Annotated in this window: 103 protein-coding genes and 2 pseudogenes (2 of these 105 cut by a window edge); 40 read left to right on the top strand and 65 right to left on the bottom strand. The window is 59.2% G+C overall.

All coding sequences use genetic code 11. The annotated features are described in order from the left end of the window. Together HRQ60_RS05690 and HRQ60_RS24095 are read left to right on the top strand one after the other, a co-directional pair. Positions 1-671, top strand: partial view of a TrkH family potassium uptake protein gene (locus tag HRQ60_RS05690; RefSeq protein ID WP_172194666.1) — the 3' end only. It extends 694 nt beyond the left edge of the window; the window shows 671 of its 1,365 coding nt (coding positions 695-1,365); the start codon falls outside the window, past its left edge; its stop codon occupies positions 669-671. A gap of 757 nt (positions 672-1,428) precedes the next feature. Further along, entirely contained in the window at positions 1,429-2,160 is a 732-nt protein-coding gene (locus HRQ60_RS24095; protein ID WP_425501626.1) for an HNH endonuclease, read from the top strand. A 92-nt stretch (positions 2,161-2,252) separates the two neighbouring features. Here HRQ60_RS24095 and HRQ60_RS05680 read toward each other — a convergent pair whose 3' ends face one another. Further along, on the bottom strand, positions 2,253-3,815 hold the full coding sequence (locus HRQ60_RS05680) for an ATP-binding response regulator (protein ID WP_172194664.1): 1,563 nt from the start codon (positions 3,813-3,815) through the stop codon (positions 2,253-2,255). Positions 3,816-4,198: 383 nt separating this feature from the next. On the opposite strand from HRQ60_RS05680, the gene HRQ60_RS05675 reads away from it, so the two are divergent. After that, the gene (locus HRQ60_RS05675) at positions 4,199-4,375 is read left to right on the top strand and encodes a CsbD family protein (RefSeq protein WP_172194663.1); all 177 of its coding nucleotides are present in this window, start codon (positions 4,199-4,201) and stop codon (positions 4,373-4,375) included. 223 nt (positions 4,376-4,598) lie between these two features. On the opposite strand, the gene HRQ60_RS05670 is transcribed toward HRQ60_RS05675, so the two are convergent. After that, positions 4,599-6,710, bottom strand: a complete 2,112-nt coding sequence (locus HRQ60_RS05670) for a glycoside hydrolase family 36 protein (RefSeq protein ID WP_172194662.1) — start codon at positions 6,708-6,710, stop codon at positions 4,599-4,601. A gap of 114 nt (positions 6,711-6,824) precedes the next feature. Next, positions 6,825-7,415, bottom strand: a complete 591-nt coding sequence (locus tag HRQ60_RS05665; protein ID WP_425501625.1) for a TVP38/TMEM64 family protein — start codon at positions 7,413-7,415, stop codon at positions 6,825-6,827. Positions 7,416-7,627: 212 nt separating this feature from the next. Between HRQ60_RS05665 and HRQ60_RS05660 the strand changes: the two genes are divergently transcribed. The 3 genes from HRQ60_RS05660 (at position 7,628) to HRQ60_RS05650 (ending at position 11,459) form a co-directional block, all read left to right on the top strand. Then, positions 7,628-8,137 (top strand): cupin domain-containing protein, encoded by a 510-nt coding sequence (locus HRQ60_RS05660; protein WP_172194660.1) that lies wholly within the window; start codon positions 7,628-7,630, stop codon positions 8,135-8,137. 142 nt (positions 8,138-8,279) lie between these two features. Continuing rightward, complete coding sequence (locus HRQ60_RS05655) at positions 8,280-9,896, top strand: histidine kinase N-terminal 7TM domain-containing diguanylate cyclase (RefSeq protein ID WP_172194659.1); 1,617 nt, start codon at positions 8,280-8,282, stop codon at positions 9,894-9,896. A gap of 63 nt (positions 9,897-9,959) precedes the next feature. Beyond that, on the top strand, positions 9,960-11,459 hold the full coding sequence (locus HRQ60_RS05650; RefSeq protein WP_172194658.1) for an amidase: 1,500 nt from the start codon (positions 9,960-9,962) through the stop codon (positions 11,457-11,459). 63 nt (positions 11,460-11,522) lie between these two features. Here the strand turns inward: HRQ60_RS05650 and HRQ60_RS05645 are convergent, their stop codons facing one another. Then, complete coding sequence (locus HRQ60_RS05645; RefSeq protein ID WP_172194657.1) at positions 11,523-11,876, bottom strand: nuclear transport factor 2 family protein; 354 nt, start codon at positions 11,874-11,876, stop codon at positions 11,523-11,525. 165 nt (positions 11,877-12,041) lie between these two features. On the opposite strand from HRQ60_RS05645, the gene HRQ60_RS05640 reads away from it, so the two are divergent. Further along, complete coding sequence (locus HRQ60_RS05640; protein ID WP_172194656.1) at positions 12,042-12,953, top strand: DUF72 domain-containing protein; 912 nt, start codon at positions 12,042-12,044, stop codon at positions 12,951-12,953. 88 nt (positions 12,954-13,041) lie between these two features. On the opposite strand, the gene HRQ60_RS05635 is transcribed toward HRQ60_RS05640, so the two are convergent. Next, complete coding sequence (locus tag HRQ60_RS05635) at positions 13,042-13,629, bottom strand: nitroreductase family protein (RefSeq protein WP_172194740.1); 588 nt, start codon at positions 13,627-13,629, stop codon at positions 13,042-13,044. Between the two features lie 512 nt (positions 13,630-14,141). Here HRQ60_RS05635 and HRQ60_RS05630 point away from each other — a divergent pair. Continuing rightward, the gene (locus HRQ60_RS05630; RefSeq protein ID WP_172194655.1) at positions 14,142-15,632 is read left to right on the top strand and encodes an alpha-amylase; all 1,491 of its coding nucleotides are present in this window, start codon (positions 14,142-14,144) and stop codon (positions 15,630-15,632) included. 163 nt (positions 15,633-15,795) lie between these two features. Here the strand turns inward: HRQ60_RS05630 and HRQ60_RS05625 are convergent, their stop codons facing one another. The 6 genes from HRQ60_RS05625 to HRQ60_RS05600 form a co-directional block, all read right to left on the bottom strand. Further along, positions 15,796-16,461, bottom strand: a complete 666-nt coding sequence (locus HRQ60_RS05625; protein WP_172194654.1) for an NAD(P)H-dependent oxidoreductase — start codon at positions 16,459-16,461, stop codon at positions 15,796-15,798. 88 nt (positions 16,462-16,549) lie between these two features. Continuing rightward, positions 16,550-17,467 carry a hypothetical protein gene (locus HRQ60_RS05620; RefSeq protein ID WP_172194653.1) on the bottom strand — a complete coding sequence of 306 codons (918 nt, stop codon included), beginning with the start codon at positions 17,465-17,467 and terminating at the stop codon, positions 16,550-16,552. After that, positions 17,464-18,942 carry a DUF4850 domain-containing protein gene (locus HRQ60_RS05615; protein WP_172194652.1) on the bottom strand — a complete coding sequence of 493 codons (1,479 nt, stop codon included), beginning with the start codon at positions 18,940-18,942 and terminating at the stop codon, positions 17,464-17,466. Before HRQ60_RS05615 ends, HRQ60_RS05620 begins: the two co-directional genes overlap by 4 nt. Further along, entirely contained in the window at positions 18,939-19,475 is a 537-nt protein-coding gene (locus HRQ60_RS05610; RefSeq protein WP_172194651.1) for an RNA polymerase sigma factor, read from the bottom strand. Before HRQ60_RS05610 ends, HRQ60_RS05615 begins: the two co-directional genes overlap by 4 nt. A gap of 204 nt (positions 19,476-19,679) precedes the next feature. Then, the gene (locus HRQ60_RS05605; RefSeq protein ID WP_172194650.1) at positions 19,680-20,234 is read right to left on the bottom strand and encodes a hypothetical protein; all 555 of its coding nucleotides are present in this window, start codon (positions 20,232-20,234) and stop codon (positions 19,680-19,682) included. Positions 20,235-20,511: 277 nt separating this feature from the next. Further along, on the bottom strand, positions 20,512-21,156 hold the full coding sequence (locus HRQ60_RS05600; RefSeq protein ID WP_172194649.1) for a pyroglutamyl-peptidase I: 645 nt from the start codon (positions 21,154-21,156) through the stop codon (positions 20,512-20,514). Between the two features lie 190 nt (positions 21,157-21,346). On the opposite strand from HRQ60_RS05600, the gene HRQ60_RS05595 reads away from it, so the two are divergent. Beyond that, positions 21,347-21,862: a hypothetical protein gene (locus tag HRQ60_RS05595; protein WP_172194648.1), complete on the top strand. Its 516-nt coding sequence runs from the start codon at positions 21,347-21,349 to the stop codon at positions 21,860-21,862. A 144-nt stretch (positions 21,863-22,006) separates the two neighbouring features. On the opposite strand, the gene HRQ60_RS05590 is transcribed toward HRQ60_RS05595, so the two are convergent. Beyond that, positions 22,007-23,920 carry an acyltransferase family protein gene (locus HRQ60_RS05590; protein WP_172194647.1) on the bottom strand — a complete coding sequence of 638 codons (1,914 nt, stop codon included), beginning with the start codon at positions 23,918-23,920 and terminating at the stop codon, positions 22,007-22,009. A gap of 304 nt (positions 23,921-24,224) precedes the next feature. Here HRQ60_RS05590 and HRQ60_RS05585 point away from each other — a divergent pair, with 304 nt between their 5' ends. After that, a complete protein-coding gene (locus tag HRQ60_RS05585; protein ID WP_172194646.1) occupies positions 24,225-24,698 on the top strand; it encodes a small multi-drug export protein in 474 nt (157 codons plus the stop codon). A 109-nt stretch (positions 24,699-24,807) separates the two neighbouring features. Here the strand turns inward: HRQ60_RS05585 and HRQ60_RS05580 are convergent, their stop codons facing one another. The 14 genes and pseudogenes from HRQ60_RS05580 to tatA form a co-directional block, all read right to left on the bottom strand. Continuing rightward, positions 24,808-25,878 (bottom strand): ABC transporter substrate-binding protein, encoded by a 1,071-nt coding sequence (locus tag HRQ60_RS05580; RefSeq protein WP_172194645.1) that lies wholly within the window; start codon positions 25,876-25,878, stop codon positions 24,808-24,810. Next, positions 25,875-26,696, bottom strand: coding sequence for an ABC transporter permease (locus HRQ60_RS05575; protein WP_172194644.1), 822 nt, complete (start codon positions 26,694-26,696; stop codon positions 25,875-25,877). The genes HRQ60_RS05580 and HRQ60_RS05575 overlap by 4 nt, the downstream gene beginning before the upstream one ends. Next, the gene (locus HRQ60_RS05570) at positions 26,693-27,511 is read right to left on the bottom strand and encodes an ABC transporter permease (protein WP_172194643.1); all 819 of its coding nucleotides are present in this window, start codon (positions 27,509-27,511) and stop codon (positions 26,693-26,695) included. The genes HRQ60_RS05575 and HRQ60_RS05570 overlap by 4 nt, the downstream gene beginning before the upstream one ends. Then, positions 27,501-28,628, bottom strand: a complete 1,128-nt coding sequence (locus tag HRQ60_RS05565) for an ATP-binding cassette domain-containing protein (protein ID WP_172194739.1) — start codon at positions 28,626-28,628, stop codon at positions 27,501-27,503. Before HRQ60_RS05565 ends, HRQ60_RS05570 begins: the two co-directional genes overlap by 11 nt. Positions 28,629-28,823: 195 nt before the next feature. After that, entirely contained in the window at positions 28,824-30,116 is a 1,293-nt protein-coding gene (locus tag HRQ60_RS05560; RefSeq protein WP_172194642.1) for a GNAT family N-acetyltransferase, read from the bottom strand. Beyond that, complete coding sequence (locus tag HRQ60_RS05555) at positions 30,094-31,446, bottom strand: F390 synthetase-related protein (RefSeq protein WP_172194641.1); 1,353 nt, start codon at positions 31,444-31,446, stop codon at positions 30,094-30,096. The genes HRQ60_RS05560 and HRQ60_RS05555 overlap by 23 nt, the downstream gene beginning before the upstream one ends. Positions 31,447-31,628: 182 nt before the next feature. Next, positions 31,629-32,642 (bottom strand): MBL fold metallo-hydrolase, encoded by a 1,014-nt coding sequence (locus HRQ60_RS05550; protein WP_246281140.1) that lies wholly within the window; start codon positions 32,640-32,642, stop codon positions 31,629-31,631. Beyond that, the gene (locus tag HRQ60_RS05545) at positions 32,639-33,646 is read right to left on the bottom strand and encodes an NAD-dependent epimerase/dehydratase family protein (RefSeq protein ID WP_172194639.1); all 1,008 of its coding nucleotides are present in this window, start codon (positions 33,644-33,646) and stop codon (positions 32,639-32,641) included. Before HRQ60_RS05545 ends, HRQ60_RS05550 begins: the two co-directional genes overlap by 4 nt. A 202-nt stretch (positions 33,647-33,848) precedes the next feature. After that, entirely contained in the window at positions 33,849-35,261 is a 1,413-nt protein-coding gene (locus tag HRQ60_RS05540; protein ID WP_172194638.1) for an ATP-grasp domain-containing protein, read from the bottom strand. A gap of 36 nt (positions 35,262-35,297) precedes the next feature. Next, on the bottom strand, positions 35,298-36,296 hold the full coding sequence (locus HRQ60_RS05535; RefSeq protein ID WP_172194637.1) for a beta-ketoacyl-ACP synthase III: 999 nt from the start codon (positions 36,294-36,296) through the stop codon (positions 35,298-35,300). 177 nt (positions 36,297-36,473) lie between these two features. Further along, positions 36,474-36,689, bottom strand: a complete 216-nt coding sequence (locus HRQ60_RS05530) for a cold-shock protein (RefSeq protein ID WP_172194636.1) — start codon at positions 36,687-36,689, stop codon at positions 36,474-36,476. A gap of 162 nt (positions 36,690-36,851) precedes the next feature. Next, positions 36,852-37,052 (bottom strand): cold-shock protein, encoded by a 201-nt coding sequence (locus tag HRQ60_RS05525; protein WP_018976919.1) that lies wholly within the window; start codon positions 37,050-37,052, stop codon positions 36,852-36,854. 222 nt (positions 37,053-37,274) lie between these two features. Beyond that, entirely contained in the window at positions 37,275-37,982 is a 708-nt protein-coding gene (tatC, locus tag HRQ60_RS05520) for a twin-arginine translocase subunit TatC (RefSeq protein WP_172194635.1), read from the bottom strand. Positions 37,983-38,097: 115 nt separating this feature from the next. Then, positions 38,098-38,253: pseudogene (gene tatA, locus HRQ60_RS23595) on the bottom strand (twin-arginine translocase TatA/TatE family subunit); the annotation flags it as partial. A 326-nt stretch (positions 38,254-38,579) separates the two neighbouring features. On the opposite strand from tatA, the gene HRQ60_RS05510 reads away from it, so the two are divergent. From HRQ60_RS05510 to efeB, 3 genes are read left to right on the top strand one after another with little or no spacing between them, the layout of a single operon-like run. After that, entirely contained in the window at positions 38,580-40,061 is a 1,482-nt protein-coding gene (locus HRQ60_RS05510) for an FTR1 family iron permease (protein WP_172194633.1), read from the top strand. Between the two features lie 47 nt (positions 40,062-40,108). Then, on the top strand, positions 40,109-41,383 hold the full coding sequence (gene efeO, locus HRQ60_RS05505; RefSeq protein WP_246281138.1) for an iron uptake system protein EfeO: 1,275 nt from the start codon (positions 40,109-40,111) through the stop codon (positions 41,381-41,383). A 46-nt stretch (positions 41,384-41,429) separates the two neighbouring features. After that, complete coding sequence (efeB, locus tag HRQ60_RS05500; protein ID WP_172194632.1) at positions 41,430-42,722, top strand: iron uptake transporter deferrochelatase/peroxidase subunit; 1,293 nt, start codon at positions 41,430-41,432, stop codon at positions 42,720-42,722. Positions 42,723-42,795: 73 nt separating this feature from the next. Here the strand turns inward: efeB and HRQ60_RS05495 are convergent, their stop codons facing one another. Next, positions 42,796-43,344: a guanylate kinase gene (locus HRQ60_RS05495; RefSeq protein ID WP_172194631.1), complete on the bottom strand. Its 549-nt coding sequence runs from the start codon at positions 43,342-43,344 to the stop codon at positions 42,796-42,798. 267 nt (positions 43,345-43,611) lie between these two features. On the opposite strand from HRQ60_RS05495, the gene pepT reads away from it, so the two are divergent. The 6 genes from pepT (at position 43,612) to HRQ60_RS05465 (ending at position 49,270) form a co-directional block, all read left to right on the top strand. Then, positions 43,612-44,847, top strand: a complete 1,236-nt coding sequence (pepT, locus tag HRQ60_RS05490) for a peptidase T (protein ID WP_172194630.1) — start codon at positions 43,612-43,614, stop codon at positions 44,845-44,847. A gap of 18 nt (positions 44,848-44,865) precedes the next feature. Further along, a complete protein-coding gene (locus HRQ60_RS05485) occupies positions 44,866-45,471 on the top strand; it encodes a pentapeptide repeat-containing protein (protein ID WP_172194629.1) in 606 nt (201 codons plus the stop codon). A 126-nt stretch (positions 45,472-45,597) separates the two neighbouring features. Beyond that, positions 45,598-46,545, top strand: coding sequence for an aldo/keto reductase (locus HRQ60_RS05480; RefSeq protein ID WP_172194628.1), 948 nt, complete (start codon positions 45,598-45,600; stop codon positions 46,543-46,545). A gap of 332 nt (positions 46,546-46,877) precedes the next feature. Further along, positions 46,878-47,498: an acetate uptake transporter gene (locus HRQ60_RS05475; RefSeq protein ID WP_172194627.1), complete on the top strand. Its 621-nt coding sequence runs from the start codon at positions 46,878-46,880 to the stop codon at positions 47,496-47,498. Between the two features lie 219 nt (positions 47,499-47,717). Then, positions 47,718-48,440 (top strand): DsbA family oxidoreductase, encoded by a 723-nt coding sequence (locus HRQ60_RS05470; RefSeq protein ID WP_172194626.1) that lies wholly within the window; start codon positions 47,718-47,720, stop codon positions 48,438-48,440. A gap of 248 nt (positions 48,441-48,688) precedes the next feature. After that, positions 48,689-49,270, top strand: coding sequence for a TetR/AcrR family transcriptional regulator (locus tag HRQ60_RS05465; protein WP_172194625.1), 582 nt, complete (start codon positions 48,689-48,691; stop codon positions 49,268-49,270). Here HRQ60_RS05465 and HRQ60_RS05460 read toward each other — a convergent pair. The 10 genes and pseudogenes from HRQ60_RS05460 to HRQ60_RS05420 form a co-directional block, all read right to left on the bottom strand. Continuing rightward, a complete protein-coding gene (locus HRQ60_RS05460) occupies positions 49,267-49,869 on the bottom strand; it encodes a DinB family protein (protein WP_172194624.1) in 603 nt (200 codons plus the stop codon). The two genes, HRQ60_RS05465 and HRQ60_RS05460, sit on opposite strands and share 4 nt — an antisense overlap. 66 nt (positions 49,870-49,935) lie before the next feature. After that, positions 49,936-50,886, bottom strand: a complete 951-nt coding sequence (locus HRQ60_RS05455; RefSeq protein WP_172194623.1) for a helix-turn-helix transcriptional regulator — start codon at positions 50,884-50,886, stop codon at positions 49,936-49,938. Positions 50,887-50,951: 65 nt separating this feature from the next. Next, a complete protein-coding gene (locus tag HRQ60_RS05450; RefSeq protein WP_246281137.1) occupies positions 50,952-51,905 on the bottom strand; it encodes a peptidoglycan DD-metalloendopeptidase family protein in 954 nt (317 codons plus the stop codon). Between the two features lie 70 nt (positions 51,906-51,975). Next, the gene (locus HRQ60_RS05445; RefSeq protein ID WP_172194622.1) at positions 51,976-53,163 is read right to left on the bottom strand and encodes a sensor histidine kinase; all 1,188 of its coding nucleotides are present in this window, start codon (positions 53,161-53,163) and stop codon (positions 51,976-51,978) included. Beyond that, on the bottom strand, positions 53,129-53,887 hold the full coding sequence (locus HRQ60_RS05440) for a response regulator transcription factor (RefSeq protein WP_172194621.1): 759 nt from the start codon (positions 53,885-53,887) through the stop codon (positions 53,129-53,131). Before HRQ60_RS05440 ends, HRQ60_RS05445 begins: the two co-directional genes overlap by 35 nt. Before the next feature lie 67 nt (positions 53,888-53,954). After that, positions 53,955-54,071: pseudogene (locus HRQ60_RS23590) on the bottom strand (two-component system response regulator DcuR); the annotation flags it as partial. Then, complete coding sequence (locus HRQ60_RS05435; protein WP_172194620.1) at positions 54,068-54,349, bottom strand: ATP-binding protein; 282 nt, start codon at positions 54,347-54,349, stop codon at positions 54,068-54,070. The pseudogene HRQ60_RS23590 and the gene HRQ60_RS05435, both read right to left, overlap by 4 nt. Positions 54,350-54,521: 172 nt before the next feature. Beyond that, on the bottom strand, positions 54,522-55,538 hold the full coding sequence (locus HRQ60_RS05430; RefSeq protein WP_172194619.1) for a response regulator: 1,017 nt from the start codon (positions 55,536-55,538) through the stop codon (positions 54,522-54,524). 86 nt (positions 55,539-55,624) lie between these two features. Further along, on the bottom strand, positions 55,625-56,263 hold the full coding sequence (locus HRQ60_RS05425) for an S-layer homology domain-containing protein (protein ID WP_343044622.1): 639 nt from the start codon (positions 56,261-56,263) through the stop codon (positions 55,625-55,627). Continuing rightward, positions 56,182-59,385 (bottom strand): DUF8202 domain-containing protein, encoded by a 3,204-nt coding sequence (locus tag HRQ60_RS05420; RefSeq protein ID WP_246281153.1) that lies wholly within the window; start codon positions 59,383-59,385, stop codon positions 56,182-56,184. The genes HRQ60_RS05425 and HRQ60_RS05420 overlap by 82 nt, the downstream gene beginning before the upstream one ends. 205 nt (positions 59,386-59,590) lie before the next feature. Between HRQ60_RS05420 and HRQ60_RS05415 the strand changes: the two genes are divergently transcribed. Next, positions 59,591-60,469: a GyrI-like domain-containing protein gene (locus HRQ60_RS05415; protein WP_172194617.1), complete on the top strand. Its 879-nt coding sequence runs from the start codon at positions 59,591-59,593 to the stop codon at positions 60,467-60,469. A 72-nt stretch (positions 60,470-60,541) separates the two neighbouring features. Here the strand turns inward: HRQ60_RS05415 and HRQ60_RS05410 are convergent, their stop codons facing one another. Genes HRQ60_RS05410 through HRQ60_RS05400 form a run of 3 tightly spaced genes read right to left on the bottom strand, consistent with a single transcriptional unit; the run spans position 60,542 to position 63,213 of the window. Further along, on the bottom strand, positions 60,542-61,291 hold the full coding sequence (locus tag HRQ60_RS05410) for an ABC transporter permease (protein ID WP_172194616.1): 750 nt from the start codon (positions 61,289-61,291) through the stop codon (positions 60,542-60,544). Then, complete coding sequence (locus tag HRQ60_RS05405; protein WP_172194615.1) at positions 61,281-62,177, bottom strand: ABC transporter ATP-binding protein; 897 nt, start codon at positions 62,175-62,177, stop codon at positions 61,281-61,283. Before HRQ60_RS05405 ends, HRQ60_RS05410 begins: the two co-directional genes overlap by 11 nt. A 31-nt stretch (positions 62,178-62,208) precedes the next feature. Beyond that, complete coding sequence (locus tag HRQ60_RS05400) at positions 62,209-63,213, bottom strand: ABC transporter substrate-binding protein (protein WP_172194614.1); 1,005 nt, start codon at positions 63,211-63,213, stop codon at positions 62,209-62,211. A gap of 258 nt (positions 63,214-63,471) precedes the next feature. On the opposite strand from HRQ60_RS05400, the gene desA reads away from it, so the two are divergent. From desA to HRQ60_RS05350, 10 genes are all read left to right on the top strand, one after another. Continuing rightward, positions 63,472-64,545, top strand: a complete 1,074-nt coding sequence (gene desA / locus HRQ60_RS05395) for a Delta(5) desaturase DesA (protein ID WP_172194613.1) — start codon at positions 63,472-63,474, stop codon at positions 64,543-64,545. Between the two features lie 253 nt (positions 64,546-64,798). After that, positions 64,799-66,028, top strand: coding sequence for a sensor histidine kinase (locus tag HRQ60_RS05390; RefSeq protein ID WP_172194735.1), 1,230 nt, complete (start codon positions 64,799-64,801; stop codon positions 66,026-66,028). A gap of 4 nt (positions 66,029-66,032) precedes the next feature. Further along, positions 66,033-66,635: a response regulator transcription factor gene (locus HRQ60_RS05385; RefSeq protein WP_172194612.1), complete on the top strand. Its 603-nt coding sequence runs from the start codon at positions 66,033-66,035 to the stop codon at positions 66,633-66,635. A 67-nt stretch (positions 66,636-66,702) separates the two neighbouring features. After that, positions 66,703-67,461, top strand: a complete 759-nt coding sequence (rluF, locus tag HRQ60_RS05380) for a 23S rRNA pseudouridine(2604) synthase RluF (protein ID WP_172194611.1) — start codon at positions 66,703-66,705, stop codon at positions 67,459-67,461. Further along, positions 67,454-68,956 (top strand): M1 family metallopeptidase, encoded by a 1,503-nt coding sequence (locus HRQ60_RS05375; protein WP_172194610.1) that lies wholly within the window; start codon positions 67,454-67,456, stop codon positions 68,954-68,956. Before rluF ends, HRQ60_RS05375 begins: the two co-directional genes overlap by 8 nt. A 296-nt stretch (positions 68,957-69,252) precedes the next feature. Continuing rightward, the gene (nikA, locus tag HRQ60_RS05370; protein WP_246281136.1) at positions 69,253-70,815 is read left to right on the top strand and encodes a nickel ABC transporter substrate-binding protein; all 1,563 of its coding nucleotides are present in this window, start codon (positions 69,253-69,255) and stop codon (positions 70,813-70,815) included. After that, positions 70,815-71,762, top strand: a complete 948-nt coding sequence (gene nikB / locus HRQ60_RS05365) for a nickel ABC transporter permease (RefSeq protein WP_172194609.1) — start codon at positions 70,815-70,817, stop codon at positions 71,760-71,762. The genes nikA and nikB overlap by 1 nt, the downstream gene beginning before the upstream one ends. Further along, positions 71,759-72,622, top strand: coding sequence for a nickel transporter permease (gene nikC / locus HRQ60_RS05360; RefSeq protein WP_172194608.1), 864 nt, complete (start codon positions 71,759-71,761; stop codon positions 72,620-72,622). Before nikB ends, nikC begins: the two co-directional genes overlap by 4 nt. After that, the gene (locus HRQ60_RS05355) at positions 72,619-73,416 is read left to right on the top strand and encodes an ATP-binding cassette domain-containing protein (protein WP_172194607.1); all 798 of its coding nucleotides are present in this window, start codon (positions 72,619-72,621) and stop codon (positions 73,414-73,416) included. Before nikC ends, HRQ60_RS05355 begins: the two co-directional genes overlap by 4 nt. Next, complete coding sequence (locus HRQ60_RS05350) at positions 73,413-74,213, top strand: ABC transporter ATP-binding protein (protein ID WP_172194606.1); 801 nt, start codon at positions 73,413-73,415, stop codon at positions 74,211-74,213. Before HRQ60_RS05355 ends, HRQ60_RS05350 begins: the two co-directional genes overlap by 4 nt. 63 nt (positions 74,214-74,276) lie before the next feature. Here HRQ60_RS05350 and HRQ60_RS05345 read toward each other — a convergent pair whose 3' ends face one another. The 12 genes from HRQ60_RS05345 to HRQ60_RS05290 form a co-directional block, all read right to left on the bottom strand. Beyond that, positions 74,277-74,540, bottom strand: a complete 264-nt coding sequence (locus HRQ60_RS05345; RefSeq protein WP_172194605.1) for a hypothetical protein — start codon at positions 74,538-74,540, stop codon at positions 74,277-74,279. Between the two features lie 493 nt (positions 74,541-75,033). Next, the gene (locus HRQ60_RS05340) at positions 75,034-75,909 is read right to left on the bottom strand and encodes an SDR family oxidoreductase (protein WP_172194604.1); all 876 of its coding nucleotides are present in this window, start codon (positions 75,907-75,909) and stop codon (positions 75,034-75,036) included. A gap of 107 nt (positions 75,910-76,016) precedes the next feature. Further along, positions 76,017-77,132, bottom strand: coding sequence for an alpha/beta fold hydrolase (locus tag HRQ60_RS05335; protein ID WP_172194603.1), 1,116 nt, complete (start codon positions 77,130-77,132; stop codon positions 76,017-76,019). A gap of 215 nt (positions 77,133-77,347) precedes the next feature. Continuing rightward, positions 77,348-77,629: an HU family DNA-binding protein gene (locus HRQ60_RS05330; protein ID WP_172194602.1), complete on the bottom strand. Its 282-nt coding sequence runs from the start codon at positions 77,627-77,629 to the stop codon at positions 77,348-77,350. Between the two features lie 236 nt (positions 77,630-77,865). After that, positions 77,866-78,051 (bottom strand): hypothetical protein, encoded by a 186-nt coding sequence (locus HRQ60_RS05325; RefSeq protein ID WP_172194601.1) that lies wholly within the window; start codon positions 78,049-78,051, stop codon positions 77,866-77,868. 311 nt (positions 78,052-78,362) lie between these two features. Then, positions 78,363-80,195, bottom strand: coding sequence for a glycoside hydrolase family 2 protein (locus tag HRQ60_RS05320; protein WP_172194600.1), 1,833 nt, complete (start codon positions 80,193-80,195; stop codon positions 78,363-78,365). A gap of 45 nt (positions 80,196-80,240) precedes the next feature. Beyond that, on the bottom strand, positions 80,241-81,053 hold the full coding sequence (locus HRQ60_RS05315; RefSeq protein ID WP_172194599.1) for a carbohydrate ABC transporter permease: 813 nt from the start codon (positions 81,051-81,053) through the stop codon (positions 80,241-80,243). 96 nt (positions 81,054-81,149) lie between these two features. Then, positions 81,150-82,085 (bottom strand): carbohydrate ABC transporter permease, encoded by a 936-nt coding sequence (locus HRQ60_RS05310; protein ID WP_172194598.1) that lies wholly within the window; start codon positions 82,083-82,085, stop codon positions 81,150-81,152. A gap of 153 nt (positions 82,086-82,238) precedes the next feature. Further along, positions 82,239-83,552, bottom strand: a complete 1,314-nt coding sequence (locus HRQ60_RS05305; RefSeq protein ID WP_172194597.1) for an ABC transporter substrate-binding protein — start codon at positions 83,550-83,552, stop codon at positions 82,239-82,241. 188 nt (positions 83,553-83,740) lie between these two features. Then, on the bottom strand, positions 83,741-85,363 hold the full coding sequence (locus HRQ60_RS05300; protein WP_172194596.1) for a response regulator: 1,623 nt from the start codon (positions 85,361-85,363) through the stop codon (positions 83,741-83,743). After that, positions 85,356-87,212, bottom strand: a complete 1,857-nt coding sequence (locus tag HRQ60_RS05295; protein ID WP_172194595.1) for a cache domain-containing sensor histidine kinase — start codon at positions 87,210-87,212, stop codon at positions 85,356-85,358. Before HRQ60_RS05295 ends, HRQ60_RS05300 begins: the two co-directional genes overlap by 8 nt. A 3-nt stretch (positions 87,213-87,215) precedes the next feature. Further along, positions 87,216-88,541, bottom strand: coding sequence for an extracellular solute-binding protein (locus HRQ60_RS05290; protein ID WP_172194594.1), 1,326 nt, complete (start codon positions 88,539-88,541; stop codon positions 87,216-87,218). A gap of 281 nt (positions 88,542-88,822) precedes the next feature. Here HRQ60_RS05290 and HRQ60_RS05285 point away from each other — a divergent pair, with 281 nt between their 5' ends. The 3 genes from HRQ60_RS05285 (at position 88,823) to HRQ60_RS05275 (ending at position 93,427) form a co-directional block, all read left to right on the top strand. Further along, positions 88,823-90,238 (top strand): family 43 glycosylhydrolase, encoded by a 1,416-nt coding sequence (locus HRQ60_RS05285; RefSeq protein ID WP_172194593.1) that lies wholly within the window; start codon positions 88,823-88,825, stop codon positions 90,236-90,238. Between the two features lie 183 nt (positions 90,239-90,421). Continuing rightward, complete coding sequence (locus HRQ60_RS05280; RefSeq protein WP_172194592.1) at positions 90,422-92,053, top strand: formate--tetrahydrofolate ligase; 1,632 nt, start codon at positions 90,422-90,424, stop codon at positions 92,051-92,053. 213 nt (positions 92,054-92,266) lie between these two features. After that, positions 92,267-93,427 carry a WD40/YVTN/BNR-like repeat-containing protein gene (locus HRQ60_RS05275; protein ID WP_172194591.1) on the top strand — a complete coding sequence of 387 codons (1,161 nt, stop codon included), beginning with the start codon at positions 92,267-92,269 and terminating at the stop codon, positions 93,425-93,427. Positions 93,428-93,529: 102 nt separating this feature from the next. Here HRQ60_RS05275 and HRQ60_RS05270 read toward each other — a convergent pair whose 3' ends face one another. The 3 genes from HRQ60_RS05270 to HRQ60_RS05260 form a co-directional block, all read right to left on the bottom strand. Further along, positions 93,530-94,228: an NAD(P)H-dependent oxidoreductase gene (locus HRQ60_RS05270; protein ID WP_172194590.1), complete on the bottom strand. Its 699-nt coding sequence runs from the start codon at positions 94,226-94,228 to the stop codon at positions 93,530-93,532. Between the two features lie 64 nt (positions 94,229-94,292). Next, entirely contained in the window at positions 94,293-94,970 is a 678-nt protein-coding gene (locus HRQ60_RS05265) for a DUF4085 family protein (RefSeq protein ID WP_172194589.1), read from the bottom strand. Between the two features lie 14 nt (positions 94,971-94,984). Then, positions 94,985-96,448, bottom strand: a complete 1,464-nt coding sequence (locus HRQ60_RS05260; RefSeq protein ID WP_172194588.1) for a DUF3999 family protein — start codon at positions 96,446-96,448, stop codon at positions 94,985-94,987. 194 nt (positions 96,449-96,642) lie between these two features. On the opposite strand from HRQ60_RS05260, the gene HRQ60_RS05255 reads away from it, so the two are divergent. From HRQ60_RS05255 to HRQ60_RS05245, 3 genes are all read left to right on the top strand, one after another. Beyond that, entirely contained in the window at positions 96,643-97,878 is a 1,236-nt protein-coding gene (locus HRQ60_RS05255; protein ID WP_172194587.1) for an MFS transporter, read from the top strand. Further along, positions 97,871-98,605, top strand: a complete 735-nt coding sequence (locus tag HRQ60_RS05250) for a TetR/AcrR family transcriptional regulator (protein WP_172194586.1) — start codon at positions 97,871-97,873, stop codon at positions 98,603-98,605. The genes HRQ60_RS05255 and HRQ60_RS05250 overlap by 8 nt, the downstream gene beginning before the upstream one ends. Positions 98,606-98,910: 305 nt before the next feature. Beyond that, a complete protein-coding gene (locus tag HRQ60_RS05245) occupies positions 98,911-99,450 on the top strand; it encodes a DoxX family protein (RefSeq protein WP_172194585.1) in 540 nt (179 codons plus the stop codon). A 99-nt stretch (positions 99,451-99,549) separates the two neighbouring features. On the opposite strand, the gene HRQ60_RS05240 is transcribed toward HRQ60_RS05245, so the two are convergent. From HRQ60_RS05240 to HRQ60_RS05230, 3 genes are all read right to left on the bottom strand, one after another. Continuing rightward, positions 99,550-100,107, bottom strand: coding sequence for a hypothetical protein (locus HRQ60_RS05240; protein ID WP_172194584.1), 558 nt, complete (start codon positions 100,105-100,107; stop codon positions 99,550-99,552). Between the two features lie 125 nt (positions 100,108-100,232). Beyond that, the gene (locus HRQ60_RS05235) at positions 100,233-101,279 is read right to left on the bottom strand and encodes a glycosyl hydrolase family 18 protein (protein ID WP_172194583.1); all 1,047 of its coding nucleotides are present in this window, start codon (positions 101,277-101,279) and stop codon (positions 100,233-100,235) included. A 136-nt stretch (positions 101,280-101,415) separates the two neighbouring features. Next, a complete protein-coding gene (locus HRQ60_RS05230) occupies positions 101,416-101,787 on the bottom strand; it encodes an IDEAL domain-containing protein (protein ID WP_172194582.1) in 372 nt (123 codons plus the stop codon). A 202-nt stretch (positions 101,788-101,989) separates the two neighbouring features. Between HRQ60_RS05230 and HRQ60_RS05225 the strand changes: the two genes are divergently transcribed. Continuing rightward, complete coding sequence (locus HRQ60_RS05225; protein WP_172194581.1) at positions 101,990-102,418, top strand: Rrf2 family transcriptional regulator; 429 nt, start codon at positions 101,990-101,992, stop codon at positions 102,416-102,418. A 175-nt stretch (positions 102,419-102,593) separates the two neighbouring features. Here HRQ60_RS05225 and HRQ60_RS05220 read toward each other — a convergent pair whose 3' ends face one another. The 3 genes from HRQ60_RS05220 to HRQ60_RS05210 all read right to left on the bottom strand — a co-directional run bounded on the left by HRQ60_RS05220 (position 102,594) and on the right by HRQ60_RS05210 (position 108,362). Then, on the bottom strand, positions 102,594-103,634 hold the full coding sequence (locus HRQ60_RS05220; RefSeq protein WP_172194580.1) for an ABC transporter substrate-binding protein: 1,041 nt from the start codon (positions 103,632-103,634) through the stop codon (positions 102,594-102,596). 374 nt (positions 103,635-104,008) lie between these two features. Continuing rightward, on the bottom strand, positions 104,009-106,663 hold the full coding sequence (locus tag HRQ60_RS05215) for an HAD-IC family P-type ATPase (RefSeq protein WP_172194579.1): 2,655 nt from the start codon (positions 106,661-106,663) through the stop codon (positions 104,009-104,011). A gap of 205 nt (positions 106,664-106,868) precedes the next feature. After that, positions 106,869-108,362: a DUF4153 domain-containing protein gene (locus tag HRQ60_RS05210; RefSeq protein WP_172194578.1), complete on the bottom strand. Its 1,494-nt coding sequence runs from the start codon at positions 108,360-108,362 to the stop codon at positions 106,869-106,871. A gap of 133 nt (positions 108,363-108,495) precedes the next feature. Here HRQ60_RS05210 and HRQ60_RS05205 point away from each other — a divergent pair, with 133 nt between their 5' ends. Further along, complete coding sequence (locus HRQ60_RS05205) at positions 108,496-110,307, top strand: ABC transporter substrate-binding protein (RefSeq protein WP_172194577.1); 1,812 nt, start codon at positions 108,496-108,498, stop codon at positions 110,305-110,307. A 128-nt stretch (positions 110,308-110,435) separates the two neighbouring features. Further along, positions 110,436-111,476, top strand: coding sequence for a zinc-binding alcohol dehydrogenase family protein (locus HRQ60_RS05200; protein ID WP_246281135.1), 1,041 nt, complete (start codon positions 110,436-110,438; stop codon positions 111,474-111,476). A gap of 132 nt (positions 111,477-111,608) precedes the next feature. On the opposite strand, the gene HRQ60_RS05195 is transcribed toward HRQ60_RS05200, so the two are convergent. Continuing rightward, positions 111,609-112,637 carry an ion channel gene (locus tag HRQ60_RS05195; RefSeq protein WP_172194576.1) on the bottom strand — a complete coding sequence of 343 codons (1,029 nt, stop codon included), beginning with the start codon at positions 112,635-112,637 and terminating at the stop codon, positions 111,609-111,611. A gap of 162 nt (positions 112,638-112,799) precedes the next feature. Between HRQ60_RS05195 and HRQ60_RS05190 the strand changes: the two genes are divergently transcribed. Beyond that, entirely contained in the window at positions 112,800-113,312 is a 513-nt protein-coding gene (locus HRQ60_RS05190) for a DUF4178 domain-containing protein (RefSeq protein WP_172194575.1), read from the top strand. A gap of 222 nt (positions 113,313-113,534) precedes the next feature. On the opposite strand, the gene HRQ60_RS05185 is transcribed toward HRQ60_RS05190, so the two are convergent. The 3 genes in view from HRQ60_RS05185 to HRQ60_RS05175 are tightly spaced (each overlapping or abutting the next) and all read right to left on the bottom strand, a layout consistent with a single transcriptional unit that may run on beyond the window. Beyond that, complete coding sequence (locus HRQ60_RS05185) at positions 113,535-113,948, bottom strand: DUF350 domain-containing protein (RefSeq protein ID WP_172194732.1); 414 nt, start codon at positions 113,946-113,948, stop codon at positions 113,535-113,537. Then, positions 113,948-114,661 (bottom strand): hypothetical protein, encoded by a 714-nt coding sequence (locus HRQ60_RS05180; RefSeq protein WP_246281134.1) that lies wholly within the window; start codon positions 114,659-114,661, stop codon positions 113,948-113,950. The genes HRQ60_RS05185 and HRQ60_RS05180 overlap by 1 nt, the downstream gene beginning before the upstream one ends. Next, a protein-coding gene (locus HRQ60_RS05175) for a glutathionylspermidine synthase family protein (protein WP_172194574.1) crosses the window boundary here: on the bottom strand, positions 114,662-115,343 show its 3' portion. It continues 530 nt past the right edge of the window; the window shows 682 of its 1,212 coding nt (coding positions 531-1,212); its start codon lies off the right edge, out of view; it ends in the stop codon at positions 114,662-114,664.

The raw sequence follows: 115,343 nt of genomic DNA, 5'->3' as shown, positions 1-115,343 counted from the left end.
TCTCCCTGCACAGCAAAGTGGTGCTGTCGATGACGGCGATTCTGGTGGTAGTCGGTGCATTGGTCATCTTCGTTTTTGAATTCACCAACCCGGCCACGCTTGCACCGCTTGATTTGTCGGGCAAAACGTTCGCTTCGCTGTTTCAGTCCATCACTTCCCGCTCGGCAGGCATGTCGACACTGGATGTGGGAGAACTTCGCCAGGCGACCCAGTTCTTTATGGTAATTATGATGTTTATCGGCGCGGCTCCCGGTTCGGCGGGCGGCGGTATCAAAGTGACGACCTTTGCCGTGCTGATCGGAGCGGTGCTCTCCATGATCCAGGGTAAACCGGACATCGTCTTTTTCCGCTACCGGATCGCGCAGGATCGTGTCTACAAAGCGATCACCTTCTCTCTGCTGTCGTTCCTGCTGATCGTGGTCGCCGCCATGATCCTGTCCGCAACGGAAAACTATTCGTTCCTCGGTATCTTGTTCGAGACCACTTCCGCTTATGCGACGGCCGGAATCTCGATGGGACTGACCGCGCATCTGACGCCGTTCGGACAATTTATGATCATTATGCTGATGTTCGTTGGCCGGCTTGGCCCAATTACGCTTGCTTTTACACTGACTCCAAAAATGAACAAAGAGCCGTTCCGCTACCCCGAGGGGAAAGTGACGATCGGCTAAGACGGAAAGGAGGACCCTGATGGGACGCAAAAGAAACCGATCGGCCAAAACAAAAGACAACCCCGACCTTGCGGCGGATTCGACGTCCGTTTCCGCAGTCGATGAATCTCCGTCCGAAGGCGTGCCTGCCGCTGACCTGCCCCGCAAGCGCAAACGCCGGCGCAGAAAACGCTCCGGTACAAAATCGGGCGCGGCGGCGTCTGCGGGATCTGGGGCAGGCAGCCTGACTCCAAGCGGTGAAGCCTCTTCTGCCGCGGCAGGCGAAACGGAAACGCCCAGACCGGAGATCGATGCGCCCGAGACATTCTCTCCAGGCAGCGCCGAAGATGCCGCTCCGGCTGCGGGCAGACGCAAAAGAAGACGCGGCGGCGCCAAAAAACGCAAAGCCGCACGCAGTGCGGAAATCTCCGACGCCGGAACGGACACGGCGGGAACTTCCGCTTCGCCCGAAGAAGCAGCGGACGAACCTACGGTCGTGACCGACCCTTCCGCCGATCCGGCGGAAGACAGCCCCAAACCGCGCAAACGGCGCCGCAAGCGCCGGCGCGGCGGCGCCAAGAAGAGTGCAGCCGCCGGGACCGAATTCCCGGTGCCGGGTTCCGGCGAAGCGCAGCTCGGCGCCGCGGATCCGCGCGGCGCCGGCTGCTTGGCCGAAGAGCCGCAGCGGACGGGCGCAGCGGCCAGACCGGCCGAAGAAAGACCGCCGGTCTTCGTCGGCGGTCCAGGCGAAGACGCCGAGCCTTCGGGCGGCGTCAAGGTGTGCCTGTACTGCGGCGAACCGAAGCCGCTGGGCGATTTCCTGCGCCGGACCGGCAAGAGGTCCGGCAGCGAAGCGCGGCGAGGCGCATGCCGGGACTGCCGCAAGCGCCGCCGAAGCGCAGCGCTTGAAGCCGGCGACGAGGCTTCCGACCCGATGCCGCCGTCGGCGCAAGCCCGGCCGCACGAAGCGCTTCCGGCCGAAGTCGAAGCGGCCGAAGCCGCACCGAAACGGCGGGTTCGGCGGCCGCCGCCGGAACCGCCGGCCGATGCGATGCTCGAACCGACCCGCGAAGCGGAGCTGCGGCCGACCCGCCAAGGTACGATCCGTATGCGCGGGCGTACCGACAAAGGACGGCGCTGGCAGCAGGAGACGGATCTCGAGATGGCACGCTGCCTCGTTCGCGAGCATGCGGCCGTGCTGGTCAACCGCTTTACGATCCGGCGGCTGTATACGAACCGGACGTTCCGCCGCTACATTCTGGAACGCGACCGCTACACCTGCCATTTCTGCGGCGAATACGGCGATACGATCGACCATCTGCTGCCCCGGGCAAAAGGCGGACATACGACGCCGCTCAACTGCGTCTGCGCCTGCATGCTCTGCAATCAGAACAAGGCGGACCGCGATCTGGACGAATTCATGGAAGATGCGGAACCTCTGGACACTTTCCTGTCCGCCGGCAATCGGGATGACCGTTCCGACGAGCCGTTTGCGACCCGGCCGCTCTGAACATGAAGCAGCCGGTGCGGGAAACCTGCCTCGGATACAAAAGGACCTGTTCCGCAAGCCCTGTGGGGTTTGCGGAACAGGTCCTTTTTCGTTTATTCGGCCGGACTGCTTCGACGGCCGGAAGGCCCGCAGATCCGGTTCAGCGTACCGCAGAGTTCGGCATGCCGAACAGGCTTCGTCAAGGAAGCCGCCGGAGGACGTCCGGGCGGCGGCGCAGCCTGATCATGTACCAGCGGGAGCAGCAGAACCAACGGAGTAGGCGGCGTGGAGAGTGCCGGAAGCCCGGGCAACCGCCCGGCTTCGTGTTCGATATCCCAATCGCTCAGCACCGCGTCGAACGGACCTTCGCGCGCAAGCGCAACTGCCGCTTCGCCGCGGCTTGAGGCAGGGCGCACCTGCATGCCCAGACGTTCGATCTTCGCAGACAAGGTGGAACGCGTGCCTTCTCCGCCAACGGCAAGCAGAATCCTCCGGCCGTTCAATACGGAAGGTTCAGGCACGGCTTGTTCGGTATCCGGTTCGATGCCAAGCGGCAGCACGAAGGTCATCCGGGTGCCTTCGCCTTTGCGCCCGGTCGCCCAGATTCGTCCTCCCATCAGATCGACCAGCCGTTTGCTGATCGACAGCCCGAGTCCCGTGCCGCCGTAGTCGCCTTCTTCCGGGCGGTGCACCTGCGCATAATCCTGGAACAGTCGGGCAATTCCCGCTTCCGAAATGCCGATGCCGGTATCCCGGACGGCGAATTCGATCCAGGCCCGATCGCCGCTTTCTCCTTCGAGCCGCTTCGCCGAAATCCGGATTTCGCCGGCCGCCGTGAATTTGACGGCATTGCTGAGCAGATTGCCGACAATCTGGCGGATCTTCTGCACATCGCCGATCAGCACGACGGACGAATCCAGGTCCAGATCCAATGTCAGTTCCACTTCGGGGCGCTGCGCCGCTTTGGCTGCGAATTGATAAACCGTATCTTCGAGCGCCCCGATCAGATCCATAGGAGCAAGTTCCAGATTCATCTGCCGGGCTTCCAGTTTGCCGTAATCGAGAATGCTGCCGACCAGCTCCAGCAGGGACTGCTGGCTGTCTTCGATAATCTGCAGATACTGCCGCTGCTCGTCGGTCAATCCGGTCTCCCTGAGCAGTTGGGACATGGCGACGATTCCGTTCATCGGCGTCCGGATCTCGTGTCCCATCATGGCCAGCAGCTCGCCGGTGTGGCGTGCGGACCGCTCGGCCTCTTCCCGGCTCCGCCGAAGTTCTTCTTCCCTTTTCGCGGCAGCGCCTTTCTGCTCCGATTCGGCCAGTGCAGCAATAACCGAGGCGGCCCGCTTCAGCGACCGTTCCTCGATGCTTCCAAAATCCGCCCCGCTGCGAATCGCTCCGACGATGCCCTGCTCCGCCCCGCACAGAAAAGGCAGCGGTACGGTGATTCCTTTCTCCTGCGAAGCCCCGCGATCGGAGAGTTCCAGCGGATCGCCGGCCCGAATCCCTTCTCGCGCTTTCCCCCAGACCATCAGTGTCTGCATGCCGGTCTCTGTCCGTTTGGCGATAAATAGCGTTTCCGCTTCCGTCAGCCCGGCAGCCAGCTCAAGCAGATCCCCGGCCGCTGCGCTGAGCGACGGCGAACCGCACAAATCCGTTTGCAGCGAATTTTCCATGCCTTGTTCACCCGCTTCCCCCTATAAAATGAACAACTCCCTCCGCAGCCTCGGCTATCCCATTGCCATAAGCAGCGCGCGATCATGAAGATCGGCCGAAAGGCGCGGCGCAGCGTGTTTCCAAATTCCGATACACGAACGATTTGAAATCATTATATCACTGCCGCAGAGATAATCGTCCAGTCAAAATGGCAAAACCGGTGTCCAAATTTCCAATTTTATTCGTTACGCCTTTCGTTTTTGCCGCTGCGTGCGCCGCCCGTGCAAACAAACTCCCCCGGGCTTTTTCGTTTAGGTCCGCAGCGAAGCGGGTATATAACAAGTAGCACCATACAGCACCATCTCAAGCACGTATCCCTAGACATACGAAGGAGCTGTTCGATATGAGCGACAACGGAATGGGCGACAAAATCAAAGCCGGCGTAAACAAAGCCAAAGGCGAAGTCAAAGATCAAATCGGTAACGCGAAAAATGATCCCGGTCTTCAAGCCGAAGGTAAAGCCGACAAAGCCAAAGGCGCTGTACAGGAAAAAATCGGCGAGATGAAAGATCGTCATTAAACCATAAACGCAAGCTGCGGATGCTCCCGCCTTCCGGCGGTTCATCGCGCGAAAAATTCGCGCTTACTTACAACCATTCGAGGAATGCCGCCGAGCCGATCGGCGGCAGCCGGAGCCTAGGCTCCGGATACATCAGAAAAGACCGCCCCCGGTGATCCGGGATGCGGTCTTTTTGCTGTTTGCTGTTTGTTTCGTCGGCCGAGGCGGTTGGAGTCCCAAGCGGTCAGAGCTCGGTCACTTCGAACAGGCGCGCGGTTCGCTCGCGTTCGAGCCGGACCTTCAATACGCCCGCTTCGGCATTCCAGTCGCAGCCGCCGCCGGAGCGGCCCTGCGGGTACAGCAGGCGGCAGTCCGCCGCCTTCCCGGCCATGCCGGGCAGAGGCAGCGACGCTTCGCTTGCGGCGTCGTCAAGCCGCCATACGGCGACGTAGCGTCTGCCGCCCCGGCGCAGGCCGAAGCTGACCCAGCCGTCTTCGACTTTCGGCAGCCCCAGCGGCCAGAACGGAAGCCCTTCGCGAATATCGCCGCGAATGGCTTTGTAGACCGTGAGCGCCTCGCGAACAAGCTCGCGGCGCGGCGGGCTCAGCTCCGCCAGATGCCCGCTCTGGTGAACGCGCAGCAGCAGCGCGTTCACCATGTTGAAGACGACTTCCTCGTCGTCGCCTTCGCGCAGCGGATACGACCAGATCGCCGACTGCTCCGGCGTGAGCGCAGCCGGCGAACTCGCCGCGATCTGCGCGTAGTTCACGTAATTTTCCTGATCGCTCGTCGACTGGATACTGTGCCGGCTGAGCATCGCGTAATCCATGCGCATGCCGCCGCTGGAACAGTTCTCGATGACCAGTTCCGGATACGTGGCGAAGATGCGGTCGATCCACGCCAGATACGCGCGGTTATGTTCGAGCAAGCCGTCGCCGAGGCTGTCCGAATCGAGTTCCGTGCCGAGTCCGGCGTTGATATTGTAATCCATTTTGATATATCCGACCCCGTACTCCTCGACGAGCCGGCGCAGCACTTCGTCCGCATGCGCGACGACGGCCGGATTGCGGAAATCGAGATGGTAGCGGCTGCGGTCTTTGACCCTTTTGCCGTGCCGCATGAAGAACCAGGAATCGTCCGCCTCCGCAAGCTTCGGACTATGGATGCCCATGACTTCGATCTCCAGCCACAGTCCCGGGACCATGCCTTTGCCGCGAATATAGTCGAGCACGTATTTGATCCCTTCCGGGAAGCGCTCCTCCGACGGCAGCCACTCGCCTACCCCGTCCCACCAGACGCCCGGCGAATACCAGCCGCAGTCGATGCAGAAATATTCGCAGCCCACGTCCGCGGCGGCGTCGATCAGCGGCAGCAGATTCTGCGTCGTCGGATTGCCCCACAGGCAGTTCATGTAATCGTTGAAAATGATGCGCAGATGCTCGTTGTCCGCATTCGGGCGCCGGACGGCGCGGCGGTACCGCGTCAATTCGCCGATCGCTTCTTCAAAACCGCCGCGTACCCAGCCGACCGCGACCGGTACGCTCGCGAACGTCTCGCCGGGCAGCAGTTTTTTCCACCAGCCGTGATCGTGCTCCGACGGACCGCTCACGAGCAGCGACAGATGGTCGAACTGGTTGAGCAGTTCCCAATGCCAAGATCCGTTATGCTCGATCTGCCAGAACAGCGTGGTGCCGGCTTCCGCATTTTCCAGCAGCCCCATCGGCAGATGTTCCGCGGCGGCCCACGAACCCGTGTTGCTCAGGGAGACCCGTTTGGAGCTGCGATCCGTCATATGCGACAAGCCGAGCTCCGGCAGGGTATTGCTGCGCCACTGGACTTCGCTCTGCCAGCCGTTGTGCGCCAGATGCAGCTTCATTTTGTCGTCCTGGTCGCCCGCTCCGTCCTTCGCAAGTCCGTTCAGCGAAAACGAGGAGACGTATTCGACGCCAAGCTCTTCCGTGCCGCGATGATGCAGCTCCGTCCAGCTCTTGAGCACCGCAAGTCCGTCATGAAACTGGAAAAACGAAGAAGTCGCAAGTCCGGTCGCCGGATCTTCCATTTCGAGTACAACCCGCAGCCCGGTGGCATTGCGCTCCTCATAGTGCCGCACATACTTCATCCGCAGTCCCGGATAAGAAGCCCGGTGGCTTCGACCGTGATATTCGCCTCGGTCTTCTCCGCTGAGCTGCACTTCAAGCACCCGGAATCCCTGCCGCGCTTTCTCTTCGATCCGGTCTTCTTCAAACGGCAGGCATCCTCCGTGCAGCAGCCGGACATCGCCTTCCTCCGTCACGTCGAACACCAAACTTAAACCGTTTTCGAAAATGTCGATCCGCTGTTTCGGATTTTGCGTCATGCTTGCCTCGTCCCCTCTTTTTGGAATAAACCGATTATACCGCAGCCGCCCTGAAAGGGTAACGCTCTATTTGATCCAAAAAAAGACCGTTTCCTTGGCGGAAACGGTCTTCGTTTACTCCGAATCGCGGGTAAAATAAGCTTCGGCCCGCCGACTCGCCCAGAACGAGAACCCGAGGAACGCCGCTACATAGAGCAGCTCGTACGGCCGCTCGATAAATCGGCCGAGATCGTGTCCCACATACGATACGGCCAGCACCATAATCGCTTTGCCACAGGCGATCGCCAGCAGAAAAGCAAGCTTCGGCATCCGCACGATCGCCGCCGCAGTGTTAACGATCGCGAAGGGTCCCACGGGCATCATGCTCAGGATAAAAACAAAGCTGAATGCGTTGCGGCGCGCCCACAGCAGGCTTTTTTGCGCTTTGGGACGCTGCGACCAGCGCTGGAAGTAAGGCCGCGACGCGATAGCACGCACGATCAGGAACGTCGTCATACAGCCCGCGATCAGCCCGATCCACGAATACAAAAAACCGAGCCACAACCCGTACGCCGCCGCGTTCACGCCTACGATCACCGCGGTCGGCAGCGGGGGAACAAACGATTTCAGAAACGTCAGGAAAATGCCCGGCAGCGGGCCAAGCGCGCGGAAACGTTCGATCCATTCGCGCAAATGTTCTTCCGTCATATACGATAAAAGGTCCATATTCAGCAAGAAGGTACTCCTTTGCGGGTTACTGGGCCGGACTTGTCCGGTATATCCGCTATTATAGCGGGTAAACGGACTTTTTTGCCGTGAAATTGTGTATTTTCTTGCCGCACGCCGTATCGCTCGCCTGCCGCCGAGGGTAATCCTTCCCATACGGCCGGAAGCGGAAGATCCGCGGCCCGGCAATCCACTACACGGAGGTCTTGACGATGAACGAACCCCGCGATCCGCAGCTTTTTTATTTTGAAGACGACGGCATTCTGCCCAATAATCCCAAACTGCCCGTGATTTTGTACCCCGGCGCCCTGAGCGGCAAGCCCGAATGGGCCGAATCGGTATTCAACGGCTGCGGCTGGCACAACAGTTGGGAGAACGGCGTGTTCGACTACCACCACTATCACAGCAACGCACACGAAGTGCTTGGCGTGACGCACGGTACGATCCTGATCAAGCTCGGCGGCGAGAACGGAAGCTCATTCGATCTGCAGGCGGGCGACGTGATCGTGCTGCCGGCCGGTACCGGACACAAACGGATTACGGCAAGCGCGGATTTCCGGATTGTGGGCGCCTATCCCGAAGGAATGGACTATAACACGCAGCTTGAGAACGACGGACGGCGCGAGCAGGCGATCGAAGAAATCGCCCAGGTTCCGCTTCCCAAAACCGATCCCGTATACGGCGACAAAGGCCCTCTGCTGGAGCATTGGCAGATTCGTTGAGCCGTCCGAACATATTTCTGTCTTCGTATAGAGAGAGCCGACTTTCCGCTTCAATCTATGGTATGATTTTCTTGCCTTTACAGCGGCGGAGTCGACGCCTCTATACGAATCATTACTTTAACAGACAGGAGTTCCCACGTTCATGAATGCCGCCTTTTCTACCTTTATCGCGCTGTTCGCCATTTCGGGTGTGCTCAGCATTTTGCTTGCTCTGTATGCTTCTTTGCAAAAGACACGCTTCTCGGGCATGCACTTGTTCGTCTGGATGTCCATCGCGACCGCGATCTATACCTTCGGCAGTTCGTTGGAACTGGCCAGTTCGTCGCTTGGGAACATCAAATTCTGGATTGCATTCGAATATTTCGGACTGCCGTTCATCTCGCCGCTCAACCTGCTGGTCATCTTCCATTATGTAGGGCGAGAACGGATGATGACGCCCCGCGCGACCGCCGCTTTCCTCGCTCTGCCCGCCCTGACCTGCCTGCTGATGCTGACCAACAACCTGCACGGACTCGTCTATCAACAAATGGAACTGCGCGCCGACGCCCCATGGCCTCTGGCCGAATTTGCGATGGGCCCGTGGTATGTCGTCAACGGCAGCTATACGCTGGGCTGCGGCGTGGTCGGCATGTGGCTGCTGGCCCGCCATCTGCGCCAGACGCTGAACGTCTACCGCAAGCAGACCGCTACCATGCTGGTCAGCTTGTTTCTGCCGATCGGCGCTTCCCTGATCTATATTATGAATCTCACGCCTTACCATATCGACCCGGTTCCCGCTACCATGAGTCTGACCAATTTGCTGTACTGCTGGGCGCTTCTCTCGGGCGGCATGCTCACTTCGACTCCGGTCGTGCGCGAAAATATTCTGGAGAGCATGCGCGACGGCGTACTGGTAATCGATCCGGCCGGACGGATCGCCGATTACAACAAAGCCGCTTCCCTGCTGTTTCCGTTCCTCACTTCCCAGCTGATCGGCGAACGTGCGGCGGACGTCTTCCCCAAGGAAAGGCTGCGGACGGAAGATGCCGATATGCAGTTTCTCGAAGCGGAAGAAAGTCAGATCGAATGGCTGGCGGATCACGAACTCCGCTTCTACCGGATTCGTTCATCCCCTGTCTTGCACAAGCGGGGAGGGGGAGCGGCCGGAAGAACGGTGGTCATCTTGGACGTCACCGAGAATGTCCGGCTTCACCGCAGACTCGAACGGATGGCTACCCATGACGGCATGACGCAGATCTACAACCGCTCGCACTTTGTGGAATGCTCGGAACAGCTCCTTGCCGATTCGCGAAGCACCCTCGAACCGCTGACGATCGCTCTGCTGGATATCGACCGATTCAAGTTGGTCAACGACAGCTACGGACACGACGTGGGCGACCATGTGATTCGGCATGTCGTGCAGACCTGCCAAGCCCATCTCGGCGAACGCGATGTCTTCGGCCGCTACGGAGGGGAAGAATTCGCCTTGTGCATGCCGGGTCGGCCTACTGCGGACGCTTACCGTCTGCTCGAGCGCATCCGTCTGGGGCTGGCCGCCGAGCCGGTCAAGACCGCTGCCGGAGCGGTCGGAGTGACCGCAAGTTTCGGCCTGGTGGAAGCCCGGCCCGATCAGCCGCTGAAAGTACTGACCAAGCTGGCGGACGATGCCCTGTACGTCGCCAAACAGAACGGACGCAATCAGGTCCGGATCGCCCCGGACGGGCAGGGGCCGGCAGACGAGAATATCGCCCCTTCTCCGCACGGATCGCCGAACGCATAGCCGTAGGTCTGCACCGGAGATGGCCAGCCTTTACGAATAATGTACAGAAAGAAGGGATTCCGTATGAAATTCGAACACTATGTCCAATATGACGCGGTCGGTCTGGCCCAGCTGCTGGGCAGCCGGGAAGTCTCCGCCGTCGAACTGGCGGAAGCCGCGCTGTCCCGGATGGATCAAGTCAATCCGTCCCTGAACGCCGTCGTCCGCGACCGGCGCGAAGCGGCTCTGGCCGAAGCGGCGGCGGCTCCTGCCCCAAGCGCGGAACGCCCTTTTGCCGGCGTACCCTATCTGCTCAAAGACATTTCGCAGGCGCTTGCGGGCGAACCGCTCACTTCCGGTTCGGCTCTGCTGCAGGGCAATGTCGCGCGACGCGACTCCAATTACGTCGCCCGTCTGCGGGCCGGCGGCCTGATCCCGCTCGGCCACACGAACACGCCCGAATTCGGGCTCAAGAACATTACCGAACCGGCCCTGTACGGGCCGGCGCGCAATCCGTGGAATCCGCAGTATTCCCCGGGCGGCTCCAGCGGCGGCGCGGCGGCCGCGATCGCCTCGGGTATCGTGCCCGCCGCGGGTGCCAGCGACGGCGGCGGTTCGATCCGCATCCCGGCGTCGTTCACCGGCTTGTTCGGCCTCAAACCGACGCGCGGCCGCACCCCGGTCGGCCCCGGAATCGGCCGCCAATGGCAGGGCGCGTCGATCGACTTCGCCTTGTCGCGCACCGTGCGCGACAGCGCCGCGCTGCTGGACCTGCTGCAAATTGTGCAGCCCGAAGCCGCGTTCCAGACGCCGCTCTATCCGGGCGTCTACGCCGAAGACATGCTCGCGCCTCATCCGCACCCGCTGCGGATCGCTTTTACAACCGCTTCGCCGGTCGGCACACCTGTCGGCGACGATGCCGTACAGGCGGTACTCAAGACCGTCAAATGGCTGGAGCAGCAGGGCCACCATGTCGAAGAGAAGCTCAGCCCCGTCAACGGCGTGCGGCTGATGGAGAATTATTACACGATGAACGCGGGCGAGGTGGCTGCCATGTTCATCTCGCTGGAGCGGATGCTCGGCCGGGCCATCCGTCCGGATGAAGTGGACATCATCACGTGGGTCTTTGCCGAAGCCGGCAAAAACGTCTCCGCCGCCGAATTCGTGCACAGTCTGAACGAATGGGACGTCGCCGCGGCGCAGATGGCCGAACTGTCGGCCCGTTACGACCTGTACGTCACGCCGGCCAGCGCCTTCCCGGCTCCGCGCGTCGGCGAACTGACGCATACGCCGGAGCAGGCTGCTCCGTGGATGACGGTAAGCGAGCGTTCTGCGGGCGAGCAGCGGCAGATGCTGTACGATATTTTCGAACGCAGCCTGACCTATACGCCGTTCACCCAGCTTGCCAATCTGACCGGCCAGCCCGCGACCAGCCTGCCGCTGCATCTGACCGAAGACGGTCTGCCGCTTGGCGTGCAGATGATCGCCGCCAAAGGCCGAGAAGACCTGCTGCTGCGCATCGCCGCCCAGCTGGAACAGTCGGATCTGTGGGTCGGGATGAAGGGTAATCCGATGCTCGGCTGATCCGCTTCCGAATATCAAAAGCCGCTTCCGGACCGCCTGCGGTCGGGAAGCGGCTTTTTGTTGTTATTCCGAGACGAACCAGGCTGCGACAATGCGTCCGTCCTGCGTCTCGTAGATCGCGGCGGCCTGCGTCCGCGTATCGGATCCGGCCTGCGTCACTTCCTCGTGATCGATGACCCGGCTGCCGATCACCATACGGTTTACCAGCTTCGCGTGCACCTTGTCGATCTCGAAGCGTTGGCGGTAGCGTTCCCGCATCGCGGCGCGTCCTTCGGCGATCAGCGCCCCGTCCGGCAGCCGGTACAGCTTCGCATCCTCGGCGTATACCTCCAGAAACCCCTCCAGGTCGTGGGCGTTGTAGCGGTCGAGCTGGCGCTGGGCCAACTCTTCGGCGGTCTCGAATTCCGGTTCCGTCATGTTCTTCTTCCTCTCCATGGTTTCATCTGCTTCGAGCTCTCCTTTATTGTACCCTCAAGCGGATCGCAGCGGCATCCTTCGTCTTCGCCCCCGCCCGATTGCCCGCTGCCGTTTTCGTGTAATAAAATAACGAGACATCTTAGCGCCGTGCGAGGAGGATTTTGCATGATTACCATCGGACTTACCAATTTCAGCGACCATGACGAGCTGTACGGCAAAAAGAAACCCGCCGAACGGCTGCAAGCTTACAGCGAAACGTTCAAACTGGTCGAGCTGGACAGTTCATTTTACGCGATCCAGCCGGTCAAAAACTATGAAAAGTGGGTCTCCCAGACCCCCGACGATTTCGGATTCGTGATCAAAGCCTACCAGGGCATGACCGGGCATCTGCGCGAGAAAAAGAATTATTTCGACACGCCGGAAGAAATGTTCGCCGCTTTTCATACCAGTCTTGCGCCCGTGATCGAAGCGGACAAACTGACGATGACCCTGTTCCAATACCCGCCCTGGTTCGACTGTACCCGCGAGAACGTGGAGAAGCTGCGCGTCACGCGCGAATTCATGAAAGACGTTCCGTGTGCGCTCGAATTCCGGCATCAATCCTGGTACTCGCCGCAGTTTCAAGACAAGACGCTCGATTTCATGCGCAAAGAAGGCTGGATCCAGACGGTCGTCGACGAGCCCCAGGCCGGCAGCGGTTCGATTCCGATCATCGCGCATGCGACCAGCGACGAAGCGACCTATGTCCGGATGCACGGACGCAACGTCGGCGGCTGGCACAAGAGCAGCGATCCGAACTGGCGCAAGCTGCGCTATCTGTACCGCTACAATACCGAGGAATTGACCGAGTGGCGCGACATTCTGCTCGATCTGGACAAGCAGAGCAAGCACGTCTACGTCGCGTTCAACAACAATTCCGACAAGGATGCCACGCCCAACGCGCTGGAGCTGATGGAACTGCTGGGCCAGCCGATTCCTCCGGGAGCGCCTTGGCCGCCGCAGGAGATATCCGAAGAAATGCCGGCAGGCAGCAAGTCGGAACCGCAGGACGAACCGCAGCAGGAGAAACTTTTCTAACATGCAAAAAGACCGCTCCTACGCCTTGAAGGCGAAGCCGGAGCGGTCTTTGTGATAGGCGTCCGTATTCGGTTTCGTTTCCCGCGCTTTACTTAAACCATTTCAGGCGTTCTTCGAGCGGTTTGAACTGCTTCTCGCCGGCCGGTGCGGTCGGCTTGCCGAACGGCATCTGCGCGATCAGCTTCCAGCTCTCCGGAATGTCCCATTCCGCTTTGACTTTCTCGTCGATCAGCGGATTGTAATGCTGAAGCGTAGCGCCGTAGCCTTCGGCTTCGAGCAGGGTCCAGATCGCGTATTGATGCATACCGGAAGACTGCTGCGACCAGATCGGGAAGTTATCCTGATAAGCCTGGAACTGCTCCTGCATCGCGCGGATCACCGATTCGTCTTCGAAAAAGAGAAGGGTGCCGTAGCCCGCTTTGAAGCTGTCCATTTTTTCCTGGGTCGGTCCGAAATTGCCTTCCGGCACGATTTCTTTCAGAATGGCCGTCGTGAAATCCCACAGTCTGTCATGATGCTCGCCGAGCAGCACGACAACGCGCGCGCTCTGCGAATTGAACGACGATGGCACATGCAGCAGCGTCTGCTCGATCAAATCGCGAATTTTGTCGTCGGATGCCGTCTGTTCCTTGCTGATTCCGTAGATACTGCGTCTGTTCTTCATCAGTTCCAGCATATTTTCGGTCGTCAACCTAAACGCCTCCCCAAAGTTAGTCCGCTCCCGCATTTGCACGCCAACGGCCCAATTCATCATTACCCCAGCCGACCTCCTTTCCAAGCAGGCATGACCAATTTCTCCCTTTTCCCCAAGTAAGCGCTATCCAAATCGATACTTTCGTAAAAAGGTTCTTCTTCGTTTAAGCCCCCTGTTCTTTTGGGTAACTTGTATTAGTCCTTATTAGCGAGCGAGTACCCTTCCAACTCTTAATCCGAGGTTTACGTTTTCCTGAACTAACCATTCCGTCGGAGACTTCGTACACGCTTCAAGTACGAAATCTCAGGAGAGCGTAACCTTACCTTTAGTGTTCAAGGTACAAGTACCTTGACCGGCTTTATGACCGATGACCCGATGCCCCGGCATCTTTTTCTAAATTCCCGGCCTGATGGCATCCGGCTTCCCATTCGTACTTGGATGGACATCCGCATACGCAGCCGCACCCCAAACGAATTCGAGGAGGTTTTTTTATCATGCCCGCCAATCACACGATGATGCAATTTTTCGAATGGCACGTAGACGCCGACGGACAACACTGGAACCGACTCAAAGAAATGGCTCCCGAACTCAAACAATGGGGCATCGACTCCGTCTGGATTCCGCCCGTCACCAAAGGGCAATCCGCGGAAGATACCGGCTACGGCGTATACGACCTGTACGATTTGGGCGAGTTCGACCAAAAAGGTACGGTCCGCACCAAATACGGCACGAAAGAAGAACTGAAAAGCGCAATCGCGGCCTGTCACGAATTCGGCATCGCCGTCTACGTCGATCTGGTCATGAACCATAAAGCCGGCGCGGACGAAACGGAACGCTTCAAAGTGGTCGAAGTCGATCCGAACAACCGCAACGAAGTCATCTCCGAAGAACCGTTCGAGATCGAAGGCTGGACCAAATTCACATTCCCGGGCCGGGGCGATCAATACTCCGCTTTTAAATGGGATGCCCGCCACTTCAACGGCACCGACTTCGACAATGCGACCGGCAACAACGGCATTTACCGGATCGGCGGCGAAAGCCGCAGCTGGGACGACAAGGTGGACAGCGAGTTCGGCAACTACGATTATCTGATGTTCGCCAATATCGATTACCGGCTGCCGGAAGTCCGCGAAGAAATGATGGAATGGGGCCGCTGGCTGGTGGACACGCTGCAATGCAGCGGCTACCGTCTGGATGCGATCAAGCATATCAACCATGACTTCATCCGCGAATTCGCGGGCGAAATGATCCGCAAGCGCGGCGAAGATTTCTATATTGTCGGCGAGTTCTGGAACAACGATCTGAACGCCTGCCGGGAATTCCTGGATAACGTCGATTACCGGATCGATCTGTTCGACGTCGCCCTGCATTATAAGCTGCATGGGGCGTCACAGGCAGGCAGAGACTTCGATCTGACGACGATTTTCGACGATACGCTGGTCCAGACTCACCCGACCAATGCGGTCACCTTCGTGGACAACCACGATTCGCAGCCGGGCGAGTCGCTCGAATCGTGGATTGACGACTGGTTCAAGCAGAGTGCGTATGCGCTGATCCTGCTGCGCCGCGACGGGTATCCGTGCGTGTTCTACGGCGATTACTTCGGGATTGGCGGCGAGAACCCGATCGAAGGCAAGAAAATGGCGATCGACCCGCTGCTCTATGCCCGCTGCCAAAAAGCATACGGCGAACAAGTCGACTACTTCGACCACCCGAACACGATCGGCTGGGTACGTCTCGGCAGCGAAGAAGTCGTCGGTTCAGGCTGCGCGGTCGTGATCTCGAACGGCGACGAAGGCGAGAAAAGAATGAACGTCGGCGCGGAACGTGCTGGCGAAGAATGGATCGATCTGACCCAAACGCGCGAAGAAAAGATCGTGATCGAAGAAGACGGCTTTGCCACCTTCCCGGTCAACGGCGGCAGCGTATCCGTCTGGGCTCTTCCCGAAGAAGACCGCGGCATGGACTGTGCGGCGGACGAGTAAGCTTGAACGGCGGGCTGTGAACCGCCTCGGGCAGCGCGTCTAACCCCGGGAACAGGAAGCCAAGCCCGCTCCTTTTTGAAAAAACCCGTTATCCGTGAATGCGCAGTGAAGCGCATTCGCAGGTAACGGGTTTTTGGGTATTTCAGTTTCGCAGCCGTATCCTTTATACCCAGCGGATCACGTCGTCCACAGTCCGGCGCGTCTGCGGACGGGGTTCGGCCGTCCGGTATCCGAACGCTGCCATCACGCTGACCCCGTAGGTGCCGTCTTCAAGCAGGCCGGCTTCTTCGAGTACGACATCCAGCTTCGCACGGTCGAAGCCTTCGATCGGGCAGGAATCGATACCGATCTGCGCGGCGGCCGTCATCATGTTGCCAAGCGCGATATACGTCTGCTTGGATGCCCAGTCGAACAGGCTGCGCTCGTCATTCAGATCCATATGTTCCTCTTGGAACGTTTTGTAAAAATCGGTCATCATCTTCTCGACGATCTCCGGCGGATATTTCTTGACTTCGAGCATCTGCCGCTTCATATAGGCGGAATCGTACCGCACGTCGCGGCGGGCCAATATCACGACAAAATGGCTGGCCGTCGGCAGATGTCCCTGCGCGCCCCAGGAGACCGGACGCATTTTCTCGCGCAGTTCCGGGTCCTGCACCACTACGAACTTCCACGGCTCGAGACCGACCGAGCTCGGAGACAGACGCCCGGTTTCCAGAATAAAGTCGAATTCGTCGGCCGGGATTTTCCGGTCGGGATCAAAAGTTTTGGTTGCGTGTCTGAATCGGTAGGCATCCAGGATTTCACGCCGTTTTGTTTCGCTGCTCATGAGGTAGACCGCCTTTTTGATCGATGTGTAAATCGATAATTAGTTACTTTTAATTACCGATACATTCTATCGCTTTTGCGCTCTCGGGTCAATCGACAAAGATCGTGGGTCCCCGCGTTTTCTCATTCCGGTTGACAAGTTCGGCCCGGCTGATTGGTCCGATTTCGATCGTTTCGCCGGTATCCGCCGCATAACGGAATACGCGGAACGATTCCTGCGCTCCTTTGTAGGTCTCGCCGACAAAGTCGAACATCCGGCCGTCGGCACTCCACTGGAAGCTGGAAGCATTGACAACGGTGTTCTTATCGGGAATCGCAGCTTCGAACAGCCGCGCATTGTCCAGGTTATACATACCCGTTTTCATTTCCCCGATCAGCCCGTACCCGAACGCCAGGATATGACCGCCATGGTTGACCGAATTGGCGGGCATCCAGGCCGCTCCGTGGATAACTTCGACGAATCCGTATCCTTCCTGCTCAAGCTCTTCGTTCAGGTTGCGCAGCTGCCCGCTTGCCAGGTCCACGATAAAAAGTTTGGTGCTTTCGTGATAGCCGGCTTCGATCGCCGCGTAAGAACGATCCGGCGAGACGGTGACGGATTCGACCGTTTCGGGCGTCTCCGGAAAGTCGATCGCTTGGGGAAGCGACGGCGCTTCGATCCGCAGCGACTCAAAATCGGCGGTGATCACTTCGGCCTGATCGTAATATTTCGAGACGCCGGCCGTGACAACGACCTCTGCGTTGATCCAGCGAATCCGGTTCTTTTCTATGCTTCGAAGAGTTTCCCTCCTATCCGGCGCCGACGGTTCAGAGATACCCTGCTTTGCCGCCGAGGCTTCGGCCGAACGTGCCGGAGCGGCCGATTGGACGGAAGGCGACGCTTGGCTTGTTACGGTCTCATTCCTCATGCGTTCGCCCTGCTGACTGCAACCGCCGAGCAGGAGAACCGCCGCGGCGACTGCTGCGCCTAGCCGAAGAAGCGGTCTTTTCGAATTCTGCTTGTTCATGGTTGCACCTCCGATTGATCGAGTGCGCGCAGCACGCCGTTGATTTTGTTATCGTAAACGAATGGACGTTCATGGCTTCCGCTGGTCCAGTAGAGCACGACAAACCCTCCCCCGGCGAAGACATGCGGATAAATATCCGCTTGGATGCCGTTTTCCGCCGACCGCGGTTCCTGGGCAAATTTCTTCGCTTCTTCCGCGGCCCGGTCCCGGCTGCCAAAGTCGAACAGCGTCAAACGTTCGGACCGCTCCGCATTTCGGGAATCGCGGTCGAAGATCAGTTCCTCCGCTTCGACTCCGTTCATAGGCTGGTCGTAGAACGGAACATCGGCATCCTGCAGGCCGGTCAGCCTCAGTCCTTTTTCGGCCAACCGCTCCCTCAACGCTTCGATTCCGATCGAGTCTTCGGCCGCTTCCTGTTCTTTGCCCTGCGGGAGAGCCTGAGTCGCGGAAGCCGCAGGCCTGATCCGCTGCGCGCCTTGGTTGGCTTCGAAGAATCGAAGGATGGAATCGGCCGCCTCGCCGTATGCAGTGCCCTCAAGAGACATCTCCAGCTGCCGCAGCGTATCGTTCTGTGGATTCTGCGAATAGTAGACGGCTCCGCTGGCTACAACCCCATCTCCTTGGCGTGTCCAGTCATAACGGGCAAAGCCCGCTTCCCCGTCCTCATTGGCATACTGCGAGCGCAGCGCCAATCCTTCGTAGGTCTGCACCGGGAACCCCTGCCGCTCGGCCCAGGTCTGACGATCGGGGAAATACGTGCCGATCCCCGAGGCCACGCTGCCGCCGCTGAACGTTTCCGTATACCGGAGCCGTTCTCCCGGATCTCCGGGGTTTCTCTGTTCCGGGTTCCCCGCTTTATCCGGATTGATGAATTCCGCGCTTACGGATCCATTGGCCCCGATCACGGCTCTTTCCGGTGTCCAACTTCTCGGCGCAAGCAGCACATAACCTTCTCCGGTGTCGGGGCGCTGCACGAGAACGGCCTGCAGCATTTCGGCTTCTTTGGCGGTAAGGGCAAAGGTCATGTCCGGAAGCTCGGGAATGCTGTCGGTTTGCGCTTCTCCGATAGCCAGTTCGGCTCGCAGAAGGCGCAGGGGGATCGAGACGGTGCCGGCTGTGCCGCCGTCCGCCTTTTTCTCGGGAAACTCTATCCGGGTCGTCTGCGCCGCTTCCTCGGGGAATGTATGGCTTTCCGCTGTTCCATTTGGCTGGGAAGCCGGCGGTACGCCGACCGAAGACTCGGGCGGAATCTGTCTCAGCCCTTCCAGCACCCCGCTTCTCTCCGCTGCGAACCCTCCGGCGAGCAGCGCGGCTCCAAGCACAAGAACCCCTGCACGGCGGCGCAGCAGCGCTGCACGGCCAGAATCGGCTTTCACTTGCTGCTCTACTTTTCTCATCATCTGCGGCGTAAACGAATTTTTGCGGAAAGGTTTCGGCTTCAGCTCTTTTTCCCAGTCGATGTCTTTTTTTGTCATGCTTCGCCCCGCTCCTTTTCCCATAATTCGGACGCTTTGCCCCGTGCCCGCTGCAGTCTCGTCTTCGCCGCCGATACCGTGATGCCAAGGGTTCCCGCCAACTCTTCCATCGTCATGGCATAATGCGCCTGCAGCGTGAGAATCTCCCTGTATTTCAGCGGCAGCTTCAGCACGATCGCCCAGACCTCGCTGGTCAGTTCTTCCCGCAGAAACTCCGTTTCCGCCGATTCCGCCGTGTTCGTCTCGGGCATGAAACCGGGCAGCGTCACTTTCCGCACAAAGGCCAGGCGACGATACGAATACCATCGGTTGCGCGCGATCCGCAGCAGCCAGCTCTTGAGCGAAGCTTCTCCGCGGTACGTTCCGAGATATTTATAGGCCCGGATAAACGTTTCTTGGGCAAGATCGTCGGCAAGTTCCCGGCTGCGGGTCATGATATAGAGGAAGTTCCACACGTCTTCCCCGTAGGTTTCCATAATCGGTTCCAAGTCGTCCGCCGTCATGGATACCTTGCCTTGCCATTCGTATGCCATGCCGCCCCTCCTTCTCTTCTACTCAAACTGACCCCGGAGCCGCAGGAAAAGTTGCCGGATTTGCAAAAAAAGGAGCGCATAACAAAAACCCCGCATCCGGCAGCTGCCGAACACGGGGTTCTGATGAAACTTCTATTTCGGTAGGCGTCCGTTACGCAAGAGCGAACCCTTGAAGCGATAACGGCTTGCTGCGGCTGCAGACTTCTAGACGCTGACGTCAAAGTTGCGGCCGACTTTGGCCGTTCTCGCCGGTTCCGAACGGTTCTCCCAAGGAGGAATCGTTCCCGGCGCCGCCGGAGGCGCGTAGAGCGAACCCAGCGATTCAAAAGACCCCAGCATGGCGCGGGCGTAATCGTCCCCGCCTCTCGGAGCTTTTGGCGTTACGGCCGCTGCCGCTTCTACCGGAGATTCTTCTTCCGACTCTTCGGGAAGAGAAAACGCCGGCTGCTGTTGAGGCTCGTCATACTCCCGGTCCGGACGGCCTTGTACCGTAAATTCCGGTCGTTCGCCGTTCGCCGTATCCAGCAGCGCGATATGGCGTTCGAGCAGTGCGATATGGCGCCGGATACGCATAGCCCGCTGTTCGCGGTCCTGCTCCGAAGCGGGAAGCTGAAGAACACGGGAAAGCTCGATCTCCAGACTGGCTTTGCGGTTCTCGAGTGGTGCCTTGCCGTGGCGGCTCGGCGTGTACGAAGAATTCAGTGCCGGCAATCCGCCGATCGGAACAATGGAGCCCATTCTGCCTTGTATACTGCTCATCGAAGCCATCCGCCTTTCCTTTTTTTCAAGAATGAAAAACGTCGAATGCCGAATTTGCAACCTGTCCAACCGTACAGTTCGTCAACAATCGAAACTGTCTCTGCTGATCACGTGGGCTCGACAGGCACAACGGTTCGTGGCCGGAGCAGGTCAAATACAACTGAGAAGGATGTCGGTTCCGTATCATTACCCGGTTTTTGGCGCTTGTAACGGGAAAACCAAAAAAACTCTCCAAATTCTATAAAATTTGTCGGAGCGCCGGATCCTGTACAATGGGTTATCGGTTGGCCTGGGCCCGTACGGCCTGAGCCGTAACCTGCACGGCAATACGCAGAGCTTCGAGCAGTGTCTCCTGGGGAAGCGAAGGCAGCGAAGGCTTGAGTGCGGCGAGACGGGTGGAAGCCGGAAAATGGATAAATCCCGCAAGCGCCTGCGATTTTTCCGTGTTCAAATCATCCAGCAGCGCATACATCGTATTGTTGCAGATATACGTTCCGGCCGTATTCGATATCGCCGAAGGAATCCCCGCCGCGCAGAGCGCCTGCGAGATTTCGCGGATCGGCAGCGTCGCAAACTGTCCATCCGGTCCTCCGGCGCGAATCGGTTCGTCTCTCGGACTGCGGCCCGCATTGTCGGCATACTGCTCCGTGTCCTTGACGTTGATCGCGATCCGCTCCGGAGTGACGGCCGTTCTTCCCGCCGCCAGACCGCAGGCGATCACGGCATCCGGACGCAGCCGCTTCACTTCGTCCAGAAGCGCTCCCGCTCCCTCATCGTAACGGACCGGCAGCAGCAGCGTGTGCAGTTCTACATCCGTATATCCTTCTCCCAAAAAGCCGACGCCGATCTGCTCCAGCAGTTCCTGCGTCGGATTGATCGGCGATTCGCCGAACGGTTCAAAGCCCGAAATCAAAATATTCATCTCTATTCTCCTTTGTCGTCGATAAATCGGTCTTAAGACCGAGTCCTTTTCAACCTGCTGCACGAGGCGCCGGTCCGCACATCAAGCTATAGTGAACCTAAAGAGTCTACAGGTCGTCAGATTCAACTTACAGAACGGACTCGGCACGCTTGACCGGTACATAAATATAAAATATAGAGGAGAGGTTGTTATGTCAAAAAAAGCGATTTTGGGTCCGCTGCTCATTTTGTTGGGGGCTTACCTGCTGCTCGGCCAAGGAACCGGAATGAATTCGGGTATGATTTTCGGCTATTTCTGGGCTTCGCTGTTCATCCTTCCGCTGGGGCTGTTCTTCCATTGGATGTATTTCTCGATGACGCACGGACGCGCTCCCGGCCTATTGATTCCCGGCGGGATTCTGGTGACGGTCGCGATCGTATGCCAGGCCGCAATGCTGTTCGACAGTTGGGATGTCATGTGGCCGGGATTCATTCTCGCGCCGGCCGTCGGTCTGTTCGAATTCTACTGCTTCGGAGGCCGCAACCGCTGGCTGCTGATCCCTATCAATATTCTGACGGTGCTGTCGCTGCTCTTCTTCGCGGTATTCTCGATCGAAGCGCTGACGACACGCACATTCATGGAGCAGCCTCTGCTGGCTTTTGTACTGATCGTGCTGGGCGCTCTCCTGCTCTTTCCTTTCAGCAAAAATGCCAAAGCCAAAATCTGATCGGCTTCCGTACCGGACTCCGGTCCGCCGGAGCCGAACGCCGCGCACAGCGAAAAGCCCCGTTTGTTCGCACCGAGCGAAAAACGGGGCTTTCGTCTGCCGGTGAAGCTTCTCCCGCTTGCAGGGAAGCTTCACCGGCCGTACTCAGGAACTCTTCAGCGCTTCGATCAGCAGCTGCGTATAGGCTCTTGCACCGGCCGGCATCAGGTGGACGCCGTCCCGTGCAAAATAGTCGTCGCGTCCGGCACTGGCCGAATACCAATCGATCAGAAGAACCCGGTCGTCACGCTGCGCGGCGCGTTCCAACGCGCTGTTGACGACACTCTCCCAAGGACGCGGTACGCGGGTATTGACCAGAATGATCTTCTTGGCTTCGGGCAGCTTCGCCAGCAGGCCGTCGAGCTGTTCATCCGTAAACGAACCGTTCGTACCCAGCTGGATCACGACCGTCGCTCCGATCTCTCCCTGCGCTTTCAGCTGGTCGATCAGTGCCGGTGCCTGCGACATCTGGCGGCCGACCAGTCCGTCGACCTGGATTCCCGGCAGCTCGGCCGTCAGGTACGGCTCGATATCGAGCATAACCGAATCGCCGATCGCCGTCATACCTACCCCGGTTCCCGCCGGCAGCGGACTGCCGGATGCGTCGTCCGCGGCCTCCGCTCCGGTGCCGGCGGACGTCTGCGCGGTGTCCGCGGCCGGAGTCTGCACGGCAGGGGTATCCGTGCCGGCATAAGGCGTCTGCGCTTCGGCCGGAGGAGCCAGGCGGTTCATAGCGAAGCCAAGCACCAGCACAAGCGCCGCGGTTCCCGCGAGCGTCCGAAGCAGCCGCTTGCGGCCGATATCGGGTTCGCGCATGACCCGCTTCCACCATCTGCCGAACGCGCCGGTACGTACCGGCTGCTCGATATAGCGGTACGACAACGCCGCAAGCACGAAGCTGACCAGCAGCTGCAGCAGAATACGGGTCATGTTCGGTCCGCCCGTGTTGACGAGCGGCGTCGTCAATACGATCACGGGATAATGCCACAGATAGAGTCCATAGGAGCGCGCGCCGATCCAGCGCAGCGGCTTGGCGCCGAGTAGGCTGCCGAGCCGGCAGGCCGGATGGGCCAGCGCCGCCACCAGAATGGTGGTGGCAAGCGACAGCAGAACCATACCGCCGCGGTACAGGAACGTCCCGTAGTCGTTGGACTTGAAGATCAGCACCGCGATCACGATCAAGCAGACCGTCGCCGTAATATCGAGCGTCTTCGTGGCCGATTTGGAGATATTGGTCTTCAGTTTGCGGCTCGGCCAGACCACAGCCAACGCCGCGCCGATCAGCAGCGAGAACAGCCGCGTATCGGTGCCGTAATAGACACGGCTCGGATCTTCGCCCGGATGGTACATGATCCCCATCGCGAGTGCCGAAGCCAGCGAGAGCCCAGCCAGCACAAGCGCAAGCTTACCCCGGTTCTTCTGGGCAAGGATAAGTCCGATCCCGAGCAGCACCGGCCAGAAGATATAGAATTGCTCTTCGACCGCCAGCGACCAGAGATGGCCAAGCGGCGACAAGGGACCGAAGCTCTCGAAGTACGAAACTTCGTGGAAGATCAGCCACCAGTTGCTGTAATAGAACAAGGCGGCCGGAACATCGCCGAGCATCGCCGGAAGCCGGCTCCGATCGACCAGAATCGACCACAAGACCGTCGCCAGCACGACTGCCAGCATCGCCGGAAGCAGCCGTTTGGCCCGGCGGATCCAGAAATCCTTCATATCGAAGCGGCCGGTCCGGTCCCACTGCGCCAGCAGGATATCCGTAATCAAGTAGCCCGACAATACGAAGAACATGGTTACACCCAGCAGTCCTCCCGGTGCCCACTGCGTATGAAGATGATAGAAAATGACGGCCAGCACCGCAAGCGCACGCAGTCCGTCCAGTCCCGGCATGTATCGGCCCGCACCCGGCTTGGGCTGCTCAGCCGCCGGGTCACGGCGCCGAGGCGGCGGGGAATCGTTTCCGGCATAACGCCGATTTTCGCTTTTCGCCTCGTTGCCTGCATATCGTCCGTTGCTCATGGCCTCTGCCCTTTCGACATATCGAATAGTCCGATTTTTGAAAATCTAAGTTCTATTATAGCAGGCCCCCGATGGATATCTAGAATGAAGCTGGAGAAAGTTTACAGGAACGTGCGAAACATTTGAATTTTAACTGAGCAACCGATAAGATAAGCGGGATTGCGCAGTATACCGATTACCTTGACCAACCCTAATCAGAGGGTTACTTCCGCCTGAAACGTACACGCTTTAGGTGCGATTCAGGCGAGAGTAACCTTACTTTTAACTTGGTCAAGGGACTATGCCGAAAGCGAGGCTCAACTTTATGTTCGAATGGATTCGGGAATTGGACTTGTTCTGGCAGTACGCGGCTCTCTTTCTTCTGGCGGCCGCCCCTTCACTCGATATTTTTATCGTCGTTCCTCTCGGCATCCTCTGGGGTCTTCCCCCGGTTGCCGTCTCGATCATCGGATTCGCGGGCAATTTCCTCATGGTGATCCTGATCGGATTGTTTTTTGCACGGGTATCCGCATGGATGGAGCGTCAACGTCTCAAGAAAGGCCGGACCACTTCTTCCAAAAGAGAAACGCGGGCCAGGCGAATCTGGGAAAAATACGGCGTGCCCGGTCTGGCTCTGGTCGCTCCGGCTATGGTCGGAACCGATATCGCCGCGGTACTCGCCCTGTCGTTCGGTTCTTCCCGGCGTTGGGTGATGGGCTGGATGGCGGTCAGTCTGACCGTATGGACCGTCATTATGGCCGTCGGTTCCGTGTACGGATTGAGCTACGCGAAGCAGTAACCTCCTTCCCCCGAAAGCCTTCTCTGGCTTACCGGACTCAAAAACCCGTTTGCGCCCAGGCGCAAACGGGTTTTTTTGGGTGATATTTTGAGGCACACCGATTTTAACTTTACGAACCGTTCATTTTGAACTGAAGGAACAGCTCGTTGTAACGGACCAGCATCTTTTTTCCCAGATTTTCGTACACTTCAAGCTGCGCCGTCAGCTCGTCGGACGGATAGAAACGCTCGTCGCCCGAAATCTCTTCCGGCAGCAGCGCAAGCGCCGCGTCGTTCGGCGTCGAATACCCGACATACTCCGTATTCTGCGCATTCACTTCGGGCTCGAGCATAAAGTTGATAAACGCCATCGCCCCGTCGATATTCTGCGCCGTTTTCGGAACGACCATATTGTCGAAGTACAGATTGGAACCTTCTTTGGGCACCACATAGTCGAGTTCTTCGTTCTCGCCCATGATCTCCGAAGCGTCGCCCGAGAATACGAGTCCCGCCGCCGCTTCGCCGTTCGCCAGCAGCAGCTTGATCTCGTCGCCGACGATCGCTTTGACGTTCGGAGACAGCTGCATCAGATGATCCAGCGCCTGCTGCAGATGGGCTTCGTTCGTATCGTTCAGCGAATACCCCTGGCTGACAAGCCCGGTTCCGACCACTTCCCGCGCTCCGTCCGTCAGCAGAACGTCGTTGCGGAGCGTCGGGTCCCACAGGTCTTCCCAGCTCTCGAAGGTCAGATCCGTCAGGTTGGGGTTATAGACCACGCCGAGCGTTCCCCAGAAATACGGCATCGAATAGGCGTTGCCCGGATCGAACGACAAATCGAGGAACTTGGGATCGATATACTTCATATTCGGAATCTTGGCGTGATCGAGCGGAATGAGCAGTTTCTCTTCCCGCATCTTCTCGATCGCATAGTCGGACGGAATCGCCACATCGAACGTGGTACCGCCCTGCTCGATCTTGGTCAGCATCGCTTCGTTCGAATCGAACGTCTGGTAGATGACCGTGATGCCCGTCTCCTCCTGGAACCGGTCGAGCAGTTCGGGATCGATATAATCGCCCCAGTTGTAGATGGTCAGCGTATTGCCGCTGCTGTAGCCTTCGCTCGAGTTCAAGCGGTTCGCCAGAAACATCAGCGCGAAAGCCACGACCAGAATCAGAATCAGCGTGCGCGTCATGGATTTCATTCCGGCACCCCCATTCTTGCGGCCGCATCGGCCAATTTGCGCTTTTCACCGCGGCGCATCGAAATGTAGTACGCCACCACGAGGAACACGGTGAACAGGAAGATCAGCGTGGACAGCGCATTGATCGACAGCGAGACGCCCTGCCGCGCCCGCGAGTAGATTTCGACGGCAAGCGTCGAATATCCGCTGCCCGTTACGAAGAACGTAACGGCGAAATCGTCGAGCGAGTAGGTCAGAGCCATGAAGAAGCCGCTGAAAATACCGGGACGGATAAACGGCAGGACGACCTTGGTCAGCACGTCGCGTTTGCTCGCGCCGAGATCGCGCGCCGCGTCGAGCAGCGTTGGGCTCATCTCCTGCAGTCTCGGCAGGATCATCAGCACCGTGATCGGGATACTGAAAGCCACGTGCGAGATCAGAACCGAGGCGAAGCCCAGCTTGACGCCCACCATCGTAAACAAGATCAGGAACGAAGCGCCGATGATGACGTCGGGACTGACGATCAGCACATTGTTGAGCGACAGCAGCGTATTCTTGAGCCGCGCACGCCGGATATTTTCGATCGCGAGCGATCCGAATACCCCGATGATCGTCGCGATCGTCGAAGACAGCAGGGCGATGACCAGCGTATTGATTACGATGATAATCAACCGGGTATCCGCGAATACTTCTTTGTAGTAATCCAGCGTGAAGCTCTCGAAGCCGTGCATCGTGCCGCCGCTGTTGAACGAATAGAACATCAGGTACAGGATCGGCGCATACAAAACGGCGAAGACCAGTACCAGATACAGATTGGAAATTCCGTTTTTCTTTCTCATTTGCGCACCCCCTTCCGGCTGCCGCCGGTGAGGAACATGATAACGGCCATCGCGACGATCAGGAATACGGCAACGGTCGAACCCATGCCCCAGTCCTGCGTGACCAGAAAGTGCTGTTCGATCGCCGTACCGAGCGTGATGACTTTATTGCCGGCGATCAGACGCGTAATCATGAACAGCGACAGCGCCGGGATAAACACGGAGATGCAGCCCGATTTGACGCCCGAGAGCGTCAGCGGGAAAATGACCCGGCGGAACGTGATCCAGCTCGAAGCGCCCAGATCGCGGGCGGCATCGGTGAGAGACACGTTCAGTTCTTCGAGGGCGTTATAGATCGGCATGATCATGAACGGCACGAAGATATAGATCGACACGAACACGAAGCTTCCGCTTGTAAACAGCAGCTGCTGCTCGCCGAATCCGATCGATCCGAGCAGCGCGTTGATCGGACCGTTCGTGCCGAAGATGCCGATAAACGCATACGTCTTGAGCAGCAGATTAATCCAGGTCGGCAGGATGATGAGGAGCAGCCACAGCTGCTTGTGCTTGGTCCGCGTCAGCAGATACGCCGCCGGATACGCGATCAGCAGCGAGAACAGCGTAATGAGGAACGCATACCAGAACGAACTCAGCGTCATGCTCAGATAGACGGGAGTGAAGAAATCCGCATAGTTCGACAGGGTAAAATGCCCCGACACATCGAACAGCGAATAATAGACGACCAGCACGACAGGCGCGATTACAAACAGCACGACCCACAGATAATACGGAATATAAGCGAGCGACCGCGCGTTTACGTTGTCCTTACCTTTCATTCGCGCCGACCCCGGTTTCTTCTTCGTCCTCCTCGTAAGCCTCGAGCCGGCGGTCGAATTCTTCTTCCGTTTCGCCGAACCGCATCACGTGGATCGCTTCCGGATCGAACGTCAGTCCGATGCGGGCGCCGACTTCGGCGCGTTTGGTGGAGTGTACAAGCCATTCATGCCCGGAATCGTCGTAGCAGCTGATCTCGTAATGGACACCCCGGAACAGCTGCGAATCGACGCGGACCTGCATCTTGCCGGCTTCCGGCGTCGTGATCTCCAGATCTTCCGGACGGACGACGATCTCGATCGGTTCGCTGGGCCGCAGCCCGGCATCGACACATTCGTAGCGCTGTCCGTTGAATTCGACCAGATAGTCTTCGATCATGACACCCGGCACGATGTTCGATTCGCCGATAAAGTCGGCCACGAAGCGGTTGATCGGCTCGTCGTAAATATCGTTCGGCGTACCGCTCTGCTCGATCCGGCCCTGGTTCATGACGAAAATATAATCCGACATCGCCAGCGCCTCTTCCTGATCGTGCGTGACGAAGATGAACGTGATGCCCAGACGCTGCTGCAGCTCGCGCAGCACGTACTGCATCTCGGTACGCAGCTTGAGGTCGAGCGCGGAGAGCGGCTCGTCGAGCAGCAGCACTTCCGGCTCGTTCACGATCGCCCGGGCGATCGCCACGCGCTGGCGCTGACCGCCGGACATCTCGGTAATCCCGCGGCTTTCGTAACCGTCGAGATTGACCATTTTCAGCGCTTCAGCCACTTTGGCCGCCACGACGTTCTGCTTCATTTTTTTGATCCGCAGGCCGAACGCGACGTTCTCGAACACATTCAGATGCGGGAAAAGGGCATAGTCCTGAAATACGGTATTAACCTGTCTTTTCTCGGGCGGTACTTTGTTGATGACCCGCCCGCCCAGATAGATCGAACCTTCCGTCGGCTCCATGAAGCCCGCGATCATGCGCAGGATGGTCGTTTTGCCGCAGCCCGAAGGACCGAGCAGCGTGTAGAACTTGCCCCGCTCGATTTCGAAATCAATCTTTTTGAGTACGGTGAGTCCGTCTTCGTACTGCTTCGTTACGGACTCGAAACGAATGATGTGTGGATCTGCGATGATGAAACCCCTCCTCTGGCAACAGGATATCCGGACCCCGATCGGCTCCGGTTGTTTTCTGTTATTCGGCTGTATCGTTAACCTGTTTCTAACCGTTATTCTATAGAAAAAAACGCATAAACGCTACATTTCTATGTATGCGGACGTCGCTTTCTTGGTCAAAATCCCTGAAAACCGTCAACTTCCAGTCTGATCCTAAAACTTGTATTTGCGCATAATCGGCACGCCGACCCGGTTCAGCAGAGACGACAGCAGCGCCCAGCCTGTTCGGCGCCAGGGCGGCAGATGCCGATCGTATACCGCGCTGTATTCAATCTCCGCTTCCGCGCCGCGGTTGCGTTTGAACTGCGCCGCTCCTGCACTCTCGTGCAGCAGCCCGCCTTCTTCCGCCGCCAGACTCAGCAGCAGGGCCGACAGCATGCGGTACAGCCCGGTCTCCTGCGCGATGCCCGTATCGTAGCCGAACACGGGCGTCGTCATGATGCCGCCCTGCAGGTAATAACCGAGTACGGCGTCGAGCCTGCCGCTTGACCGGGAGCGCAGCGCATACAGCTTCAGCAGTCCCAGGTGCAGCGCCTGTTCGAAGAACAGCGGCGTGAACACCGGGTTGTGCGACGAGTATTTGTCGATATACAGCATCCGGTACAGCTCGGCCAGACGCGGCGCGTCCGCGGCCTGCAGCCGATCGGGGCCGCAGACGTCATACCCGTGTTTGTCCAGCAGCCGATAATCGCGTTTGTGGAGCCAGCGGGCTTTGGACGGAATCTTGTCCGGCGCATCGTATAGATAGACCTGCCGGCTCGGTACAAGCCGGAAGCCCTTGTCGGTCAGCGTATCGAGATACACGGGCGTCGTGCGGCGGTTCAGCGACCGGAAAACGATCGAATGGTCGGGGAACTCCCGAAGCAGCATCTCCACCGCCGAAGAGATCGCTTCCGCGTCCAGTTCCGGATAGAGATTCGTCGACAGCAGGCGATTGTTGACCTGTACAGCCCGATTGAACCGCGAAGCCTTGAGCAGCAGTCCGGCCGGCGTCAGCAGGGCCCCCAGCGCCGCCCGGGCCGCGCGCGACTCCAGCATGGACAGTTCTTCGCGCGCATAGCTGATGTAATGCGTGTACGGAGAGAATACGTAGGAATCGCCGTATTCCCGATCGCCCACGCTGAGCGGAAGCGTTACGCCAAGCGCTTCATGCCTCAGGGCGCGCAGCGTCGTATCCACGTTCGCGATCAGCGCCGGGACACTCCGGCTCTGCATGGCGGCCAACCAGCGGAGCGTGGACGCTTCGTCCTCCGTCAGGCTGCCGTAAGCCGAAGGGCCGCCCGGTACAGCTCGGTTTGGCGCTTCAAGACCCGGCAATTCGGCGCCTCGTGCCTCGCGGCCTGGCGAATCGAGACCTGACGAATCGAGGCCCGGGGCACCCAGGTTCTCTTTTTCCGCCAACCAACGTTCCAGGTTCTTGCCTTCATACAGGTTCCATCCGGTCATTTACCGCAAACCTCCTCTGGATTCGTCTCAACTTCACGGCTCCGGGCACGAAGGCGTAAGGCACAAATTCCGTGTCCGGCACGGCCGCGCCGATTCGCGCACACAGCTTGACCAGCGCGAGACGGACTTCGGATTCGATCCGTACGCGCTCTTCTGATCCTTCCCCGGCAGCCGTGTCCAGCTCGACAAGCAGGCGAGTCGGCGAATTTAAGGTCGCCCGGTACGCTTCCACCCGATCCGACGCGCCGATGATGGCACGCGAGACATAATCCGGAAACAGCGTCACGAATCCCGCGCCGTCCGCCGCAGGCAGCACGAACAGATCGTCGCTGCGCCCTTCGATCCGCTCAATCGCGGCAAAAGGCGACCCGCAGGCACAATTATCCGCGCTCTCGGTCAGCAGATCGCCCAGACGATAGCGCACGATCGGCTGGGAGAAGCGGACAAAGTCCGTTACGATCGGTAAGAACGTTTTGCGCTCCGCATCTATGTATTCTTTTTCGATATGGACGACGTCTTCGTTAAGATGCAGCGTACCGTGACTGCAGGAGGCGCCCAGAAAACCTTCGGTACATTGGTACACCTGATGGATGCGCAGGCCGAAGCTTTCCTCGATCACGCGCCGGTCCAGCGGGTCGAGCACCTCCGCCATCGACACTAGATGTCCGGGCGAGATCTTCAGCCGGCCCGCCCGGACTTCGCCAGCCAGCAGACGCAGCATCGACGGAGGCGCGGCCAGTACACTCGGACGCTGCGCGTTCAAACGCTGCACATGCCGCTCCAGGGGATGCAGCAGATCGTAGAATTCGAACGCCACCCGGCGGCTGCGCACCGATCCGTACAGATTGCTGTCAGCCCGCAGGAAAAAGGCGATCGTGTGCCCTTGAAGCAGCGGCCCGGGCAGCACGCGCTGCAAAATGGTTCCCGTCCAAGCCAGACGTTCCCTGCGGCTGACGAGAAACAACCCCCGGCTGCCCGACGTGCCGGACGACAGGCCGATCGTCAGGCCGCCGATCTCCGGCGTAAAATCGCGTGTGCGTTCCGCTTCCAGCGCCAGATTCATCGCGTCATCGCGGCGGATTCCCGCCGTGTTCAGCGTATCGAAACGCTCCATCATGATCTTCTTGTCGATCTGCGGGAAACGCCGCCAGTCCCGCACGTCGATCCCTGCCCACAGCTCCCGGTAAAAAGGCGACGCGGCGCGCACCCGTTCCAGATGGCGGATCAGGCGGGGCTCGCGCCAACTCTCCAGCTTGCCTCGATCAAGGATCGAGGCACGTTTGCGGGCGGCCAGATACTGCATAAGAATATGTAGGGAATCGGTATTCATGAGCAGGTTACTCCTTTCAAGACCCAGGATTTCAACGTCTATCTCTGCCGCAAACTCTCTCGCGCAGCTCCGTTGGGTGAAAGTAAACTTAATGCAGCGAGGCCGAATCGGCGCCGCTCCCCGTGATTTTGCGCAGCAGAACACAGGAAGCGGCGCAGCAGAGGCGAACAGGGCGAAGCGCCTTACAGCAGGCCGCCGCCTGCATAGGCCGCTTCGGCTTCCGGGCAGTGCGAAGCGATCACTTTCAGCCCGGGAAAAGCGGCGTGCATCCCGCGCAGAGCGTGGAAGCTGTCCGCGTAGGCGCGGCGGTCCGGCATGATGATGCCGGCAAGCGCGCTCGGCGGCCGGTCTTCCCGGTACGCGGCCGCCGACCAGGCGGCGTCGGCGCAGAGCAGGACCGGGCCGCGCTCCGTGCGCAGCAGCAGGCCGATCTGCCCGTAGGCGTGCCCGGGCAGATCGACGGCCAGCAGGCTGCCGTCGCCGAGCACATCGGTCACGCGGCGCCAGGCAAAACCGGGCAGGAAGCCGTCCGGCAGATCAATACGCGACTCCGCCGGGAAAGGGCGGGCCCGCCGGTCGAAATCGTCCGGCAGCAGCCCAGGCAGGAAGCCTCTCTTCACCGCGCCGATCCCCCGAAGCCTGCGCATCTTGTCGAGCGCCTCGCGCTCGTACAGAAATTCCGCCTGCGGGAAATCGCGGAGTCCCGCCACATGGTCCGCGTGAAAGTGCGAGATGATGATCCGGCGAATCCTTTCCGGCGGAATGCCTGCGGCGCGCAGACGTTCCGCCGCACTCTGCCCCGCGTCGAACTGCACCGGCGTCGTCATCCGGTACAGACGGGCCGGAAAAGGATCCGTTTCGCGGAAAAAGCGTTCCGAATAGCCCGTATCGAACAAGATGGAGCCGTGCTGCGGATGATCGATGCAGCCGAACAAAGCGGGAATGCGTACGCTGCGCAGACTTCCGCCCCGAATAGTGACCCATTCCGGATGCCTACAGCTGCCGGCGGAGAACAGCCGCAGCGAGACGGTCGGTGCCGGCTTTCCGGTCAGCGCCCACAAGCGGGCAAGCGGGCAGATAGCGGATGTGCCGGCCGCTTCGGAAGCCTCTTGAGTTTCGAACCGGCCGGAAGATTCAATCGCCCCGGCGGACGCAGCGATGTCGAACTCCGGTGCGGCTTCGCGTTTGATATTCAATCGATAGATCCTCCTTCCTGCGCTTTGTACCATTCGACAAAGCGATCAAGCCCTTCTTCGATACCGACAAGCGGCTTGTAGCCCAACTTCTCGCGTGCGGCGCCGATATCCAGCGTCTGGCTGCTCCCCAGCATACCGACCAGCGCACGGGTCAGCATCGGTTCGCCGCCGGAAGGCCTCAGCCTCGCCGCAGTTTCCATAACAGAAGCGGCCGCATACGCCGCGGCAAACGGCAGCTTCTTGATTCGAAGCGGGCGTTCCAGCTTCGCAAACAACCGCTCCGCCGCGTCCTCGAAAGCGATCGGCGCCCCCCCGCTCACATGATACAGGCTTCCCGGCGTTTCGTTCGGAGCGAAAGCCGCCAGCTTGAGTGCCTGAACCGCGTCGTCCACATAGGTCAGATCGATCAGTGCCCGCCCTCCGCCGATAAACGGGACTCCCGTCTGGCGGTTCGCTTCGATCAGCCGGGGCAGAATACTGCGGTCGCCGGGACCATACAAAGCGCGGGGCCGAATCACAAGGGTTCGGAGTCCGGCTCGGCGCGCCCGGTCGATCTCCCGCTCGGCCAACAGCTTGGTACGCGCATAGGCGCTGATCTGCTTCGCAGGCAGCGGATCGGTTTCCCGTACGCCGAGCCGTTCCCCTGTCCCGAAACAGAGGCTTGGCGTAGATACGTGTACCAACCGGGAGACTCCCGCGAGCAGACAGGCTTGGGCGATATTCGCCGTACCCGTTACATTGGCGGTCCAGAAATCGGCATCGCGTCCCCAGGAAGCGGAATGCGCACCGCAGTGAAGCGCAATATCGAATCCACCGGATACGGCGCGGTTCACCGCCTCCGCATCGCCAAGTTCCGTCCGGATAAACCGGATACCGTCCCTCTCCAATCTGCGGCCTGCTTCTTCGCCCCGTCCAAGCCCGGTTACTTCATGCCCATCTTCCACTAAGCTGCGCGCCAGACGGCCGCCCAGAAATCCGGTTGCCCCGGTCACCAGCACCTTCATTTGATTCCCTCCAGCTTCCCGATCCGATTTATTTTCGCCTTTTCTGCCTGTGTACAACTTTAGAAGACTGGATTTTAAAGGCTAATTCATAGAAACTGAGCGAGCTTATCCCCGGTTTTCGCTATTCTATCCCCGGTTTGGGTATAAGCCAGGCCGAAAACATCGTTTTTCGCACTTATCCACATGTGCGTAACCTTTTTCGCTAAAAGGCTTCTTCGCTCTTGTCCACACTCGTTCTGCCGCTTCCTTTTGGCAGGGGCGGCAGCGAATCGGCAGCCGGATCGCGGCGATCGGTCTTCTGCCGCTTATCGCCTTCGCTGCGTCCGTCGGACGTTCCCGCTCCGATCGGCTGGCCGTCCCAGCCGATATCCGACACCGATGCTTCGGACAAGGAACATCCGCTTGCCGCTGCCCGTCGGCGCAGTTCCAGCATCATCCGCAGCGCCTGCGGCAGCACCGGAGCGTCTCCGCGCCGAAGCAGGACATCGCGCGAACTGCGCAGATCCCGCAGCCAGGCGGCAAACGCCTTCGGCCGCGTCAGTTGACCGAGGCCGCTGCCCAGCATCGGCAGCAGCAGCATCGGCGTTTGCACCGGACAAGCCTCGATCGTTTCCCCGATCCGATCCGGCCGGGCCAGCGCATCAAGCAGATCCGGCGTTCGCGGAAGAGCCCCGCTGGACAAGGCCGCTCCTGCAGACCGCTTCGACCCGCCGCCCGCACTCTGCGGCGCCAGCAGCAGATGCACGCCGCTTGTGGCGCGCGGATTGCATTCGATCGGCAGCAGCGCACCTTCATCGGTCCGGATGAAGTCGAACGCCAGCTGACCGCTGAAGTTCGTCCGCTCCACGAAGCGGGCTACCCATTCCTGTACCTTCGGATCGGTGTCGGGCTTGAAGCAGACGGACGCTCCGCTTGCCGTCTGCGGCGCGCGGTACGCCGCGTGCGCCAGCAGCCGCCCTTCATGCGCGGTTCCGTACGTGCACAGCAGCTCGCCCCCGGCGTATCGCTGCGCCACCCAGACCCCGCCCGCGCTTCGGGCCTGCGCGCGGGCATCGTCCAGCGCCGCGTGCCTCGACAGCCTGGCCGAGAACCGGGAGAACTCCGGCTTCAGGATATAAGCCGGATCGCCAAGACGCGGCCGCGGAATCTCGCCCGCAATCCGCTCTTCTTCGCGCCCCTGCCTTCGGCGCCCGCCGTCCGCGAAGTCCAGCCGCACCGTCTCCGGCACGGCAAAACCCAGCCGCGCGCACAGCGCGATAAACGCCCACTTGCTGTGCAGTTCGCGCAGCATCCCAAGCGGGGGCGCCAAGACGCGGCAGTCCGGGCCGAAGTCGTCCCGGTAGGCGGAAATGTAGAAGATTTCCTCACAGGTCGGCAGCAGCAGACCGATCCGTTCCCTGCGCACGATCTCGCGCAGCGCGTCCGCATACCCTTCCGGGTCCTGCGCCGGAGGCGGGACGAGGAAGCTTCGCTTGACCGCGCGCGAAGCCGCGCACAGCGAATGCTCGAGGCTCTCGGCCGCGTACACCTCGGCGCCCCTCGCCGCAAAGCCGCGCGCCAGATCCAGCGCGCACGGCGCGCGGCCTCCCGTAATCAGTACGCGCAGTCCGTTCATCGCGTCCCCTCCTTCTTGGCCGATCTCATCTCCGGCTCAATAGATCAGCACCGCTCCGCCCAGCGACAGACCGGCCGAGGTACCGACCAGCAGTACCCGGTCGCCCCGATTCAGCCGGCCTTCGCGTACGGCTTTATCGAGACCCAGCGGAATCGAAGCGGCAATCACGTTCCCGTAATACGGAGCGACGTACAGCATCTGCTCTTCGGAAATGCCCAGTTTGCGCTGAAGCAGCCGCATCGCCATGACGCTTCCCTGATGCGGCACGACAAGTTTGAAATCGTTCATGGACAGGCCTGCTCCGCCCAGCAGTTCGCGCATGAAGTCGGGCAGCAGACGGGACGCCTGGCGGAAGATGGCTTCGCCGTCCATCGAGAACAGGTAATCGGCCGCCGTTTCTTCGCTGTATCCGGGAGCCGGAATCCCGCTTCCTCCGCCCCGGATTTCGGAATGGCGCGCACCGGCGCTGTGCGTCGTCATCCGGGCATGGAGAAGGCGCGACACTTCGCTATCCGCGGAACGTTCCACCACGGCTGCGGCGGCCCCGTCTCCGAACAGCGCCGCACTTTCCTTGTCCGACCAGTTCAGTCCTTTGGAAGCGATCTCGCTGGAGACGATCAGAATGCGGCGGTATCGGCCGGCATCGATCAGGTAAGACAAGGTATCGAGCGCGGTAACAAAGCTGAGGCACGTCGAATTGATATCAAAACACGGAACCCCGGATTCTTCTTCGCCCAATGCCCGCTGGATCAAAGCCGCCGTACACGGAATCGGCTGCTGCATCGTTCCGCTGGCGCAGACCAGACAATCGATATCCGCAAAAGTCAGACCCGCCCGTTCAAGCGCTTCCCTCGCCGCATTCGCTCCCATCTCCGACGCCGTTTCTTCACCCGCAAAGTGCCGGTTGGCTACGCTGGTCTTGCGCATGACCCACCCCGGCTCCGCTCCGATCCTGCGATCGATCTCTTCGGCCGCAATACCGATTCCCGGCAGATATCTGCCCGTACCCGTAATTTTGATATGACGCGCTCCCATAAGCGTTCCCCCTTATCTGTTGACTTCATTATACGCGTAAGCGTTCCCACATTCCCCTCAACGCAAAAAAACCGCTTTTGGTCCGCCACCTGCCGCTAGCAGGCCGTACCAAAAACGGTTTTTTGTCTGATGCCGATCACCTGTGCGATCTATGCCGAATCACTGCCGGTTGGCAGCTTACTTGCTCTCCGGTTTTGGATCTCCGGTCGGATTGGCCAGCACCGGAAGCATTTTCGTATCCCGCTTCATTGAAGACGAGCAGATTGGGCATTTGGGTTCGTCCTCGAACGAAAAATTGTCCCTCATCCAGCCTTTGCAGTCTTCCTTCTCGCAAGTCCATACCGCCGTGCTTTCTTTCACAAGTTCTTCGTCCTGCTTTTTACGAAAATACATGCTCGATGCCTCCCCGCATTTAATAGGGCCGCAGCCGGTCCCGGTTCTGTATCGGATTGCTCCGAATCGGATTAATTTGGATAAATTAATCCGATTCGAAGTATTCCAATGAAAAAGGACCGCTCTCAACCCATGGTTAAGAGCAGTCCGTTCTTTGGGTTCTTACAGTTTAGTTACGTTTTCGGCTTGTGGTCCGCGGTTACCTTCAACGATGTTGAATTCTACGCGTTGTCCTTCGTCGAGGGTTTTGAAACCGTCGCCTTGGATAGCGGAGAAGTGAACGAATACGTCGCTTCCGCCTTCAACTTCGATGAAACCGTAACCTTTTTCTGCGTTAAACCATTTTACTGTTCCTGTTTCCATTAGAGAAAACCTCCAAAAATTTGATTCCGAAACTTTGGAGTAGCTCCAAGTCCCGGCAACATGCATTTTTTATGCTCCGTGGGGATATAAAAAAATCACACATTGGAAAAGGTACCATAACCCATACATGACAACCCTTTCCAATGTGTAAATCAAGGATGCCCACTCGTTATTACCTATAATCTTACCACAGAGCCGATCCAAAAGCAAACGTTTCCTACATTAAACCTTCTTTCTTTTTCCATAAGCAAGCGAGCTAATACCGATTCCCGCTTCGTACAGCAGGATCAGCGGCAGCGTCACAATCAGCAGCGACAGCGCATCCGGCGGAGCGATAAATCCCGCAGCGACCACAAGGCCGAAATAGGCATACTTGCGGACGCGCCGCAGCGAAGCCGGAGTCACGATTCCGATCCGCGTCAGCAGCGTCAATAGAAGCGGCAGCTCGAACAGAATGCCAAAAGGAACTACCAGGCGCAGCATGAAGTCGAAATATTCGCGGATGCCGATAACCGGTTCCAGGCCCAGTTCCGCCGACAGTCCGAACATAAACCGCAGCATGATCGGAAATACGATCTCGTAGGCAAAAGCGGCCCCGATCAGAAACATCAGGAAGATGCCGCCAATATGCAGTCTTACGGCGCGGCGCTCTCCTTCGTACAAGCCGGGTTTGACGAACTGCCAGGTCTGATGCAGAATCAGCGGAAAAGTCAGAACGAGCGCAAACCAGAAAGCTGACTGCACCATGATAGCCAGCGCATCCGTCACCCGAAAAACATGCAGGGACATGCCCAGTTCCGCGCCCGACCGTTCGAGCAGACCGATCACCGGACGCGCCGCCCAGAATCCCGCGATGAACAAAAGCAGAAATACCCCGGCACAAATCAGCAGGCGCCGGCGCAGTTCGACAACGTGGGCCAGCAGCCCCATACGCGCCTCGTCAGGGAGAGTCGGGCCGCCCTCCCTCGTCTTCCCGGCCAACCGGCTCTTTCGCCAACGCGACTGCCGGTGCCGCTTCGGCGGATTTCCGCGCGGCCGCTCCCGACTCCTTGGCGGATTCGTCTCCGAGTCCCCGCGTCGCACTGCGGAACTCTTTCAGTGTTTCCCCGGCCGCACGACCAAGTTCCGGCAGTTTTTTCGGACCAAAGACCAGCAAGGCCACCCCAACTACCACCGCAATGCTTCCCGGCCCAAAAGCCATATCGAACGCCTCCACCTATCTATATATATTGATAATGATTATCACTTAATTCAAATAAACTCAGTATAGAGCGCGGCCTCCCCCTTGTCAAACCTTAATCCGTGATCGTTCATAAGCTCCGTTTTTTAGAAACGGTTTCAGTCGAATCCGCGCGGTTGAGGGGTTTGCTTCTGAGCACCTCTCCCCTTTTATTGTTAAAATTTTTACATTGACAAGGATCTTCCACGCTTCTATAATCGAGATACTTTTAACTAAATGATAATCATTATCATTCATAGAAGACCGTGTACATAGGAACGGTGTACATAAGAAAGGAAGATTTGTAAATGCGCAGTCCTCTCCCGCTTCTCCTTCCGTTCAAGTTTCGGATTCCGGCCGTTCTGCTGGCGCTGTTTCTGCTGCTCGGCGGCTTCGGCGGACAGGTCTCCGCTTCGGAAGACCTTCCGGATACGCAGGATGCGATCTCTGCCGTGGACGCCGCCCTGCTCCAGCTCGGCAGCGGCGACCTGGAAGCTTCCAAAGAAAAGTTCGCCCCGGTCAAATCGTGGTGGTCGCGCAGCAAACAGAGTACCAAGACCGACTCTGCCGCACTCGCAGCCGAGATCGGCAGCGGGATTGCCGACATCTCCTTGGCCTATATCGGCGGCGAACCCGACGAAATCCGTCCGAAGCTGGAGTCCTTCCGCCTGTCGCTTGTCAGCTATGCCGAAGGCTCCTATACCGACAATGACGGACGCACCCGCATGACGCTCGGCACCTATATCGCCAAGCTCGGAAGCGTCAAATCTTCGATCGAAGCCGGCGACCTGGAGAGCGCGACCAGCGGAGCGCGTGAGCTTCAAAACCAATGGCTGGCCGTGGAAGGCGAGGTGGTCGGACGTTCGGCTTCCGTCTACGCGAATACCGAACGCGACCTTGTCCTTCTGCCCGCCTACCTGTCCGATCCCGAGCAGCGCGCACAGGCCGTGCCGCTGCTCGTTGGCATGATCGATTCGCTGACCCCGCTCGCCGACGCCGGCTACAGCTGGATCGACGCGGCGCTGATCCCGATTCGGGAAGGGCTCGAAGCCCTGCTCGTGGTCGGTTCGCTGCTGGCGTTCGTCCGGAAATCCGGATCTTCGCGCGGCCAGCGCTGGATCGTCGGCGGTTCCGCGGCCGGCCTGCTGGTTTCGATCGCCGCCGGCGCAGGCGTATCGCTGCTGCTCTCCGCTTCCGTATTCGGGGCGGGCAACTCGCTGCTGAACGGCTGGACCGGCATCGCCGCCGCCGTCATGCTGCTCTACGTAGGCTATTGGCTGCACCGCAGCTCCGATATCCGGCGTTGGAACGAGAAGCTCAAGGCCAACAGCCGCCAGGCTCTCTCGGGCGGACGGATGTTTTCGCTGGCTCTGCTCGCTTTTCTGGCTATCGTACGGGAAGGCCTGGAGACCGTAATCTTCCTGATCGGTCTGGCGGGACGGATGCCGGGCCGCGAGCTTCTGCTGGGCATCGGAGCCGGATTCGGCGTACTGGCCCTGGTCACGGTCGTCATCTTGAAGCTGGGCGACCGGCTTCCGCTCCGGCCTTTTTTCCTGATCTCGAGCGTCGTTGTCTTCTATCTGGGCTTCAAATTCCTCGGCTCGGGTATTCACAGCCTACAGATGGCGGGCTTGATTCCTTCGACCACCGAAAATTACCTGCCGTCGGTCGCTTCGATCAGTCTCTATTCCTCCTGGTACAGCACGCTGCCCCAACTGCTGCTTCTGCTGGCCGCCCTGGCTGCTTATCTCCGTCCGCTGTTGACCCGGCGGAACCGGCAGATGGCCTGAACCGATCTGTCCTTTTTCCCTATCCCTATTTTATGGAGGTTACATCCATGTCCGATTCTCAACGCCTGAACCGCAATGAACAACCGCCTCGCCGCAAGCTTCCTTTTGCGATTATCTCTTCCGCGGCACTCGCCGCCATGCTTGCGCTCAGCGCCTGCGGCACGGAAGCCCAAGCACCGGCCGAAGCTGCGCAGACCGCTCCCGCCGCAGCCGACGCCGAAGCTTCGGCCGGGACGCCTGCACCGGCTGCCGAAGCTCCCGCTGCGGAATCCGATGACGCGGCGACAGCCGCCGTACGCGAAGGCGCACAGAAAATGAAAGACGAAACCTCCAAGTTCCAGGAAGCGCTCACGGCCAAAGACGATGCCAAAGTCAAACAACTGAGCGGCTCGATCAACGATCTGTGGCTGTCTTACGAAAATACGGTGCGCGACCAATTCCCGCTGCTGTACACCGAAGTCGAGAAGTACGAAATGCCGATCTTTTCCGCGTCCGCCTACGACAAAATGGATTACGCTTCGCTGACCGACAACGCCGGGAAGCTGCAGGGGGCGCTGGACAATCTGCTGACGGCCAAACAGACCAGTGCCGCCGCGTCCGAAGTGCTGGCCCAGGCGGTTGACGGTTACGAGACGTATGTACGCGAACAAACGGACCTCTTCGTAAAAGAAACCCAGGTGTTCGCGGATGCGGTCAAAGCCGGCGATATCGAAGCCGCCAAAGCGGCTTACCCGACATCGCGTACCTACTATGAAAATATCGAACCGATCGCGGAAAGTCTGGGCGACCTCGATCCGAAGATCGACGCACGGCTGCCGGACGTGGAGAGCGAAGAGCAGTGGACCGGTTTCCACCGGATCGAACGCGCGCTGTGGGAAGACGGCTCGCTGGAAGGCCAAGGCAAATACGCGGATCTGCTGATGACGGACGTCAAAGCGCTGCAGGCCAAAGTATCCGAACTCAAGCTCGAGCCCGAAGCGATGGTCGCCGGCGCGATGGAACTGCTGAACGAAGCGGCCACCTCGAAAATCACGGGCGAAGAAGAAACGTATTCGCATACGGATCTGGTCGATCTGGCCGCGAACGTGGAAGGCTCCAAAGCTGTTTATTTCGCCATGATCCCGGCACTGAACGACGGACACCAGGAACTGGCGGATCAGCTCGACAAACAGTTCCAGACCATGGAAACGACGCTGGCCCAATATAACAAAGACGGACAATATACGCTTTATACCGATCTCAAGACGGAACAAATCCGGGAGCTGAGCGATCAGCTGTCGCAGCTGTCGGAACTGATGTCGCAGACGGCGAAAATTCTGTAAGTCTGAACAGACTCGGGGGAGAAACGGCATGAAGAAGGGAAACGGAATGAACAACGGGGATGATACGGTGAAACGAAGCACAGAAGAACCGGGTGCCAAAAAAGGATACACGCGGCGCGAAATGCTGAAAATGTCCGCTGCCGCGGGCGGGGGCATCGCTCTGGGCGCAAGCGGACTGGGCGCCATCATGAAAATGCTCGGAACGACGGAAGCGCCTCCGGCTTCTTCGGGCGGAGGCGCCGCTTCGGCGTCGGCCGCGAACGAACGGCTGGACTTTTACGGCGAGCATCAGGCCGGGATCGTCACTCCGCAGCAGACCTATATGTATCTGGTCGGCTTCAAGGTGACGGCACCGGACCGCAAGACGCTGGTGGGCCTGCTGCGGGACTGGACGCGCTTTTGCGATCTCAGCACGGGCGGCTCTTCCGCCGTCGAAGCGGGCGGCCGTCTGCTGCCGCCGAGCGACAGCGGCGAAAGCGTCGATCTGCCGGCTGCAAGACTCAGCATCACGTTCGGCTTCGGTCCATCTTTCTTCTCGCAGGATGGACAGGATCGCTTCGGGATCTCCGCGAAGGCCCCCAAGTATCTTCAAGATATCCCCCGGATGCCCAAAGACCGGATCGACGAATCGCTGTCGGGAGGCGATATCTGTATTCAGGTCTGCGCCGAAGATCAGCAGGTCGCTTTTCACGCGGCGCGCAATCTGATCCGTTTGTCGGCTTTTACCGCTTCCGTGCTGTGGATGCAGGAAGGCTTTATCAGCTCGCCTCCGGGCAGCACGCCGCGCAATCTGTTCGGCTTCAAGGACGGCACGGCCAACTCGCTGCACGATTCGAGTGCCGGCTACGATGACGTCGTCTGGTGCGGCGACGACGAACCTTCCTGGATGCGCGGCGGAAGCTATCTCGCCTACCGCAAGATCCGCATGCTGCTCGAAGTCTGGGACCGTTCTTCGCTGAAAGACCAGGAAGACACGTTCGGCCGCCACAAAGACTCCGGCGCCGCCTACGGCAGGAGCGGCGAATTCGACGCCGTCTCGCCTGCCGAACTGCCTGCGGACTCGCATGTCCGCCTCGCCAAGCAGGACGGCGCACAGATGCACCGCCGCGCCTATTCCTATACGGGCGGGATCGATGCCCGCACAGGCAATGTCGACGCCGGGCTGCTGTTCCTCAGCTACCAGCGCAACCCGGACAAGCAGTTCGTGCCCATGCTGCGTCTGATGAGCCGGATGGACAAGCTGAACGAGTATACCGCGCATATCGCCAGCAGCTTGTTTGCCTGCCCGGGCGGCTGGAAGCCCGGCGAGTACGTGGGCCAGCGGCTGCTGGAAGGGTAAACCCCATTGCCACGAACCCCAAAGACCCCTGTTTTCTTCATCCAGAAGAAAACAGGGGTCTTTGTCAAGAGATTCAATCGATACCGAGCAGCGGCCGCAGCGCCCGAACGATCTCTTCCGCACGCTCCAGCGCGCCTTCGCCGCTGCGCACGATCAGGTCGCATCCGGCAAGGGCGGCGATCTCTTCATCGTAGCCGGCCAGACGCGCCGCGATCTGCGCGGCGTCCGAGCCCCGCGCCAGCAGGCGCGCTTCGCATTCGGCACGCGAAGCCGAGACGCCGAGCATCAGCGCCCGCTCGCCGAGCAGCGCTTTGGCGACCCGGGCACCGCTCGGATCGAGCACGATCGAACGAACCCCCGCGCCGCGGGCCGTCTCTTCAATCGAAGAGAGCGACGTACCGTACAGATGACCGCGATATTCGCTGGTCTCCAACATCGCGCCTTCGTTCCTCATCCGCTCAAGCGTCTCCCGCTGCGTGAAATGATAATCGACGCCGTCGACTTCGCCGCCGCGCGGCGCTCTCGATGTCCAGGTGACAATGCGGGGCAGCGCAAGCACCGCTTGAAGCGTCGTTTTGCCCGAAGCGCTTGGCCCTTGAAAAACAACCAGCGAGACTTTCATGTTCCAACCTCCCGATACCGGACCGCAGGAAGCGGCGCTTTCTGCAATCCGGTCTGATAAGTGCACGGTGTATTTTCGCATGTTCGCGAAGAAATGACCAGCGCCGCTCCGCTTTTTACGAAACCCTTTTTCATGCTAAACTAATGAGAGGAGTGGACCGGCCGCATGATCCTGCGTGCTCCGGTCCGCCAAATCGAAATGCCGATCCGACCGCGACGCCGCATCGATGCGCGCCGGAGACGGCCTACGGAAAGAAGGCAGATATCCATGAAAAAAGAGCTGATCGAACGTCTCGACCGCTATGCCCGTTTCGATACCCAGTCCAATGAAGACAGCGAGACCTGCCCGTCCACCCCGGGCCAGATGAAACTGGCCGAGCAGCTTGTACGCGAGCTGACGGAGATGGGCCTCACGGAAATTACACTCGACGAAAACGGCTATGTGATGGCTTCGCTCGAAGCGAATACGGATAAAACGGACGTGCCGGTGATCGGCTTCCTGGCCCACCTCGACACGGCGACCGAACTGAGCGGAGCCAACGTCAATCCGCAGATCGTGGACAGCTACGACGGCGGCGACATCGTGCTGAACCAAGAACTCGGCATCGTGCTCTCCCCGCGCGAGTTCCCCGAACTGTCGCATTACGTCGGCCATACGCTCATGACGACCGACGGCACGACGCTGCTCGGCGCCGACGACAAAGCCGGCATGGCCGAGATCATGACGGCGCTGAATCATCTGATCGCGCATCCGGAACTCAAGCACGGCAAGATCCGCGTGGCGTTCACGCCGGACGAAGAGATCGGGCGCGGCCCGCAGCGTTTCGACGTGGAAGCGTTCGGCGCGAAATACGCCTATACGATGGACGGGGGTCCGCTCGGCGAACTGGAGTACGAAAGTTTCAACGCGGCGGCCGCCAAAGTCACGATCAAAGGCGTGAGCGTCCATCCGGGCACGGCCAAAGGCAAAATGATCAACGCCGCCAAGATCGCCATGGAGTTCCACCGCCGCCTGCCGGAGCAGGAATCGCCGGAATTCACGGAAGGTTACGAAGGCTTTTTCCATCTGCTCGACATCAACGGCGGCACGGATCAGACGACGCTGTCGTACATCATTCGCGACTTCGACCGGGAGAGCTTCGAATCGCGCAAAAAGTCGATGGAAACGATCGCCGGCGAGTTCCGTCAGACGTACGGCGACGAGAATGTCCTGCTGGAGCTGCGCGATCAATACTATAATATGCGCGAGAAGATCGAACCGGTGATCGAGATCGTGGATCTGGTCGGCGACGCGATGAAGAAGCTGAATATCGAGCCGGATATCCGTCCGATCCGCGGCGGTACCGACGGTTCGCAGCTGTCGTACATGGGCCTGCCGACGCCGAATATCTTCACCGGCGGCGAGAACTATCACGGCCGATACGAATACGTCTCTGCCGACAATATGGTCAAAGCGACCGAAGTCATTCTGGAAGTCGTCCAGGCGTTCGAGCGCCGGGCTTAAACGGGAGGCGGAATCCGCATGTTCGAGTACGAAAATCGCGAATACGAAGACGTCGACTTCGGTTCGCAGGAAATGCAGGACGGCGAACTACTGAACTGTACGTTCATCCGCTGCCGCTTCGCCTACGGTTCGATGGAAGAAATCATGACCAAGAGCTGCCGGTTCACCGAATGCGACTTCAGGGGCGCGGCGATGAACGGGTCGATCCATACGGGGTCGGCGTTCGAGAACTGCAAGTTTATCGAAGCCAATCTGTTCTCGGCCAAGTTCGAAGACTGCAAGATGACCGGCTCCGACTTCGCGGGCGCGAAGCTGGACGGATTCACCGTCGTGCGCGGCGATTGGTCGTACACCAATCTGCGGCAGAGCCGGCTGGACCGGCAGGATCTGCGCGGGGCGCGCTTTTTCGAAGCCGATCTGTCGCAGACCAGTCTGCAAAAAGCCGATCTACGCGGAGCCGATCTGACCCGCTGCGTGCTGGCCGGAGCGAAGCTGCAGGGCGCGGATCTGCGCGAAGCGATTCTCGACGGCGTCGATTTCAAATCGCTGGACGTCAAAAACGTGCGTATGGACCGGGAGCAGGCTGTCCTATTCATGCGCGCTTACGGGGCAAAGGTCGATTGAGCGGCGCACTTCTTTTTGAGTGAATGGCTTTTTGGGTAAATAAACAGGATACCGGGGAGACGCGGTTGCGACAGCGCGGCGTCTCTCCTTTTTCTATTCCCATTTCCGGAAAGCGAGGTTTTTGCAATGACGAAAGCGGTAAACCCCAACGTGACTCTAGGCAAAAGCGGACTTACGGTCAACCCGATCGGACTCGGCACCAACGCGGTCGGCGGACATAACCTATTCCCGAACCTGGACGAAGAAGCCGGCAAAGCCTCCGTACGGGCGGCGCTGGATAGCGGCATCAACTTCCTCGATACGGCGTTTATCTACGGGCCCGGACGCTCCGAAGAATTAATCGGCGAAGTGCTGAAATCCTACGGCCGACGGGACCAGATCGTGATCGCAACCAAGGGCGCACATCGGTTCGTCGGCGAAAAAACCGTGTTCGACAATTCCCCTGCTTTCCTGCGGGAATCGGTCGAATCCAGCCTGAAACGGCTCGGCACCGATTATATCGATCTCTACTATATCCATTTCCCCGATGAACATACGCCCAAAGACGAAGCGGTTGGCGAACTCGCCAAGCTGAAGCAGGAAGGCAAGATCCGCGCGATCGGCGTGTCCAACTTCTCGATGGAGCAGCTGCGCGAAGCGAACAAAGACGGCCATGTCGACGTATTCCAGGGTGAATACAACCTGTTCAGACGCGGCGCCGAAGCGCAGCTGCTCCCTTACGCCAAGGAGAACGGGATCTCGTTCGTGCCTTATTTCCCGCTCGCTTCCGGTCTGCTGACCGGCAAATACGGCGCGGACGACAAGCTGGATGAGAGCAAGCTGAGAAATCCGCTGTTCCAAGGCGAAAATTTCAAGCGCAATGTGGAGAAAGTGAACGGACTGCGCGAGATCGCCGGCGCGCAGAAAGCGAGCATCGCCAATGTCGTACTCGCCTGGTATCTGACGCGGGATGCCATCGACGCGGTAATTCCGGGTGCCAAGAACGACAAGCAGGTTGCCGCGAATCTCCAGACGCTCGACGTCGAACTGACGCCGCAGCAGATCGAGCAGATCGATTTTCTGTTCCGGGACTAAGACGGCCCGATCCCGAGCATTTATCCATCAAACTTCGAATGACCGGCACACCGCTTGTGTGCGCAAATAAACCGAAACCCCGATCCTCCATTTGGCGCAGAGCGGGGTTTCTTGGCGATTCGGCATAAGTAAACAGTGACGTAAGCGTACCCAACCGATTTTCGGACCGCGGATCGCCCAGTTTTCGGGAAAATTTCTTGAAAAGCTGTTTTTTCGTATTCATTTCGCTTTTCTTTTCGGGTACAATAGGTCAGTTGAGTTCCACACAGAACGGAACGATTCGGGAATTTCCATCTTCCTATCTTACATTGTCGAAGGAGTAATCAAACGTCATGAATCACCCGTCCCCTACCTCCGTCAAGATCGTAAACGCCGATCCCGGCGCGATCGGCTTGTTCGGTCTGGCCATCGTCACACTCGTCGCTTCGTCGCAGAAGCTCGGATTGACGGAAGGCCTTGGCTATGCCGCTTCCTGGGCTATTTTCCTGGGCGCTTGCGCTCAGCTGTTCGCCGCGATCCAGGATGCGAAGCACAATAATACGTTCGGCATGACCGCTTTTGCGGCCTACGCATTCTTCTGGTTCGCCATGGCGGCCAACTGGATGATCAAGCTGGGCACGTTCGGACCCGAACTCGCGGGTGCCGTCGACGGCAAACAGCTCGGTTTCGCGTTCGGCGGTTATCTGATCTTCACCCTGTTCATGACGATCGGGGCCATGGAGACGAACAAAGTATTATTCTTCATCTTCTGTCTGATCGACGTGCTGTTCCTTGGTCTGACTTTCGACGCGTTCGGCGCGCCGGAATTCTTCCACGAACTGGCGGCATACGCGGAAATGGCGATCGGCCTGCTCTCGCTGTACGGCTGCGGCGCCAATGTCCTGAATGTACATTTCGGACGCGAGTTCCTGCCGATCGGCCGACCTTTCGGGATCTTCAAACCTCGTCCTTGATTTGCGCACACGCACCGTTAGACCGTCCCGCTTCGCGTATCTACGCGAAGCGGGATTTTTGCGTCTTCGTTGATTCTTTCATGAAAAGACTTGATTTACTTACTAAATGTAACTATAATGATGTTAAGTAAGCAAAATAGAGTCGGCAGTGCGGTGCGCAGGCGATCCTCCAGGAGCGTTGGCGCAGACTGCATATCGCCGAAAAAGGAGTCTTTTCCCATGAAAATCGAAGTCTGGTCAGACTATGTCTGCCCATTTTGTTATATCGGCAAACGCCGCCTTGAACACGCCCTGGAGCGTTTCCCGCACAACGGTCAAGTTGAAGTCGTCTACAAGAGTTTCGAACTTGATCCGAATGCCCATGTGCATACGAACGGCGACATTCACGATCTGCTCGCCGGCAAATACGGCATGAGCCGCGAACAGGCCATGGCTTCGAACCGCAGCGTCGGCGAAGCGGCCAACAGCGTGGGTCTGAACTACGATTTCGACCGGATGCGCTATACGAATACGTTCGATGCACACCGGGTCGCGCATTTTGCGGCAGAGAAAGGTCTGTCCCAAGCCGTGACCGAACGTCTGATGCAGGCTTACTTCACCGAAGGCGCCTTCTTGGGCGACCACGAAGAAATCGCGAAGCTCGCGGCGGAAGCCGGACTGGACCCAGACGAAGTGCTCGGCGTGTTGAAGTCGGACGCTTACGGCGACCGGGTCCGGGCGGACGAAGATCAGGCGATGCAGCTCGGCGTACGCGGCGTGCCGTTCTTCGTACTCGACGGCAAGTTTGCCGTATCGGGCGCACAGCCGGACGAAGTCTTCGACCAGGCGCTGACCCGCGCATGGGGCGATCGTTCGCCGCTGACCGTACTGGGCGCCGATTCGGGCGATGCCGACGGATGCTCGGACGGCTCCTGCGCAGTGCCGCCGAGCAAACCGGAGTAAGGCTAGCCGGCGGCAGCCGTAGGAACGCCTGGCCGATCCAGATCGGCCTCCGCTTGGAGATTGGAAACCTCAAAAAAGCTTGCCGGGATCGTTCCCGGCAAGCTTTTTTGAGGTTCGCGGCGGAAGAAACACGCTCTCCGGCCGGGCCCTACCTATTCATGAATTTGCAGAAAACGGATTGCGGCGGCTTCTTCGACCTGCTACGCTGAACACACCGAACAGCGAACACCGGACAAGAAGGAGGCCGTATGAAAAAGAATCCGAGAAAAAAACAGATTGTCGACGCCGCAGCCCGGACGATCGCGGAGAAAGGCTACGACAGTGCTTCGATCAAGGAAATTGCGGCGGAAGCGGGACTTGCCGCACACGGCCTGATCCACTATTATTTCAAAACCAAAGAAGACATCCTGCACGAAGTGCTCCGGCGGAGCCGCGAACGCTGCGAAACGGAATTCGGCGAACCGCTTCCGGACGATTCCGCGAAGCCGCTGTTCGAAGCGGAGCCCGCACGGCCGCGTACAGCCGCACACGGACACGAAGCCGATTGGTACAAGCTGCGCTACGAATTGTTCGCCCAAGGCCTGCGCAGCCCTCGGTTGGCCGGAGAAGTCGGCGAACTGCTCGAGATCGGACGCTCGGGGATCGCGGACGTCCTGGACGCGTCGCTGCGCGGTATCGAAGACGAAGAACGCGATGCGCTGTCCGCGATTCTGCTGTCCTGTTTCGACGGTCTGGCGCTGCAGAAGCTGCTGAATCCCGAACTTGATCTGGAGAAAGCGTACGGCCTGCTCGAAACGATGATTGTGAACCGATTTTCGTCGGCCGATTAGTCCACCGATTGGAGCCAGGCAGACAGGCGCGCTTCCTGCAGCCGATGATGCCGGTAATGCATCTCGGTCAGCTTGAGCCATTCTGCCGCATTCAGACCGCCGAACCTCGGATGCGGCGCCGTCCGCCGGGAGGACGAAGCGGCCACCCGAGGTTCCAGCTCCCGTACGGTTTCGAGCACACGCTCAAGCCCGGTCACGATCTGCGCCTTGCTCTCCGGCTGCTGCGGCGTATACTGCGGCGAAGCCGGTACCCGGACCGGCGCAGGAGGGAAGCTGCCCGTGAGGAAAACGGACCTCGCGATTTCTGTCTTGGGCATGGATTCTTCCGCAGGATTCTCGGCCGTTTCCAGACAGCGCTGCACATTTGCCAGCTGCATATACAGCGCGGATCCCGCCAGATGCATCAGCATCTGTCCGAGGGACCATTCTTCCGGATCGGGCTGCCTGCGCAGCTGCTCGAGATCCAGCGCATCGATGCGGGAGAGATAATACCCGGTAGACTGCTTCAGGCTCTGCAGAAGCGGACCGTCCTCTGTTGGAATCGCAGCGCTTGCTGCAGGAAGTTCGGCGGCGGACGTATTCGGATGGATCGTGTTCATGGGATCATCGTCTCCTCTTCGTATCGGATAATCCCATTGTAGCGTCCCGCTGCTGACATCTGCCTGTCAGTAGCTTTTCAACATGTTCCGGAGTTCTTCGCGAACGAGATCGCGCAGCTCTTCGGGTTCAAGCACTTCGGCGGAAGCGCCCAGTCCCAGCAGCATCGGCAGCAGGTCTTCGTACCGTCTCATCCGAAAATGCAGCAGCACCCCCGACTCGCCCTGTTCCGTCTTGTCCAGATAGTACGAACGCTGCTCCTTGACCCGTTCGGCCGCAGCCGCGTCGGCGCGGACAATCGCCCTCAGCGTCCGGTCGTCCTGCACCCGGTAATCCGACAGACGAAAATCGTCCGGCAGGCTGAACGGTTCGTCCGTCCGGATCAATTCGCTGATATGGGACAAACGGAAATGGCGGATCGCCTGACGCAGGTCGCAGCGGGCGACCAGAATCCAGCTTCCCCGCAGCAGTACGACTCCGTACGGCGCGGCTCTGCGGCGTTCTTTTGGCGAAGGTTCCAGCGCTTCTTCTCCGACTCTGACATATTCGAATTCCACCTTGCGCCGCTCCAGTATGGCTTCCTGCAGCTTCTCCATCCGGTTCAGCACCTCTTCGTCCTGCGGCTGGCGCTTCTCGTCCACCAGTTTCGCCGTCTCCCGCAGCCGCCCGACATCTTCCCGTACGTCCGCAGGGAGAACCAGTTCAATCTTCTCCCGGAACGTATGCGCGCCTCTTCGTACCCGGCTCGCGAAATGGCGTTCCGTAAACTCCGCTCCCATCAATGCCGCAAGCGCTTCGTCCGTCGTCAGCATCACGGGCGGAAGAAAATAACCTTCCATCAGCGAATACCCCGCCCCCGGTGTTCCCAGAAGCGGCACCCCCGACTCGCTGAGCGCCTGCATATCGCGATAAATGGTTCGTACACTGGTCTCGAACGTCTGTGCCAGATCTTCTCCGCGAATCGTGCCTCCGCGCTGCAGACGAAGCAGAATCGCCAGCATCCGGTCCGTTTTGTTCATTTGGGCGCCTCCTTCGGACTGCCTGTTTTTTCTTTTTCGCTTACGTCCGTTCCCCTTCGAAAAGCTTAGGGAGCCAGCCGGTCGCCGACCGGAATATCCCGTCCCTCCCGCACTTCGACGCCGCCTACAGGCATGAAGGGCCCCTGCTCACCCCGAAAATAAAGCGGAAGTCCTTCCGTCAAAAACAGGTTTGTCTCCGCCGGATTCTGCCGCTGATGATGCAGGTGGAGATGCGGTTCGCTGGAACTCCCCGAATTGCCGACCCTTGCCAGAAGATCGCCTGCCTCCACATGTTCACCGGTCTGCACTTCGACGGAACCCTGCATCAAATGGGCCAATACCAGGTAGGTCCCCGTGGCATCCAGGCGAATATACACATGGTTGCCCGCCAGTGTCTCCGAATCGCTGACGCCCGGCGCATGATCGGCTTCGTCCCCTCGCGCCTCCACGACCGTTCCGGCCGCGGGGGCCAACACCTGACGGCCGTAAATGCCGTAATCTTCAAGCCGCGAACTTCCGATACCCGCCGGGTCGGCCAGCAGATCGTAAGCCCAGCGTTCGTTCGGCGCGGCGGCATGGTAATTGGTTCGCAGACGGTCGCCTCCCCAACCTACAATCGCCGGCTCCGCAAAAGGAGAAGCGATCGTTACGGAAGGTTCTGTCCGCGCAGCGTCTGCCGGGTAGGCCATCTGTCCGATTCCGGCAAACCACAAAGCGGGCCAGGCGCCCAGCACAAATGCGGCCGCCAGCAAAATCCGGAAAACCGGACGGAAGAAGGTGGATCTTCTCTCCCTCCCGCGTAGCTTGCGAATCGCGAAGCGGAATCCCCACACCGCGACCAAGATCAGCATCAGCAGTACGGCGATAAGACTGTAAGCCTGGATCAGCCACCAGGCCAGCACGCTTGGAACGCCTCTCCAACCCCATACGGCGGTCCATAAGCCAATCGGCGGCAGACACGGCAGCAGGCCGCCGACCCATGCGGCCCGGCGGCCTTGCATTCGGTTCTTCTTGTTCATCGTATACCCTCCCGTTTAGGTTCTGTACACAGTCTAAGCGGGAAAACTTACGACTTGGGAGACGAAAAACTTACGGCTTTCTTACAGATTCCACCCTTAACCCGGATTGGGGTACATGCACCGTGAAGCAGGTCTCGAATCTGTCGCTGCGGACTTCCACTTCCGCGCCGTGCAGACGAGCGATTTCTCGGACGGCCGCGAGGCCGAGTCCGCGTCCTTTCCGGGAGGCGCTGCGAGATTTATCGCCTCTGTACATCCGCTCAAACAGATGCGGAAGATCTTCCTCCGCGATAGGCTCACCTTTGTTGGCGATCTCGATCACGATCCGCCCTGCCTCCAGCCAGGTTCGGACAATCAGCCATCCGCCCGAGCCGCCGTAGCGTATTCCATTGTCGATCAGGTTGCCTAGCAGCCTGGCCAGCAGAGCCGGGTCTCCGTAAACTTCGGCGTTTTCCGTTCCAGGCCGGAACTCTTTCTCCAGCTTCATCCCCGCCCGTTCCAACCCGGGAACAAAGTCGGCCAGAACCTGCCCAAGAAGGGTCTCCAGCGCAAAAAAAACAAAGCCCGCTTGTACGTCTCCGGCTCCGATCAGCGTGTAATCCAGCAGTTGATCGGCGTATCCTTCCAGCTCGCCGGTCTTCCGGCGGGCCGCCCCGATGCAGCGAAGCGCTTCGGCCAGGGCAGCGGCTTCTTCGGCGGCCGCAGCGCCGCGGCTTGAAAAGGGACTTTCCTCCAACTTCAAGGAGGGGCTCGAACCGCACCGCTTCAGTCGGAGTTCGGCCATCTCCAGATAGCCCGACAGCGAAGTCAGAGGCGTACGCATATCGTGTGACAGCGAGGCGATCAGCCTGTTCTTGTCTTCTTCGGCGCTTCGTTCACGCTCGTCGGCCCGCTCCAGCGCTTCGGCCATCCCGTCGATTCGCCGGGACAGTCTGCCCAACTCGTCACCGCTCGTTTCCCCAATCCGGCAGGTCAGATCGCCCTGACCGATCCGCTCCGCAGCCGATCCGATGCTCTCGATCCGCCTGATCAGCCCCCTTGTCAGGAGGGACGCAAAGCTCAAGGCGAGCAGAACGAATCCCGCAAAATAAATCCAGGCATACGACTGTTCCCACTGCGCAGCCTGTGCGGTCGAAATCCCTGCCAGCGAAGGGAGCAGCGATTGTACAGCGACAATCGACAAACCGGCCAGAACCATTCCGACAGCGGCAGCCGCGTAAAATTTAGCCCGGATGCCCGGTACGCGTTTCTTTTTCAATTCGGTAGCCCACTCCCCATACGTTTTGGATCATGCGAGTTTGACGGTCATCGTCTCCGATCTTCTCGCGCAGCCTTGCAATATGTACCATGACCGCCGATGCGTCGTTCTTGAGCGGTTCTTCCCCTCGGACTCTTCCGTAGATCTGCTCGGGCGTAAAGATTTGTCCGCGGCTTCCGGCAAGCAGCAGCAAGATATCGTATTCGGTCCGCGTCAGACGAATCTCGGTTCCTTCCGCAGCCACGCGCCGAGCGGAAGGCTCGATCGTCAGCCGTCCGACCCGGATCGTATTCTCGGTTTGTTCCGTCCCCCCTGCCCCTTCTACACCTTTGCTTCGACTTTCTCCGCCAAGCTCCCTGTATCGGCGCAGCAAAGCGCCCACGCGTGCCGACAGTTCCGACAAACTGAACGGCTTGACCAAATAATCGTCCGCCCCCATGCGCAGACCGATCACTTTGTCCGCATCCGCCGCCCGCGCACTCAGCAGCAGAATCGGCACGTTGGATACCGCACGCAGCGCCCGGCAGACTTCGAGTCCGTCTTTTTCCGGCATCATGATATCCAGCAGCGCCAGCGAAATACGGCTTCGCTCCCAGATCTCCAGCGCTTCCCGTCCGTTTGCGGCCGTATGTACGGTATAGCCTTCAAGTTCCAGGTAAGTCCGAACCACATCCAAAATGTCCGGGTCGTCATCTACGACCAGCAGCTCGCATTCTTGGTCCATGCTCTCCTCCTTGGCGGGATACCCGCTTTATAGATACGCAGCGATCAGACCGGCTCCGTCCGGCAGGGGCGGATTCGCCCGAAGACGCCCACCCCGCAAAAAGAAGGCCTTCCACCTGCTCCAGATAGAAACGGTTCATCTCCGCCACCATCGGATCGTCTTCCACAATCCGTACCCGAATCATTTCGGTTCCTCCTTTTGCCCGGGATACGGAATCCGAACATGGAATTCGGTTCCGCGCCCGATTTCGCTTCGATACGAGACAGAACCTCCGAGCCGCTCCGCACTGCGCCAAACCGGATACAATCCGACGCCCCGGCCTTCGCCTTTGATGGAATAGCCTTGTTCATATAGACGTCTGCCGACTTCCTCGGAGAAGCCCTTTCCGTTATCTTCGACTTCGATATCCAAAAAACCGTTCGCGCAGCGAAACGAGATCGCCGCTTCCTTGTGAATCTTCATAACTAAGCCAATTATACCGGATGCTCCGACAGGCCGCGAGGAAGAAGAACACAGCCGCCGGACTGCGGCGGCGCCTTGCGCTCGACCCCGCGCAAACCCAAACAGCCTTCCGGAATATGCCGGAAGGCTGCACAGCGATCATTATGAAGGTACGCGGGGCCTCCGCTTCGACTTATCCCAAAGTCAGCCCGCGATCCAAAGGTTCGGACTCGAATGCCCGGAAGACGGGCGACAGCCTGCTCACCCGCTGGCTAACCGCCTCCGCTTCGGCCATCTTCCCCGATGTCCGATAAAATTCTTCCAGCAGCCGGGCATGTCCCAGCCAGAGTCGGCGAAGACGATCCCGTTCGCTCTCCGCCCAAACATAATCGTGGCCGCTCAAATACTCGCCCGTATAACGCGACAGCGCCGCTTCATATCTGGCGGCCGTGCCTGGACCGATCGGAGGCAGCGACGCGGCTTCTTCTTCCCACTGCCGGACGTCCAGCTGCACCTGCCCGAGTTCAAGGCGGTAGCCGGATACCGGCCCGCCTTTGACAATGGAGATATTCAATCCCGCTTCTTTTAATACCGCCCGGACGGTGTACACCGTATTGTACAGCTGCGCCGCCGCCCGCTCCGAATCGAAGCCGTTCCACAGCAGCCCGAACAGCTCATCCCGACCGACAATACGCCCGCGGTTATGCAGCAGATAGGCGAACAGTTCCTGCGCTTTGCTCGTTCCCCATTTCATATAGGCCGCCCCCGTATCCGGATGATGCACCCTCAGCGGACCCAGACAGAGCAGCAAGGGGCTGCTGTTCGGATTCGCTTCCCGGCAGGTCCCGTGTTCCAGACGATGCCGGGCTCGATCCAGCGTTTGGCCGAGCCTCTGGCGGTTGATCGGTTTCCTCATATAATCCAGCGGATAAAATTCGTAGGCGTCCAGCGCATGACGCACGGAGCCGCTCGTGAATACGATATCGACCGCCTCGTCCAAAGCCCGAATCCGGGCCGCGAGCTCAAGCCCGTCGATTTCCGGCATTTCGATATCGAGAAAAACGATATCCGGCGCCGTTTCTCCGATCTCTTCCAACGCCCGTTTCGCATCGCTGAACATGCCCGCGACCCGAACCCCACTTTGCTGCTCCAGCATATTTTTCAAGTGCAGAAGCGCCAATTTTTCATCATCTACCAGCAGCGCTCTCATCTGCCCACTTCCTTTCGTCCGAATCGTTCCTTTTTTTAAAAGTCCCCGCCCGGATTGCTCCGGGCGGGGACTTCGTTGGACTTGGCTTAGTCAGCGGATACCCATTCTTCTCCGCCTTCGGTGCGGCTCACGTATCCGTGGTCGAGCGCCGCTTCCATCAGATCCGCGTAGGCCCAGTGGCCCGCCGATACATCCGGCCATTTCGCGCCCTGCGCTTCATGCAGCGGTCCGCGGGCGAACAGCCGGTTCAAGATCGTGACCGCTTCCGCCCGGGTCAGTTCCTGCTGCGGACGGAACGTCCCGTCCGGGTAGCCGGTCATGATGCCCTGGCTCTGCACGGCGGCAATCTGGCCGCCGGACCAGCCGTTGGCCCGGACATCCGGGAACACACCCGCCGCATCCGCTTCGGACAACCCCAGATAGTTGAAGGCGATCGACGCCATTTCTTCCCGGGTGATCGCCCCGTTCGGCTTGAAGCTGCCGCCGACGTAGCCTTTCATCCAGCCCGCTTCGGTCACTTGACCGATTTCGGTGCGGGCCCAGTAGCCGATCCGCAGATCGGAGAAGACGGACGCCGCGTTCGCCGCCGCAGGCGACTGCAGCTGGCCCAGACGGGTCAGCATCGCCGCCATCTCGGCGCGGATCACGCCTTGATCCGGACGCAGCGTTCCGTCGGTATACCCTTGGATATACGCGTCATGGTGCTTCGTATCGCCCAGATGCACGATGGTGAAATTGCTGAACTTCTGGATCCCGAAGCGCAGACCCAGCTTGCCGCTGCCTGCGGCCGCTTCGTCCATGGTGACGACTCCGCCGCGTTCGTCGGCAGCTTCGTGCCGTCGAGTGGCAGAACCAGCGTGACCGGACGGCTCGACAGATTGGTCTCGATGGTCATCGGACGCGAGACGACCTTCGCCGCTTCGTTTCCGCTCAGCTCGCGAACCACCTGTTCGGTGACGGCGCGCGTTTCGACCTGCTGCCGCTGCTGCGGCTGCTTGATCGGAACAAGGCGGAAGTAGAAATCGTCGTTCCACCCTGCCAGCGACGACGCCGGAACGATCACGGTGCCGTTCGGGTTGTGGATCTCGAGATCGATACCGTTCTTCACCAGCAGAGCGGCGGTCGCCTGCGGGATCTTGACGTTCACTTCGCTGACCGCGTCATTCGGATCCGGAATCAGAATCCGGGCGGTCGGATCTTTTTTGACCAGCGCTTTGTCGATCGCTTCCTGCGCTTTGGTTGGTGTCAAGTTCACCAGATCGCTCAGCGATCCGTCCGCATGGGTTGTCCGTTCCAGTTCAACTTTGGTGATGTCGGCCAGATCTACAGAACCGGAAGCCACATCGACCGAAATGATCTGCTTGGTCGGCGCAGGCGGTGCCGGGACAGAGGGTTGGGACGGCGGCTGTACCGGAGTTACCGGAGTCGTCGGGTTCGACGGTTCGGTCGGCACGACTGCAAGTCCAAGGCGTGCCGCATTCAGGCGATTCAGCGCCGCGTCGATCATAGCTTGGGTCGCCGACTTGTCGCCGAGCACTTGAGTCGCTTCGTTCAGAACCTGCTGCAGTTCGTTCCAGCTCGACGGCGTGTAGGCCGAACCGTTCAGGTTCTCGCCGATAACGGCGTCCTGACGCTGCTGGAGAGCCGTTTTGTCCACCACGGTGAACGTGCGGGTCTTAACGGCTGTCAGCGAGCCTTTGGTCGCTGTGACGACAATCGTATAAGTGCCCGGAAGAAGCGGCTGCTCGGATGTGTAGGCCCAGCTTCCGGAAGGATCGATAACCGCTTGACCGCCGGCACCGTCGACAGGATTGCCTTGGGCGTCGCGGATCGCGACCGTCAGCGAATCAACCTCCGGGTCGACACTGCCGGCAAACGCCGGCTCTCCGCCGTACACGACACCCGTCACGGTATCCGGCTGCGCGATGTTGAGCGAAGCTCCCAGACCGCTCTCCGCCTGTTCATTGAAACTTGATACAGGCACCCCGTTCAGCCCCTGCAGACTGCCCGACGCGGAATCGTACGAGACCCCGGCCGTATCGATATTCGACAGATCCAGACCGGAAGGAAGTCCGATCAGCACCCGCTTCGGATCCTGGGGATCCACGGTGAGGTTCAGCTGTTCGGCCGGAATATCCTGCCCGCCGATCCGAACCGTAAAGCCTGCGGGTACTCCGTCGAATTCGACACCGCGGTCGAGCGTGACGACAAGACGCGAACCGGAAAGGCCTTTTTCCAGCACGGCACGTTCGAATTTCACTCCTACCGGTTCCAGTGCGTCGTAAGCTTCGGACAATTCCTTCAGAGCCTGATCGACTGCGCTTTGCGAAGCCGGGTCATTCGACAGGACCGTCTTGGCCTCGTTCAGCTTCGTCTGCAGCAGGTTCCAACTGTCTGCCGTGTAATCGCCCGGCTTCAGCGTACCGCCGGACAGTCCGCCGTCGATCGCGGAAGTCTGCGCCGCCAGAGCCGTTTTGTCGACATGGGCGAACGTGAAGAAACTTCCGTCCGGCAGCTCGCCGCTGTTCAGCGAGATCCGGCCGTCGCTGTCAAGCGGGTAGAACTGGGCACCGGCAAAATGTTCATCTGCGCTTGTGACCAGATAATACCGCTCGAAAGGCGATGCGGATTGCGCGAGATCCAGATCCAGCGTAACCGTCTGATCGACCCAATCCGTTCTCTCCACTTTGAACGTACGCTCCATCACCGGGAAACTGCCGGTCTGCGGATCCGCGACCGTACCGGTATAAGCGGCCGCTTTGCCGTTATCGCCGAAGGTCAGAAACGACTGGGGATTCGTCATGGTCCCCGCGTTGTCTTTGTTCGATGCCGCTACGCTTTCACCCAGCGCAAGCGTGACAAGCGCCCCGTTATTCTGCGACTTGGACTGCTTCTGATTCAGTCCGCTCTGCGCATCACGGCCGATCCCGGTGATCCGGTATCCGTAGCCCGTGTTGTCATCGGCATCCCAGATCGGGCTTCCGTCGCTTGCGACGTAATCCACATTTTCAAGATCGTCGCCTGTCAGGGTAATTCCGTATTTGATAGCCAGGTAGCTGTTGACCTGTTCGCGCTCATCATCCGTAAGCTTACGGTTGAAGACGAGCATTTCGGAAATGCTGCCTCTCAGCACCTGATTATGGGCAGCGCCGAAATAGTAAGCATTGGTGCTCGGAACCTGGCTCTTGAAGTTGACGGAGTTATTCGTATCCAGCTCGATCGTGTCCCCGGTGATCTCCGCAGCCCACTCGCCCGGCATGCTTCGCATATTCAAGATGTTCGCCCCGGTCAAATCATGTCCGCTAATATCGACCTCGCGGGATTTGTCGGAACCGAAATAAGAATGCAGCTCGGAAGGAATATAGCGGGCGCCTGCCGAAGAATAGGTTCCGCCGATTTCCCAAGGATAACCCGCATTGCTATTATCCGGCCTTGCGGTCTGCACGGAGAATACTTCGACCGTATCCGTAATGCCGCTCTTGAATCCCGACGCTTCGGGAACATAGAAATAACCGTAGCCTTTATAAGCCGGATTAAAATTCAGAACGGACGAATCGTAAGTCACGGTTCCCGAAGCCGTCCATTCGAACGGCGCAGCCAGATCCTGCAGCTTGCCGATCGTCTGCCCCTGCATCTGTGAAGAGCTCTGCGCCAGGTCCACCCATGAGATCAGTCCCGCCTGAACTCCGCCCGCGTAGACATTCTCGGTCACCGATACGCCGGCACTTTGCGTTCCGGCTGCGGACACGCTGCCGCTTCCCGGTCCGATTCCCGCCAAACTTCCGGCCGCCAGCACCCCCGCCAACGTGAGTCGGAGCTTTTTGCCCGAACCTGCTGTACCTTTCATTTTCAACACTTTTACCATCCCCCTGCCTTTTGTATGAACCGCTTCCGGCCTATGTGTACCGTTTCTCCCCAAGGCTAACAGGCCTACATCTACAAAAATATACAGTTCAACTGAAAGACCCCGGACCTACGACCAAACCGGAACGCAAAAGGTCGGGCAGCGGTGTCCGCAATCCGGTATCTTAGACGACAAGGAGGGGAATGCGGTGAACCATCTCGACAAGATGAACGAAGCGATGGCCTATATCGAACGCAATCTGGACGGCGACATCGACTTGAGTCAAGCCTCCCGGATCGCGCTGTGTTCGGAGCATCATTTCAAGCGGATGTTTTCTTTTCTTGCGGGGGTGACGCTTGCGGAACATATCCGGCGCAGACGCCTGACGGCGGCCGCGTTCGAGCTGCAGACGGGAGATGCGAAGGTCATTGATCTCGCACTCCGGTACGGTTACGATTCGGCCGATTCTTTTGCCCGGGCGTTCCGGCAGCTGCACGGCATGGCACCGTCGGAAGCGCGCCGCCGGGGAGCCGAACTCAAAGCTTACCCGCCCATGACCTTCCGGTTAACGATCGAAGGAGGAGAACGGATGAATTATCGAATTGTGAAGAAAGAAGCTTTTCGGATCGCGGGGCTTATGAAAAGGGTCCCGATCGTCTTTCACGGAGTGAATCCGGCTATTGCGGAGATGTGGCAGAGTCTGGATGCGGAGAAGATCGGCAGGATGAAGGAACTGTCGAACACGGAGCCGGGCGGGGTCGTCAGCGCTTCGACGAATTTCTCGGAAGAGCGGATGCAGGAAAAAGGCGGCCTGGATCATTACATCGGCGCCGCCACGACGCTGCCCGCTCCCGCGGGATATGCTTCGCTGGAAGTGGCGGCTTCGAGCTGGGCTGTGTTTGAAGCGGTCGGCCTGTTCCCGAGTGCGCTGCAGGAGATCTGGGGACGGATCTACTCGGAATGGTTCCCGTCGTCCGGTTATCAGCAGGCCGAAGGACCGGAGATCCTGTGGAATGAACAGCGCGATCAGAGCGCAGCGGATTACCGCAGCGAGATCTGGATTCCGGTCGCTCCGAGACGCGGCTGAATCCAAGAATAAGCGGAGGCGCAAGGCCTCCGTTTTTTTCTTCATTTATTCAATAGACGGACGATATCCGCCTTATGCCCGCCATTTCATGAACCGGTGCTCGATCAGGTCGACCAGCAGAAACAACGCGAAGCCGGCTGCGCTGAACAGCAGGATCCCCGCATACATCTCGGCGTAATCGAGACGCAGCCACGCATCCATAATAAAGTAGCCCATCCCGTGCTCGGTTCCGTAAATTTCGGTGAAAAAAAGCACGGAAAACGCCGTGCCCAGCGAAATCCTGAGGGTACTGAGCATGGAGGACAGCGCGCCCGGCAGCGTCGCGTGCAGAAACCGTTCCATCCGCCCCGCTCCCAGACTGGTCAACACCTCATACGTATTCGCCGGAATGGCTTTGACCCCGTCGCGGACCGAGATTATGATCTGAAAAACGAGAATAAGCGCGATCATCCCGATCTTCGACGCTTCGCCCAGGCCGAGAAACAGCATCGCTACCGGCAGCAGCGCAATTTTCGGGACCGGATAGGTGAGATACACAATCGGATCAAGCAGCTGGTTCCAGCGGGGCGAGCGGCCCATCAGCAGACCCGGCAGCAGACCGAGAAGCAGAGCCAGGCCGATTCCGGCGAAGACGCGTCCCAGGCTGGTGCCGATATGAAGCAGCGTCTCGCCGCCGTCCAGCGCAAACAGCGCCCGGTATACGGCCAGAGGCGAAGGCAGCATATCGCGATGCAGCAGTGCCGCCAGAAGCGCCCATAAGGCGTGCAGCGCGGCGAATACGGCCAGCAGGCGAAGAACGAATCGGCCCGGATCAGGATTCATGGGTTGTCCCCCGCCCTTCCCGCAGCAGACCGCGCAAAGCCCGGGTCTGTTCCTGAAACTTCTCGCTGTCGCGTTTGTCTTCGAACGGCAGCCCGGCGAGCGCTTCGTTGTCGATCTGCAGCAGACCTCCCGTGTACATTGAAGCTTCCGCGCGATTCCTATCGTCTCCGGTCGACGCGCCTTCGGGCAGCAGCAGGATCCTGCGGCCGAGCAGCACGGCTTCTTCCACGTCGTGCGTCACGAACAGCATCGTCGAAGGCTGGGCTCGCCAACTGCCGAGCAGCAGACGCTGGAGCCCTTCGCGCGTGACGGCGTCGAGCGCGGAGAACGGCTCGTCCAGCAGGAGCAGGTCCGGGCGCACCGCGAAAGCGCGGGCGATCGCGACGCGCTGCTGCTGTCCGCCGCTCAGCTCCCGCGGATAGCGGCGTTCCAGGCCGCCCAGGCCTACCCGCTCAAGCCAGCGGGCGGCGGCTTCTTCGCGCACGGCGCGCGGCTCTTCCGGGCGCGCGATCCGAAGCGCGGTGCGGATGTTTCGAACAGCCGTCTGCCACGGCAGCAGCCCGTAGTTCTGCGGCACGAAGCCGACGCGCACGGCGGCCTGCCCGTTTGCGGCACCGCCGGATTTGCGTCCGCCGAGCGGACGGCCGCCCAGGGCAAGGCTGCCGCCATAATCCGGCAGCAGTCCCGCGGCGGCACGCAGCAGCGTCGATTTGCCGCTGCCGGAAGGGCCGAGCACGGTGTAGATCCCGGGCTCGGGCAGATCCAGGTCGAGCGGGCCGATCACCGGAACGCCGTCGTAGCCGGCGGTAAATCCCCGGGCGGCGAAACCGGCGCCCGGGGTGACGGTCCATCGGGCTTGCCTGGCAGCGGCCGCTTGTTCGATCATGTTCTTCTCCTCCTTCCGGGATCCGGATGCTTTATTTGAATTGGACATCCGACATGACGTCGGCAGCTTGAATATCCCGCTTCAGCAGCCCTTTCTCCCGGGCCCAATCCAGGGCGGAATTCACCTGCTCCGGATCCGCCTGGTTGGCCGGAACGTACTCCGGCACTTCGATCTGATCCTTGAGCGTATCGGGATAACCGACTTCTTCGATAATCAGATCGACGTATTCGGACTGATCGTGATTCTTCATATAATCGACCGCCTGATCGTAAGCGGCATACATATCGCGAATGGCTTCGCCCTTTGCATCGATCACACTCTGCGGGAAAGCCAGCACGAACGGATTGATCTTCGCGGTCTGCGTCGAGCCCAGAACGGCAAGCCCCGCTTCCCGGCCCATCGTCACGAACGGCTGCGGCAGCACCGCCGCGTCCGCTTTGCCGTTCTTGAGCAGTTCAAGGCGGGTCGGAATCTGCGGCACTTCGGTAATGGTAATCTCGTCTTCCGTCAGCCCCGCCTGCTCGAGCATCATCGCCATCGTATATTCGGTCGAGGTGTTTTTGGACAGAATGACCGTTTTGCCTTTCAGATCCGCTACGCTTGCGATATCCGCATTTCCGGTCAGCAGATCGAACTCGCCGAACGTCGTGCTTGTGATCTTCACATCCTGGCCCGCTTCATTATAGATCGAGATGGCGACCAGATCGGCGCTCAACCCTTCGACTTTGCCCGCCTGAAAAGCGACATCGCGGTCTTTCGCGCTCTTGAACGTCTGAATATCGAGATTCACGCCCTGCTGCTTGTCGAAGCCCTGCTCGTGCGCCACGATAAAAGGAATGGCGTCGATCGACGGCAGCAGTCCCAACGTGATCGTGGCCGTATCCGGCTGTCCTGCGGCATCCGCCGCTCCGGCCGTACCCGCGCCCGGCGAACTGCCGCAGCCTGCAAGCGCAGCGCCAATCGCCGCCGTAAGCAGCATCAGCCCCACGCGTCCTGTTCCCCAAGAAGCTTTTGTCTGTGTTTGATCGATTTTCATTTTTCTCCAACCCCTGTTCGATGAATAAGTACTTTTCTGCCAAAAAGTTTGTTAATTAATTCACAATATAACCTGGACGCTCCCATTTTACTCCTCTATACGCATTTTGTATATTCATAAATTTAGATAAGCGGATTTGTAATATGACATTTGTCATCTGTGTCATCTGACGTTTATGACTGTGCGGCTTCTCTCTTCCCCGCTATACTTGCAATAACAGAGACGTTCCAAGGAACGCCATTGAAAGGGGAGTCATTCATGACCGCGTCCCGTGCCCACAATCCAATTACGGAACTCAAACAGCATATGAAACCTTACGAAAAAGCCGACACCAAAGCCAGCGTTCTTCAGCTGTTCAATACGATTATCCCGCTCATCTTGTTCTGGGTCGGAGGTTATCTGGCCATGTCGATCTCCTATTGGCTGGCCCTCCCGCTGCTGCTCGTGGCTTCCGGCTTCGTGATCCGGACCTTCATCATTTTCCACGACTGCACGCACGGTTCTTTCTTCAAAAACAAAAAAGCGAATGACATTGTCGGCACGATCACCGGCGTCATTACGATCATGCCGTATCGCAAATGGAAATACAGCCATACGATGCACCATGCGACAAGCAGCAACCTCGACAAGCGCGGCGAAGGCGACATGTGGCTGCTGACCACCGAGGAGTATGAACAAGCTTCCTTCTGGACACGCCTGGCTTACCGTTTCTACCGCAACCCGCTTGTCATGTTCGGAATCGGACCGATCTTCGTCTTCCTGATTCAAGGTCGCTTCAACCGCAAAGGCGCAAAAGCTCTGGAACGCCGCAACACTCACTTGACGACGATCCTGATCGTGCTGCTGTATGCGGGTCTGATCTGGGCGATGGGCTGGCAGGCGTTCCTGCTCGTGCAAGGTCCGGTCTTCTTCTTCTCCGGCATGCTCGGCATCTGGCTGTTCTACGTACAGCATCAATTCGAAGATTCGTACTTTGAACACGAAGAAGAATGGAATTACGTGAACGCGGCCGTCGAAGGCAGCTCGTACTACAAACTGCCGAAGCCGCTTCAGTGGATCACCGGCAATATCGGCTTCCACCATGTGCATCACCTGAGTCCCAAAGTTCCGAACTACAATCTGGAAAAAGCGCATGATTCGTCCGTACCGCTGCAAAAAGCGACGACGATCACGCTGAAAACCAGCCTGCAGTCGCTCAAGTTCCGCCTGTGGGACGAAGAAACCAAGACGTTCACCGGCTACGGCCGCAAAGTACGCAGCGGACTGCCGAAGAACGCGGTGCAAAGCGTCTCCCGCGAATTAAGCAAGAAAACGGCACTTCCACACGAGTAATCGAAGACGCGCCGATCGAATCGATCAGACCCCGGCATTCCGTATTCCGGGGTCTTTGCTTTGGGAAAAACATAGAGAAAATACGGCCGCACCCCGCATTTTCGTCATCGCCGCCGATTCCGCATCCAGGCTCAAGACGGAATCGGGTTGGGAAAAAAGGAGGCCTCGGGTTATAATGATCACAAAAAACCAGACCGTGCATGCACCCGCCGCGGTCGCAGCGCCGGTATCGCTTTTGAGGGGGCAGTCGATCATGCAGAAATGGTACCAGATCTTTCAGCGCAGCACCGGCCTCAACCCTTACGTTTGGGTCGTGTTCTATATTCTGCCGTTCTACTTCATCTTCCGTTCATCGACACCGTTCCACGTTGTAGCGGGCATTGGCATGGTGGTCGGCTTCTTCGTCTGCTACCTGCTGGCTTTTGCTTCCAAAGGACGGCTGCTCTATTTCTGGACAAGTATGCAGATCGTGTTCTCGGTCTCGATGACGCTGATGTTCGGCTATATGTATTTTGCCGTATTTCTCGCTTATTTCGTAGGCAATATCCGCGGCAAAGGAGGCTTCTTCACGCTCTACTGGATCCAGCTTGCCGCCGCGCTCGCTTCCGTGTACGTCGGCTACGTCCATCTCAACCCGCTGATGGTCAGTCAGTGGCCGTTCGTTGCCCTGACGGTGATCGCGGTTATCCTGCTGCCGGTCACGACGTACAACCGCAACCGCAGCGAACGGCTTGAAGGCCAGCTCGAAGACGCGAACAAACGGATCTCGGAGCTTGTCGTTATGGAAGAGCGGCAGCGGATCGCGCGCGATCTGCACGATACGCTCGGACAGAACCTTGCGCTGATCGGCCTCAAAAGCGATCTGGCCGCCAAGCTCGTCAGCAAGGATCCCCGGCGTGCCGAAGACGAGATCCGCGACGTACAGCAGACAGCACGCGTTGTCCTGAAAGAGCTGCGGGAACTGGTCACGCAGATGCGCGGCACCCACGTGGAAGACGAAGTGCACCGGCTGCGCCAGATTCTCAAAGCGGCCGAGATCGAATTCACGCTGATCGGCGATCCGGCCGAGACGCGTACCTCGCTGCTGAACGAGAACGTCGTCAGTATGTGTCTGAAGGAAGCGGTAACGAATATCGTCAAGCACAGCGGCGCCACTACCTGTTCGATCGAAATCGAGCCGCTGCCGTCGGAACTGATCGTGCGCGTCACCGATAACGGAAGCGGGCTCGGCGAAGCCGGCGGGCAGAAGCGCAGCGGGCGGCAGAACGGACAATCCGTATCGCGCGGCAGCGGACTGCGCGGGATGCGCGAGCGCCTGGAGTTCGTAAACGGACGTCTTGAGATTGCGGACGGTCTGCAGGGCGGGCAGGGAACGACCCTGACGATGCGGATCCCGAATGTGCTCGCGCAGCGGGAACCCGGCCAGGCGGAAGTGGACGTCTCTGGGCCGGAAAGGGAACGGGCTATCGAGAAGGAGGGATAACACAATGATCAGAATCGTGATCGCGGAAGATCAGCGTATGCTGCTGGGCGCACTGGCTTCGCTGCTCGATCTGGAAGACGATATGGAAGTGGTCGGCCGTGCAGGCGACGGCGAAGAGGTCGTTCGGCTGGTGCGCGAACATAAACCGGACATCTGCGTGATGGACATCGAGATGCCGAAGAAGACCGGGCTCGAAGCCGCGGAAGAACTCAAAGGCTCCGGCTGCCGCGTCCTGATCCTGACGACGTTCGCGCGCTCCGGCTATTTCGAACGGGCCATCAAGGCGGGGGCGCACGGGTATCTGCTCAAGGACAGTCCGAGCGAGGATCTGGCCGAAGCGATTCGCAGCGTCATGTCCGGCCGGCGGATCTATGCGCCGGAGCTGGTCGACGATGCGCCTTTTGCCGAAGAGAACCCGCTGACCGAACGAGAGAAGGAAGTGCTGCTGCTCATTTCCGAAGGCAAAAACACCAAAGAAATCGCAAGCGAACTGTCGCTGACGAACGGAACGGTCCGCAACTATGTCTCGGTCATTCTGGACAAACTCGGGGTCGGCAACCGGATCGAAGCGATTACGCGCTTCAAGGAGAAAGGCTGGTTCAAGTGAACCGGCCTTTTTGCTGTTCTTCTCCGGAAGACGCTGCCGCACCTGTACAACCCTTCCCCTTTGCGCTATGGTAAACAGAGAATTTTTTCAACGAGAAAGGTGTGCATACCCATTGCGGATTAACAAATATATCGCCGAGTCCGGCTTCACGTCGAGACGCGGAGCGGACAAGATCATCGCCGAAGGCAAAGTCACGATCAACGGGGTCCAGGCCGACCTGGGCAGCCAGGTCGAGCCAGGCGACGACGTGCGCGTAAGCGGCAAACGGATCAAGGAAAAGGCCGCGCAGGAGAACGTGTATCTCGCGCTCAACAAGCCGGTCGGCATCACCAGTACGACCGAGCGCACTGTCAAAGGCAATATCGTCGATTTCATCGGCCATTCGCAGCGGATCTTCCATATCGGACGGCTCGACAAAGACTCCGAAGGCTTGATTCTGCTCACGAACGACGGCGATATCGTGAACGAGATTCTGCGTGCGGAGAACCGTCACGAGAAAGAATATATCGTTACCGTCGACCGGCCGATCACCCCCGAGTTTTTGAAAAAAATGGCCGCGGGCGTCGAGATTCTCGATACGAAGACGCTGCCTTGCGAAGTGGAGCAGCTGTCCAAGTTCGTGTTCCAGATCACGCTGACGCAGGGCCTTAACCGCCAGATTCGCCGCATGTGCGAAGCGCTCGACTATAATGTCCGCGCGCTCAAGCGCACACGGATCATGAATATCTATCTGAACAGCCTGCCGACCGGCAAATGGCGCGATCTGACTCCCAAAGAGCTGGACCGGCTGTTCAAGGATCTGGATTACACGCCGCGCAATGCTTAGACGCCGAACCGGCTCCGTGGACAAAGCGAAGACGGGTACGCGGGCGCAGGGGAACCTGCAGGTTCGAACAGGTCTGCGCAGCCGAAAAAGCGTTCTGGGAACCGTGTTGTTGGCCGCGCTGGTACCGCTTGTTTTGTCTTCCTGCATGAATACGGAACAAGCCGATGTTTCGTCGGTCGATCCTGCGGAAGCCGCGCAGCGAACGGCGCCCGAATGGACCGGCAGCGAGGCGCAGGGCGTCTACGATATCGGGCTGACGCTGCGAAAAGACGGCAGCTTCGTCGTCACGACCTCGATCGAAGTGACCAACCGCTCGAAGGATTCCTGGCGGGATATCGGCTTCTATCTGGTTCCAAACGCATTGAATGCGGAAGCTACCCCCGATTACGAAGCCGGCAGCGACGCCGAAGTGAATATTTCTTCCCTGAAGGTAGGCGGGAAACCGTCGAATTATACACTGACCAACAACGCGCTGACGGTTGACCTGCCGCAGCTCTTGAAGCCCGGCCAGACGGCTGAAGTCTCTGTAAATTACGGGCTGTCCCTGCCGGAGAACGGACCAAGGCTCTCCCGGGTAGGCAATAATTATTACCTGGCCCACTGGTATCCGATGCTTGCGCCCTACGAAGAAGGCTGGGTGCTGCGGGACTACGACGGTGTCGGAGAATCGTATGAGACGGGTTACGGAGCGTACACGGTACGCTACCGCATGCCCCAAGCGTATCTGGTCGCCGGTTCCGCCGAAGACGGGAAGATCCGCGCGGTATCTTCCGGGGTTGTAACCGGCACAGACATCAAGGACTTCTACTTGGCGCTGCTGGATCCCGAAGAATGGGAATTCGACACGCGGACAGCCGGCAGCACACAGCTGCGGGTGTTTACGCCAAAAGGAGCGGAGCTGCTGGAAGAGACGGCGGATATGGCGGCGGACACGTATGCGTATTTCTCGACAAACATCGGAGACAATCCTTCTCCCGAGGTCGACCTCATCGCCAACGACGGCTACATGGAATATCCCAACGTGGTCGAAGTGGCGGCCGATGCGGAAGCGCAGCGTCCCGTACTCGTGCATGAGCTTGCCCATCAATGGTTCTATTACCGGGTCTCCAGCGATCCGTACGACGAGGCCTGGCTCGACGAGAGCATCACCGAGTTTGCCGCTTCCCTGCTGAATACCGAACGGCTCGGCAGCGAAGAAGCCGGATTTGCGGACGCCCGGACCGCCAGCACGGCTTATCCGACGAAAACTTATGCGAATCTGCCGATGGATCAATTCGACGACGATACCTACTACTCCACCATTTACGGCAAAATCCCGCTGCTGCTGAACGACTTTTTTGCCGATCATGGCGGGCGGGAAGGCGCTATCGATTTTTTGTCGGCCTATTATGCGGAATTCAAGATGAAGCAGGTCAATACCGAAGAGTTCAAAGCCTTTTTTGAAGATTATTTCGAAGGCGACCAAAGCGAATATCTGAACAGCTGGCTTCGTTAAACCAACATTTAGAAGCGCAGCTTTATCCAAAAGCCTTCCTGTACCGTCCAGCCTTTGCCGGATTGTATAGGAAGGCTTTTTGACTTTTTTTGAATTTGTTTGGCCTGCTGGCAATCGTCTGGGTCTAACCTTTCCTTGACCAGGCAACTATGTTTGATCTTACATAGCTTGTCAAAACGTAATCGTTACGATAAGATAAACCTCGTTGTGTTAATCATAATAATTACGAACTAGATATTGAATAGCGTATAGATGTTTTCATCCTACTTGAAGAAATCAGAAAGAAGGTTTTCCTTTTGAACAAAAAAATGTGGCTGCCCACTCTCGCCTCCCTCGCCTTGAGCGCCGGACTGCTGAGCGCCTGCGGATCTTCCTCCCAACCGAACGCCGCCGCGCAAAGTTCCTCCCAGGCTTCGACCGACAAAAACGTCCACTTTCTCTACAATTTCGCCACGAGCTCGCTCGATCCGCACGTCGATTCCAGCTACGTGCCGCTGCGCGCGGGCATCACGGAAACGCTGGTGCGGCTCGACGAAGACAACCTGACCGTCGCTCCGTGGCTCGCCGAGAGCTGGGACAGCGAAGACGGCCAACACTGGACGATCGACCTGCGCGACGACGTCAAATTCCAGAACGGCAAGCCGATGACCGGCGATTCCGTCAAAGCTTTGCTGGAACGCGCGCTGGAAGAAAACGTCGCGATCCAGAACGCTTTGAAGATCGAATCGATCGAAGCCGACGGCGACAAGCTCGCCATTACGACGACCCAACCGTTCCCGGAATTCGCGTCCGAGCTGGTCAATCCGAACACGGCGATCATTGACGTGAGCGAGCCGGATATCGTCAACAAACCGATCGGCACGGGTCCGTTCGCGCTGGATACGTTTACCCCGGGCAGCAAGCTTGAACTGAGCCGTTACGACGGCTACTGGGACGGCGCTTCGCCGCTCGACTCGATCACGTTCTCGTTCAACGAAGACGCCAATGCCCGCTCGCTCGCGCTCAAATCCGGCCAAGTCGACATCGTGTACCGTCCGGAAGTCGAAAGCCTCGATTCGCTCAAAGCGATCCCGGGCACGACCGTCGAGTCGACATCGACGTTCCGCGTGCACCAGATGACGATGAACATGGAGCGAGACAGCATGAAGGACCTCAACGTGCGCAAAGCGATGGACGCTCTGATCGACCGCCAGGGCATCGTGGACACGATTCTGCTCGGTTACGGCGAAGCCGCGATCGGTCCGTTCCTCCCTTCGCTGCCGTTTGCGCCGAAATACGACAACACGGCATCCGATACAGGCTCCGACGCGGCCGTGAAGCATCTGGAAGCGGCCGGATACAAGCTTGAGAACGGCGTTATGGCCAAAGACGGCAACCCGCTGAATCTCACGCTGTTGACCTACTCCGCTCGCGCCGACCTGCCGCTGATCGCGCAGGTGTTCCAGTCCGACGCCAAGCAGATCGGCATCGACGTGGAGATCCGCCAGATCGATACGCCGGAAGAATACATGGCTTCGAACCGCGACTGGGATCTGGCGACGTACAGCAACCTGACCGCCCCGCGCGGCGACGCCGGCTACTACCTGAACGCGACGTATCATCCGACGGGCGCGCTGAACTTCAGCGGTTCGGAAGATCCGGAACTGACCGCGATCATCGACGAACTGAACCTGACCGTCGCTCCCGAGAAGCGCGCCGAACTCGCCGAGCGGGCCGCAAACTACGTGCACGACAACGTGCTCAATTCGTTCGTCCTGCACCCGGGCACGATCGTGGCCTACAACGGAACCAAGGTCAAAAACTGGATCACGACGCGCAGCGAATACTACATGATCACGAATAAGCTGGACGTGATGTAATGTTTCGCCTTTTGGTCCGCAAGTTTCTCGAAGTTTTTCTGTTTCTGCTGTTCATCATGTTCGTCAGCTTCCTGTTTATCCGCCTTGCGCCCGGCGATCCGGTCCTGACGATCCTGAACGTGGACGAGCTGTCAGTCAGCCAGGAACAGGTGGACGACATGCGCGAAGAGATGGGCTTCAACGACCCGCTGCCGATCCAGTTCGGCAAGTGGCTGCTCGATTTCGTCCAGTTGGACTTCGGCACTTCATACTCCACCGGCCAGCCGGTCATGCAGATGCTGCTCAAGGCGCTGCCCGCGACGGCGGAACTGACGCTCGGCGCGCTGCTGGTCATGCTGCTCGTGGCGTTGCCGCTCGGCTCGCTCTCGGCGGTGTACCGCGGACGCTGGATCGATACGTTCAGCCGCATGCTGTCGATCGTCGGCGCGGCGGTGCCCAGCTTCTGGCTCGGCCTGATCCTGATTGACCTGCTGGGTGTCCGCTTCGGCAGCCTGCCGACCATGGGACGCGGCGGCCTTGATTCGCTCATTCTGCCTTCTCTGACGCTGGGGCTTGCCATCTCCAGCGTCTACGTGCGTCTGCTGCGCTCCAGCCTGCTCGACTCGCTGAGCCAGGAGTTCGTCCGTTCCGCGCGGGCGCGCGGATTGTCCGAAGGGCGCATCTTCTGGCTGCATGCGCTGCGCCACAGCCTGCCTCCGGTCATCACCGTGTTCGGCGTCAGCCTCGGCAGCCTGATCGGCGGCGTCGTCGTGATCGAAGTGCTGTTCGCCTATCCGGGCATCGGCAAACTCGTCGTCGACGCGATTCGCCAGCGCGATTATCCGTTGATCCAGGGCTATATCCTGATCATGGCCGTCGTCGTCTTCGTCGTGAACACGGCGGTCGACCTGTCGTACCGGTATTTGAACCCCGAGATGAAACTCAAGGAAAAGGAGGCCCACCGATGACGCCCAGAACGATCGTCCTGCGCTTGTCCGGCGCACCGAAGTCGAAAAAGCACGGCTGGCAGGCCATCGCCGGCGCTTTGTTCGTGCTGCTCGTCCTGGCCGCCTCCGCCTATACGTTTCTGTACCTGAAACACGATCCGACGCTGACCGACCTGCGCGGGCGCCTGCACGGCGCAAGCGCGTCGCATCCGCTGGGGACCGACCATCTGGGCCGCGACGTGCTCACGCGGCTGCTGCTCGGCGGCGGACAGACGATCGGCTACAGCTTGCTCGCGCTGGGTGCCGCGCTCGTAATCGGCATTCCGCTGGGCCTGATCGCCGGCTACCGACGCGGCTGGGTCGACCGGCTGTTCATGCGGATCGCCGACGGCTTTCTCGCTTTTCCCGATACGATCGTCGCTATCGTGCTGAGCGGCCTGCTCGGCGCGGGCATCGGCAACCTGGTGCTCGCGATCATCATCGTCAAATGGGTCAGCTACGCCCGGCTCGTTCGCAGCACCGTTCTGGCCGAGTCGCAAAAAGACTATATCCGGATCGCCCGCACGAACGGCCTGTCGGACGCGCGCATCATGACCAAGCATCTGCTGCCGCATATCGCGGGGCATGTGCTCGTGCTGGCCAGTCTCGATATCGGCAAAATCATCCTGCTGATCTCGTCGCTGTCCTATATCGGCCTGGGCGCGCAGCCGCCGACGCCGGAGTGGGGCGCCATGCTGAACGATTCGCGGCCGTACTTCCAGTCGCGTCCCGAACTGATGGTGTACCCGGGCCTCGCCATCGTCTCGGTCGTCCTGATCGCGAACATGCTGGGCGATTACCTGCGAGACCGGTTCGACGTGAAAAAGGAGGTGCAGCCGTGATTCTCTCTATCGAGGAATTGAGCATTACTGGTCGGGACCGCACGCTCGTCGACAACGTGTCGCTTGCCGTGCGCGAAGGCGAATTCATGGCGCTGGTCGGACAGAGCGGCAGCGGAAAAAGCCTGCTGTCGCAGGCGATCGGACAGCTGCTGCCGCCCAACTTGCACGCGTCGGGACGGATGATGTTCGACGGAAGCAATCTGCTGGACCGCAAGCCGAAAGAGATGCGCGCCTTGAGAGGCAGCCGCATCTCGTATATTTTTCAGGACTATCAGGGCGCGTTTACCCCGTTTCGCAGCATCGGCGCGCACTTCGACGAATACCAGAAAGTCCACGGGGAAAAATCCGCCGCCGTCCGCCGCTCCAAAGCGGCCGAAGCGCTGGAGTCCGTCGGGCTGGAAGCGAAGCTGCTGCGCCGTTATCCGTTCCAACTGAGCGGCGGACAGCTGCAGCGGGCTTCGATCGCGACCGCGCTGATGCTGTCGCCGCGCCTGCTGATCGCCGACGAAGTGACGACCGCGCTCGACAGCGTGTCGGGCCACCGGGTGCTGGAACTGCTGGCGCGCAAGCAGGCGGAGACCGGCTGCGCCATCTTGTTCATTACGCACGACTGGCGGCACGTCCGCCGCTACGCGAACCGCTTGTCCGTCATGAAGGAAGGCCGGATCGTCGAATCCGGCGGCAAGCACCGCATTCTCGACCATCCGCAGCACGATTATACCCGCCAGCTGATTGCGGCCGCTCCTATCCTGAGCCGCTCGCTGAATTCGGGACTCGAGGAGGACAAGGCATGACCCGACAGCTGCTGCATCCCGCTTCAAGCGCAGCGCCCGTCCTGAGCGTGGACGGGCTTACCCGCACCTATGCCGGCGCGGAGCGTCCGGCCGTGCAGGACGTCGGCTTCGCCCTCGACCGCGGCGAATGCCTGGGCCTGGTCGGCGAGAGCGGCTGCGGCAAAAGCACGCTGGCCCGCTGCCTCATGCGGATCGAAGACGCCGACCGCGGCTCGATCCGGCTGGGCGGGCAGGATATCGCCCGCCTGAACGGCCGCAGGCTGCGGCCGTATCGCCGCAAGATCCAGATCGTGTTCCAGAACCCGACGGCCGCGCTGAATCCCAAACTGCGGATCGCCGACTCCCTGCTCGATCCGTATCAGCAGCTCGGCCAGGGCGCGAAGCTCACGCACTTCGCGTACACGTCGCGCGGCGCCTATATCCGGCAGCTGCTCGAAGCCGTCGAGCTTCCGGCCGAACTCGCCGGCCGCTATCCGCACGAGCTCAGCGGCGGACAGCGCCAGCGCGTCACGATCGCGCGGGCGATCGGCATCGAGCCGGACGTCGTCGTGCTCGACGAGCCGACGGCCAGCCTCGACGTCATCTCGCAGGGCGCCGTACTGGACCTGCTGGACGGCCTGCGCACGTCGCTCGGCCTATCGTATCTGTTCATCTCGCACGACCTCGCCGCCGTCCACCGGATGAGCCAGCGCGTCATGGTCATGCGCGGCGGCAAGATCATCGACCGCTTCGGCGTGGACGAGCTGTTCGCGGAAGACCGCCATCCGTATACGAAAGAACTGATTTCGATTTTCTGAACGTCGAAGCCGCCTCAGGGAAAGATACCGGAGGCGGTTTTTGGATGTTTGCGATTCGATTTATTAAGCGTTGATCCGTCTCCATTCTCTTCGAGCTTGTCCAATCACAATAACGGTGACTGCAAGCAGTAGAGCGGCAGCCGCCAACGAATACGTGCCGTAGATCAAGCTCTGGACAGCATAAGCAGCAACCATAACCACAGCCAAACCGGCCAATACTTTGAGCATCGCGGATCGTTTAAGCTTTAGACCAAACTTCAATACGATTCCGAATACAAGCAGCGGTACAGTCAGAAAAAGTACAATGCCCAGATAAGCTCCTATCATGAGGTATGCTCCTTTAACTCTTGGGAATAGGCCGGAGCCGCACATATCGCCCTTCAATCATACCAATTTTTTGGAATATAAGGGAATACACAGGGTTTATCGATTCTTGAGAAGGCACTGGAATTCTCCAACTGTTTTCTTTCGCCGTGCTAACGAACCCTCATCACGTTAAACAGCCGTTTTCAAGCATTCCGAGATTCTAACGAATCGTCCTATCGTTATTCCTCTTATTTTCAGCCAAAAAGCGCCGCAGATTCCATATAGCGTGATGTCGATTCGTTAGCGTTGGCGAATACTCCAAAACCCGCCAATAGCGTTACCCCGGTTCGTTAGCTTTCGGTAAAAGGCTTCACTGTTCGGTAACTCTTGATCTCGGCTTCCGTCCCCGCTTCAGTTTGCTACAACAAAAAGCCCGGCGCAGAAATCGCGCCGGGCTCTCTTTGTTTTTCATGCCGCATCATGCAGCGTTCTGCCTAGAATCCTATTGACCCGATCAGCCCTTGATAACCGCTTCCACCGCGCTCTTCAGCGGCGTATACGCCTCTCCGATCAGATCCGTCAGATCCGTCGAAGCGGAAGCAAACTCGCCTCGCTCGATTGCGGCATCGATCACGTAAACGAGGAAACCGCCCGCTTCTTCCGGTACGCCGGCGGAAGCCAGCGCGGCTACGGCTTCCGGAGCCGGCAGCGCTTGGTGGGCGACCGACGTACCGGAGACTTCGGCCAGCACGGCTGCGTAATCGTCGTAGGAGAACGGCTGCGGCGAAGTCAGCTCATAGATCTTGTTCTCGTGTCCTTCACCTGCCAGCACAACGGCTGCGGCACGCGCCAGATTGTCGCGGGTCACGTAGTTCAGTTTGCCTGTCGGAGCCGCGGAAACTACCGTCCCGCCTGCCGCTACGCCCGGTGTTCCTTCGTTGACCAGCAGATCCAGATAGAAGCCGTTGCGCAGGAATGTATACGCGATTCCTGTCGTGCGCAGCATGTATTCCGTCGCGAGATGGACATTTTCCAATCCGATCGTCATTTTGTCCGGGAAAGCGAAGCTTGTATACGCGATATGCCGGATGCCCGCGTTGCGAGCCGCTTCGACGACGTTCGCATGCTGGCGGACGCGCAGCGTGTTGTCCATCGAGGAGGCCGAGACGAACAGCAGCTTCTCGCCGCCTTCGAACGCCGCAGGCAGCGAAGCCGCATTGTCGTAATCGCCTATACGAAGTTCAACGCCCCATTCGGCGAGTGCCGAAGCCTTGGCCGGATCGCGCACGATGCCTACGATGTCTCCCGCAGGTGTTCCCAGATCGATCAGATGGCGGATAGCCGCCGTGCCCAGATGACCGGAAGCCCCGGTTACGATAATTTTGCCCATAAGTATTCGCTCCTTCAAAAATAAAGTGGGGTGAAGCAGATTCACCAATTGTAACCATTATAGTTTCAGGAACGAATCGTTGTCAACTTTCTTTTTTACAATGCGAATCAGCGGGTCTGGCCTACCATGTCCAGCAGGGCATCGACGATCGCCTGAGGCTGGTAAGCCGGAATCGAATGGCCGCTTTCCTGCACCACTTCGACTTTGGAATCGGTCGACCACGACTCGCCGAACTGCCGCTGCGTGTCCATGCGTTCTTCGCTGATCTCCCCCAGGTGGTCCGCGGCAAGAATCGTCATCGGAATCTCCAGCCGCGTTTTGCCCTGCACCACTTTCCGGGCGTTCGCGTGCATCTGCCGCATCTCGTCCGTGACGTTTTTGTTATTCGCTCCGAGGAGGGTCGCCAGGCGATCTTGTTCTTTCATCTCCGGAGACAGCAGCTTGAGCCCGTTGCGTCCTGCCGCTACCTTTTCCGCAAAACCGTTCACGTGATACAGCGCCCGCACGACGCCCGATTTGATCGCGATCCGCTGCAGCTGGGACTGGAAAGCCCGCGACGGAAACGTCTCGTAAAATTCCGGCGAACCGGTATCGATCATCACCAGTCCCGCGACTTCATCCGGATACTGCTGGGCAAAACGAATCGATTCCAGCACGCCGAGCGAATGGGGGGCCAGCACGTACGGCGGCGGAACGCCGGCTTTTTGCAGCGCTTCGTGCAGCTCTTTGGTGATCTCGTCGATATCCCGGTCTTCTTCCGTCACCTCGCTGTACCCGTAACCGAACCGCTCCACGACGGCAAACTGCGCTTGGCCGCGCAGCCCCTCATACAGCGGCGAGAAGTTCGCGTACGGATTCGGCGTCCCCCAACCCGCAATCAGCACCACTGTCGCTTCGTCCGCGGCTTTGCCGGGCTTCTCTTCCATATACACGTGCATCCGGCGGCCTTCCACTTCCACGAGCTGCCCCGGTGCGACGAACGCCTGCCGGTCTTCCCGCTCGCCGAACCATTGGTATATGAATCCGGCCAAGATCAGCAGCAGCAGGGCGATCAAGATCCAGCCCAAAGCGCTTACCAGCTTGCGCAGCGCGCCCCGCTTTTTCTTGACGGGTTTCTCTCCCCGCCCCTGCGGCTCCACCGGTTCTGCCGGCGAATAGGCGTCCGCCTCGGAGACGAGCTGTTCCATCGCTGCCCGTCTTTTTATTCGTTCTTCCGGTTCCATCTGCGTTTGCTCCCTTCCTTCCTAACCAAAAAAGCGCGTCTTCTGCGCGGAACTTTGCCGATTCGACCGCTTGGGGCGTACCTTCTGCAAATTCTGTCGCGAAAACGCGCCTTTCCAATTCCGGTCGTCGTGTATTTGACGCTTCCGGCCCTTCAATCCCCTGCACTTAAGCCGACGCGGATTGTCTGGCGCCGATTGACCGCTCCGGCAAAAACCTAGTCCTCGTAACCGGCCAGTCCTTTATCGATCAGGTACGCCATCTCGGCATCCAGCACATTTTCGACTTCCAGCTCGTTGAGCTTGATGTCTTTGCGTGCCATTACGTAATCGACCAGCTCATCGCCGTCCAGCTCGATGGTGTCGCCCGGTTTTTTGGCCGCTGCCGCGATAAAATCCTGTTCATGCTTCAGCACGTATTTGATCCCCGCTTCGCCGACTCCCGTTTTATCCGCAATATAGGCGATCATTTCGCTCTCGTTGATTTTTTGTTCGCTCATTTTCGTCATCCTTTCGCTTGTCGCATTCTGGTATCGCTCATTGGAACGTTCCCATTGTAGCATAGGAGAGGGCGAGGTAATCAAATTCGATTTCTTCGACCGCAAACCGAAATGAAAAAATCCGGCTTCTTCAACAAGATCGTGCTCTTGTCGAGAATGCCGGATGGTCGGATGCCTGAATCGCTTGGAGATCACGCTGCGAGAAATTGAGATTCCCGCTCTATATGGACTGGAATTTAATGATATTGAACCATCTTGATTCGCGCTTCTTCCTGGTACGTCATCGGACTGCGCATTTCCGGCGTATGCAGATGGCGTTCGACCGAGAACTCCATTTTGTGATAGTCTTCTTCGCCGAGTGTCTTGTCCGTTTGAAGCATTCCGCTGAACCAATTCTTGAATTCTTTCAATGCTGCTGCCATGTCTGCCATCCTCCTTGGATGATGAAACCGTATCGAATCTTTTAATTTTGTTTACGCTTACATTATAACTCGGTCCAATTGGATAAATATAGTGTCCTTGCTGAAAAAACAGGTTTTCCCCGTGAACGTTTTGTGAAGTGTCCTTTTTGTGGATACAGGGGGAGAATAGAGTCCGTCTGTTGGAGACATTCATTGAATTTGATGCATGTGTCGTTCCGGCCAAAAAGAAGACCGCCGAACCCGAAGGCTGCGGCGGTCTTGAGAACGTCCTAGTCGTGTGAGCGGCTTGTCGGATACACGTAAATCCCCTCCTACTGCTCGCCCCGCACGACTCTGCGAATGTCTTCCACCGGCACCTTCGGCACCCGGTCGTAGGTCACAAGCCCGTTGATCTCCTGCTCCACGTCGGTCAGCTGCGTATAGCAGAATCCCTGTACGACGCCGGAAACCGTCAGCGGACGGATGACGGCGCCAAGGCGCGCCAGGAAATCTTCGTCACTGTCCGCGCCGGAATAGCCCCAGCCTTCCTGCTCGCTTTTGCGGTAGGCGATACCACCGAACTCGGTCACGAGAATCGGCTGGCCTTCGTACTTGCTGCCGCCGACGAAGATGCGCCGGTTGGCCGGCATGGCCTGCGTCGCCTGCTCGGCCGTCTTGTAACGCTCGGTCAGCACGGGCTCGCGCCACTCGTAATCGTGGATCGCCACGATATCGGTCTTCATCATCTCCCAGCCGTCGTTGTAGATGACCGGACGCGTCTCGTCGAGCGATCTCGTCAGATGATACAGCGTCTGGCCGTGCTGCTGCTGACGGACGTCGACCTGCACGTTCGGAATGCCCCAGCTTTCGTTCATCGGCACCCAGACAACGATACACGGATGGTTGTAATCCCGGTCGACCGCTTCCTGCCATTCGCGGGTAAAGTTGCGTACGTATTCTTCCGAATAGGCGTAGGCATTGGCCGCTTCGCCCCAAACGAGCAGGCCCATTCGGTCGCACCAGTAGAGGAAGCGCGGGTCTTCCATCTTCTGGTGCTTGCGCACGCCGTCGAAGCCCATTTCTTGGGTCAGGCGGATATCCCGCACGAAATCTTCGTCCGTCGGCGCAGTCAGCACGCCGTCCGGGAAATAGCCCTGATCCAGCACGAGGCGCATATAGGTCGGCCGGTTGTTCAGACTCAGCCGTCCGTTCTCGATCGAGATTTTGCGCATGCCGAAATAACTGCTTACCGCATCGACCGTCTGTCCGCTTTGGACCAGCTCGAACGTAACGTCGTACAGGTTCGGCTGCTCCGGCGTCCACCAGCGGCCGAGGCCGTGATCGTTGAAATCATTCAGCCCGATCGCGCGCGATTCTTCGGCGTGCAGCACCGGGAAAGACTGTTCGGCTACCGACTGTCCGGCAAAAGAAATCCGCACGACGGCCGTAACCGGTTCAGCGGCTTCGGTCACGGAGATCGTCTCCCGCGAAAAGGTCTCACGTGAAAAGAATAGGCGCATCCGTACTTCGCCGCGGTCGATATCGGGCGTCAGCTTTACTTTTTCCAGACGCGCTTCATGCACCGGTTCCAGCCAGACCGTCTGCCAGATCCCGGTCGTACGGGTGTAGAAGATGCTCTGCGAGCCTTCTTTCCAGAACTGCTTGCCCCGGGGCAGCGTCACGTCGCGGCTGAAATCTTCGGCCCGCACGACCAGCGTATTGCCGCCTTCTTCGTTCAGCAGGTCGGTGATATCCGCGCCAAAAGGCGTATGTCCGCCTTCGTGCGAAGCGGCCCAGCGGCCGTTGACCCAGACGGTGGACGCATAATCGCACGCGCCGATATGGAGGACGATCCGGCGGCCGGCCCACTCCTCGGGCACGTCGAACGCGCGGCGGTACCAGACGAGATCATGGAAACCGGGGTCGGCGATCCCGCTGAGCTTGCTCTGAAAAGCGAACGGGACGTTGATCCGGCGTTCGAACGCTCCGCGGCCGGATTCGTACCAGCGTTCCCGGTCGCCCCGGCGGTCGTCGTCGAACGCGAAGTCCCATTCTCCGTTCAGGTTGAGCCACTGCGCGCGCTCGAACTGCGGACGGGGATATTCGGGACGGGGCGGCGCGGAACTTTTTTGTAGGGATGAAGGTTCAGAAGATGGCGTAAGCATAAGTCCTCCTTGATGATCCGAAAATGGGCCCTGCATGGATCGCGGTTACATTTCTTTGCCGCCGGTGAACGCGATGCCTCTGATGATCTGCTTCTGGAAAATCAGGAACACGATCAGCACCGGAATAGCGGCGAGCGCGTTGGCGGTCATCGGCAGCGCGTATTCCTGGTTGTATGAACTCTGGAACATCGGCAGGCCGAGCGTGATCGTCATGTACGCTTTGTCCGAAATGGAGATCAGCGGCCAGACGTAGTCGTTCCAGGCACCGATGAAGGTAAAAATACCGAGCGCGGCAAGCGCGGGACGCGACAGCGGCAGGAAGATGCGGTACCAGATCTTAAAGAAGCCGGCTCCGTCGATACGCGCCGCTTCTTCCAGGTCTTTGGGCAGTCCGTCAAAAAACTGCTTCATGATGAAGATCCCCATCGGACCCGCGATCGCCGGCAGGATCAGCGAGACGCGCGTACCGAGCAGGCCGGCGTCGCGCATCAGCAGATACAGCGGGATCAGCGTCGCTTCGCCGGGAATCATCATGGCCGACAGGAACAGGACGAACAGCACACGGCTGCCCGGAAACCGGATCCGGGAGAAGGAATAAGCCGCCATCGACGCAAGCAGCAGGACAAGCGCCGTCGTGATCGTCGAGACCATCAAGCTGTTGCCCATCCAGCCGAAGATCGGCGCACGGTTCAGCACGGTCGCATAATTGTCGAACGAGACGTTAAATCCGTTTCCGAACAATCGCCCTCCTTCGGGGGTGAGCGACAGGGACAGCATCCAGACGATCGGGGTCAGGAACATGAAGGCCAGCAGAACGGCCGCGACACGCACAACATAAGGATAAATTCGATCGAGCATCGTACACTCCTCCTTGAACCATTTGCCGACACGGGCAGAAGGCCGGACTTGGTCCGGCGCGGTGCCGCGTTTCGGCTTCGTTTTTTTAACCGAACGCTATTCGCCGATTTTGCGCATCAGGAAGGTCTGAAGCAGCGAGATCACCAGGATCACCAGCATCAGGACAAACGCGATCGCCGAAGCATAGCCCATCTGAAAAGTCTGAAAGCCGTTTTCGTAGATCGAGAACACGACCGTCTTGGTTGCTCCCGCAGGCCCGCCGCCGGTAATCAGCTTGGACTGGCCGAAGATTTTGAACGAAGAGATCGTCTGCAGGATCACGACCAATACGGTCACGCGGGACAGCGAAGGGAACGTCACGTAACGGAAAGTCTGCCAGCGGTTTGCGCCTTCAAGCCCGGCCGCTTCGTAGAACGATTCCGGAATATCCTGCAGCCCGGCGAGGAACAGGACGAACACGAACCCCATGGTCCACCACAACGTAGCCATGATGATCGAAACCCAGGCCAGCGTCGAATCGGACAGCCAGAAGATTTCATTGTTGATCAAGCCGATCCCGCGCAGAATACGGTTCAGCAGGCCGGTGTACGGCTGGAGAAAGATGACCCAGATACTGGAGATGACGGATACGGACAGCACGTAGGGCATGAAGAACGCGATACGCAGGAAAGCCTGTCCTTTGCGGATACTGTTCACCAGTACGGCGAGCAGCAGGCCAAGCCCGGTCATCAGCGGCACGCTGACGAGCGTGAACAGCACCGTATTGAGCAGATTGGTACGGAATTCCTCGTCCTGCATCAGATTGGTATAATTTTGAAGCCCGACGAACGTCTTGTCGCCGAGCAGCGACCAGTCGTAGAAACTGACGCCGAATCCGTAAACGATCGGGATCAGCGAGAAGAGCAGGAAGAAGATCGTGTACGGCAGAACCATGAGAACGCCGGTTACCCAGCCCTGCCGGCGCAGCGTGCTTCGCGGCGAACGGGCACTCGCTCCCGTATTCTTGCTGCTGGATAGTGTCTTGGAAGCCATGGTTGCGGTCACTCCTTTCGGATTGGGGGCCGAAGCCCGGAAAGTCCGGACCGGAATCGGGATCCGGGAATACGTTTTGCAAGCCGAAGGATCAAAAAGGAAGCGGCGGGCGGCAGGCCCGCACATCCGCTTCCTTCTTTTTCGATCGCCTGTTTATTTGCCCGTCGTTTTGTCGATCACGGCATTCGCTTTCTCAAGCGTCGTTTGCGGGTCCTGTTTGCCGGCCATCATCTTCTCGAACTCTTTGATGACGTTGTCGTTGATCTGGCCCTGCTTGTCGTTACGCGGCCAGTATTTGACGAAGTCGGCCGATGCCGCGTAATCGCTGCGGTACGGCATGTCTTTGAACGTCTGCGAATCCAGCACTTTGGTCACACTCGGAATATGACCGGCTTTGGCCCACAGCTCGCCGTTGTCCGCCAACCACTTGGCGAATGTAAGCGCGGCTTTTTGTTTGGCCGGATCTTCCGTTCCGTGCTTCGGCAGCGCCAGCGTATGCGAATCGCCCCAGGTTGCGGGCTGGTCGTAGATCTGCGGCATCGGCACTACGCCGAAGTTCAGTCCGTCGATACTCTCGAACGCACCGGTGCTCCATACGCCCGTTGTCAGAACGGCGGCGCGTTTGTCCTGGAACAGCTTGACCGCGTCGTTGATCTTGGGCGGGATCAGCTTGGACGTATACAGGCTGTTCACATACTCGAGCGCCTGCAGCGCCTGCGGATTGTTGAGCGCGGCTTTGCCGCTCTCGTCGTAGAATTTGCCTCCGTCGGTGAGCTGGTTGTAGAAGCCCCAGAACATCCAGTAGGAGTCGGTACGGACGTCCGGCTGTGCCAGCGGAGCCACATCGGCCGGAACGGCTGCCTTGATCTTGGTCAGAAACTCGGTGAAGCCTTCGGGCGTCGGATCGTAGACCGGCTTGCCGTCTTCGCCGAGCACGCCCGCTTTCTCCAGGTGATCCTTGTTGTAATACATGACGATCGCATGCGTATCGAGCGGAATCGAGTAATGTTTGTCTTCATAGATGGTGGACTCCAGAATCGTCGGGTTGAATTCGCCCCAATCGACCTGGCTCTCGGCGGCCAGTTCGTCCAGCGGGGTCACGAAACCGGCCGGAACGAACTGCGGCATCCGCGAGGAGTGCAGAACCATCAGGTCCGGCGCCTGGTCCGATGCCATCGACGTCTGCAGCTTGGTGTAATAATCGCCCGCCGGATTCGCGAGCTGTTCCACGTGAATCTCTTGGTTCTCTGCGTTGAACTTCTCGATCATCTGCGTCATGAATTCGCCGTCGCCGCCGCTGAACGGCGTCCAGAACGAAATACTCGTCTTGCCGGCCGGCGCTTCGCCGCCCGTCTCTCCGGTGCCGGTCGTCGTATCGGCTCCCGGTCCTCCGGCCGCGCAGGCGCTGAGTACCAGCATCAGCACCATGGCAAGGGCCGCCGTTTGGAACATGTGTCTTTTTCTCATCTTCGTGCCTCCCTTTGGATAAATGTCCAACCGTCGTCTCGAACCCCGCGTTCTCTGTTGATTACGCTTACAAATCAATCATAAGGCCGGGGAGCCTTCGGTAAAATGACGCTTCTTTAGGCGCAGTGGACATATATTTGGGGATAGCGGGAGACATTCGGGCGGCAGCTTCCGGCCAAACCGCCGCTTTAAGCGTTTGCCCGGTCCGGTCTCAGCGCTTCGCGGAACTCTTTGGGCGTTCGCCCGGTTTCCGCTTTGAAGACGCGGTTGAAATGCCGGATATTCGAGAAACCCGTCCCGTAGGCGACGGAGGCGATCTTGTCGTCGGTATGCAGCAGCCGTCTGGACGCTTCGCGCACGCGCACTTCCGTCAGGATCTCGACGAAGGAACGGCCGAGCCGGGCTTTGAACAAGCTGCTCAGGTACGAAGCGTTCAAGAAGACCAGCTCCGCCATGCTGCCGAGCGTGATCGGCTCGGCGTAATGTTCTTCGATATGGCGGACGACCCGGTCCACAGCGTGCAGACCGCCGCTTTCGTCCCGTTGACGGACAAGCGTCTGAAGCGAGCGCAGCAGACCCGCGCAGTAAGCGGCAAGCTCGGACTTCGAGCTGAGCGCAAGCGCGCCCTGAAGCGCCGTGCCGATATCCCGGCCTTCCGGCCAGTCATCTTGCACTCCGCGGTCTACGGCCAGACCGTACGCTTCAAGCAGCATCCGACAGACCTGCTCGTGGATCACGGACGGACTTGCGCCCGAGTCGCACAGCTGGGCAATGCCTTCGCGCACCCGCTCGCCGAGATCGACGCCTTCTCCTTCGAGCAGCGCCTGCTCCAGATAGCCGCGGTTGGTCAGCGGCGTTCGGCCCGCCCCCGGTTCCTGGCGGGGCGGGTCTTCATACAGCAGCACCCGGTTGCCGCCGGACGTCAGCCGGTACAGCAGGGCGATTCTCGCCTCGCCGTACGATTTGGAGATCTCCTCGACGCCGTGTACCCCGCCGCCGATTCCGATCGTTATCGTCAGATTCGCTTCGCGCCGGATCCGGCCCGCCATATGCCGGGCCAGCTCCGCAAGCTCCGCCAGCGAAGACGCGGAGACCTCCGCGTCCAGCAGCGCGACCACGCTTCCGCCGCGCCGGAACACGAACCCCGGGACGTTCCCGGCCAGCGCTTCTTCGATAAACTGGCGAATGTAGAGCGAGAACAGCTCCGCTTCCTGCTGTTCGTAGCGGAGCGGCTCGACCGAATCCTTGTCGAGTTCGGCCACAAGGCCGTAGACGCCGCGTTCGAACTCGATGCCGGCTTCGCGCAGCTCGCCCGGATGCGCATGCGGCAGCTCTCCGCGGACGAGTCCGTCCAGCAGCCGGTCCCGTTCTTCCGTCAGCACGGCCGGAACCCGGCGCTCGGGCAGACGCTCCGCCTGCCGAAGTTCTTTTTGCAGCAGCTCCCGGTCCACCTGCTCCAGTACCCGGTACAATTCGGCCTTGTCGATCGGCTTCAGCAGATAATCCCGTGCGCCGAAGCGCAGCGAACTCTGCGCATAGCGGAAATCGTTGTATCCGCTCAGTACAAAGCAGCGGATCTCCGGGTAACGCTCGCGCAGCTGTTCCTGCAGCCCGATCCCGTCGAGACGCGGCATACGGATATCCGTAATGACAAGTTCCGGCCTCGTCCGCTCGATCTCTTCGAGCGCTTCGAGGCCGTCTTTGGCTTCTCCGATGACTTCCCAATTCGTATCCGACGTTCCGATCAAATGGCGCAGACCCCGGCGGAAGATCGCTTCGTCGTCCACGACCAATACTTTTCGTTTATCCATGGCGTTCTCTCCCTTCTTCAAGTTCGCGTTCCCGCAGATCCGGCAGACGGATCGAAGCCCGAATGCCGCAGGGCGACGCCCGCTCCAGCCTTACGCCGAAGCCCGATCCGTACTTCAACACCAGCCTGCGGTGCACATTCACCAGTCCGTGGCCGCCCGGTCCTTCCGGCAGCAGGCCTTCTTCCATCTTGGCGTTCTGCCGCCGCAGCTCTTCGTCGCCCATACCGGGACCGTCGTCCGTCACGGAAATGACGATACGCCCTTCGCCCAAGCCGATCGCAATCACGATCCCGACTTCGCCGCTTCCGTGTTCCAAGCCGTGGACGATCGCATTCTCCACGATCGGCTGAAGAGTCAGGCGAATAATCGGACTGTCCATCAAACCCGGCTGCGCTTCGATCCGGTAGCGCAGCCGTTCTTCGTACCGGATACTCTGAATCGCCAGGTATCCGCGAATATGCTCGATCTCTTCCCGAACGGTCACCTCGTCGCGTCCGCCTCCCATGCTGTAGCGCAGCAGGGCGCTCAGATGATTGGTCATACTGACCACTTCGCGGTTGCCTTCGAGTTCGGCGTACATGCTGATCGAGCCGAGCGTATTGTACAGAAAATGCGGATTGATCTGGCTCTGGAGCGAAGCGATCTCCGCATTCTTCTCGCGGATCTCCGTCTCGTACAGCCGGTACGTCAGCGTGCCGAGCCGGGAAACCATCAGATTGAACGTGCGGCTCAAGTGGCCGATCTCGTCTTCGCTTTCGACCGGAATCGAGATGCCGAACTGCCCTTTCTCGACCAGCTTCATCGACTGCCGAAGCCGGCTCAGCGGCCGGGTGATCCGCAGCGCATACAAGATGGAGACCAGAATCGAAGCGGCGAGACAGGCCAATCCGACGAGCAGCATCTGACGGTTGACCGTATCCGCATCTTTGAGCAGAATACTCATCGGCACCGCCTGAAGCACCGTCCAGCCGGTCACCGGCGACGTCACATAAGTCATCAGGATCGAAGAACGCCCGCTGCCGAGCGTGACCGTCCCTTCTCCCCGGTAAGCGGAGAGACTGCCGGTCGAGTCGGGGAATCTGCCGTTCGCATAGATCGGAGCGCCGCTGCCGTCGAGCACCGCTACCGAGCGTTCGCCGCTTCCCGACAGGTTCGAGATTCGTTCGCGCAGGTCGCTGGTTGGCACATCGATCTTCAGGACGGCCAGCCGCTCTCCGCTCTCCAGGCTGCGGATGACCCGTACGGCCGAGAATACGTTATAGGTGGAACCGTTATCGGATTTCAGCGAATGCGGACCGACAAACACCGCTTTGCCGGAAGCCGCCGCGTCGGCGAATGTTCCCAGATCGGGATCGTCTTCCTCGGTAAAACGTCCCGGGCTGTCCGGCGGCTCGACGTACGAACGGACTTTCTCCGCCTGCAGGGTAATTCCGATCGTATCGACCCTTCCGTTGACCCGGATACGCCGCATAAACTCCTCCAGCAGCATTCGCTCCTCGTAGACGCTTGCCTCGGCGGCTTCCCGCCGCTCCAGATAATCCAGCAGATCGGGCGTCTGATAAGGCAGCACCGAGAGCAGCCCCAGTTCGTTCATATAGATGTCGAGATTGGCGCTGAACTCGTGTACGGCGTCCGCCTGGTACGCGCCGACATTGCGCTCCACCGCGCGGGAGTAGCCGATTCCGCTCAGCAGCGACGAGAGCAGCAGCGGAACGGCGATCAGAATCAAGTTGATGCCGATCAGCTTGAAGGCCAGGCTGCGGTTTGCAAGTCCCGCTTCTTTTCGGTAAAGCCTTTTCCAGTATTCCGGACGACCGCTTTTCTTGAACAATTCCGTAAGGTTGGCCATCGCTTATTCCTCCAGAATCCGGTCGATTTTCGGTCCGATTTCTCTCAGCATCCCGTCTACGGTCTGACTGCCCGACCACAGCTTCTCCAGCTCGACGACCAGCTCGTCGCTGACCCGCCCCTGCTTGGGATGATCGGGAAAATAAGCTACATCGTCGGCCGCTTCGGCGTAATCGCTGCGATTCGGCAGCGCCAGGAATGCCGGCGAGTGCGCAGCCGCTTCATACGCCGGGATATGCCCCGCCTGCGCCCAGACATCGCCGCGGCGGGTCAGCCAGGCGGCGAATTTCAGCGCCGCCTGGCGCTTCAATGGATCGCCGCCTTCCGCCTGCGCGGGCAGCGCCAGCGTATGGGCGTCGCCCCACGAAGCGGGACGGTCATAGATCTGCGGCAGCGGCATGACGCCGAAGTCCAGATCTTCCGCCTGCTCGAACAGACCGATCGACCAGACGCCGAGAAACAGCGTCGCGGCTTCCCCGCGCGCGAACTGGCTCGTCGCATCGTTGATATCCGGCGGAATCAGGCCTTCCCGGTACAGCGAATCGACGTAATCCAGCGAACGTTCGGCCGCTTCCATATTCAGTCCGGCATGCCTTCCGTCCGCCGTGTAGAGCCGCCCGCCTCCGTCGATCTGGCTGTACAGCGACCACCAGAGCCACAGCGAATCGATCCGGATATTCGGCACGGCGAGAGGCGCCACGTTTTCCGGGACGTTCGCGCGAATCTTTTTCAGAAAATCCGTGAATCCCTGTTCTCCCCCGGCAAGCTTCACTTTCCCGTTCGTATACAGTCCCGCCTGCTTCAGCCATTTCTTGTTGTAATACAGCACCCCGAAATGGGCATCCAGAGGGATGCCGTAATGGACGCCGTCCAGCACCGTTCTGCGCAGAATATTCGGATTGTAGCCGTTCCAGTCCAGCCCGTTCTCCGATGCTTCTTCTTCTCCGATCTCCGTAACGAATGCGGCCGGAACATACTGCGCATATTTCGAAGCGTGCACGATCGCCGCATCCGGGGCTTCCCCCGTTACGATCGCGGTCGACAGTTTCGTATAATAATCGTCCAGCTTGTTATTGTTCATCCGCACGAAGACCCCGTCTTCATTCTCTTCGTTGTACCGGGCGACCAGCGCGTTCATGAACGAACTGTCTCCTCCGCTGAACGGGGTCCAGAACTCGATGGCTACCGTCTTTTCCGCAGCAGCCGGCGTTTCGTATCCGCTTTCATGATTGTCCGTCAGCCACAGCCCCAGCGCCAGTACCCCGCTTGCGAGCACGGGAACGAGCCACAGCGGGGTTCTTTTTCCATACCAAAAATTAGAGCGGCCCATCCCGCTTCTCCTCCTCGTTCCCGGCATCCGGTCGCCGCGTTGTCCGTTTATTGTCCTTATACACGCTCTGCGTCCATTCTAAATCCGATCGGAGCGCAAACGCCGCTTTTCCGCTGTTTTCCCAAAATACCGTCTATACCTAAAAATATGTCCATACCTCCAAGACCGCAAGTCTTTTCCCAAAAAATAAGACTGCTGCCTCCAAAGATCCGTCCTGTTCTCGGCCCGGTCCTTGCGTTAAGTTGTTCGTAATACACCACAATTCGAAGGGAGACCAGAAAATGGACAAAAAAACATGGCTCAAGGGAGGACTTGCGGTGCTGCTGCTCGGCACGACGCTGAGCGGTGGAAGTTTCGACGCGGCGCAGGCGGCTCCGGCCCAGGAAAAGAACGATTTCTATAACGTCATTATGCAGGACGGCGCGGATCCCTTCATGTACCGGCACGCGGACGGCTACTACTATTTCACGAAAACGACCGGCGGCAACGTGACGCTCTGGCGTTCCAAAACGCTGACCGGCATCGACGCGGCGGAGACGACGGTTGTGGAGACGGGCGGGCAGAACGTGTGGGCGCCGGAAATTCACCGGATCGACGGCGCCTGGTACATCTATTACGCCAAGGACGACGGAGACAACGCCAATCACCGGATGTATGTCATGCAGAACAAGTCGCTTAATCCGCTCAAAGGCACCTGGGTCGACAAAGGTCCGATTACCGACTCCACCAACCGCTGGGCGATCGACGGCACGGTGTTCAAAGCGCGCGGCATCTCATATTTCGTCTGGTCGGGCTGGGAAGGCACCGAGAACGTGCGGCAGGTCCTGTATATCGCGCGCATGAGTAATCCGTGGACGATCGATTCGCCGAGAGTCGAAATTGCGCGGCCCGAGTATCAATGGGAGACGAACCATACCCCGAACGTGAACGAAGGCCCGCAGATTCTCGTCAAAGGCAATCAGATCAACATCGTCTACTCCGCCAGCGGAAGCTGGACGGACGATTATTCGCTTGGCCTGCTGACAGCCAAGAACAACAGCGACCTGCTGGACCCGGCTTCGTGGACCAAACGGCCGGATCAGGTGTTCAAGACGGGCGGCGGCATCTACGGACCGGGGCATGCCAGCTTCACGACGTCGCCGGACGGCCAGGAAGACTGGATCGTCTATCACGCAGCCAAAAGACAGGGTTCCGGCTGGGACCGCGAGATTCGCACGCAGCCGTTCACCTGGAACGCGGACAAGACGCCGAACTTCGGCATTCCGCTTGATCCGAACCAACCGATTCCGCTGCCTTCCGGCGAACCGGAGCGCGACCGCTACGAAGCGGAAGACGGACGGCTCGCCGGTACGGCCAAAGTGTCGCAGCACGCGGACAGTTCGGGCGGCGCGAAAGTCGGTTACATCGATAACGAAGAAAGCTATGTGGAAGTCGACGTCGAGGTGGACAAAAGCGGTACGTACATCCTCTATGCGCGCACCGGCAACGGAACGGCGGGCGGCAGCTGGTCGACCCTGAAGCTGTCCGTGGACGGCGGACCGGCCAGCGACTTCTTCGTGACGAACCAGGGCTGGGACAACTGGGGTACCTCGACACAAAAAATGACGCTGGACAAAGGCAAGCATACGATCCGTTTCTCCAAAGGAAACGGCTACGCGGAGATCGACGGTTTCGATCTGTTCCGGATCGGGAAATAAGGTTCCGGCAAAGTTCTTCATCGCGGCTGCGCAGTTCTGCTGCCGCAAATCGTCCGGCGGACCCATTCTGCGCAGACCTCACCGGAGGCTGGGCCACGTGACGAACTTCGTTGCTTCTCCCGCAGCGATCAACGATAATACCCCTTGTGCGTATCAATCCAAAGCAGGGGGTACTGTTCCGGCATGAAACCGATTGTTGAAGTGGCCGCGAGAGCCGGCATCGACGAAGAGCATCTGGAGCTCTACGGCAGGTACAAAGCGAAGCTGAATCCTTCGCTGACGAAAGAACTCGAAGAGCGCCCGGACGGCAGGCTGGTGCTGGTTACCGCCGTCAATCCCACGCCCGCGGGCGAAGGCAAGACGCTGACCACGATCGGGCTGTCGCAGGCGCTCAATGCTCTGGGCACGAAGACGGTCGCCGCGCTGCGCGAGCCGTCGCTGGGTCCGTGTTTCGGCATGAAAGGCGGCGCGACCGGCGGAGGACGGGCGCAGATCGTTCCGGCCGAAGAGATCAATCTGCATTTTACCGGCGATCTGCACGCCATTTCTTCGGCGCATAACCTGCTGGCCGCGTTGGTCGACAACCATGTCTACCACGGCAACGAACTTGGCCTCGATCCCAAACGGATCGTCTGGAAAAGAGCCGTCGACATGAACGACCGCGGGCTGCGCAGTATCGTAACCGGCCTGGGTGCAGGCAATGGACTGCCGCAGGAGAGCGGATTCCTGATTACGTCCGCCTCCGAAGTCATGGCCGTCCTGTGTCTCAGCGAGAACGCCGACGATCTCAAGGAGCGGCTTGCCCGAATGATTGTCGGTTATACCGGCGAAGGCCAAACCGTGACCGCGGGCGACCTGAACGCCGTGGAAGGCATGGCGATTCTGCTTCGGGAAGCGATCAAGCCCAATCTGGTCCAGACGCTGGACGGTACGCCGGTGATTATTCACGGCGGTCCCTTCGCCAATATCGCGCACGGCTGCAGCAGCGTAATCGGCACCAAGGCGGCGCTCAAACTGGGCGATATCGTGGTGACGGAAGCAGGCTTCGGCGCGGAACTGGGCGCAGAGAAGTTCTTCGATATCAAATGCACCCAATCCGGGCTCAAGCCGGATGCGGCGGTGCTTGTGGTGACGGTCAAAGCGCTCAAGTACAACGGCGGCGTGCCGGTCAAAGACCTGGACGCGGAGAACACGGAAGCGGTTCGCGCGGGACTTGGCAACCTGCGCCGGCATCTGCGCAATCTGCGGCTGTTCGGCGTTCCCGTTCTGGTCGCGGTCAATCATTTTGCCGCCGACTCCGAGAGCGAGATCGCTCTCGTACTGGACGCCTGCCGGGAAATGGGCGCTGCGGCCGAACTGTCGGATGTGTGGGCCGAAGGGGCCGCAGGCGGCGAAGCGCTGGCACGGCGTCTGCTGCAGATGCTGGACGAACAGCCGGCGTCTTACGCGCCGCTGTATGAACCGACGCTTGATCTGCGCGGCAAGATCGAAGCGATCGTCACGCGCCTCTATGGCGGCAGCGGCGTCTCTTATGCGCCGTCGGCGTCCAGGGCGCTTGCGGAGTTCGAGCGTCTGGGCTTCGGCGGTCTGCCGGTGTGCATGGCCAAGACGCCGTATTCGTTCTCCGACCGTCCTTCGCTGCTTGGCGCACCGGAAGGCTTTACGGTTGCGGTCTCCCGCGTATCGCTGTCCGCAGGAGCCGGCTTTGTCGTCGTCGAGACGGGCAATACGATGACCATGCCCGGTCTGCCGAAAGTGCCGGCCGCCGCGCGAATGAAACTGGCGGAGGACGGAACGATCGAAGGACTGCTGTAAGCGAGGAGAGACCGGAAACCGGTCCATACATGAAGGAACGGAAACCGACCAACCGGTTTCCGTTCCTTTTTTTGGGTGCGGATTGTTGGATTCGTCGACGCGATTTTGCTTCTTTCGATTACAGAACCGATACCGACATTGACGGTAACAAAGGGCGAAACTTGAATATGAATGGAAGAAGTAGGAAAATAGACAAAAAAGGAGCTGACCCCTATGAAGAAAACACCGAATAAGCGCGTTCTGCCTCTGCTGGGAGCAGGAATTCTCGCAGCCGGAATCCTGACGGCAGCCGGAACCCCAACGGAACAGCCGGACGCCAAATTCATACAGCTGCAGCAGATGCGATTCTTGAGCGCAACCATCGGCTGGATCATCCGCTCGGATTCTACGCCAAAAGGCAAACAGCCGCTGCAGCTGCTGGTTACCCAGAACGGAACCCGCAGCTGGACGAAACACAAAATCCCCGGGGATTATGCGGCCGGATTGGGTCTGTCGAATGCGCAAAAAGGCTGGGCGCTCGTCTATGAGTCCCCCCGAAAAACCGCCGGAACGGTCACCGGCTATTCCCGGGCCCGTCTGCTGTATACGACGGACGGCGGGAAGAGCTGGAAGATCCAGTGGAGCCAAGACGGCACCTATCCGGCTTCTTCCCTGCGCGAGAACGCTCTGGCTGCCGCCGGGCCCCAATCGGCGTACGCGATCGTCGGCTCGGATCTTCTGGTGACCCGGAATGGCCGAACCTGGTCGAAAACCGTGTTCGACCGGCAGGACTTCGTCCCTACGCACGTCTCCTTCGCAAATGCCCGCAGCGGCTGGGTAGCCGGAACGATGCCGCCGCATGAAGACAACCCGGATGCCCGGGTCGTCTCGGTCCTGCATACTTCCGACGGCGGGCGCACCTGGTCCGAGCAGTTGACGGTCGGCCCGACCAACGAGAACAGCGACAGCAGTCAATTCCGCAGTGCCGCACTCGATTTTGTCGACGCCAAGACCGGTTTCCTTCTGACGGACGATCCCAGCACGATAACGGGCGTTCTCTACCGGACGACAAACGGAGGCGCAAGCTGGCGTATGGTGAACGGCGAACTCCGCAGCCACCGTCCCCTGCTCACGGGCATGGACTTCGTCGACGGGCAAACCGGGTGGCTCTCCGCTTCTCCCGGAGCCGGACCGGTCGAGGGCGGATTGATGATTACGCGCGACGGCGGCCGGACGTTCGTTCACGAACCGGATGCGGGCTACGACATGGGCTCTGCGCAGTCTTTCAAGAGCGGCAGCGGCTATGTCATCGGCCACACGGTAGAGGGACAGGATTATCTGACGCGTACGCGCGACGACGGGCAAACGTGGATGACCGCTTATCGGCCGTATTAGGTCCCAAGCGGTTCCGGAAAAGCTCAACCCAAAAGCCCCCTGCACCGATCGGCGGTGCAGGGGGCTTTCCTACGTTTTTTTTACCGCCTTATTCCGAGCCGCTTACCGCCACTCGACCACTTCGTCTACCGAACGGCGGGTCTTCTCGGTCGGTTCGCCCGCCCGGTAGCCAAAAGCGGCCATGCATGCCAGACCGAAATGGTCCGGGTCCAGCAGCTCTTCTTCCGCCAGTACCCGTTCGACTTCGTGTTTGACGAAGCCTTCCATCGGACAGGAATCGATCCCGATCATCGCGGCGGCCGTCATCATATTGCCGAGCGCCAGATACGTCTGGCGGCAGGCCCATTCGAACATCGCCCGCTCGTTGCCCTGAAGCGCGAAGCCGGTACGCAGGAACGTATCGTATGTGCGGCGCTTCATGTCGGAGATCTCCTGCGGCAGACGCTGCACGTCGCTTAGCATGTACGAGATATAGTCGGAGTCCGCCGTCATATCGTGCGGCAGGCGGGCCAGAACCAGAAGAACATGACTGGCCGAAGCGAGCTGACGGCGCGCTCCGCCGGCATGCACCGCGATCTTGCTGCGCAGCTGCGGGTTCTGCACGACTACAAACTTCCACGGCTCAAAGCCGTACGAGCTTGGCGACAGCCGGCCGGCTTCCAGAATAAAATCAAAATCCGCCGCCGTTACTTGGCGCGCCGGATCAAAATCTTTGACCGCGTGGCGGAAACGGTAAGCGTCCAGCAGTTGGCTTTTGGCTGCCGCGTAGGCGTCCGGTCCGGACTTGAATGGGTCGGTCATAGAAAGGCCTCCTTCGTTCTTGTTCTCCCGCTTATTTTAACCTACATTCGTACGGGAATGCGATTCATTCCCCGGAATCCGCCCAGCCCAATTCCAGCTGCTCCGCTTCGATCCGAAGTTCGGTAAATCCGCCGGTTTCCTTTTGCAGCAGAACAGACAGCGCGAATCCGGCCGGCGACAGCTCGAATTCTTCGCCGTACCAGTATGCGCGATCCAGATCATTGGGAAGGGTCGCGTCCGACACCCCCGAGAAGAGAAGGCGGGTCGGCGGCGCCATGGCTTTGCCCATCGTCGTCGTATCCAGTACCAGCTCGATCTGCCGGCCCGGAAGCACACTGCACGAGACGAACTGGGCATCATGCAGCGAATGTTCGTGCAGTTCCCGAGCGGAAGCCGGAAGCTGTTCGCGAATCGATGCGTACGCTTCTCTCGCAGCCCGCCCCAGCTCCTGCCGGCGGCGTTCGAAGTCTTCCCGCCAGGCGGCGAGCAGCCGGACAAGTTCCGGCGGCGCATAAGGCTGGTTGAGCGTCCCGTCGAGCACATACGGATGCATCTCTTCCGGCAGGATCTCCAGCAGCTCCTTGCGCCCGTGCTGCAGACTCACATGGGCCTGTTCTTCGTAATCGACTCCGATCTCGCGGCAGAACGCCAATTCTTCATCCCAGCCTTCGCGGGTCAGCGGTACCATTAACAGACTGCTTAACTGCAATTCCCGATCGAACTCTTCCGTAAAAAATCTCATGCTATGCTCTCTCCTCATTTCTTCCTCAATTTCCGACTCAGCACTGCGATCAGCAGCAGTCCTACGCCGCCTAACACGATATAGAGCAGAATGCGGAGCGAATCGCCCGCTCCGACGATAGGTCCGGGTTCAGCCTGTACAGGCTCTGCCCCTTCGGCTCCCGAGAGCGGATCTGCGTCCGGCGCTGCAAAGGCCGCTGCTTCCTCCCGCCCGAGCTGTGCCTGTGCCGGAGCCGGGCTCACGATCCCGGTCCGCAAAGCCTCGGTATCGTACTGCGGCTTCTCTTGGCCTTCCGCTCCGTAGAGCAGGCGGTAAGGGCCTGCGCCGGTATCTTCGAATATGAGCCGGTCGACCCGGTAGCCTACTTCAACCGCCTCGATATTCAGCGGCGGATTCCCGGCGTTGTCGATCACGACCCTCGGCTTCTCGTTCAGGATCGGCTCCGCCAGCCGGATCTGCGTATCCTCGACGCTCAAGCCGTTCAGTTGCAGGCGGTTCAGACGGGTCGGCGACAGAATCCGGGTATTGGCGCCGGTGCCTTTGGCCCGGTTCACATAGAAGATCCGGCTGAATTCCCCCGAACCGTCCGACGCGGAAGCTTTCAACCGGATCTGATCGATCCGCAGCCGATCGGCGTTATAGATCACGACCTCCGACATGCGGGCAAGCGTCTCCACATTAAAAGGCAGTTCTTTCGCCCGGCGGAACGCTTGCCCGCTGACAGCCGCACCGACATCGCTCAGCATTCCGTCCGTCAGTTCAATCTTCCCTCCGGCGTTCGGCACGTTCAAACGGTAATACCCGTAGCCGGCCGGCTCGTCCAGCTCGATGACATTGCGGAATTTGGTTTCTCCGTCCGTGTACAGCTCGCCCTCGGTCACCGGCTCCCAGCCTTTGCCGTCTTTGCTGCCCTCCACCCTGATTTTTTTGAGAAAAGGGCCCTTTGATAACGGAAAAGTCAGCCGGCTGCCGCGAAAATTTTCTGGGTTGGAAGCCGGAATGACACGAAAATCGAACCGCGTTACGTCCTTGCCGGGCGTGCTTTTGATCAATTCCAGCGGATAATAACGGTCGAGCCCCCGCTTGCCTTCTTCGCCGGAGTCCGTATAGTACGGCACAAACCTGCCCGAAGCGTCCACAATTCGGACATCGCCCAGATTCTCCTGTGACCGCCCGTAGACGTCGGCGTCCAGATACAGCGCTTGATACCGGGAGACGTCGGCAAGCCGGATCTCTTTGGCAAACGCCCAGGTGCCCGATTCGGCTTCTTCTTCCTGCGGCCGGGCGCTGAAGGCGGCCGCCTCAAGCCGGTTTCCAACCGATTCCTCCGCCAAGTCCGGACTCCTTTCAACGCCCGCGGAGCCGGACGCCTGCTGCGCCCTACTTTCCGGCAGCCCCGCCAAGGCGCCGAGCAGGGCAGCTGCGCACAGCGCGGCCCCCAGCTTCTTTTTTGCAAATCCGGATCCATACTTTCCCATTCCGACTTTCCTCCTTGATCCTCCGGATTGTCCACCTGTTCCGGTAGACGGATCTCTTATGTCCTGTTACCCTTTTCCGTCCGGTTTCTTTCAAGCCAAAGGCAAAAAGCCGCATTTACTTTGTCCGCAAAAAAAGGTATGCTGGGCAGGCCGAAAGATTACACACTGTAAACCATATAAAAAGGAGCTTGTCCATGTCTTCTTCCCGGCCTTCCCCGCTCGGTACCGATCCGGGCACCCCGGCCAAAATCGGCCTGCCTATGTTTGTCCTTATGCTCAACTTGTTTATCGCGCTGCTTGGACAGGGCATGGTCATTCCGATCCTACCCGACTATCTCAAGCAGTTCGATGCGGCCGGAACGGCGGCCGGTTATCTGGTCGCCGCGTTCGGCGCGGCGCAGTTCCTCTTCTCTCCGATCGGCGGACAGCTGTCCGACAGACTCGGACGCAAAAAGCTGATCGTCGCAGGGCTCCTGTTCACCGTCGTTTCCGATTATCTGTTTGCGATCGGCCATACGCTGCCTCTTCTGTATGCCGCGCGATTCATCGGCGGAATCGGGCTCGGCCTGATGGTCCCTTCCGTCATGGCGTACGTCGCCGACAGCACGACGCCCGCCACGCGGGCCAAAGGCATGGGTTATCTCGGAGCGGCCATGAACCTCGGCATGGTGCTGGGTCCCGGGCTGGGCGGACTCATTGCCGAATTCGGTATTCGCGTCCCTTATTACTGCGCAGCGGCTCTAAGTCTGCTGGCGGCGGGCTTGTCGCTTCTGCTGCGCGAAACGCTTACGCCGGAGAAACGGGCCGCAGCGGGAACGCGCAGGCGCGAACCGATCCTGCGGCAGATCTCCGATTCGTTCCGCACGCCGTATTTCCGCTACCTGCTGCTCGTCTTTGTCATGACGCTTGGCTTGATCAATTACGAGACGGTCTACGCGCTTTTTGTGGAGCAGAAATACGGATTCGATGCGCGCAGCATTTCGATCGTCATTACGCTCGGAGCGGTGATCGGCATCGTCTGCCAGATCTGGCTGCTGGACCGGGCGGTTCGCCGGTACGGCGAGATCCGGCTGATCCGCTTCTCGCTTGTGTTGGCCTCGGCCGCGCTGCTGCTTATGCTGGTCAAGTTCAATCTGGCATACCTGCTGATCGTTTCGGCCGTTTTTTTCGCTTTCAACTCTTTTCTTCGGCCTACTGTCGGGACCTTGATCGCCAATGCGGCGGAAGACCGTCAGGGTTATGCGGCCGGTCTCAACACGACTTATTCGAGTCTTGGCAGTATCGTCGGCCCTCTGCTCGCCGGTTGGCTGTTTGACGTTCAGCTGAATTTGCCTTATATTTTGGGAGCTTTGATTCTGCTGGCGGCGCTGTTCCTGACCGGGAATCGCGCGAATAAGCCGGCCACGAAACGGAAGAGGGTTCATGACTGAAACCTGGCACCAACACCGCAAGCAGCAGAACCGGGAAGACCTGATCGCCGCCGGCCGGACGCTGTTTTTGCAGCGTGCTTTTCCCGGCGTGTCGGTCAAAGACGTCTGCGAACTTGCCGGAGTCAGCCGCGTCACGTATTACAAGCATTTCGAATCGATCGACGAGCTGGCCTTCGAAGTGCAGATGGAAGCGTTGGAACATATGACGGCATCCGTGCAGACGGCCTCCCAATCCGCCGCACTTTCGGAGCCCGATCCCGCGAGCGGCGGGGAATTCACCTATCCAACGGACGGTGCGGCCATGCTGCATCGGATGCTCGAAGCGTGGAGCGTATATGCTGCGCGCAATCGGAATTATATGAAATTCATTCTGCTGTTCGATCTCCATTATGACGCTTATCCGCCGGAAAAAGCACTCAGCAGCCGCTACCGGGCTTTTATTCTGGAGAAAAAGCGGCAGCATTTTCTGAACGATGCGCTTGGGGCCGGAATCCGGGACGGTTCGCTGCGCTCCGACCTGGATCTGAACGAGACCGGCGAATTCGTCTTCACCGCCATGATGGGCCTGCTGCAGAAGCTGTGTCTGTCCTATGCCGCCGAAGGCGAAGAAGGCGATGCCGAAGCCGCGGAAGAAGCCGCTCTTGCGGACAGCCGGCGCCAAGCGATCTCCCGGCGCTTCATCGCTATGATTCTCGATTCGCTGCGCCGTACGGATCGATCCGGTTAGCCGAAGTCCGGCTCATCTTCCTTCATCTTGCAGTCCGACGCTTGCATGCGCCAACAGCCCCGTTTCTATAGGAAACGGGGCTGTTGGCGCGGGTCGGAACGTCTCGATGCAGCTCCAAACTGCAGCTGCATCGGGCGATCCGGGCATACCGAACATTTATTTTAAATTTAATCTATGTTTGTGATATTTATCACATTTCAAATTTAAGATTTAATTTAAGATAAGGACATGGAAGAGATGATCATCAACCAAAAACAAACAGAGCCGCTTCAGCGGCCCATAAAACTCATAGGAGAGTGGAAAAAATGAACAACTGGCTGAGAACAAACAAAGTGGCAATGTGGATGCTGACCGTCCTGCGCGTGTACATCGGTTTCAAATGGATCACCGGCGGATGGGGCAAGCTGACCGGAGGCGGGTTCGACGCTTCGGGCTTCATGCAGGGCGCTCTGGCCCAAGCGGGCGGCGACCACCCTGCCGTACAGCCTCTGTGGGCAAGCTTCCTGGAACACTTCGCCATCCCGAATGTCGGCCTGTTCAACGTCCTGGTTCCGATCGGTGAATTCGCGGTCGGCCTGGGCCTGATCCTCGGAACGTTCACTACCTTCGCCGCACTGATGGGCATGGTCATGAACTTCGCCTTCCTCTTCTCGGGTACGGTCAGCACCAACCCTTACCTGATCCTGGCGGAAATCTTCATCGTCGTGGCCGCTCTGAACGCCGGCAAAATCGGTCTGGACCGCTGGGTGATTCCTTACCTCAGAGCTCATGTCTGGGGCCGCAAAAACAAAGCCGACGAAGCAAACAACGCCATGAACGGCAAAAAAACAGCAGACGCGGCTTAACCTTCTTCCCGAGCTGGCGCGAATACGAACAGGTCTCCTTCATTGGCCCATGGGCCGAAGGAGACCTGTTTTTGTTGAATACGAAGATCCGGCGGAAACTCAAGACCGGAAGGAACCGGCAGCATGACCCCGGCCTCCGGCTTGACGCTCCGGCACATCCAGACCGTGGCTGCGCGCAAGATCGATCAGGGCGGAAGCGCCGAACCGTACTGCCATCAGAACGGATTCGTGCTCTTCCCGACTGCGATAAGCCGAGTCCGGCTCCGGGTCCGCAAAGTCCGGGGCGCCGCTTCCATAGTACGGATGCCAGTCGGCTGTCTGCGGCATCTGCGCGGCAGAGTCCGCAGCTCTGCTCGTGAACGCCTCCTCCGGGTACGAACCGGCCTTCGAACCTTCGGCAGCCGGCTCCGCTTCGCACAGCTTCATCGCCGGGACGAGCGCGGCAGAAGCATCGGCGCCTTCTTCCGTGCACAGCATCAGCAGCTCCAGCAGCTCGGCGGCCCGCTCGGGATCACGCAGTCGGACCGGTGTTCCGTCTCCCGGCACCTCGCTCCCCACCAGTTCGCTCAACATCAGTCCGGCCCATTCCGCGACTTCCGTAGCTTCCTCGGGCAGCACCCGGATCCGGATCATCTCTTCGCTTTTTCCGTTTTGCACGTGTTCTCCTCCTTTTGACCGGTTCGACCGGCCTTCTTATCTTTTATTTTAGAGATTAAAATAAGAAGATAAAGAGAAGATACCGCGCAGGTATTTTCGTATTTTATGCTGCCTCTCATTCCGAGTCAGTTCAGTCCCGATTGCAGCGCTCTCCAAAAGCTGTCGTCTTCCATCCCCAACGCATAGACGGAAATGCCGGCCAGGCCGTATTTCTCGACCAGCCGCGCTTTGGCCTTGATGCTGTATGCGTCTTCGTACCAGAGCACATGCCGATCTCCGCCCGGCGCGGTATAACGAAGACTCATGGACAGCGATTTCGGATCGCGTATTCCCGCGTTTTTCAACGTCCGCACGATCTGCCGCGCTTCCGTCCATTTCAGCAGACCGCCGCTTTGGTCTTCCGGATCGGAGAGATTCCAATCGTTGCCGTAAGCGGGAAGACCGGCGAGCAGCTTGGACGGTTCGGTCTGCGATGCGGCGAATTTCAGCGAGGCGTCCATCCACGCAAGCCCCGCCGCAGAACCGGGTTCGCCCCAGATTCCGTGCTCGTCGTACGTCATGACCTGAATCCAGTCCGCTTCGCGTCCGATCGCCTTGTAATCGAAAGCGCCCGACCAGCCGTTCTCCGGATCGTCTTCCGTTTTGGCGGGCACCGACACCATCGTCTTTCTGCCGATTTTGCGCATCTCCCTGGCCGTGTCCCGTACAAAACGGCTGAACGCCGCACGGTCTTCGGGACGCACTTCTTCGAGATCGATATTGATCCCGGCGTAATCGTGTGTCCGGACCGTACGCAGCATGCTGCGAATCAGCCGGATCTTGGCTTCCGGTTCGTTCAGCACACGGCGGGCAATGTCTCCGTCCCAGCCGTTCTCCCCGTAATTCGATACCAGGGCATAAGCTTCCATGCCGTAACGGTCGGCCGCCGCCAGTGCTTTCTCCGGCACGTGCCCGACCAGATTGCCGTTTCCGTCGGTATTCAGCGTATCCGTGGACAGCAGATTGAAGCGCTTGTGGTAACGTTCAAGCGAACGGTCCGATTCGTCCGTGTAATAAGCGAGTACGACCGGATTCGTATCGGCCTGCACCGAATTCGCCGTTTTGTTCGTAGGTCCTGCGGCTATAAGCAGCCCTGCCGCCAATACGGCGGCTGCGATCTTGCGAACGATCATCGACGGCACTCCCCCTTTCATGATTCATCCGTATAACGCAAAAAAGCGGCTATCGCCTTATCGACGATCCCGCTTCATGCGCCGTGCAGTTATTTAATCTATAGGGTTCAAGCCGAATCGTCGGTGTTCCGATCCCTTAGCGAATATCCGAAGAGCCCAACCGGTTAACCGGGCGTTGTCCCAATCCGTTTTCTTTGCGTTTCGAACGTTTCGGGCCGCTGCGCAGTTCATTGGTCAGTTCCATAAACCAGGCTTCGTCTCGAACCTGGAGCGCCAGATCGATCAGGCTGTGAATCTCCTGCTCGCTTTTGCGCGGATTCTCGGACAGTTTCTTCATACCCCGATCGGATACGGCAATCTCCTTGCCCATCAATTCCTTATTGTCGCTATGGGTGACCTGCAGCAGAGCTGTCTGAATAGGCGCACTCGACGCAATCAGATACCCGTGTACCAGAGCGCCGTCGTCGGTGTAGGCTTGAATCCAATCTCCCGTCGTCCATTTACTCATCTCGATACACCTCTCTCTTCCCCGTTTAAGAAGTTTATTATTTGCCGGATTCGACTAAAAGAATTATACTTGGGATCTAACTGTAATTATAAATTATACAGTTCAAAAGGTCAAGGAAGGTAAGAAGCGATTCATTGTCTTTCTTCGCACCAGACCTTCGGAGCTTATCCTTATATTAAGTCAAGTTCAGGAGGTATAAACAATGAATAGCGAATTTCCTGCCGCCGTCCACCTGCTCGTCTATCTGGCCCACTCGACTTCCGGCTCGGCCAACAGCGAAGAACTGGCCGAAAACGTCGGCACGCACCCGGCCCGTGTCCGCAAGATGATGCGCTGTCTGCGCGAGCAAGGTTGGGTCGGCACGCGCGAAGGCATCGGCGGCGGCTATTTTCTCCAGGCCGAGCCGGCGGCGATCCGTCTGGCGGATATCTACCGGGCTTCCTGCTGCGGCGGGCTTCGTCCCAAAAAACCGACCGGCAGCCCGGGCAGCACCTGCCCCGTCTCGTCCGGCATCTCGGGCGCGATGGATCATTACTTCGGCGAAGCGGAGAGCCGCTACCTCGATTATCTGGACGGTGTGACGGTGCAGGATGTCCTGCACCGGATCGTAGACCCCCGGCCGCTCCCTTGAACTCCTCTTGCAGCGGAACCTTTGACCTGCACCATAAAGTCAAAAAGCCGTGTCCTTCGCTTCGGGACACGGCTTTTTTTGATGGAGGAGGATGGGCGCCGGAAGACTCTTCCCGCTTAGCCTCTTGGACTGCCTGACATTTGCGTCTATTGAGGGGATCCGCTTGATGCGTTTGTTACTTGGAGCCCGTAACGCTTGCAAGCACATCATCGATCATCTGGCCGTTGGCGATAGCTCCCGTGTACAGCCAGCTGCTGTCGCGGTCGAATTCGTACACCCGGTTCGCTTTGACGGCCGGAATGTTGCGCCAGACCGGATCGGCCAGCACCTGCGCCTTGTCTTTGCCGCTGCCGTTGACGAGGAACAGATAATCGGCATCCAGGTCGGCCAGCAGCTCCAGAGACAAGCTGCTCCAATTCATTTCGCTCGCTTCCGAAGCCTGCTTGACGATATCCGGTACCGTCATTCCGAGATCGTTGTAGATCACATCTCCGCTGGACAGATTCATGTTCACGACGTAGACGTCTTTTTCCGTCGCCCAGAGAGCCGCCGCTTTTTTCGCTCCGCCGGCCGCTTCCTCAAGCTTCGCTTTCGCATCGGCCGCTTTGGCTTCGTAAGCGTCCAGTACTTTCTGCGCTTCGCCCTTTTTGCCCAGCACTTCGCCGACGGTCAGCAGTTCCTGTCTCCAGTCGTTATTCTGCGCGTTGCCGACCACATAGGTGGGAGCGATCGCCGAATACTGCTTGTATTTGTCGCCCGCCACCAATTCCGCGCTGTCCATCAGAATCAGATCCGGCGAGTAGCTGGCTGTCACTTCGAGCGGAAGTTCCGATGGAATACCCGGCACGCCCGACAGGGAATCCTGCAAATAGCTCTGCATCTTGCCTTCGCCGATCATCCACTGCGCAACCGGTTTCACGCCGAGCGCTACCAGAGGATCTTCCAGATACGAAGCGATAACCGCTTTCGGTTCGGCGGGGATCGTCACTTCATGGTCCATCGAGTCTTTCAGCACCCGGTCTTCGCCGGATGCGGCCGTTTCTTCGGCACCCGTATCGGCGGCAGGCGTCTTGGATTCGGATGCCTCGCCTGCCGGCTGTCCGGTTTCCACGGCCGTACCCTTGTCCGTTTCCGCCTCGTTCGAACAGGCGCTTACCGCAAGGGCCAGACTTCCGGCCAGCAAAATGGAGAGACTTTTAAACGTTATTGTCTTCATGGATCCTAACCCCCGTTTATTTTTTAATTGATAACGATTCTCATATCCACCAATATAACGGCATTTCCTCCTCGGCGCAAGTCCCGGAAGCGGCGTCTATCCGGCACCGGGTCACCGATTCGCTTAACCGAAACACTGCCGCAGGGCGAACGGGGCCGTCGGCGGCCGCATCACCCGACCGCACGGCAGCGGAGATTCCGCTTGGCCCGGGCCTCCTACGAACGCGTATTCTCCGAGTCCATTCAATCATCAGCCGGGTAGGAAGCACGAAGGGAACACGAAAAAGAGCAGCGCCTCAGGGCGCTGCTCCAATTCCGCTTATACCTCCGGGTATATTCGCTCCCGGGCCAACTGTCGCGCCTTCGACGAAGCTTCTACACCTGGCTTTTGCCGCGTGCCATCCGTACCCGGATGACCTTGACGATCTCCATCAGCACAACCGCTCCGAGTGCAAGACCGGCCGCAATCAGCCAATCGTTCACGCCGAAATCGGCCGGGATCGAGAAGATCTCGCGTACGCCGGGAAGCAGCGTGACCGCATACAATACGAAGCAGAACAATACGGCTCCGAGCACGTATTTGTTATCGAAGAATCCGGCTCCGAACGCCGTCTGCGTCTGCGAACGCGCCGCGAACGTCTGCAGCGTACGCGCCAGGATCAGCGTCGTGAACGCCATAGCCACGCTCAGCTCGGGCGATTCCTGCAGCCCGATATACTGCGAGACGATAACCGCGGCGCCGATCAGCACGCCGCGCGTGATGACGGTCTGAAGCGTGCCTCCCGCGAAGATGCCTTCGTTGATATCGCGCGGTTTGCGCCGCATGACTTCCGGTTCGGCTTTCTCCATGCCGAGCGCGATCGCCGGCAGCGAATCGTTCAGCAGATTGATGAACAGCAGCTGCAGCGCCGTAAACGGATTGATCCAATCGAAGACCAGCGCGAACAGAATCGCGATGATCGCGCCCAGATTGCCCGAGAACAGATACGCGATCGACTTCTTGATGTTGTCGAACACGGTGCGGCCGACTTCGACGGCGCTGACGATCGAGACGAAATTATCGTCCGTCAAGACCATCGCCGCGGAGTTCTTGGCCACGTCCGTGCCGCTGCCCATCGCCACGCCGATATCGGCCTGCTTGAGCGCCGGAGCGTCGTTGACGCCGTCGCCGGTCATGGCCGTGATCCGGCCTTTTTTCTGCCAGGCGCGCACGATCCGGATCTTGTTCTCCGGCGAGACGCGCGCGTATACCGCGATATGTTCCAGGCGGTTGTCCAGTTCGCTGTCGGACAGCGCGTCGAGCTCCCGGCCGGTCAGCGCTTCGTCGCCTTCTTCCATCAGTCCGATATCGCGGCCGATCGCCTGCGCCGTCGTCTTGTGGTCGCCCGTAATCATGACCGGGCGAATACCGGCGCTTCTCGCTTCCTTGATCGCGCCGTAGACCGCGTCGCGCGGCGGATCGATCATCGCCGTCAGGCCGACGAACACCAATTCGTTCTCGTCATCTTCGTCGACGGATACGCCGGCGGCGATTTCTTTGTAACCGAAGGCCAGTACACGCAGCGCCCGATCGGAAAAGTCTTCGTTCCGCTTCTGGATGCCGCGCAGCCATTCGTCCGTGAACTTCTCTTCGCGTCCGTCGATCCGGATACCGGTGCAGCGGTCGAGCAGCACGTCCGGTCCGCCTTTGACGAGCAGCAGGCGGCGGCCGTCCACCGTATGCACGGTCGACATCAGCTTGCGGTCGGAGTCGAACGGAATCTCGTCTTCGCGTTCGTACGTGCCTCGCACTTCTTCATGGCTGCGGTTCTTCTTGGAACTGTAGGCCAGCAGCGCCGTTTCGGTCGGATCGCCGATCTCCTGACCGTCCTCGTTGATCCTCGAATCGTTGCACAGTACGGCGATACGCATCAGCCACTGTTCCGAGTCCGTCCATTCGGCCGGGTCGTCCGGGATCTGTTCTTCGCGGCCTTCCGGCACGAAATCGTCGACGACCGTCATCTTGTTCTGTGTCAGCGTACCGGTCTTGTCGGTGCAGATGACGCTTGTCGAACCGAGCGTCTCGACCGCCGGCAGGCGCCGGATAATGGCATGGCGCTTGGCCATCTTGTTCGTGCCGACCGCAAGCACGATCGTCACGATCGACGACAGCGCTTCGGGAATCGCCGCGACCGCGACGGCTACGGCGAACATGAACGAATTCAAGATCGCGCCCGTCATATCGTTCGTATCGCCCGAGAGCCATTCGCGGCCCGCTTCCACCGCAAAGATCACGATACAGAGAATCAGAATGAACAGTCCCAGCTTCTTGCTGAAACTCTCGAGCTTGCGCTGCAGCGGCGTCTGCTTGGCTTCCGCGCTTTCGAGCAGTCCGGCGATCTTGCCGATCTCCGACTGGGCTCCGGTGCCGGTCACCACAAGGGTTCCCCGGCCGTAGACGACCAATGCGCCGCTGAAGACCATGTTGCGGCGGTCGCCGATCCCGGACTCTTCCCCAATGGTGTCCGTATGCTTCTCCGCCGGTTCCGATTCGCCGGTCAGCATGCCTTCGTCCGTCTTCAGCGAGCTGCTCTCGAGCAGCCGTCCGTCGGCCGGCACATAATCGCCCGCTTCGAGCAGCACGATATCGCCGGGAACCACTTCCCTGGCCTCGACCGTATGTACCTGCCCGCTCCGTTTGACTTTGGCCGCGGGTGCGGACATCTGCTTCAGGGCATCCAGCGAATTCTCGGCTTTGCGCGTCTGCACGACGCCGATTACCGAATTCATGATCAATACCGCGAAGATAATGACCGACTCGATGACTTCGCCCAGAGCCAGCTGGACGATAGCCGCCGCCAGCAGCACAATCACCATCGGGTCTTTGAACGATTCCAGAATGAGCTTCCAGATCGGGTCTTTGCCTTTTTCGTTCAGCTCGTTGTAGCCGTGCTCTTCCAGCCGTCTGCCCGCTTCCCCCGAATCGAGTCCTTCCGGACGGGACTTCAGTTCCTCCAGCGTTTCTTCGCCGCTTTTACGGTAAAACTCCACGGAATCCCTCCTAATCGTTCGGCGCGGCCCGGCATCCGGTTCAACGAATCGGGAGGTTCGGGCCTGCCGCTCTCTCTCCCTTTTACCCAGAAGAGGCGGAGGGGTTCGGATTTTCCGGATATTTTTTCAGCAAATTCCAGCTTGGAACCGTCTTGTTCGGAAAACGTTCAAAATCATGTCAAAGCCCGCCGCTGCGCCATACGTTCTAGTTGACATATTGACTCAGCCGCTCACGCGACCTCCATTCCGAGACGTTCCACGACGGCCACGGCACCTTGAGGCTGGCTTCGTTTTTCGCTTTTTCCCGCAGCAGCCGATCCAGTTCGCCGCCTTCTTGTTTCCCTCGTTCGATCAGCACGGGCACAGCGTCGGAGGACAAGCCCATCAGATAACCCAGATCGGCTGCCGCTTCGGCCGTATGCTGACGATCCAGATTAAGACGTGCAATGACCCGGTCCATGCAGGCATAGTTGACGGCCAGATAAGCGCAGACGCCGAGTACGACGAGCAGGCGTCCAAGCGCAATACGGCGCAGCCGAATGCACAGGGCGAACAGCAGCAGGACCGCGAACAGGAAGATCATGAACGCATGTACGAGAAAACGGAGCCGCGTATAACCGTAAGCTTCTTCGTACAGCAGCAGCCGGGAAAAAGCAGACCCCAGCATCGCCACCGAGCAGAAGATAAGCAGCAGATGCAGGGCATCCAACAGCCGGCGCTGCCGTCCTTCTCCGCGCAGAGTCGCGTACATGCCGATCAGCAGCACTCCGAAATTGATCAGCGTGACGCCGATCAGTTCGCCGAACCCGCTGCGCGTGTACTCGGCATACGAAGAAGATTCGGGGAGTACGCCCTGCCAGGCGCCGAACAGATAAGAGAATTGAAACGCCACGAACAGCACATAGACAAGATTGAGCGAGATCAGCAGCGTAACCATGGGCAGCGGCCGGAACCTGGCGGCCGGTTCGACGGGATCGGCCATCCAAGGCCCCTGTACGGGCAGTCTGCGCTTGGGCGAACGGAAACCGGCCAGATACGTGAACAGGAACAGCCCGGCGGCACATGTCCACAGCAGTCTTCCTCCTCCGTCGCCGAGCGGCAGATTCCCGAACCATACGGGAATGCGGCCCGCCATGGTGCGCAGCACGCCGTCTGCCGACAGCAGCAGCACCAGAACGATCCCAAGGAGCGGCACCGCGAACGCCAGCCCGTACATCACCTGCCTGAGCGAAGAATCGTCTTCGCTGTCGCCGGCTCGATTGGCGCGAGGCCGTGCCCAGGCGAATGCATCAGGCACATGCAGCACCGTCTGCTTCAGCACGTGGCCGAACGCATCGGGGATCAACCGCAGATCATGCCAGCTTCGTCTGCGATCGCCCATGATGTAAGTCAGATGCCAGGCGATCAGGGCCGGAAGCGCCAACAGATTAAGCACGAAAAAGATCGGGTTGTCGAACAGCGCATACGTCAGCGCGAGCAGCACAACCGCAGCCGACAACAGCAGGCCGGCCTGATCGGGCGGCCGTATCGTTTCCCGGCCGAACATCCGGAAATAGGCATACAGCAGCAGGACGAACAGCGGTACGGACAGTCCGGGCAATAGGCCGTAGAACAGCAGTTGATGCAGGAAGCCAAGCGCAAGCGCCGCTGCCAACGCCGGCAGCGTGCGCCTTTCCCCTTCGATCTTCGATTCGTTCATGTGGATTTCCCTCCGTTTGTCCAAGCGGTCTGCGCCGTTTGGACTGTATTCTTTTTCCATTATAGATGTTAAAATAAGAAGATAAATAGAAAGGTTGGGGGACCTTTTTTCTTATTTTTAAGGGGGACTATGAATGAAGCTGCACAGACAATTCCTGCTGCTGCACGAACGTTACGGAGCGGAAGACGACGGACGGGAAGGGGCGCGGGTGACGCTTGCGGAAGTGGCGGAGACGCTGGACTGCACGCACCGAAGCGCACTGACGGTGATCGGCAAAATGGCGGCGGCCGGCTGGATCTGCTGGTCGTCCAAGCGCGGACGCGGCCGGCGCTCGGGACTTGCTTTTCGCTGGACGCCGGAAGATATCGCCGCGCAGTCGGTAGCCGACGCGATCGGACGCGGCGATATTCGCGGCATCGCGGGCGAGCTGGGCGATACCGCTCCGCCGCCCGCGATGCAGGCCAGGCTGAGAGAATCGCTGCGCGCTTATTTCGGGCATCATTCGGAGACGCGGACCGGGCGGCAGATCGACACGCTGCGGCTGCCGATCCGTCAGCAGCTGCATTCGCTGGATCCGCTGCGCACCAATCTGCTCGCGGAATCCTTCGTTGTCGGCCACGTCTTCGACGGCCTGCTGCGCCGCCGGGACGGCTCGGACGAGATTCTGCCGGCGCTGGCCCATCACTGGGAATCGGGCGAAGAGGGAACCTGCTGGACCTTCTATCTGCGCAAAGACGTTCCGTTCCATGACGGGCGAATCCTGACTTCGGAAGACGTCGTTTATTCGTTCGAACGTATGCGGGAGCTGCCGGAGCGTGTACTGTACGGTTTTATGTTCCGCAATATCGCCGAAGTGACGGCGCCTGGTCCGCTTGTCGTGCAGATTCGCCTGAAGCGCGCGCATACGCTGTTTCTGCCTTTCCTCTGTACCAGCCGGACATCGATTGTACCCAAGGAAGCGCTGCGCCAGGGCGAGGAAGAGTTTCGGCTGAATCCGATCGGTACCGGTCCTTTCCGGATCGCGACGTTCCTGCCCGACCTATGCGTACTGGAAGCGCATGTTCCGCATTATGCGGGCCGGGCGCATCTGGACCGGGTCGAGATCGTCAATATTCCTTGGCGGATAGAAGGCGGAGAAGATGTCGGGGAATCGGATTCGCCGTTCCATGTGTGGCAGGGAGACGGACCGAACAAGAGAGAAGAAACCCAAAGCGCGGCGGCAAAAACAAGCGCAGAGACCTTCCGTCGGCAAAAGGAGCGCCCGGCCCCGAACGGCGGCGCGGAATTCGAAGAAGCCTGGAGCCGGGCGCATGCGGAAGTGTTCTCGCGCAAATTCGTGACCTGCAATACGAAAAGCGGTCCGCTGCGCGATCCGATCGAGCGGGCAGCGGTGATGGCGGTTCTCTCCGGGGCAGACTCCGACGCTGCGGCTTCGGATGAATCCGGCCCGGAGCGGAAGCCTCTGCGCCTGCTGACCATTCCGCAGTATCGCAAAGACGCCGCTCTCCTCAGAGAGCGGCTGGAAAGCTGCGGCTATTCGTGCCGGACCATCATCGTGACGGTAGACGATTTCAAAGGCCGGACCCGGCTGGCCGCGGATCTCCTCTTGTTCTCGCTGATCCGCGACCGCGACGAGCAGCTGCGGCTGTTCGATCTGTACCTGACGCTGTCGGAGCATGCCGATTCGGCAACCCGCGCCTTTATTCGAAACGCGCTGCGCCGGGCCGCCGCGGAAGAGACGCCCCGCGGGCGCGGGCGGGAACTTGATCCGATCGAAGCCCGCCTGGTCGCCGAACGCCAGCTGCAGATTCTGTACGAAACGCCGCTGCAGACTTCGTATCTGCCCAGCATCCGCGGCGTCAGCTTCGGTGCGCAGGGCTGGATCGACCTGCGCACCGTCTGGTTTCCACCGGGCGAGCAGACTGCGCCGGGCCTGCAGGAATGACGCCCCGGCGTCCGCCGCCTCGAATCTCGGCAGCGGACGTCTGCGCGTGGACCGTTTATGCGGGGTTCTTTTGGCGTTATACATACACGAGTGCGCCTGAGTATCACTTCAAACGGGAGGAATACAACATGAACCCTGCAGTTCCCATGAAAGCCGTAGCCCTGAACGAATATCTGCCGATCGAACGCGAAGACAGCCTGATCGATGTGGAACTGGACCGACCGACGCCCCGGGGACACGACCTGCTTGTCCGCGTAAAAGCGGTCTCCGTCAATCCTGTCGATACCAAAGTCCGCTCTCCCAAAGCCCGCCGGGAAGAACAGCCCCGTGTACTGGGTTGGGATGCCGCGGGGATCGTCGAAGCCGTTGGCGAAGACGTGACCCTGTTCCAGCCGGGAGACGACGTCTATTATGCGGGCAGCATTACGCGTTCCGGCAGCAATGCCGAATTCCAGCTCGTGGACGAACGAATCGTCGGCCGCAAACCCAAGACGCTCGACTGGGCCGAAGCGGCCGCTCTGCCGCTGACCACGATCACGGCCTGGGAAGCGCTGCACGACCGTCTTCGCCTATCGAAGAACCCGGAAGACAATGCCGGAAAAAGCATTCTCGTCATCGGAGCGGCCGGAGGCGTCGGATCGATCGCGACCCAGCTCGCAAACCTGGCGGGGCTGACCGTAATCGGCACCGCTTCGCGCGAAGAATCCGCCGCTTGGGCGCGGCAGCACGGCGCGCATCACATCATCACGCATCATGAAGATTTTGCGGATCAGATCCAGCGGCTCGGATTGGAAGCTCCGGCCTATATCCTGTGCCTGAACAGCACCGACAAGCACTGGGACAATATGGCGAAGGCTCTGGCGCCCCAAGGCGCAATCTGCTCTATTGTAGAGACCCAAGAAGCCTTCGACCTGAACAAACTCAAAGACAAGAGCGGCACGTTCGTCTGGGAGCTGATGTTCACCCGCGCCATGTTCGAGACGCCTGACATGATCGCCCAGCACGAATTGCTGAACGAGGCGGCGAAGCTTGTGGAGGAAGGCACGCTCGTCACGACGCTGACCGAGCGGCTGGCTCCGTTCCACGCGGCCAATATGCGCGAAGCGCACCGCCGCTTGGAGAGCGGCAGCATGATCGGGAAGCTGGTTGTGGAAGGGTTCGGCGAGTAAGACGCCTCCGGGTCTGCCGCGCAGCGAAAAACCCTGCCGTTCGCAATAAGCGAACGGCAGGGTTTTTGTCTTTCTTTTTGGTTCTGCCGAGGACCGTGTTCGGTCAACCGGCTTTGCACTCTGCTCCGCCTCTTACGGACGCTCGGCTCGTCCCGAAATCCGCCGGTGCGTCTCCGCGTCCGCTACCACGTACAGCTTCGCCTTGTCCGGAATCGGGGTATCGAGCTTGCGGTTGATGCCGAGGTCTTCGCGGTCGGCGATCAGCGTCGCTCCCTGCGCCAGCAGCGCCTGGAACGCGTCGCCGTACGTCCGCCACGACCGGTCGACCGCGACTTCGTACACATCACTGCCGTTTGTCCGGTTGAGCAGCTGCGTGATCACGTCCGAACTGCCTTCGTGCAGCGCCGCCCGCACCGCGAGGCGCGAGATGGCATCATGCGACAGGATGAACTCGTTCACCTGCGCATGTCGGAAATTCTGAACGTGATTCTCGATCGTGATCTCGACCGTCGTATGCACCTGCGGCGCGATCCGCTCGATGCTGGACACGATCAGCAGCGACTTGCCGTCGACCAATGCCCCTTCTTCGATCCGCTCGTCCGCGAAGATGATCGCGGCCCGGCAGGTCGCGATGCTCGCTTTGGCCAGAATAGGATCCGCCGCCGGATCGCCGCTGACAAAATGAACCTGCACCAGATGCTCCAGCGGATGCCGGTTCGACTCGTCGATCAGCACGATATGCGTTTTCGGTTCGCTTTCCAGAATCTCTTCGATCGCTGATCGCGCTTTTTTGCCCCAATTGATGATGACGATATGCTGACTTCCTTCAAATTTCAACAGGCCCGCTCCTCTCTGCCGCTGCACTTCCGCAATCGAATCGATCACCTTGCCGATCACAAGACTGAGCAGACCGATTCCGAAGATATACAGGAAAATGGTAAAAATTTTGCCTGCGGGCGTTGTAGCGAAATAATCGCCGTAACCCACCGTGGCCATCGTGGTCATCACCCAATAGAAGGCGTTGAACCAACTGGTAAAGGTCGAAGGTTCAAGCGCATAAGCGATCGTTGCGCTGAGCAGCACGAACGTCAAGATGATGATTCCGATCGTCGTTTTGCGCAGATGCATCAACTTGGTCGACAGCCGGATAAAAAAATGCACGTTCGCTCCCCCTTGCTTGGATTCGGACCGCGGATCGTCTACGATAGAACAAAGAAGACTTTTGCGAAACGCGGCCGCTCGAGATCACGTAAAGCTTCTTAATGCGAAGTCTGCCGGACAAGCCGGCTGCACCCCATTCATTCCAGGTTGGAGGCCAAAATTATGTCCATGTTCAAGCGTGTCCGCAATATTTTCGCCAAACCCGAAGCGCCGCTCAAAGAACGCGGTATTCTCGATATCGGGCCGGGCGATATCTGCGAAGTGTCGCTGGTGACGTACGAAGTCACCGGCCGTACCCAGAATGCCCGCCGCAAAGCCGTTGTGCTGACGCTGCGGGACGGCTCGAACCTGTCGTACCTCGTGATCGAGGAACGCGAAGAGAACAAGTATGCGCTGTACCGGCCGATCGACGGACGCCTCGATTCGCTGCAGGAAGTTCCGGCGACGATGGACCTCGACGGTACCGTCTACCATCTCGAAGAGCAGTACAACGGCCATGTCGTGACGACGGGACGCACCCCGTTCATGCAGGGCGGCGACCAGTCCGTCTGGCAGTACCAGTCCGACGACATGAAGCTGCTGCGGATCGAGTGGATGGACGGCCGCTTCATGCTGTACGAAGGCGAAGACATCCCTCCGGCCGATGTGCGCGTCATTCGCGGCGGCGGAGCCTGAGGGCCTAGTACCCTTTCAACTCTTAATCCAAGGTTTACGTTTTCCTGAACTCACAATTCCGTCGGAGACTTCGTACACGCTTCAAGTACGAAATCTCAGGGGAGCGTAAACCTACCTTTAGTGTTGACAAGGTACTGGTCGCACCTGAACTTGATCGGCACGCACAGTGTGATAAGGCCGCGCCCGCTAAGAACAGCGGACGCGGCCTTTTTCCTGCGCCAATCAGATAATCAGACTGCTGATCGAGAGTGCCGTACCGATAAATACCGCGCCCAGCAGCAGGCCGACAGCCACATTGCCTTTTTCCAGCTGATCCGAGATTTTGAACTTCGGCGTCAGCAGTTCGAACACGTAATAGACGATCACCAGACAGATTTGTCCGACCACGAACCAGATCGCCATGTACCAGATCGACGTATTGGTGTAGGCGGAGATGCCCAGGATGATGCCGGTCGCGATAAACTTGCCGCCGAGCGCGAGGCCCACGGCTACGTTGCCTTTGCGCAGTTCTTCCATGTCGTTGAACGGCGTCTTGATGAAGAAAATAAGCATGCCCAAAATCTGCAGCACGATGATCGCGATCAAGCTGACCGCAAGGTTGTACAGTGTTATCCAGTCAAATCCCAACTCTTCCATCACTTGGCCCACCCCCGAAATTTCGCATATGCCAGATCGTAATCGGCAAAGTCATGTACTTCTTCCAGCACGACCGAAACGGTCTTGACATCTTTGAGCTTGTCGTAGCGCGACGTGTCGATGGGCTGCTTCATCCGGTTGCCCGACGGCAGCTCCAGTACGGCAAAGTTGCGCGTCTCGCCGTTGTATTCCGTTTTGTACACGCCGACTACATCCACATCCGTCGTGACCGAAACCTTGAGGTTTTCCAGGTCGGTCTTGGCCGCCGCTTCGTCGGGGTACGACTTGAGCGTCGTCCAACCGGACAGCTGGACGTCGTTGCGCCCTTGTTCGTCGGTCGTCAGCGTGGCGCTCATCGACTGCAGCGTCCACACCTGCTGGCCGGTCGCGTAATTGTTGTCGTTCGGCAGCAGTTCGTTGTCCGGCAGCACGGTCATATCGCTTCCGATCAAATCGCCGACCGAACCTTCCTGGATCCGGTAATCCCACGGCACGGTGTTTTCACCCGGACCGTCGTCGGCATTCGTGCTCGTTACGGAACTCTTCGAGCAGGCGCCGAGTACAAGCACCAGGATCAGCAGCGCAGGCAGCCAAACCCATGTCCGCAGACGGCGGGTTCGTTCGGTTCCGGGCTCCCGGGCTTGTCCGGAAACGGATTCGGAAGCCGCCTTACGGCCTGCCGAGTCCGCGGACCTTTCGATATTTCGCAGCATCTATTCCACTCCCAACGCGATAAAATGACTGGCATTGCCGGTAATGAGTCCTCCGGCGCGGCCCAGCATGCCGCACGGAGCGCCGTCGATCACGAACATGCCCGCAAGCAGATGAAACTCGCCTTCGGCCGTCGCTGCACGCGGCAGATCCGCTCTTTTTTGATACACGACCGGAAACAGTCCGCTCGTATCGTAGCCTTCCTCGTCCTGAAGTTCCAATTCCCCGGACTGTCCGTACATCCGTACCGAACCGCCTTCGCGGCCGAACATGGACTTGGATACGTAATCGCCGGAGAACAAAGGCTTGGTGTATGTAGGCAGCATGTACCGGGAAATGGCTTCCCGCTCCTGTTCATCGTACAGCATACCCAGTTCGTGCAGCCCCCAGATGACGGCCATCATGCCTTTGGACTGCAGCAGAATAGCGTGGGGATGATTGAACAGTTTGAGCTGTCCGCTCTCGACGGCATACGCAAGCGCTTCGCCGCCATCGTCGACCGACATCCATTCTTTGGGATACAAAGCGAACATGCGCTCAATCGTCCGCCCTTGGCCATCCTTGACCAGACCGTCGTCGATCGTCAGCTCCAGGCAATCGACCAGACGCATATCGCGCCCGCTGTGTTTGACCAGAGCTTCGATCGTGCCCGAGTCTTCTTCATGTTCGCCATACGCGATACAT

The organism is Saccharibacillus qingshengii (genome assembly GCF_013185195.1).
Classification (GTDB): Bacteria; Bacillota; Bacilli; order Paenibacillales; family Paenibacillaceae; genus Saccharibacillus; species Saccharibacillus qingshengii.
Note: the sequence above shows the minus strand (reverse complement) of the source record. Positions and strands in the feature narration are given on the sequence as shown.

Excerpts from the sequence above, each read along its gene's own strand:
- HRQ60_RS05680 (WP_172194664.1), bottom strand. The coding sequence starts at position 3,815 with ATGGAAAATTCGCTGCAAACGGATTTGTGCGGTTCGCCGTCGCTCAGC.
- HRQ60_RS05675 (WP_172194663.1), top strand. The coding sequence starts at position 4,199 with ATGAGCGACAACGGAATGGGCGACAAAATCAAAGCCGGCGTAAACAAA.
- HRQ60_RS05670 (WP_172194662.1), bottom strand. The coding sequence starts at position 6,710 with ATGACGCAAAATCCGAAACAGCGGATCGACATTTTCGAAAACGGTTTA.
- HRQ60_RS05665 (WP_425501625.1), bottom strand. The coding sequence starts at position 7,415 with ATGGACCTTTTATCGTATATGACGGAAGAACATTTGCGCGAATGGATC.
- HRQ60_RS05660 (WP_172194660.1), top strand. The coding sequence starts at position 7,628 with ATGAACGAACCCCGCGATCCGCAGCTTTTTTATTTTGAAGACGACGGC.
- HRQ60_RS05655 (WP_172194659.1), top strand. The coding sequence starts at position 8,280 with ATGAATGCCGCCTTTTCTACCTTTATCGCGCTGTTCGCCATTTCGGGT.
- HRQ60_RS05650 (WP_172194658.1), top strand. The coding sequence starts at position 9,960 with ATGAAATTCGAACACTATGTCCAATATGACGCGGTCGGTCTGGCCCAG.
- HRQ60_RS05645 (WP_172194657.1), bottom strand. The coding sequence starts at position 11,876 with ATGACGGAACCGGAATTCGAGACCGCCGAAGAGTTGGCCCAGCGCCAG.
- HRQ60_RS05640 (WP_172194656.1), top strand. The coding sequence starts at position 12,042 with ATGATTACCATCGGACTTACCAATTTCAGCGACCATGACGAGCTGTAC.
- HRQ60_RS05635 (WP_172194740.1), bottom strand. The coding sequence starts at position 13,629 with ATGCTGGAACTGATGAAGAACAGACGCAGTATCTACGGAATCAGCAAG.
- HRQ60_RS05630 (WP_172194655.1), top strand. The coding sequence starts at position 14,142 with ATGCCCGCCAATCACACGATGATGCAATTTTTCGAATGGCACGTAGAC.
- HRQ60_RS05625 (WP_172194654.1), bottom strand. The coding sequence starts at position 16,461 with ATGAGCAGCGAAACAAAACGGCGTGAAATCCTGGATGCCTACCGATTC.
- HRQ60_RS05620 (WP_172194653.1), bottom strand. The coding sequence starts at position 17,467 with ATGAACAAGCAGAATTCGAAAAGACCGCTTCTTCGGCTAGGCGCAGCA.
- HRQ60_RS05615 (WP_172194652.1), bottom strand. The coding sequence starts at position 18,942 with ATGACAAAAAAAGACATCGACTGGGAAAAAGAGCTGAAGCCGAAACCT.
- HRQ60_RS05610 (WP_172194651.1), bottom strand. The coding sequence starts at position 19,475 with ATGGCATACGAATGGCAAGGCAAGGTATCCATGACGGCGGACGACTTG.
- HRQ60_RS05605 (WP_172194650.1), bottom strand. The coding sequence starts at position 20,234 with ATGAGCAGTATACAAGGCAGAATGGGCTCCATTGTTCCGATCGGCGGA.
- HRQ60_RS05600 (WP_172194649.1), bottom strand. The coding sequence starts at position 21,156 with ATGAATATTTTGATTTCGGGCTTTGAACCGTTCGGCGAATCGCCGATC.
- HRQ60_RS05595 (WP_172194648.1), top strand. The coding sequence starts at position 21,347 with ATGTCAAAAAAAGCGATTTTGGGTCCGCTGCTCATTTTGTTGGGGGCT.
- HRQ60_RS05590 (WP_172194647.1), bottom strand. The coding sequence starts at position 23,920 with ATGAGCAACGGACGATATGCAGGCAACGAGGCGAAAAGCGAAAATCGG.
- HRQ60_RS05585 (WP_172194646.1), top strand. The coding sequence starts at position 24,225 with ATGTTCGAATGGATTCGGGAATTGGACTTGTTCTGGCAGTACGCGGCT.
- HRQ60_RS05580 (WP_172194645.1), bottom strand. The coding sequence starts at position 25,878 with ATGAAATCCATGACGCGCACGCTGATTCTGATTCTGGTCGTGGCTTTC.
- HRQ60_RS05575 (WP_172194644.1), bottom strand. The coding sequence starts at position 26,696 with ATGAGAAAGAAAAACGGAATTTCCAATCTGTATCTGGTACTGGTCTTC.
- HRQ60_RS05570 (WP_172194643.1), bottom strand. The coding sequence starts at position 27,511 with ATGAAAGGTAAGGACAACGTAAACGCGCGGTCGCTCGCTTATATTCCG.
- HRQ60_RS05560 (WP_172194642.1), bottom strand. The coding sequence starts at position 30,116 with ATGACCGGATGGAACCTGTATGAAGGCAAGAACCTGGAACGTTGGTTG.
- HRQ60_RS05555 (WP_172194641.1), bottom strand. The coding sequence starts at position 31,446 with ATGAATACCGATTCCCTACATATTCTTATGCAGTATCTGGCCGCCCGC.
- HRQ60_RS05545 (WP_172194639.1), bottom strand. The coding sequence starts at position 33,646 with ATGAAGGTGCTGGTGACCGGGGCAACCGGATTTCTGGGCGGCCGTCTG.
- HRQ60_RS05540 (WP_172194638.1), bottom strand. The coding sequence starts at position 35,261 with ATGAACGGACTGCGCGTACTGATTACGGGAGGCCGCGCGCCGTGCGCG.
- HRQ60_RS05535 (WP_172194637.1), bottom strand. The coding sequence starts at position 36,296 with ATGGGAGCGCGTCATATCAAAATTACGGGTACGGGCAGATATCTGCCG.
- HRQ60_RS05530 (WP_172194636.1), bottom strand. The coding sequence starts at position 36,689 with ATGTATTTTCGTAAAAAGCAGGACGAAGAACTTGTGAAAGAAAGCACG.
- HRQ60_RS05525 (WP_018976919.1), bottom strand. The coding sequence starts at position 37,052 with ATGGAAACAGGAACAGTAAAATGGTTTAACGCAGAAAAAGGTTACGGT.
- tatC (WP_172194635.1), bottom strand. The coding sequence starts at position 37,982 with ATGGGGCTGCTGGCCCACGTTGTCGAACTGCGCCGGCGCCTGCTGATT.
- HRQ60_RS05510 (WP_172194633.1), top strand. The coding sequence starts at position 38,580 with ATGCGCAGTCCTCTCCCGCTTCTCCTTCCGTTCAAGTTTCGGATTCCG.
- efeO (WP_246281138.1), top strand. The coding sequence starts at position 40,109 with ATGTCCGATTCTCAACGCCTGAACCGCAATGAACAACCGCCTCGCCGC.
- efeB (WP_172194632.1), top strand. The coding sequence starts at position 41,430 with ATGAACAACGGGGATGATACGGTGAAACGAAGCACAGAAGAACCGGGT.
- HRQ60_RS05495 (WP_172194631.1), bottom strand. The coding sequence starts at position 43,344 with ATGAAAGTCTCGCTGGTTGTTTTTCAAGGGCCAAGCGCTTCGGGCAAA.
- pepT (WP_172194630.1), top strand. The coding sequence starts at position 43,612 with ATGAAAAAAGAGCTGATCGAACGTCTCGACCGCTATGCCCGTTTCGAT.
- HRQ60_RS05485 (WP_172194629.1), top strand. The coding sequence starts at position 44,866 with ATGTTCGAGTACGAAAATCGCGAATACGAAGACGTCGACTTCGGTTCG.
- HRQ60_RS05480 (WP_172194628.1), top strand. The coding sequence starts at position 45,598 with ATGACGAAAGCGGTAAACCCCAACGTGACTCTAGGCAAAAGCGGACTT.
- HRQ60_RS05475 (WP_172194627.1), top strand. The coding sequence starts at position 46,878 with ATGAATCACCCGTCCCCTACCTCCGTCAAGATCGTAAACGCCGATCCC.
- HRQ60_RS05470 (WP_172194626.1), top strand. The coding sequence starts at position 47,718 with ATGAAAATCGAAGTCTGGTCAGACTATGTCTGCCCATTTTGTTATATC.
- HRQ60_RS05465 (WP_172194625.1), top strand. The coding sequence starts at position 48,689 with ATGAAAAAGAATCCGAGAAAAAAACAGATTGTCGACGCCGCAGCCCGG.
- HRQ60_RS05460 (WP_172194624.1), bottom strand. The coding sequence starts at position 49,869 with ATGAACACGATCCATCCGAATACGTCCGCCGCCGAACTTCCTGCAGCA.
- HRQ60_RS05455 (WP_172194623.1), bottom strand. The coding sequence starts at position 50,886 with ATGAACAAAACGGACCGGATGCTGGCGATTCTGCTTCGTCTGCAGCGC.
- HRQ60_RS05450 (WP_246281137.1), bottom strand. The coding sequence starts at position 51,905 with ATGAACAAGAAGAACCGAATGCAAGGCCGCCGGGCCGCATGGGTCGGC.
- HRQ60_RS05440 (WP_172194621.1), bottom strand. The coding sequence starts at position 53,887 with ATGGACCAAGAATGCGAGCTGCTGGTCGTAGATGACGACCCGGACATT.
- HRQ60_RS05435 (WP_172194620.1), bottom strand. The coding sequence starts at position 54,349 with ATGAAGATTCACAAGGAAGCGGCGATCTCGTTTCGCTGCGCGAACGGT.
- HRQ60_RS05430 (WP_172194619.1), bottom strand. The coding sequence starts at position 55,538 with ATGAGAGCGCTGCTGGTAGATGATGAAAAATTGGCGCTTCTGCACTTG.
- HRQ60_RS05420 (WP_246281153.1), bottom strand. The coding sequence starts at position 59,385 with ATGAAAGGTACAGCAGGTTCGGGCAAAAAGCTCCGACTCACGTTGGCG.
- HRQ60_RS05410 (WP_172194616.1), bottom strand. The coding sequence starts at position 61,291 with ATGAATCCTGATCCGGGCCGATTCGTTCTTCGCCTGCTGGCCGTATTC.
- HRQ60_RS05405 (WP_172194615.1), bottom strand. The coding sequence starts at position 62,177 with ATGATCGAACAAGCGGCCGCTGCCAGGCAAGCCCGATGGACCGTCACC.
- HRQ60_RS05400 (WP_172194614.1), bottom strand. The coding sequence starts at position 63,213 with ATGAAAATCGATCAAACACAGACAAAAGCTTCTTGGGGAACAGGACGC.
- desA (WP_172194613.1), top strand. The coding sequence starts at position 63,472 with ATGACCGCGTCCCGTGCCCACAATCCAATTACGGAACTCAAACAGCAT.
- HRQ60_RS05390 (WP_172194735.1), top strand. The coding sequence starts at position 64,799 with ATGCAGAAATGGTACCAGATCTTTCAGCGCAGCACCGGCCTCAACCCT.
- HRQ60_RS05385 (WP_172194612.1), top strand. The coding sequence starts at position 66,033 with ATGATCAGAATCGTGATCGCGGAAGATCAGCGTATGCTGCTGGGCGCA.
- rluF (WP_172194611.1), top strand. The coding sequence starts at position 66,703 with ATGGTAAACAGAGAATTTTTTCAACGAGAAAGGTGTGCATACCCATTG.
- HRQ60_RS05375 (WP_172194610.1), top strand. The coding sequence starts at position 67,454 with ATGCTTAGACGCCGAACCGGCTCCGTGGACAAAGCGAAGACGGGTACG.
- nikB (WP_172194609.1), top strand. The coding sequence starts at position 70,815 with ATGTTTCGCCTTTTGGTCCGCAAGTTTCTCGAAGTTTTTCTGTTTCTG.
- nikC (WP_172194608.1), top strand. The coding sequence starts at position 71,759 with ATGACGCCCAGAACGATCGTCCTGCGCTTGTCCGGCGCACCGAAGTCG.
- HRQ60_RS05350 (WP_172194606.1), top strand. The coding sequence starts at position 73,413 with ATGACCCGACAGCTGCTGCATCCCGCTTCAAGCGCAGCGCCCGTCCTG.
- HRQ60_RS05345 (WP_172194605.1), bottom strand. The coding sequence starts at position 74,540 with ATGATAGGAGCTTATCTGGGCATTGTACTTTTTCTGACTGTACCGCTG.
- HRQ60_RS05340 (WP_172194604.1), bottom strand. The coding sequence starts at position 75,909 with ATGGGCAAAATTATCGTAACCGGGGCTTCCGGTCATCTGGGCACGGCG.
- HRQ60_RS05335 (WP_172194603.1), bottom strand. The coding sequence starts at position 77,132 with ATGGAACCGGAAGAACGAATAAAAAGACGGGCAGCGATGGAACAGCTC.
- HRQ60_RS05330 (WP_172194602.1), bottom strand. The coding sequence starts at position 77,629 with ATGAGCGAACAAAAAATCAACGAGAGCGAAATGATCGCCTATATTGCG.
- HRQ60_RS05325 (WP_172194601.1), bottom strand. The coding sequence starts at position 78,051 with ATGGCAGCAGCATTGAAAGAATTCAAGAATTGGTTCAGCGGAATGCTT.
- HRQ60_RS05320 (WP_172194600.1), bottom strand. The coding sequence starts at position 80,195 with ATGCTTACGCCATCTTCTGAACCTTCATCCCTACAAAAAAGTTCCGCG.
- HRQ60_RS05315 (WP_172194599.1), bottom strand. The coding sequence starts at position 81,053 with ATGCTCGATCGAATTTATCCTTATGTTGTGCGTGTCGCGGCCGTTCTG.
- HRQ60_RS05310 (WP_172194598.1), bottom strand. The coding sequence starts at position 82,085 with ATGGCTTCCAAGACACTATCCAGCAGCAAGAATACGGGAGCGAGTGCC.
- HRQ60_RS05305 (WP_172194597.1), bottom strand. The coding sequence starts at position 83,552 with ATGAGAAAAAGACACATGTTCCAAACGGCGGCCCTTGCCATGGTGCTG.
- HRQ60_RS05300 (WP_172194596.1), bottom strand. The coding sequence starts at position 85,363 with ATGGATAAACGAAAAGTATTGGTCGTGGACGACGAAGCGATCTTCCGC.
- HRQ60_RS05295 (WP_172194595.1), bottom strand. The coding sequence starts at position 87,212 with ATGGCCAACCTTACGGAATTGTTCAAGAAAAGCGGTCGTCCGGAATAC.
- HRQ60_RS05290 (WP_172194594.1), bottom strand. The coding sequence starts at position 88,541 with ATGGGCCGCTCTAATTTTTGGTATGGAAAAAGAACCCCGCTGTGGCTC.
- HRQ60_RS05285 (WP_172194593.1), top strand. The coding sequence starts at position 88,823 with ATGGACAAAAAAACATGGCTCAAGGGAGGACTTGCGGTGCTGCTGCTC.
- HRQ60_RS05280 (WP_172194592.1), top strand. The coding sequence starts at position 90,422 with ATGAAACCGATTGTTGAAGTGGCCGCGAGAGCCGGCATCGACGAAGAG.
- HRQ60_RS05275 (WP_172194591.1), top strand. The coding sequence starts at position 92,267 with ATGAAGAAAACACCGAATAAGCGCGTTCTGCCTCTGCTGGGAGCAGGA.
- HRQ60_RS05270 (WP_172194590.1), bottom strand. The coding sequence starts at position 94,228 with ATGACCGACCCATTCAAGTCCGGACCGGACGCCTACGCGGCAGCCAAA.
- HRQ60_RS05265 (WP_172194589.1), bottom strand. The coding sequence starts at position 94,970 with ATGAGATTTTTTACGGAAGAGTTCGATCGGGAATTGCAGTTAAGCAGT.
- HRQ60_RS05260 (WP_172194588.1), bottom strand. The coding sequence starts at position 96,448 with ATGGGAAAGTATGGATCCGGATTTGCAAAAAAGAAGCTGGGGGCCGCG.
- HRQ60_RS05255 (WP_172194587.1), top strand. The coding sequence starts at position 96,643 with ATGTCTTCTTCCCGGCCTTCCCCGCTCGGTACCGATCCGGGCACCCCG.
- HRQ60_RS05250 (WP_172194586.1), top strand. The coding sequence starts at position 97,871 with ATGACTGAAACCTGGCACCAACACCGCAAGCAGCAGAACCGGGAAGAC.
- HRQ60_RS05245 (WP_172194585.1), top strand. The coding sequence starts at position 98,911 with ATGAACAACTGGCTGAGAACAAACAAAGTGGCAATGTGGATGCTGACC.
- HRQ60_RS05235 (WP_172194583.1), bottom strand. The coding sequence starts at position 101,279 with ATGATCGTTCGCAAGATCGCAGCCGCCGTATTGGCGGCAGGGCTGCTT.
- HRQ60_RS05230 (WP_172194582.1), bottom strand. The coding sequence starts at position 101,787 with ATGAGTAAATGGACGACGGGAGATTGGATTCAAGCCTACACCGACGAC.
- HRQ60_RS05225 (WP_172194581.1), top strand. The coding sequence starts at position 101,990 with ATGAATAGCGAATTTCCTGCCGCCGTCCACCTGCTCGTCTATCTGGCC.
- HRQ60_RS05220 (WP_172194580.1), bottom strand. The coding sequence starts at position 103,634 with ATGAAGACAATAACGTTTAAAAGTCTCTCCATTTTGCTGGCCGGAAGT.
- HRQ60_RS05210 (WP_172194578.1), bottom strand. The coding sequence starts at position 108,362 with ATGAACGAATCGAAGATCGAAGGGGAAAGGCGCACGCTGCCGGCGTTG.
- HRQ60_RS05205 (WP_172194577.1), top strand. The coding sequence starts at position 108,496 with ATGAAGCTGCACAGACAATTCCTGCTGCTGCACGAACGTTACGGAGCG.
- HRQ60_RS05200 (WP_246281135.1), top strand. The coding sequence starts at position 110,436 with ATGAACCCTGCAGTTCCCATGAAAGCCGTAGCCCTGAACGAATATCTG.
- HRQ60_RS05190 (WP_172194575.1), top strand. The coding sequence starts at position 112,800 with ATGTCCATGTTCAAGCGTGTCCGCAATATTTTCGCCAAACCCGAAGCG.
- HRQ60_RS05185 (WP_172194732.1), bottom strand. The coding sequence starts at position 113,948 with ATGGAAGAGTTGGGATTTGACTGGATAACACTGTACAACCTTGCGGTC.
- HRQ60_RS05180 (WP_246281134.1), bottom strand. The coding sequence starts at position 114,661 with ATGCTGCGAAATATCGAAAGGTCCGCGGACTCGGCAGGCCGTAAGGCG.